Origin of the sequence: Flavobacterium sp. 22659 (genome assembly GCF_052044235.1) — a bacterium.
GTDB lineage: Bacteria > Bacteroidota > Bacteroidia > Flavobacteriales > Flavobacteriaceae > Flavobacterium > Flavobacterium johnsoniae.
Genome location: NZ_JBQEMU010000026.1, coordinates 1 through 94,948, shown reverse-complemented (window position 1 = coordinate 94,948; position 94,948 = coordinate 1). Strand labels below are relative to the sequence as shown.

Genomic DNA, 94,948 nt, shown 5'->3' with positions numbered 1-94,948 from the left:
CTTCTGCATCTGCCTTAGCTTTTGCATCGGCTGCTAATTTTGCTTGTAAAGCTTCAGCGTCTGCCTTGGCTTTTGCTTCAGCATCTAATTTAGCCTGAGCCTCTGCTGCCGCTTTGGCTTTTGCTTCTTCTGCTTGTTTTATTTTCAATGCTTCTGCATCAGCTTTGGCTTTTGCTTCAGCTGCAATAATTGCTTGTCTTGCTTCTGCATCCGCTTTTGCTTTCGCTTCTGCTGCTAATTTTTCTTTTAGAGCAGCCTCTTCTGCAGCTTTTGCCTTAGCATCTGCTGCCAATTTTGCTTTGTTTGCTGCATCAATTGAAGCTTTAGTTTTAGCTTCTGCAGCTGTTTTGGCTTTTGCATCAGCCGCTAATCTTGCTTGTAATGCATCTGAATCAGCTTTTGCTTTTGCGTCTGCCGCAAGAATTGATTCCATGTCAGCCGCCTCTGCTTTGGCTTTTGCATCTGCTTTACGTTTGGCTTCTGCTGCATCTGCTTTGGCTTTTGCATCAGCAACTAATTTAGCTCTTGCAGCTTCTGCATCGGCCTTAGCTTTTTCTGCTGCAGCTAAACGAGCTTGTCTTGCTGCTTCTGCATCGGCTCTTGTTTTCTCTGCCGCTGCAAGTCTTGCTTTTGTTGCTGCTTCTGCATCAGCTTTTGCTTTTTCTGCAGCTAATTGTGCTTGTGTTCTTTGTTGAACAGATGTCGTTGTAACTGCTTTTACTTTTGCTGCATCTGCATCAGCTTTTGCTTTTGCTTCTGCTTCTAATTTTATTCTTCTTGCTTCTGCATCGGCCTTAGCTTTATCAGCTGCTAATTGTGCAGGTGTCTGCTGAGGCGCTGCTGGTGTTGCAACAGCTGCTTTCGCTTTTGCTTCTGCTTCTGCATCAGCCTTGGCTTTAGCTTCTGCTTCTAATTTTAATCTTCTTGCTTCAGCATCAGCTTTGGCTTTGTCTGCTGCCAATTGTGCCTGTGTTTTCTGTGTTGCTGCAACTGGCGTTGTTGTTGCTGCTTTTGCTTTAGCTGCTGCAGCCGCATCAGCTTTAGCTTTATTGTCTGCCGCTAATTTTAATCTTCTTGTTTCAGCGTCTGCTTTAGCTTTATCTGCAGCTAATTGTGCTTTTGCTTTTTGTTCAGCAACAACATTGGCACGTGCTGCTGCCGCTGCATCGGCTTTTGCTTTTGCATCTGCCGCTAATTTTATTTTAAGAGCTTCGGCATCTGCTTTAGCTTTATTGTCTGCTTCTAGTTTTGCTTTCGCAGCGGCCTCAGCATCTGCTTTGGCTTTTTCTGCGGCTGCAAGTCTTACTTGTTTTGCTTCTGCATCGGCTTTTGCTTTTGCTTCTGCCGCAAGTCTGTTCTTTTCAGCGATATCAGCTCTATTAACCTGCGTTGCTGCTGATTTTGGTTTTGCTGGCACCGGTTTTGGTCTTGACGGATCGATTATAGAACCTTCATCGTCGTCTCCGTAATAGTAATTTCTGTTTTTAAATCTGTAAGCAATTGCAAATTCATGAGAACCTCCCATATTTGTAAAATTGCCCATTCCTCTTTCATAATTGTATTCGATAGCAATGCTAGGAGAAATATTAATACCTAAACCTGCTGAAACTCCGTATAGAGTATTGTAACCTGCCTGTGCCCAGACTCCTTGTTTAAGAGCCAGCATAGCAAGCCCTGAAATAACCGTTTTATCTTTTTTAAGTTCTGTTCTAATTATTCCAGAAAATTTACTTCTGTCAAAAAAGCCATAAGTATCAATATAACCTGTATACATGGCGTGTAATTGAATCGCTCTTTCCGGATCTTCTTTTACCATTCCTGACCCAAAATTGTAAAGGATTAAATTGTTAACCGATAATCCAAAATCAAGAAATGTCGTTCCGTAATTAATACCAGGATTAACAGTAAGCAGCGTATTTGATGGATAATCTCCATTTAAAATATCTATATCGTCTGTTACAATTTTTCCTTTATCAAGTCCGCTTTTGTAAGCTCCAACGTTTAAACCAAAAGTCAAGTTACTGTCTTCTTGTAAAACGATGTTATGTGCAAAATTGACAACACCGCCAAAAACGGTCATTAAACCATAATTCTGTTGAAATAAACCAACTGCAAATGCTTCATTTTCTCTAAATCTTCCTGAATAATTTGCTAAATACGTCTGCGGAGCATTTTCAAACTGCACCCATTGTCTTTTATTATAAAAGCTTGCATAAGGGTTTGATTCACGTACAAAACTAAAAGTCGGGTTAATTAAATATCTATTGAACTTTAATGAATTTCTAATAGGCATTGAAAACGAAACAACTCCATTCTCATTTTTTTCCTGAGAATAGAGTAAACATGAAAAACCGCAGAATAAAGTTATGAATAGTAATATTTTCTTCATTATTTAATCACGGTTATTGATCCTTTTTTTTCACCTGTGTCGGATTTAATGACATAGTAATATACTGGATTTACATTTTTAAAATCTATTGCTGTTTGAGGCCAGTCGCCTTGATAGTTAACTACATCGAGAACCTTTTCTCCATTTGAACTGAGAATTATTACATTGGTGTTTGCATTTTTATATTCATCAGGAATATTCCAATAAGGGTTTAAACCGCTTAATTTTATAATATTTTGAATAACCGAAGATGGTTTTGATGGTCCGGTTACTTTAAAATTAAATTCTTTTGATGATACACATCCTGAAATCTGAGAAATTGTTACTTTGTAATTACCTGGTACGGCTATCAAATAAGAATTTGCATTTGCTCCAGAAATTGCATTCCCGTTTAAAAACCATTGAAAATTCGGATTAGCTGCATCTGTAGTTACAGTAACATTTAAAGTTTCTCCTTCGTTAATTGAAGTAGTTTCTGCAACATCTATGCTCGATTCAAAACCATTGCTGCTTAAATTAATACTACCTGTAGCTTTACATCCTCCAAAATCGACTTCTACAGTATACACGCCTGATTCGTTTGTAGAATAAGTACGGTTAACTGCACCCGCTATCGTTGCTCCATCTTTTTTCCAAAGATAACTATTTCCAGAAGTTGCTGTTAAAATGGTTCCTGTACCATCTGAACAAAATGGGTTTCCTAAACTAGAAGTAATTGTAACTGCTGAGCCTCCGTTAGAAGGACTTACGGTAACACGATTAGAACTGAAGTTTTCATCTAAACATCCTCCGTAATCAATTTGTACATAATATACACCCTGCGAACTTGCTACCAGTGTTGTACCACTTTGTCCGACAATTAAAACATCATCTTTAAACCATTTGTATTTTAAATTTGGATAGTTTACAGGAGATGAATTCTGATCGCCAGGTGTAGGATTATCAATTGATAATGTGAAGCTTCCTCCTGCACAGTAAGATGCTGTCTCATTTCTATTATTAATATAAAATGATTCAACAAATGTTCTATAGTATACAGGAAAATTAGTTACGTTTTGTGAATTTCTAAATTTGATACTGTAAACAGGACTAGAAGTATTACTCTTTATACGAAGACTGTATGTATCTGAACCTTTTAAATTAGTTGGAACTCCAAATTTTATAGTCTGCTGCTGTAAAGCTGCGTTCTCTGTTACAGAAATCTTTGTAGTAGCGATTGGTGTTGTAAAATTTCCTGCATCATCTGAGAGTTCTACCTCAAAAGATGTACCTGCAGGAAAATCTACATAACTAAAGGTTGCATTGTATTCATTAAAGGGTTTGCCATCGACAATAAGTCCAGCGCAAATCCTAGGATAGCCCAACTGTTGTGGAACAATAGTTTGGGCATAAGAATTTGATTTAGTAAAAATGATTATACTAAATAAAATGAAAACTTTAAAAAAAGATAAAGTAGTTTTTTGAATCATATAGTACGTTTTCTTGCTAAGTCTATACGCTCAAAAAACAAGATATCAATGAATGTTTCTGAAAAGTCATATTTGTAGTTCTCAATAATGTCTTTTGCAAGAATTGACGTAGAACTAAGCAATGAATTTTCATTACATTCTGTGAACTGATTATTCGTTTCAGTCGCCATAGTAAGGTTGTCCTTGGGGGTGGACAACCCTACTATAAACTGATTGGAATTATCTATTTTACTGTTATTTAAAACAGCTGAGTCATTGTTTTGATTTGCCTCGATTACCGCAGCTGATTTGCAGTCAAAACCAACAGAAACTGTAGGTTTTTCTGTTGTCAAACTTTGTGCATACAGACTTAACGAAATAGGAGAAACCAAAAAGAATATATATAAATATTTTTTTGTAGATAGAGCCATTATGTTTTGATCTTTATTTGGTCCGTACAAGACGATACATAAATTGTGTCTGGGGACTTTATTAATAAAATTTACGCGAAATAAAAATCGAAATTTATTTATCTATTGCCGCTTGAAGCTGTAATTTTTCCTAACTGTAATCTGTAGTCTGGCTTTTTAGGGTTGAACATATCAATGAATGTTTCTTTGTTGTCACTTTGTGAGTAAACATTAAAGAAAACACTGTTTCCATACCAGCTCTCTAAATCTTCATTGTTAGAATTGTATTCAGTAAAGATGTTTCCTTTACATAAGTTGAAATACATTTCCTCAAATTTGATTTTTTTAAGGTTAGCATCATTGATTTCAGTTTTGCTGTCTAATAATACTGCAGGATTAAATCCAGAGATCACACTTCTTTTCATTTCAAGAGAAGCATTTTCAGCTACGTATACAGCCTCTTTTACCAATCCTGCCTGAATATCAGCATTGATATTTTCACTGTCATTAAGCATTGTAATGTTAGTAGCAACAACTAAAGTTTGTTTTTTAGTAAAGTCTGTTTCGCTCTTTTTCTCATAAGATTTTACTTCCATACAACGAGAACCGTCTTTTGTACTAGAGAAATAAGAAGATCTAACAGCTAATGAATTGTAGAAACGACATTGAACTCCCTGAGAGAATTTGTAATCGTCATTGATTGATTTATAAGAAACAAATTTTGTAGCATTAACGTCTCCTCCTAAGAAACCAAATGAGTCACCACCAGCGTAGCTCACCATAATGTTTTCAAGGACAGTTTTGTTTCCAACACCAGCCAAAGTCAAACCGTTGAAAGTATCAACACCTTTTACTTTTTTACCAGCGAATTCGATTCTAACGAATCTTAAAATTCCAGAGTTTGAAGCAACATTGTCACCACCATAAGTAGTTAAAGTTGGGTCAAGATCCATGTTGTAAGAACCTACATTTCCAAATTTGTTAATTGGAGCATCTCCAAGAATAACAATTCCACCCCAGTCTCCAGCTTTTTTCTGGCTGCGGTTTGAAGTAAATACGATTGGATCTGTTTCTAAACCATCAGCAACAAGTTGTGCACCTTTTGTAACTACCAATGTTCCTTTAGTTTCGAAATCACCAATAATTAATGTTCCTGGTTCAATTGTTAAAACTGCATTGTTAGTAACATAAACATTACCTTGAAGTACGTAGATGTTTCTCTTAAGCAACTTTGTATTAACAGAAATGTTTCCTGCTAAAATTTGATTTGCTTCTCCATACTCTACTTTGTTAGGCTTAAATTCTGTCCAGTTGTTTAACCAGTTTGTGTAGCCCATAATTCCTTTTTCTTGTTGAGCATTCATACTCGCTACAGTCAAAAGAACGCAGATCATTTGAGTAATTTTTTTCATGATCAATGTGTATTAGGTTAATAATAAATTTGGGTATGCGTAAATACAAAAACTCCCCTCGTGTTTTCTAATAAAATTTCAGAATACAACGAGAACGAGTTGATGATGATTTCTTTCTCGAAATAACGCAGAAATTTTATGCATCTACGTAAACAATCCGAAAAAGGTTTTAAAAAATATTTTTTAATTACATTTCGTTCAATTCATTGAACTCGTGTAAAGATTTTAATGTGTTTTCGTAAAATAAGATTGCTGCAATAAGGTTTCCTTTATCAGAGTAAGGCATCATTTTTCTTTGAAACTCAACTGTAGTATCTAAGAAAGTTGAAGTACCAACTGCCTGAGCATCTAAAACTTTTTTGTGTTCATTATCGTCTGGAATACCTAAGTCTGCCATCGTAACACCTGGTTTAGTAACCAAAGCAATGTAAGGGAGAGTTTTTACTAATACTTTAATTCGTTCGATGTACAATTCCAAAAGTTCTCCTTTTTGCATACCACTCAATTCTTTTTGATCATGGTATTTACGAATAAGAGCTGTTGTACTAATAATACTTCTTGGAGCATTCTTTGCCTGAGCCGAAACAGCTGCAGTTGTCATGATTAAAAATGCACTAAATAAAATAATTTTCCCTTTCATAAATTCTTATTATATAATTGGTTGTTGATGCAAACAAAAATATAGAAATTAACTTAAATTGCAACTTTATTGATTTTTTTTTTCAAAAAAAAACCTTAAAAAAACCTTAAAAACCAGTCTTATGTCGAGAAAATGTGCGTTTTAACGGGCTTTTTGTTAAAATTGTTAAAAAGCAAAGCATAAGATATTCCCTATAAAATAACAGCACTTTGAACTAATAAATAGCTAAAAAAAACGTACGATTGTCGTTTTAAGCAAAAAAATATTAACAAAAAAGTCTTGATATCTGCTCGTGTGAAGCAATTTATTAACAAAAGCTGGTTAACATACAGCAAAATTTTTAGCAAAAATCAATCATAATCTCATAAATCAAATCCAGCCGATAATCTTTTAATCTAAAATTTTTGACTACATCATTTTCTTCTATCTTTGCTTCATGCAATTTTCTCAAATTTTAGGTCAGGATTATATCAAAAGCCACTTAATAAAAAGTGCATCTTCCGGACGAATTCCGCATGCACAATTATTCATTGGACCCGAAGGAAGCGGTACACTTTCTACTGCAATTGCCTATGCGCAGTATATTTTATGCAATAATACCGGAAACGAAAATGAAAACGGAAACGATTCTTGCAATTTAAAGTTTCAAAACCTTTCGCATCCCGATCTGCATTTTATTTACCCAACAGTTACTACCGAAGATGTAAAAACCAAACCAAAAAGTTTAGACTTTATTCAGGATTGGCGAACATTTATTCAGGAAATGCCTTACGGCGGTTTATTTGACTGGTATAAAATTCTGGGCGTTCAAAACAAGCAGGGTGAAATCAGAGTTGAAGATGCGCAGGAAGTTTTAAAATCGCTTTCGCTAAAGTCTTATGAAGGCGGTTATAAAATCATGATTATCTGGATGGCAGATAAAATGAATATTGCAGCTTCAAATAAACTTTTAAAGCTTCTTGAAGAACCATCAGATAAAACCATTTTTATTCTGATTTCTGAAAATGAAGAAGACATTATACAAACCATACGTTCTCGCTGTCAGGTAATTCACTTTAACGGACTTCCGGAAAAAGTTATTGCCGAAGCATTGGTTGCCAGAGAAAATATTGATTCTAATTTCGCTAAAAAAATCGCTCATCAGGCACAGGGAAATTTCAATAAAGCAATGCATTTGTTAAAAGAAGATGATACTGAATATCCTTTTGAACAGTGGTTTGTTAATTGGGTCCGCGCTGCTTTTAGAGCAAAAGGAAATGCAGCTGCAATTCAGGATTTAATTTCATGGAGCGAAGAAATTGCCGGACTTGGACGTGAAAGCCAGAAAAAGTTTATTCAGTTCTGTATCGAAATGTTCAGACAGGCTCTTTTACTGAATTATCAAACGCCAAGTTTAGTTTACATAGAACCAAAAGTCGACAAATTTAAACTCGAAAATTTTGCTCCTTTTGTAAACGGGAATAACATTCACGAAATTTTCAAAGAACTTTCAGATGCCATGTATCACATTGAAAGAAACGGAAATGCAAAAATAATCCTAACCGATTTATCTATAAAACTGACTCGTTTAATTCATAAAAAATAGTCCTCAAATGAATAATGTTGCCTCAATTTTATCACTGGCATTTTTAGCCTTAACATTTTTACAATCAGGCTACGAAAAGATTTTTTACTGGAAAGATAATGTAGCCTGGCTTAAAGAACATTTTGCCAAAACGCCATTAAAAAATCAGGTTCCACTTGCTTTACTTCATTTATTAATTTTAGAATTAATTTCCGGAATTTTAAGTGTTGTCGGCGCCATACAATTACTAACAAACAGTGGTCGTGAGTATGGTTTTTATGCCGGAATTTTTTCATGTATCTGTTTGCTAATGATGCTTTTCGGACAGCGATTAGCCAAAGATTACGATGGTGCGAGAACCATAGTTATATATTTCATTCCTGCCGTAATGGTAGTAAACTGGTTGAATTAATCAACCGCAATTATTTTAAATTTTCACATTAAAAAAATGAATCCAAAACATCCTTCAGAGTCCCTAACTATATTAACTGATTTAGTTTTACCGAGCGAGACTAATCCTTTAAACAATCTTTTCGGAGGCGAATTATTAGCCCGAATGGATCGTGCAGCAAGTATTGCCGCACGCAGACATTCCCGCCGAATTGTAGTTACGGCATCTGTAAATCACGTGGCTTTTAACAGGGCCATTTCACTTGGAAGCGTAGTTACTGTCGAAGCAAAAGTTTCAAGATCCTTCAAAAGTTCTATGGAAGTTTTTATAGACGTTTGGGTAGAAGACCGCGAATCTGGAAACAGAACAAAAGCAAACGAAGCAATTTACACTTTCGTAGCTGTAGATGATACCGGAAGACCTGTCGAAGTACCGCCAATTGTACCGGAAACAGAAATTGAAATACAGCGTTTTGACGCAGCTCTGCGACGTAAACAGTTGAGTTTACTGCTTGCCGGAAAAATAAAACCTTCTGATGCAACAGAATTAAAGGCTTTATTTTTATAGTTAAATTGTGACAATTTGGAACAATCAAACTTCAAAAAAAGAAGTAATTTTACAAATTATAAGCCTGACCTTTAAAATTTAAAAGAAGCAATTTTTTTGGATTTTAACTGGAAAGAAAAATAACAATTTTAGATAATTAAGAAAAGATGAGTTCAGACAAAGAAGCCAAATTAAAAGCGTTACAATTAACGCTTGATAAACTTGACAAAACCTACGGAAAAGGAACCGTAATGAAAATGGGCGACAGAGCCATTGTGGAGGTAGAAACGATTTCTTCTGGCTCACTTGGTGTTGATTTAGCCCTTGGGGTAAATGGATATCCAAAAGGAAGAATTATTGAAATATACGGGCCGGAATCATCTGGTAAAACAACATTGACATTACATGCTATTGCCGAAGCACAAAAAGCGGGTGGAATTGCAGCATTTATTGATGCTGAGCATGCATTTGACAGAAACTATGCTGAAAAATTAAATGTTGATATCGAGAACTTAATTATATCACAGCCAGACAATGGTGAGCAAGCTTTAGAAATTGCCGAAAACCTAATTCGTTCTGGAGCTATAGACATTGTTGTAATTGACTCTGTAGCTGCATTGACACCAAAAAGCGAGATTGAAGGTGAAATGGGAGATTCTAAAATGGGTCTTCATGCACGTTTAATGTCTCAAGCATTAAGAAAACTTACTGGAACTATCAGTAAAACAAATTGTACTGTTTTCTTTATTAACCAGCTGCGTGAAAAAATTGGTGTTATGTTTGGGAATCCTGAAACAACAACCGGAGGTAATGCATTGAAATTCTACGCTTCTGTACGTTTAGATATTCGTCGTTCTGCTCAAATTAAAGACGGTGAAAACGTAATTGGTAACAGAACTAAAGTAAAAATCGTTAAAAACAAAGTGGCACCGCCTTTTAAAACAGCCGAGTTCGACATTATGTACGGAGAAGGAGTTTCTAAAACCGGTGAAATTCTTGACTTAGCGGTTGAATTTGATATCGTTAAAAAAGCAGGATCTTGGTTTAGCTATGGCGATACAAAATTAGGTCAAGGACGTGATGCTGTAAAAGCTCTAATTAAAGATAATCCAGAATTAGCTGACGAATTAGAAGAAAAAATAAAAGCTCATATGAAAGAATTAGCAAACGCTTAATCTTTTAAAATTAATACTTTACATATAAAAACCCGGACTTATAAAAGTCCGGGTTTTTTATTTTGAAAATAAAATTAGAAATCAACGCAACCTTTTTAAAACAAACTCATCTATTAAACAGACATACGATTTGTTTTTGGTATGGGCCATAAATACCAATTCGTCGTTTTTTTAGAATAAATTTGGTTGGTTGATTCAGTAAAAATCCGTTAGTATCCAAGAACTAACGGATTTTTTACTAATTATTTTAAAGAATTTTCTTCTTTCGACGCAACCTTTTTCATTTTTGACGCTCTTAGTAATATGTGACATTAACTTGAGTTTAATAAACTCTTTATTATCAACCCTATAAATACTTAATCATGAAAGAGAGAATAGAAGTGTTGTTGAATAAAAACCGCAGAAAAACCAAATTAAAATTTAAAAAAGTATTACGATTCATCTCAGAAAAAATAATACACCGATAAACTTTTTGAATTATAAACGGGGGTTTTTATTCAAAAGAAAACCCGGCAATTTTTTATATTTTGCCGGGTTTGTATTTTAAATTACTCTTTTAAATCTTTCTTTTTAAATTCGAGTAAACCTTTATAAATCATTTCTCTGACTGTATCTCTAAGCTCTTTTCTGTTATCAGATGTAAGTCCGCTTGTCTCTACGAAAGGCAGAATTTTGCTGCGCATTTTTCCAAGACTGCCGCTTAAAAACCTATAAGGAAAACGGTCTTTATTATCAGGAAATACAATAGGCACAATTGGAATTTGATGGTCTATGGCAAGTCTGAAAGCACCATCTTTAAACTCATCCAGCAAAATCGATTCATCATCCGGAACGCCGCCTTCAGGAAAAATACAAATACTTAAACCTTGATTTAAACGGCTTTGAGCCCTTTTAAAAACCTCATTTTTACTTTTTGATGAATTTCTGTCAACCAAAATACAGGTTCTTTTATAGAAAAATCCAAACAACGGAATCTTTACAAGTTCTTTTTTTCCAACAAAAACAAACGGATTTTTAATAATCGCCAGCATCAGCATAATATCAGTCATTGATGTATGATTGGCAACGATCATGTAGCTTTTTCCCTTGATCAGTTTTTGTTCGCGTTTTACTTTATAATAAAAACCCATTCCGTACAGAATGAATTTAGCCCAAATGCGGGCCATTTTAAAGAAATATGGATATCCTCTCTCAGAGATGATAGAAATAAGCAGTAACGGCAGCATAATAAGTATTGGAACCGCCATTAAAACGTAAAACCAAACGCGCCAGATAATCCAAAAAGCAATTTTCAATATTTTCATGGTTTCAAATGTAAGAAAACCGAAGTGAATTTTATAAAAGAATTTACATTCCAATAAACTTTGCGAACTTTGCAGTTAAATTAAAAATAAACTTTGCGAACTTTGCGGTTAAAATTAAACTTGCAATATTTGCGGTTAAGAAAAAAACTAGAATGGCAAAAATACTTACTGGTGTTCAGAGTACTGGAACGCCTCACTTAGGAAATCTATTGGGAGCTATCATCCCTGCAATTGAGTTATCGAATAATCCGGCAAACGAATCATTTTTGTTTATTGCTGATTTACATTCGATTACACAAATTAAAGATGGTAAAACATTAAGAGAAAATACCTTTAGTGTGGCTGCTGCATGGCTTGCTTTTGGATTAGATATTGACCGTGTAACTTTTTACAGACAGTCAGATGTAGTTCAAACAACTGAATTAACCTGGTATTTAAGCTGCTTTTTCCCGTTTCAGCGTTTAACTTTGGCACATTCTTTCAAAGACAAAGCCGATCGTTTAGACGATGTTAACGCCGGACTTTTTACTTATCCGATGTTGATGGCTGCTGATATTTTATTGTATGATGCAGAATTTGTTCCTGTTGGAAAAGATCAATTACAGCACATAGAAATTACCCGTGATGTAGCTTCAAGATTCAACCACCAAATGGGCGAAACTTTTGTACTTCCAGAAGCTAAAATTCAGGAAGACAGCAAATTGATTCCCGGAACGAATGGAGGAAAAATGAGTAAATCTGCTAATAATTACATCAACATTTTCCTTGATGATAAAGCTTTGCGCAAGCAGATTATGAGCATTGAAACGGATAGTACACCGCTTGAAGCTCCAAAAAATCCTGATACCTGCAACGCTTTTGCTATTTATTCTTTAATGGCAGATGAAGCTCAGATTACAGAAATGAGAGCAAATTATTTAGGCGGAAATTATGGTTACGGCCACGCAAAACAAGCTATTTTTGAATTGATTACAGAAAAATTCAAAACAGAAAGAGAAAGATATAATTACTATATAAACAATCTTGATGAAGTTGATGCCTTATTGAAAAAAGGTGCTGCGAAAGCTTCAGCAGTTGCTGACGGAGTTCTGCAAAGAGTTCGTGAGAAACTGGGATTTGGAAAATAAAAACAAATTCAAACACCATATTAAACCTCTTGTTAATTCAGGAGGTTTTTTTATGCATTTTTTTGTAACTTCATATAAACTAATTATTTATAATTTAATACCTACTCAAAATGAATAAATATATTGAAGACTACGACATTCCTCCTTATCTTTTTCAGATACTAAATATTGCTTTTGGAATATTGATTATCTATGTATTGTACCGCTTATTTAAACATTTTAGAAACAAAAACAAATAACAGAAATTACTCGTTAAATATATAAATAACTCACATAGTAAACTATATAGAATGTTTTCTTTTCAATTCTTCGTAATTTGACTTATAGCTTCTTCCAACGGGTACAGAAAAGTTTTCAATAATGAGCTCAGTATTTCCTAAAGCATTTATTTCTTTTGAGTTAACTATAAAAGATCTGTGAATACGAACAAAACCCAGTGAGCTCAACTCATTCTCTAAATCACTTAATTTGTACTTCACAATAAGAGGCATTTCATTCTTTAAAACTACCTTAACGTTATTTCCCTGACTTTCAAAAAACAAAATAGATTTCAGGATAATTTTATATTGCAAACCATTTGACTTCAACATTAAAAAGTCTTCTTTTACATAATCAGAGTCATGTCTTAAAACGCGTTCTACAGCTTTAAAAAAACGTTCAAAAGTTATGGGTTTCAAAATATAATCTACCGCTTCAAGTTCAAAACCTTCAACAGCAAATTCTCTGTATGCAGTGGTAAAAATGGTTTTTGGCTTGTTTTTTAATGATTTTAGAAAATCTATTCCGGTTAAGTCCGGCATTTGAATATCTAAAAAAATTAGATCAACAGTTTTTAACTTAGTGAGCTTATAAGCCTCTAAAGCATTTCCGGCAGTACCAACCAATCGCAGCTCTTCAATTTTAGAGATATGATTTTCTAAAAGCTTAATTGCAAGCGGTTCATCATCAACTATAATACAATCAATTTTCATTGGCCGGAACTATTATTTCTACAATAAATCGATTATCTTCATTTTTAACTAAATAGGAACTCAGATTTCCATAAATAATTTTTAATTGTTCCTGAATTATCTTTAAACCCATACTCTTTTCATTATTAATTTCTTTAGGAACAAAAGAATTTTCAATTTTAAAAACTGTCTTTACAGCATCAGTTTCGATAAAAACTGAAATGAAAATATTTCCAGAAATACTTCCTGCGCCATGTTTAAAAGCATTTTCTACCAAAGATAAAAACAATAAAGGCGGGACAAAATTCTGATTTTTAATTTGTTCAGTAATAATAAGTTCTAGCCTTGAATCGTAACGTAATTTCTCTAATTCGATGTAATCGTGAATTACCTTCAACTCATCTGAGATAGAAATTAATTTATTATGGCCTTTATATAAAATATAATCCAAAATGTTTGAAAGACGGCTTATTGATTCTGACGTTTTTTCAGAATCAATGATCGACAGCGAATAAATATTATTTAGCGTGTTGAATAAAAAATGTGGATTTAATTGCGTTTTTAAGGCCTTTAATTCTAATTCTGCCTTTTCTTTGAGTATTTCTACAGAATATTGTTTTTCGTTCCTTAAATCGAACATAAATGCTACAGAAACAAAAACAAAAGAGGCAGTCGCAATTGGAATCACATAATAACAAAACAGATAATCCAAATCTGTAAAAATACTTAACAAATCGTCCTGCGGTTCATTACTAAAAAAAGGTTCGGCTATATAAATAGCAAAAACTCTGTTTGAAACTGAAAACAAGTAAATACTAGTAACTAAAAAAACGATAAATTGTAAATAATGCTTTTTATAAAATACCCTTTTTATCAAAATGAAATATATAAAATTGGCACTTAAGACTTGAAAAATCAAATGGCACAAATCATACGGAATATTCATAGAAAAAAGTGGCTGTCTGTATTCAGCATAAATTTTAGCTTCGCCGATTAAGAAAAACAAAATCCAGAAAAACAGCTGAAATACAGTACTTTGCTTTGCATTATTATTTAAACTACATTTTATCATAATCCAAAAATAGACAATCAAATTCCATTTTTTATAAGTTGATGGTAAACGGCTTAAATTTGATGATGAACGACAAGAAGCGTCATTGAAATATGAAATTAAGTTATTCAAACATCAAAGTCAGCTTTACAAATACCGTTCAAAAAACAGAAGAAAGTCTGCTCTAGTTTTGCAGAAAAAAAATGAACTCTCCAACAACAGAAAAATTTCTTGGCCTTGATCATTTACGCACTTTAGCGATTATAATGGTTTTGGTGTATCATTATCGCATGTTTGCTCATCCAGAATGGGTAGACAAATATGGTCAATTTGGCTGGACTGGGGTAGATTTGTTTTTTGTTCTTAGTGGATTTCTGATTTCAAAACAGCTTTTTGAACAACTCAAATACTTAAATAAAATTTGCTTAAAAGAGTTTTATATCAAACGCTTTTTTAGAATCATTCCACCTTACGCATTAACCTTAATTTTATATTTTGGCTTTCCTCTTTTTAGAGAAAGAGAAGCTTTGCCTTCATTTTGGAAATTTATCACTTTTACTCAAAACATTGAACTTGACCTACTCCGCTTTGGAACCTTTTCTCATGCCTGGTCACTGTGTATTGAAGAACAGTTTTATCTTCTTTTTCCATTGTTTCTCCTGCTATTTGTAAAATTACAAAAGGTATATACAATAAAGTATTTTCTGTTTTCTCTATTGATTGTTACTATTCTTTTAAGAATAATTTCATGGGAGTTATTCATAGTTCCAAACCAAAATGTGGATAATGTATGGAGAATTTGGTACATGAAAATTTATTATCCAACCTACACAAGATTAGACGGTTTAGTAACAGGAATTGGTATTGCATATTTTTATGAATATTCCAGTTGCTTTAAAAAATTCATTAATTCAAATGGCAATCTATTATTCTTATCCGGATTAGTAGTTGTTCCATTTTCGTTTTGGATTTGTTCCAATCAAACTTCACAATCAGCTTCTATAATTGGGTTCACATTAGTTTCAATTGGCTTTGGATTAATTGTAATGTCGGCTGTTTCAAAATCTTGTTTTTTATATCATTCAAAATCTATTTTATCGGCTCGGCTGGCATCACTTTCTTTTTCTATTTATCTCACGCACAAAGGAATTATACACTTAACACAAATGGCATTAGAAAAATTAAATATTGAAAAAGACGGGCAAATCACTTTACTAATTTGTTTTATTAACTGTATCATAATCAGCTATTTTATCAAACATTTAATTGAAAATCCCTCTTCAAAAATTAAAAATTATATACTAAAAATTAAGTCTTAAAACATGAAAACAGCCATTACAATTTTATTACTATTTGTTTCTTTAAACTTCATTTCTGCACAACAAACATCAAAAGATAAGGAGGAAATACATCAATTGTTAAACAGTTTTATGCAAAGTATTGTAAAAAAGGATTCTGTAACTTTTAATAGTTTATTTTTTAAAGGAAACGTTAACTGGATTGGTGTAATTAAAGAAAAAAGTCAGGCCAAAACAATCAAAGATAATCCATCAATTGTAAAAAATTATTTTACAAGCACTTATACTTCATTTATACAAAGTATTCTACGAGATAAAAAAAGCGAGGAAAAGTTCGAAAACATAGTAATTCAAAATGATGATGCCATTGCCAGCGTAACATTTGATTACAGTTTTTGGTCAGAAGATTCGATGACAAATTGGGGTAATGAATATTGGCAGCTAGTCAAAATTAATGGACAATGGAAGATTTCGAGTGTTCTTTTTTCTATTGAAATTTCGAAATATTATCCAAAATCTTAATTCTTTTAAACTACTTCAAACATTTTTCCAGGCAAAGGTCTTATAATACCTTTTAGTTCCATATTTAAAAGAGTTCCGGAGATCTTAAAAATCGGCAAATCGCATTCCAAAGCGATAATGTCTAGAAGTTCTTTGCCATTTTTTAAAAGAAAATCATAAATCTTTTGTTCGTCAGGATTGAGATCGATAAACAATTGTTGTTGAATCACTTTGGGTTTCTTTTCTAAATCCCAGTTCAAAACATAAATCAAATCAGCCGCACTAGTTAAAACATTGGCTTTTTGAGTTTTAATTAAATCATTGCACCCTTGGCTGTATCTATCTGTTACTCTGCCTGGAACTGCAAAAACATCCCGATTATAATCATTTGCTAAATTGGCAGTTATGAGTGATCCGCCTTTATCTGCAGATTCTATCACAATTGTGGCTTCGCTTATGCCGGCCACAATTCGATTTCTTTTCACAAAATTTTCTTTATCAGGATTTGATGAACTCCAAAATTCGGTTATAAAACCTCCGTTTTCTTCCATTTTCGCCATATACTTTTTATGCGTTTTTGGATAAACCTGATTTAAACCATGTGCCAGAACGCCAATAGTCTGCAAATTATAATCCATAGCAAACTGATGCGCAACAATATCAACACCATAAGCAAAACCGCTTACAATTACAGGATCTAACGGTATCAAATCTTCTATAAGTTTTCGGCAGAATTCTGTTCCATAAGATGTTATCTGCCGCGTACCGACAATACTAATAATTTTTTTGTTTTTTAGATTTATGTTACCGCCCGAAAAAAGTAAAACAGGAGAATCTAAACAATGTTTTAACCGATCTGGATAATTTTCTTCCTGAAAATAAGAAACCTTAATATTATTTTTTCTTATAAACTCAAGTTCTTGATTCGCTTTCTCAAAAATACTTTTGTCTTTCAGGTTTTTTAATAAAACTGAACCAACTCCATCTATAGCAGCAAGTTGATTTGTCTTTGTTTTGAAAACATCTTCAGCTTTACTGCAATTTACCAGCAATTTTTTAGCCATTATATCTCCAACTCCATCTACTTTAAGTAAGGCTAATAAATAAAATAATTCCTGATCTGACATCTCTTTAAAATATTATGTAAAATAGAGCTAAAAACTAAACTCAAAAAGTATTGCAAATATGATAAAAACAAAGTAATTTCTTAATAAAAAAACTATTTTATAATAAACAAAATTTAATATTGCTGATAACCTAAATGTTAAAATATTGAAAATTAATTGTCTATAAAAAAATTCCAATTGTTAATAAAAATTGTGAATAAAATTTTGATAACTATATTCATTACCTAACTTTGTTACTATGAAAATCGAAACTTACATCGCGCAGTTATTGTATCGTTATCAGTGTGTAACGGTTCCTGGATTTGGAGCATTTTTAACGGAAATTCACTCAGCTCAACTGAATGAAAGTACAAATTCGTTTTTTCCACCCAAGAAAACAATCTTTTTCAATAGCCGTTTAAAAAACAATGACGGATTATTAGCAAATCATGTTGCTCAGGCAGAGAATATATCTTACGGAGCAGCTGTAAATGGTATTGCTTATGAAGTACAAAACTGGAGACAAACTCTTGAAGAAAACGGCGTTATAAGTCTTAAAAATATTGGAGATCTTCGTCTTAATTCTGAAAGCAATATCATATTTACACCAAATGAGCAAATAAACTATCTGGCAACATCTTTTGGATTGAGCCCGTTTGTTTCTCCGTTGGTTAAAAGAGAAATCTTTGAGAAAACAATTGAACAGATTTCAGAAAAAGAACCAATTTCATTATATGAAAATGAAGAAGTTAGATCTTCAAGACCATTCTTAAGATATGCTGCAATATTTGTTCTTGGACTTGGAATAACTGGAAGCATAGGATATCCATTATACCAAAATCAAATTGCTGCTCAAACCCTTGTGGTAGAAGGAAATGTTCAGAAAAAAGTTCAGAACAAAATTCAGGAAGCAACTTTTGTTATTCAAAACCCGCTGCCAGCAGTAACGTTAGTAGATTCTGCAAAAGTAGAAACTGCCGAAAAATTAATGCCGTATCACATTATGGCTGGCGCGTTTAGAAGCGAAGCTAATGCAAGAAAAGCTTATAACCAGTTAATTAAAGACGGATACAGCGCCAGAATGCTTGGTGAAAACAAACACGGTTTATTTCCCGTTTTATACGGAAGTTATGCAACAATGGCCGAAGCTGAAAAAGCTCAAAAAGAAATTCAAAAAGGTGAAAATCCAGATGCCTGGATTCTCGTTGAAAACTTATAAAATCTTTAAAAATCCTATTCGTTTGAATAGGATTTTTTTATGTTTAACGTGGAACAATTTTGGCATCCTGATTTAAAATTTCTTTTCCGTTTTGTGTAATAACTAATCTTGCCGGAGGCGAATTTTTTTCGCCCAAAACTATGATATCGCATACATAAACATAGTTTCCTTTTTTAAATTCAATGTAATGGTTTCCTCCTGTGCCGTCCTGAACCCATTTACCGTTAGTTATAATTAAATCTGGTTTTTCAGTCATTTTTTGTTTGATAGACCATGAAGCATAACGAAAGTTATTATTACCTAAATCATCAATTCTGATCCTGAATTTAGAAGTTTCTAAAACATAAACCGGTTCTTTAAATTTAGAGATTGAGGCGTGTACTTTAGTTTTCTCAGAACCTATCAGTTTGTTTTTCAAATCGCTTTCAAATTTGGATTGATAATTAATGCTTATTAAACGACCTTCTTCATCAAACCAAATTGTTCCCTGATTTAGCATAATACCGCGCCATCCCATTTCTGTCCAGTCTTTATCGGCTTTAGACGATGTTATTTCTTTTTTCAAAACGGGATCAAAAATTTCTGAATATCTCTTAATAAATTCCGTTTTATTTTTGATTGATGGAATTGGAGTATCCCTTTTTAACGGATACGAAATTATCTTTGCAATTTCTTCTTTCTTGTCCCCTTTTACATTGTCAATGAAAACTTGAATGAATTTTTGATATTCTTTTTTAAGTACCTGACCCGAAATATTTGTGACAGAAAAAATAAGTAATGTAATGTATATAAGCTTTTTCATAATTTCTATTTTACATAATGTTTTTATAGTTAATTCTAAAATTTAGAATCATACAACAAGTTACAAAATCTTACCCAAGCCGCACAAAAAATCTAAAATCTACAATCAATTAATGCTGGCTTTAAACATCTTAAGTTCATCCCAGGTAAATTCTTCACCGTATTTTTCTTTTAACGGACTTAAGGATTCTTCATCGTAAAACTGAAATGCTTCACGCAAAGCAAGGATTTTATCATACGGAAGCACATCTGAAACGTCTACTTTTTTCGCCTGAATGAGTTTTATTAAATGTGATTCGACAGTTTGCACAGTGAGTTTTCTAATGCGTGCAATATCTTCTACAGAGTTTTTTTGTAACCAAAGTTCATGAGTCTCTTCAACAGTTGTCTTTTTTGGGCCGTTTTCGGCTGTTTTATCCACTTTTTTAGAAGAATAACGTATAACAGGCTCATCGACCTGAAACATGTCTGTATTCGCCATTTTAAACTCTTCTTTGATTTTCGAAATTTTATCTGTTTTATAATTTTTAATGGCTGGCGATGTTAAACTTTCTTTACTGATTGTTTCACGGGAAACCACAATATCAACCAGCAGTCTGGCTTTCATTAAACGCAAAACGGCTTTTGTCTGTAAATCGTCCAGCAGAGCTAATTCTTCGTAAAACTCTTTTACCTTTTTAAATTTCTGAATTTCAGCCATTTTACTCAAAAGATCCGAAACCAATTTATCCATTGATTTAAAAAAGTAATCGTAAGCCGCCACTACCCTTTCCTGAACAAACTTTAAATCGACAGTTTCTTTGCTGAAAATTTTATTGAGCTGCTGAATGAATTTCTGTGAAGGATCTGCCAATGCTTCAATCGTATCCATGCGTTTATGCGCCCAGGCCGAATGTTTTGATTTTTCTGAAGCGACAGCATTTTCATTATAACTAAAACGGTGATTTCTCCATTCTTGTGCTAAATCTGTCCAGTTAAAACTGTTTATCAAATAGTTATGAATAAAATTCTTGGTTTCAAAATGAAGTGAATTTTTCAAATCATCTTCTGTTGCTTTGTTCAAAGCATAATCCATTACATCCTGATCGTTCGACAGACCGTTCATCTGCATCTTAGAAAGCAAAATAAGACCGTTTAAGGAAGTTAAACGCGAAAGTGCTACATAGGCCTGCCCAGGAAGAAAAACTTGCGATACATCGAGCGCAGCTTTCTCAAAAGTTAAACCCTGACTTTTATGAACCGTAATGGCCCAGGCCAATTTGATTGGATAATGTGCAAATGTTCCCAGAACTTCTTCTTCGATTTCCTTTGTCAGTTCGTTGACTTTGTAGCGAATGTTTTTCCATTCGTATTTTTCAACTTCAATGGTTTTGTTTTCTTCCGGAAAATGAACAAAGATTTCTTCTGCCGAAAGTGATTTTATAACGCCCATTTTTCCATTAAAATAACGCTTTTCAAAAGATAAATCATTCTTGACAAACATTACCTGAGCACCTACTTTAAGTTTTAGATTTTCTTCTACAGGAAAAATTTTCTCCGGAAAATCGCCCACTACAAATGGCTGATAAGCAAATTCATTTCCTGCTAAATCATTGATAGCCTGTTCATTTATAGCATCGGCTTTTGCATTATGCGTTGTAAGGGTTATATAACCCGGATTCATTTTTAAGTCAAAATCCGGCTGTACATATTGGTTCAAAACCTCAATATCCTGGGTTGTGATTTGATTGTTTCGCAGATTGTTTAAAACTGAAATAAAGACATCGTCGCTCTGGCGGTAAATCTTGGATAATTCGATATACAAAGGCGGATTTTGCTGAATTACATGCGAATGAAAAAAGAATTTGCCTTTATAAAAATTGCGCAGAGTGCGCCATTCTTCATCCCGAATTACGGGTGGCAGCTGCAATAAATCACCAATAAAAAGCACCTGAACACCTCCAAAAGCGCGCGTATTTCTTCGGACTGTCTGCATCATAAAATCGATAGCATCCAGTAAATCAGCGCGAAGCATGCTGACTTCATCAATAATCAGCAGTTCCATATTTCGAATTACATTTCGCTTTACATTGTTCATTTTAAAATGTCGGCGAAGTGATTCCTTATTCTCAAATTTTACGGTTTCTGTAAACTGGGAACTTTCTTCATACGAAGGAATAAATGCTGAAAAAGGCAGCTGAAACATCGAATGAATTGTTACACCGCCTGCATTTAAAGCTGCAATCCCGGTAGGCGCAACAACTACAGTATTTTTGTGTGTTGTTGCTATAATTTCACGCAATAAAGTCGTTTTTCCTGTGCCGGCTTTACCTGTCAGGAAGATCGATTTTTGTGTTTGATTGATAAATTGTAAAGTGTAAGCTGCAGCTTCGGAAACGTTTTGCATTAGACCGGTATTAAACGTCAAAATTATCGCATTTTTATAAAAGAAAAAAACCTAAATCCGATGTGGATTTAGGTTTTTCAATTTTAGTTTTAGTTAGTTTGGCAGTTTTTATTTTTTAGCTTCTTCTTTTTTAGCAGGAGCTTTTTCTTCTGCTTTTGGAGACGCTTTGTATTTGTCATTTAAAGCTTTAACTACTTCTTTTGTAATATCATACTTGTCTTCAGCATACAAAACTGTAGCTGCATCACCTGTACCGTAGATATAAGAATATCCGTTTTTCTTACCGTATTCTTTGATGAATTTTTTAACTCCGCTTACAAGAGAATCCATTTCAACACCGCTTTCCTGCTGCAATTGCTGAGATAATGCTTGTTGAGCATATCCTAATTGCTGCTCTCTTTTTTGCAATTCTGCACCTCTTTGCTGAGCCCATTGCTGGCCATTTGCCTGTGCCTGGCTTTGAAAATTAGCAGCGTCTTGTTTGAAACGGGAAATTTCAGCTTGTAATTGTCTTCCTTTTTCTTCTGCCTGAGCTTTGTATTTAGCCTCAAGGTCTTTTGCTTCAGTGTACTCTTTCATTAAAACTGAAGTATCTATGTAAGCTGTTTTTACTTCCTTAACTTCTGTTGCTTTATTACACGAAACAACTAAAATTGAAAGTGCGATAATTGCTAATGCTTTTTTCATTTTCTAAATTTCTATTTTTTTATTGGTATGAAAGACAAAAATATAAAAAAATAAATAGGATCGACATAAAGTTTAAAAAATGCTCGAATTTTAGCATATTAGTTTTCTTTATGGCACATTTTTATTCTATAAAATATCATTATTAAAAGTGACTTCTACAGCTTTCGTTAGAACTATTTTCTCAAAAAAGACAACACAAACCCTCAATTTAACCAAGAAAGCGCCTTAAATGCGCTTATTTTGCGTTTTGATGCTTTTTTAGCTAAATTCTAAAACCAATACTTTTTTAAACCTCGTTAATAAATTTCATTTCCAAAAATCAACAAAAACAAGTAATCAAGTTCATTTTAAAAAAAAGTCATGAAATTTCTCTTTTTGATATTTTTTGAAATTTTCATTTTTTGAAAATCCAAAAAGCAAAATCCAAAAACAAAAAAATTTCTTTTTTTCATCTTGTCAAAGTCAAAAATTAAAAATTGAAAAAATCAAGAAAAAAATAGAAAAACTGCCCTGATTTTAAGGTATTAGTTTTCTTTATGGATCAAAAAAAAGCTATAAAATATCACTATTAAAAGTGACTTTCATAGCTTTTATTAGAGCCTTTTTCTAAAAAAAGACAACACAAACCCTCAACTTAAGAGAGAAAGTGTCTTAAATGCGCTTATTTTGCGTTTTAGTTGTTTTTTAGCACGTAAATGTGAGATGAATACTCTTTTGTACTTGATGCTTTTAAATTTGATCTTAAACCAATAAAAAATGCACGGACAAAATTCATTTTTCCTGTTTTGTATTTTTCAGAAAGCAGACTCACATAAAATGAATCAAATTTCATTGGAAGTATTTTTTCTAATTTGATATCGACTTTTTCGAAAAGTGATTTTATCGCTTTTTTTGAAAAATGCCAAAAATGAATTGGCACATCAAAAGCTGCCCAAAATTCTCCGTAATGTTCTGCGTCGAAAGATTTAAAATTTGGAACCGCAACAATTAATGTTCCAGTTGGTTTTAACAAACGCTTCAATTCCTGAATTTGAAGTTCTAAATTTGGAACGTGTTCCAAAACGTGCCACATCGTAATTACGTCAAAAGAATTATTTTCTAAAGAAGCTGTTTCTTCTGCAAACGAAATTCCTTTTTGCTTCGCAATATTTTTTGCCCGGTCGCTCGGTTCAATTCCAATTACGTTCCAGCCGTCATTTTTTGCCGTTAATAAAAAATCTCCGGTTCCAGCTCCAATGTCTAAAATTTTTCCTTTTTGAGATTGTTCTGAATTTATCAAATTCAGTTTATTTTTTAAAGCGATACTTTTTACAAAATGATATGCTTTTTCAAAAACAGAACGTTTGTTATCTGTATGCGAAATGTAATCTTCACTTTCGTAATATCTCCCTAAATTTTCTAAATCCGGCTGCGGAGAAGTAATCAGCATATCCAGATTTTCATCATAGTACAAATCGAAAATTTCTTTTGAAACAGAATGGTCTTTTACAGTAAGAAAATGTTTTTTGTTTAAAACGTCCATTTTTTAATTCTTGGTATTTTTTGGTTTAATTCATGAGAAATGCTAAAAATGAAAAATCACTTTTAGCATTATTTTTTTTATTTCTATTTTTTGTTTGTCCAATTTATTTTAACTGCTTTAATTTTTTCATTTTCGATTCTTGTATTTTGATAAACACTAAAACCGTTTTTGATATAAAATAACAAAGGCGATTTATAAACTTCGCCATTTTGCATTATATCATTTTCATGATCGATAACCCAGCCATTCAAATTGAAATTATTTCTTTTTAATTCTTCAATCAATTTTGTTCCGTTTCCTTTTCCCTGAATTTGATTATTTATCATTATCGAAAACCAAACTTCCTGATCTCGAAAAAAAGTAAAAGCCCAGCCTCCTATTTGATTTTCGTCTTTCAGCAAATAATGTTTTGTTTCGATCAAACTATCCAAATACAAATCAAATTCTTCAAATGCTGCATGACCAAACTGAACCGGAAATGCATTGTTACGAAGATGCATTAAAACCTTTTTTTCTTCTAATGATAAATTTTCTATTCTAACAACTTTCATTAAAATTGAATTCAATGTTTCACGTGGAACAAAATTTAGTTTTCAGTCGCAGTTTTCAGTCACAGTTAAAAATACTAAAAACTGAAAACTGCGACTGAAAACTTTTTTATCTTCCCATATAAATCAAAAGCACGGAAATATCACTTGGTGATACGCCGCTGATTCTTGATGCCTGAGAAATTGTAACAGGTCGAATTTTGCTTAATTTTTGTTTTGCTTCAATCGACATTGATTTAATTTTATTGTAATCGAAATTCTCCGGAATTTTTACTTCTTCTAAACGATTTAGTTTATCAGCATTATTTCTTTCTTTTTCGATATAACCAGAATACTTAACTTGAATTACGGCTTGCTCAACAATTTCTTCGTCTAGATTATTTTCTTTGATATAAGAATCTACTTTTTCAAATTTCAGCATATCCTCTAATTCAATCTGCGGACGAGAAAAAACTTTAAACATTTTATCGCCTTGTGAAATTGGTGCCGATTCTTTTTCAATTAAAATTGGATTTGTTTCTGCAACTGTTACACTTGTTTCTTTAAAGAAGGCAACCATCTTTTCAGACTCGTTAAGTTTATGCTCCATTCTTCTCATTCGATCTTCAGAAGCTAAACCAATTTCGAACGACATTGGTGTCAATCTGAAATCAGCATTATCTTGTCGCAGTAAAGTTCTATATTCTGCTCTTGATGTAAACATACGATAAGGTTCTTCTGTTCCTTTCGTAATTAAGTCGTCGATCAAAACTCCAATATACGCTTCGTCACGTTTTAAAATTAACGGCGCTTTTTCATGCACTTTTAAATGCGCATTTATTCCGGCCATCAAACCTTGCGAAGCTGCTTCTTCATATCCTGTCGTTCCATTAATTTGTCCGGCAAAATATAATCCTTCGACCAACTTGGTTTCCAAAGTATGTTTCAATTGTGTCGGCGGGAAATAATCATATTCGATTGCATAACCCGGACGGAAGAATTTCACATTTTCAAAACCGGCAACAGAGCGCAAAGCTTTAAACTGAATATCCTCCGGAAGCGAAGTTGAAAATCCGTTTACATAAACTTCGCAAGTATTCCATCCTTCCGGTTCAACAAAAAGCTGGTGACGTTCTTTATCTGCAAAACGATTAATCTTATCTTCGATCGAAGGACAATATCTCGGACCTAAACTTTTTATTCTTCCGTTGAACATTGGTGAACGATCAAAACCTTCTCTCAAAATATCATGAACATTCAGCGACGTGTATGTCATGTAACAAGAACGTTGTTGCGTTAAAGGTTTTGTCAAATCAGAATATGAAAACTTATCTGGTTTTGCATCTCCTTTTTCTTCGTTCATTTTAGAATAATCCAAAGAACGTCCATCAACTCGTGGCGGCGTTCCTGTTTTCATTCTTCCAGCTTCAAATCCGGCTTTCACTAAATCTTCGGTAATTCCGGTTGCAGCACTTTCGCCTGCTCTTCCTCCTCCAAATTGTTTTTCTCCAATATGAATTAATCCGTTCAAAAAAGTTCCGTTTGTCAACACAACCGATTTGGATCGAATTTCAACTCCAAGCGAAGTTCTAATCCCTTTTATCTTTCCGTTCTCGATTATCAAACCTTTTACCATCTCTTGGTAAAAATCTAAATTTGGAGTTCCCTCCAACATCATTCTCCATTCTTCTGCAAAACGCATTCGATCACTTTGAACTCTTGGCGACCACATTGCTGGTCCTTTTGATTTGTTCAACATCTTAAACTGAATTGCAGTTCGATCTGAAACAATTCCGGAGTATCCTCCAAGCGCATCGATCTCACGAACAATTTGTCCTTTTGCAATTCCTCCCATTGCAGGGTTGCAAGACATCTGGGCAATGTTCTGCAAACTCATTGTAACCAACAAAGTTTTGGATCCTAAATTTGCGGCCGCTGCCGCGGCTTCAGATCCTGCATGACCAGCACCAACTACAATAACATCGTACTCTTCTAAAAACATTTTGTTTTATTATTCTCTGCAAACCGTTTAAGGCAGTTCTCAGAATTAACTTTATTTCCTTTTTGTTCCACGTGGAACGAATCTTTTAATTTCAATCTCAGAAAATCCAAATTCAAAAACTTGAAGTTTCAATTCAATGTTTCAAGTTTCACGCTTTACAGCGTACACTGAAAACTATATTTCAATTCCGTTTTTCCATTCTTTTTACAAAGTAAAACGAAACGAAAAAATTAAAATCAAACTTAGAATTTGGTTCCACATGGAACCAAATTAATATCAAAAAACATCGAAACATCAGATTTAAAACATTTCTCAAACAAAGCTCAAAACAATTTTAAACCCAAATTCATTTATTCTAAATTCATTTTATTCGTTCCACGTGGAACGAAATATTTAAAAATATATTCTCTAAACAATATCTTGATTATTTATAAATATCAAAACTGTTTCACGTGGAACATATTTCTTTACTTAAAACGAATTAAAAATTTCTATAAACTGTTCCACGTGGAACTTATTTTAAAAATTAAAAACTGAATTCTTTTATTCTGTTTTATGTTCCACGTGGAACGAAATTCTAAAATTAAGACTCAATAATTAAAAACGTTTCACGTGGAACATGATATATTTAGCTTTAAAAATATGTTTCACGTGGAACATATTTTTTTTATAGATATTTAATTACTGTTCCACGTGAAACATTGCAATTTTTTCATCTTCTTTCGAACGCATTAGTTCTGCATCCGCATCACTTTTATCTTTGTATCCACAGTAATGTAATATACCGTGAGTGAGAACACGTTTCAATTCTTCTTCAAAAGAAACATTAAAATCTTTAGCGTTGTCCTCTACTCTTTCAATAGATACAAAAATATCTCCGCTTATTTCGTTACCAACTGTATAATCAAAACTGATAATATCAGTTAGTGTATCGTGGTTTAAATACTCAACATTTATTTTATGCAGGTATTCATCATCACAAAAAATATAATTTATTTCTCCCTCATTCTTCTTTTCAGATACAATAACAGCGCTCAACCAATCTGTAAAAGCTTGTTCATTGTCTAAAGAAAATTCGGTTTCGTAATTAAAGTTTATCATTTTGTATTAAAATATTCTTGAACCTTTTGATTAAAATTCGAGCGCAAAGGTAGCGATTGTCTATTTAAAATTTCTACACTATTTAAATAATCAGTTAATGAGCTTGGTAGAGCATTTGAACGATTAGAAAATTCAGCCTTGTTTGTTTCAGATTGACGCTTCGTATCTTGACCTTGTTCCTGAACTGCATTGTTTAATTTTAATAGTTCTTGCTGAATATTTAAAATTCTCTGCAGGTTCTCATTCTTAAATCCTTTATTTAAAATCTGTTTTTCTGAAGCTTTCATTTGTTCTATTGCAGATCTTCCTTGAGCATCTAATCCTTTTTTAGCTAATTCTTTTTGTAAAGCTTCACGAAGTTTAACCTGCTCTTTGTAAATCTCCATTATCTTTTCAGCATCTCCTTCTCCATCTTCGCCTTCATTTCCATCCTTTCCTTTTCCACCTTCTTTACTTCCTTGTCCATTTTTACCCTGACCATTTTTACCTTCTTTACCATTTCCTTCTTTTCCTTGACCGCTGTCCTGACCTTGTTTTCCTTCTCCACTTTTTCCCTGCTGACCACTTCCTGATTTGTCTCCGGGTTTCATTCCTTCTTTCATTTTATCAGCAAGACCTTTTTGTTTTTGAATAATATCTGGTAATTGCATCCCTTGCCCATCCCCTGGTTTTGGTTTTCCAGTTCCTGGTTTAGACATTTGCATCTGCATATTATTTAAAAGATCACTTAAAAAATCGGCTAATTTGTTGGCAGATGAAACAGCATATTGCTGATGTGAAACTCCTTTTGGGATTTGAACATCGGTTAAAACTTCAATTGCTTTATCCATATTATATTGTACGTTGCCAATTTCCTTCGTAACATCTTCAGCTATTTTTGGATTTCTAAGAGACATTGCAAACAAACTATCATCGACATGACGGAACTGTTGTTTTAAATTCTGCTGAATTTTTATGTTCTTTGTATAGGCTGAAGAACCTAATTTCATCGATTTAAATTGTTTCATAACATCTTCCTGAGATAATGAAAAAGCTAAAAGGTTATCCAGAATCTGACGAAGCATGGCAACATCTTCTTCTAATTGTTCTTGTTCTCCGCCTTCCATACTTGAACTCATTTGCTCTGCCATAGACTTCATTTTCTTTGAAGCACTTTTTTGTTTTGGCTTAGCCGAAGAAGTATTCTTTTTATTTAATTCTTCTGAAGCTTTATTCAAATCATTCTCTAAGTCTTTTTCTTTAGAAGCATCTTTAGGAATATCCATTGGAGATTTTAAAGTATTGTTTTCGTCTTTCAAATCTTTAAGATCTTCTTTAATTTTATCAAATGATTTATTGATATCGTCCTGCTTCTCTTTTGTGTTTTCTGCATCTTTATTAGAAAGCTGTTCTTGTTTTTCGGCTAACTTATTTAGCTTCTCTGCAACCTGCTCTGCTTTCTTTTCTACATAAAAACGTTTCGTTAATTCAACTAATTGTTCTAAATTACGAGATTGGTTTTTGCTGATTTGTTTGAACTTTTCCATCTTATCAAACAACTCATCGCTGTTTAATTTATCATTTAAGTTCTTCAACTCATCCATCAATTTTTGATTTTTCTCTAAATCTTTCTCGGCATTATCTAAACGTTTTTGTAAATCTTCGGCAGTTTTATCTTTCTTATCGGTATTGTATTTATCTAAATTCTTGTTCATTTTTTCAGCAAACTGCTTCATCATTTCGTCTTGCTGTTTCTGACGTTTTATAAAATCATTTACTTTTTGCTGATCTTTAAACTCTAAATTATCTTTTTCTTTTCCGGTATTTTTTAGTTTATCCATTTCAGAAAATTGCTTTTCCTGATTCTTTAATGATTTAGATAAACTATTAATGTTAGCATTTTGCTGTTGCAGTTCTGCATCCTTAATTTCATCTGTAGTAGCAACTCGGTCTGAAAACGTAGAAGATTTTGTACTCTTAAATCCGTGCAATGCATCGTTATCAAAAACCTCAAAATAGTATTCATACGATACTCCTTCTTCAACAGCAAGATTACTTGGAAAGTTAAAAACGAACTGATCAAATACTGTCTGCTTTACAGGAATGGTTCCTCGTTTTGCAGTTTGTGGTTTGCCATGTTCGTAATACACTATCTGCAATTTTGATAAACCGTAGTCATCACCAAGTCTTCCTAAAACATAATTCTTATCTAATTTTAAACTATCCGGAGCTGGCGAAACAGTGATTGTTGGATGCTGATCTTTAATAACTGACAGCTGATAGTCTAATTTCTCGTAGTTTTTAACCTTATTATTCGAAGTAAGGATTTGATATTCTGTATTTTGATTGATATTTTTAGCTAATTTAAACTCGTTTTCGGCCTTATTAAACTTCAAAATTGAGTTATCATCTTTCCAAACTACCTCTTGAGTTGACTGCGTTTTCATTTTCCAGGTTACAATTGTTCCTTCTGGTACGATTGCATTTCCAGTTCCCTGAATCGTTTCTGATTTCTTTTTTAGGTAAGATGGAAAATTCAAAACCATTTCGAAGTTGGCAATTGATGGAACTGTAATAACTTTTAATTCATATTCATTTGATGAAACTGAATTTCCTTCAAATGAAAACTGAACGTCTGATGTAGGTTTTTCGATCTTGAATTCGAACTTTCCGGTTTGAGAAGATTCCATAAAATAGCTTTCGTTACCAATATGGATCATTACATTTTCTGGAACTACGTTACCTTCTGTTTCAACTTTTACAATAAAATCTTTGTTTTGTTCTGTTTGAAGTTTGTCATTTAAAACCACAAATTTGAAAGGAGCCGGCGGTAAAAACGAAGCATTAAAATGTACTACTCTATTAAAACTCTGAGAAATTATATTGCTGTTTCCAGAAACAAAAAAGACTGCAAACAACAAAACCGGAATCAAAGCTAATGGTAAATACTTCTTGTTTGATTTGTAATTGATGGCATTTCCAAATGGAATTGGCTGTAATGAATTTGCTTTTTGCTCAATCGAAGCCAACATTAATTCTGAACTTTCAGCAGAATTTTCGTTTGAAGAAAGCTGTAAAAAGTTTGTCAGCTTATCACTTACTTCTGTAAAATGATTTCCAATAATAGCTGAAGCCTGATTATAATCGATTCCCTTTTGAAGTTTGAACAACTTAAAAATTGGAAACAAGATAAAACGAAACAACAGAAAAACTTCTACCGCAATAAAAATCCAGAATAAAAGGGTTCTTCCTAATGGTTTAAGCCAAAGAAAATACTCTATAAAAAGTGTAAACAGGAAATACAAAAGTCCAAAACCAATAAAAAGAAGTCCTCCTTTTATCAATTCATTCATATAATATTTCTTTATAAATCCTTCTAACTTCTGATATATTGCAGATGATGTTTTCAAAATAAAATCTCTTTTAATTATAACCCATAAAAGTAGTAATTATAACGATAAGTCTGAAAGTCAAAAGTCGAAAGTCAAAAGTTTAGCACACAGCTAAAAACCTTTCAGACTTTCGACTTTTGGCTTTTGACTAATATCGTATCTTTGCAACAAAATTTAAACAAAATGTCAAAGCAAGTTCGAGTGCGTTTTGCACCAAGTCCGACTGGACCATTACATATTGGCGGAGTTCGTACTGCCCTATTTAATTATTTATTTGCAAAAAAACATAACGGTGTTTTTTATCTGAGAATTGAAGATACAGATCAGACACGTTTTGTTCCAGGTGCTGAAGCTTATATTATGGAAGCGCTGGAATGGTTAGGAATATCTCCTGAAGAAACTGTTGGAAAAAATGAAAAATTTGGTCCGTACAGACAAAGTGATCGTAAAGATTTATACCAAAAATATGCAGATCAATTGATCAATTCAGGCTGGGCGTATTATGCTTTTGATACTCCTGAAGCTCTTGATGCACATAGAAAACAACACGAAGCTGAAGGAAAAACATTTATTTACAATCATCACAACCGTGAAAAATTAGATACATCTTTAGTAATTTCTGCAGAAGAAACTGCTAAAAGAATTGCTAATGGAGAACATTATGTGATTCGTTTTAAAACTCCGGTTGATGAAACTTTACATTTAAAAGATATCATTCGTGGTGATGTTAAGTTTGAAACGAACTTGCTTGATGATAAAGTTCTTTTTAAAAGTGACGGAATGCCGACGTATCATTTAGCGAATATTGTGGATGATCATTTGATGGAAACTTCACATGTTATTCGTGGTGAAGAATGGCTGCCATCTATGCCTCTTCACGTTTTATTATACAGAGCTTTTGGCTGGGATGCTCCGGAATTTGCACATTTACCTTTGATTTTAAAACCTGTTGGAAACGGAAAATTATCGAAAAGAGATGGTGATAAATTAGGATTTCCGGTATTTCCATTAGAGTGGAAAACGGAAGAAGGCATTTCATCTGGATACAGAGAGAAAGGATTTTTCCCGGAAGCAGTTGTAAACTTCCTTGCTTTGTTAGGATGGAATGATGGAACTGATAAAGAATTATTTTCTCTTGAAGAATTAGTTGAAGCTTTTGACTTAAACCGAGTTCATAAAGCAGGAGCAAAATTTGACCCTGAAAAAAACAAATGGTTCAATCACCAATATTTAATCAAACAAAATGATGCTGATTTAGCAAAGAGCTTCTCTCCTATTTTAGAAGAAAAAGGCTTCTCTACTCCGCTTGAAGTGACAACTCGTATTGTTTCTTTGATTAAAGAAAGAGCTCATTTCGTTTCTGAGTTTTGGGATTTAACTGATTTCTTTTTCCAAGCACCATCATCTTATGATGAAAAAGCAAGTAAAAACTGGAAAGAAGAAACTCCAGCTTTAATGAAAGAATTGATTTCGGTTCTTGAAAATATTGAAGATTTTACTTCTGCAAACATTGAAACTATTGTAAAAGAATGGTTAACTAAAAACGAAATTGGAATGGGTAAAGTAATGCAGCCTTTCCGTTTAAGTTTGGTTGGAGCTCTTAAAGGTCCTCACCTATTTGACATTGTAGAAATCATTGGAAAAGAAGAAACTATTTCTAGAATTCAGAAAACAATTGAAACTTTATAAAACAAAAAAGCTCCCAAATTGGGAGCTTTTTTTTAGTCTTTAAATAGAAGAACTTTGTAATACTCTTTATTATCTGTTTCAACTAACCAAGTTCCCTGATCAGAAAAAACAGTTTCGAAATAAACTGCATTTCCCTTACTTGGAATTGTTTTTAAATAGCTATCCATCGTTGGACTAAGATCCATAGCAACAAACGAAACAGGAGAAAATGCTTTATTCTTCAGATCTCTTTTGTCATAAGTATTATTAACGAAAGCTCTGGTTCTAGCGAAACTTGTTGTATTATTATAATCTACTCTATTCATTTTTAAAACATTACCGGATGTTTTATCAACGATTGCATAATTGGAAAATTCAGTTGCTTCATTTACAGAATTAGTGAAAAGAAGTTTCCCGTTGTATTCAAATAAATTAAGATTAAAGTATAAACCACAACATAAACCTTCAAAATATTTATCTTTCATAGGATTAATAGATTCCCATATTTTATTTCCATCTTTATCAAACTTAAAAATATAAAATCCTACAGGATCAAAACCTTTATGAATTCTAGATTTCTTATTGGTATAGATTCCATAAACATACATATCGCCATTTTTAGAATCTTCGTAATAATTATTGACTGCCTGTACATCCCAAACAAAATTGTCAACATAACCTGCACCACAGGAAGATAAAACAAAAAAGTTATCCTTTAAATTTAATTTCAGTGCTACATCTTTGATCTTCTTACCTTGAATATCATAAGTAGTTTTATAAATAGTAGTTTCATTTTGCTCTTTTGAAAATGATTTCGTTACCAAATCAAAACTATTATTTTCTTTCATTTTACAAGCAAAAGTAACTGACCCAGAAGATTCAAAAAATAATTTTCCCTTTAGTAAATCAAGTTTAGTAGTTTCTAATTTGATTCTATCTTTATGCTTAGATTTAATATCAAAAACCTCTAAAAAAACTTCATCTTTCTCAAAATTAATCTTATCCTTACCTTTCTGATTTGTAAAACCTAAATCATAAGAGTCATTAAAAGAATTAAAAAAAAGAGTATGAGAATATCCATCAAAATAAAATCTATTGTTAGGATTTACAACTCCAAAATAACGAGCATTAATATTTTTAACTTCATCATTTGTAAAACTGTTTGTGTAAACATTATTTAGATAATATTTTCGATCAGATTTAACAGATATTTTATCACCTCCAAATGCTTTAAAAGAATTTTCAGTTAAAGAAAATGTACAATTTGCTAATTTTTCATTTTCAAACAAAGTGGATTTAGTACCACTTTCATCATAACTATAGGCAGATTTAGTCATAAAGAAAATGGTTTCAGATGTGACAGCAAATAATGGTAATGTCTCTCCTTTAAAAATTACGAACTTTTTTGAATTCGGTAGATATCTATAACTAATTGGTTCACTCTTCTTCTCATACTTTTCTTCAACAATAACAGTTTGAGCTGACAAAAAAACAGAAGAAAATAAAGAAATACTAAGTAATAATCTTTTCATAAATTTATTTTTGATTTAATATTAAAATCAAATGTAGAATAAAATTTAACAAATAAAATCACCTAAATAAAATATTATTAAACTACATATCTTTATATAATTCGTATTTTTAGAAAATTATAAAACATAAATTATATAACCATGAGTACAGCATTTATTATCTTTTTAGTATTGGCATTCTTCATTTTCATGTCGTCTTTCTTTACAGTAAAACAGCAATCTTCTGTAATTATCGAAAGATTTGGAAAATTTCAGAGTGTTAGAAATTCAGGATTACAGCTTAAAATTCCGTTGGTTGACAGATTGGCCGGACGTGTAAATCTTAAAATTCAACAGTTAGATGTTATCATCGAAACTAAAACCAGAGACAACGTTTTTATTAAAATGAAAGTTTCTGTTCAGTTTAAAGTTATTCAGGAAAAAGTATACGAAGCTTTTTATAAACTGGAATATCCACATGATCAAATTACTTCTTATGTATTTGATGTCGTTCGTGCCGAGGTTCCAAAACTAAAATTAGATGACGTTTTTGAAAGAAAAGATGATATCGCAGTTGCAGTAAAACGTGAATTGAATGAGGCAATGTCTACTTATGGATATGACATTATCAATACATTAGTTACAGATATTGACCCGGACATTCAGGTAAAAAATGCAATGAACAGAATCAACGCCGCTGACAGAGAAAAAACGGCTGCAGAATTTGAAGCAGAAAGTTCAAGAATTAGAATCGTTGCTAAAGCAAAAGCTGAAGCAGAAAGTAAACGTTTACAAGGTCAAGGTATTGCAGATCAGCGTCGTGAAATTGCAAGAGGTCTTGTAGAAAGTGTTGAAGTTTTAAACAGTGTTGGAATTAATTCTCAAGAAGCTTCTGCCCTAATTGTAGTTACTCAGCATTATGATACTTTACAAGCAATTGGAGCTGATGCCAATTCTAATTTAATTTTGTTACCAAATTCTCCACAAGCTGGAAGTGACATGTTAAATAATATGGTTGCTTCATTCTCAGCATCAAACCAGGTTGGTGAAATGATGAAAAAGCACAATAAAAAGATAGAGAAACCAAAACCTATTCAACCGCAATCTGGTTATGAAGATGACATTCAACCAGATGTTCATTCATAATTTTAAAATAAAAAAGAGGCTTAACTGCCTCTTTTTTTATTTATAAACCAGCCAATTACATAAGGTAAAATGGATTGTAAAATACTTGTATAAGAATTTGAAAAGTAATCTGTGTAAGATGAAACGAATCCGTTTACAATATTTTGTGGTGTAATGCTTTCTTTAGTTTTCTGAAAACTCAAAACTAATTTTTGATAATTGATATCTTTTTCAAGTTTTAGAATTTCTAAATCTCTGTCGATTTCAGCGTAAGACGAGTATTTTTTCTTTTCCATAATCATTAATCGTTAAAAAATATTTCTGAAAATTTCTCTAAAATCGGACCTTCAACAATCTTATCTTTTATCAAGAAAAGTAAAATGGTAAATAAAAGATAGATCCCTCCTACTGCTAAAAATCCTAAAGCATTGCTTCCAAATAAATCTCCAAAAGCATACGCAGCTGCAAAAGATCCAAAAAGTAAAACCATATTAAAACACAATAATATCAAAGTAAATTTGAAAATTAAAGTTGTAGATTTCATGGCTACTTTAAAACCCCAAAGTTTGTAGTAAGCTAAATGACTATCTATATAAACTTTAGTCTGATCCTGAATTTTTTCAGTATTTTCTCTTAACTCTTGAAATGCCATAATTAGTTTTTTAAATAAAAAAAAGCACAAAACTCTCTTAAAAATAAGCAAGTTATGTGCTTTTGTATTAGATATTATTTTTGAAGTTTAGCGTTCTGCGCTTTTAAATCAGCCAATTTAGATTCTAAAAAAGTGATCACTTCTTCTGTTTTATGACTTACATTTGAAAGTAAATCATTCAAAGTTCCGTCAAGATTTTGCGTTGCATTTGTAAACTTTTCACGAAGTACTTCAGAACTTGCTTCAAAAGAATCCTGCAAATTATGTTTTGCATCATCAATTCCTTCTTTAATTTTAGCTCTCGTTTTTGATCCTTTATCCGGAGCAAATAAAATTCCTATTGCCGCTCCTACTGCAGCACCAGCCAAAATCGCTGCAATTGTATTTGAATTATTTGACATGATATTTATATTTAAAGTGATTAATAAAGATACTTCTTTTTTAAAATGCTAAACTTCAAAATTTAAAATTTAACAATATAATTAATACACATACGAAACTGCTTCATACTTACCATCAGCTTTTTCAATAATACTCACAAAAGGATAACCATTTGAAGCTGACTTAGATTTGATTCTCATAGCAGTCTGTTTTTGATTTGCAATTGGCGGTTCACCTTTTGTCCTTGTTGAGACACCTGTAAAACTAGCAGCCTGTTTCAGTCCTATTGTCTTTTCCTGAGGCAAAACAGTTACCATTTTGTAATCGTCTTTTGAATCTACTATTATCTTATCTGAAATTTTCTGAGTTTGTTTGGTTTGTTTATTAGTAATTTGAGAAACAGCATATTTGCTAATTTTAACTTCTTCAGAACTTCCGTTCAAAGAATAATAAATTAAACCATTTTCGTTTTTAATGAAATTAACATCTAATTGTTCCCCATTGTGTTTTGTAATTTGATGTGTTTGAGAAATTGCAATATTTGCAAATAACATCGCCAGCGTAAAATATAAAATTTTCATGATAATTGGATTTTAAGTTTAATAATTAAAATTTGTCAGATTGAATTACAAAAACAATAATGACCTAAAACTAATGCTATGGAAATTTCATAATTATGAAGTAATTTGAAAAATACCTTTTACGCGAAATATTATCAAAACCACATCACAATAAAAAACAGAACATAAAATTGTCTTTTCAAGAATTCAGGTTTGAATTAATAAATCAAATAAAAAACTGTCTTTTTTAATTGTAAATAATAATCAATTTAGAATCTCTTCGGAAATATCAATTTTCTATAAAATCATCTCTGACTTTTGGTATTGAGTTAAAAATAGCAACTTTATAAACAATTGTGTGTTAACAAGCCGTTAAACTGACAAAAATAACAGCAAAAAGTTAAATAAAAGCTTTAAATAAACAATAATTCAAAAAATGAGTTATCTATTTACCGTTTTTAAAAAGCGTCTTAAAAACGATTTATGGAGGTGAAAATTGATTTATAAAAACTATTATTTTTTATTTTATAATCAATTATATTAATAATAAGTAAAAACTAAATTATAATATTTATCAATTAGTAAAATCTATAAAGTAATAAGGAAAAGTAAAAACATTAAAAATAAGAAAAAACTTAATTATTTATTCTTTATAAAAGATTGAAAACAGAGATAAAAAAATTGTAAAAATCTCTATTAAACGAAAAGTTAATCCATTCATTATTTCATAAACTAAAAGATAAAATTTTAAAAATTAAAATAGAATATAAAATTTCAAAAATTAATAGTTTTTATAAATAATAAATAAAACAATATAAAATTACAATATATTATCATTAAAATTTATAATATAAAACATTCTCTAGAAAAAGATAGCTTAAAATTATAAAAACTTAAATAAAGAGATTTAATCAATTAATATTTAAAAAATGAATTAGTTATCCATAAAATTTTAATTCTTCTTTAAAATAAAAATATGAAAGCCAATTTTAATTTAATAAAACTATAATAAAAATATAAATAATAGATTTTATAAATAATAATTAAAATAAATTAAAATTATATTAAAAATTATAAAAATTTATAATAAGAAGTATTATAGAAAAAATTGAGCTTAAAAAATTTAAAAATTGAAATAAAGCTATTAAATCAATTTTAATTCAAAAAATGGGTTATTTATCCAATAAATTTTAATTCTTCTTTAAAATAAAAATATGAAAGCCAATTTTAATCTACTAAAATTATAATTTTTAAAATTTAATAGATTTTATATATAATAAAAAAAGCGCTTTTAAAAAGCGCTTTTTTATAGATTCTAATTATGTTTTACTTTTTTACCATTTCAGATAAAATTTCAATTTCTCTCTCCGAAGCATTTTTTGGAGGATTTGAATATAATTTTAAAATTTCATCATCATATTGATTTTTGAAACTTTCACTTTCAATATCTCTTAAATTTAAAAGTGCTTTTGATCTAACATAAGTCGATTCACTTTTTAGAGACATTGAATATAATTTCTTAATATCTTCTTCTTCAAAATCTGTTGATTTCCAGTTTGAATATTTCAAAATAAACTGAGAAAACAACAGCGAAGCCTTATTATTGTTGATGTTTTTCTTTAAAGAATTCTGTAAAAGTGAAAAAGTAGAGATATTTTTGATGTTCTCCCCTATTGCACTTTCAATTGCAATTCTCTCCGGTTTAGTCTCAACTTTAAAATATTTGTTGATATCTTTCAAAGAATTATTGATGCTGTTTTCTTCTTTTTTTCCTTTTTCTTCCCATGCATCTTTTAGTCCAACAGTTTTGTTAAATACTAGTTTTGAATAAGTTGAGTCTTTATCAACAGTAAAATAACCTAAACGTTGAAACTGAAATTTATCTTCATTTTGAGCTGTTGATAAACTTGGTTCAACATATCCAGTTACAATTTCTAATGAATTTGGATTCACAAAATCTAAGAAATTCTTCTCTTTATAACTGTCCGGAGCTTCATCTGTAAACAAACGATCGTACAAACGAACTTCTGCTTCCAAAGCATGTTTAATAGAAACCCAATGCAATGTTCCAGATACTTTTCTTTGGCTTGCTTCTGTTCCGCTTCCGCTTAAAGAATCAGTATCATACGTTACATGAATTTCTGTAATATTTCCGTTTTCATCTTTTATAACAGACTCACCTTTAATTATATAAGCATTTTTAAGACGAACTTCTTTTCCTAAAGTCAAACGGAAAAATTTAGCTGGAGCTTCTTCTAAAAAGTCTTCTCTTTCAATGTATAATTCACGAGAAAAAGGCACTTTTCTAAAACCTGCATTTTCATCTTCCTGATTGTTTTCAGCTTCCAACCACTCTTCTTTTCCTTCTGGATAATTTGTAATTACCAATTTTACAGGATCTAAAACAGCCATTACACGAGGTGCAATTTTGTTCAAATCTTCACGAATACAGAATTCTAAAACTGAAACATTGATCAAATTATCACGTTTTGCAATACCAATTGTGTTAGCAAAATTACGTAAAGAAGCAGCTGTATAACCACGTCTTCTTAACCCGGAAATGGTTGACATTCTTGGATCATCCCAACCGTTAACATGCTTTTCTTTAACTAGTTGCTGTAATTTTCTTTTACTAACAACAGTATGTGATAAGTTACGTCTGGCAAATTCTCTTTGCTTTGGACGCAGCTTATTATCATCAAAAATCTGATCTAAAAACCAATCGTATAATTCACGGTGAGGCAAGAACTCTAGTGTACAAAATGAGTGAGAAATCTGTTCTAAATAATCACTTTGTCCGTGTGCCCAATCGTACATTGGATAGATTTTCCAAGCATCTCCAGTTCTATGGTGATGTTTGTGTAAAATTCTATACATGATAGGATCACGCATTAACATGTTTGTTGATTTCATGTCAATTTTTGCACGAAGAATATGTGTACCAGCCTCAAATTCACCGTTTTTCATTCTTTCGAATAAATCTAAGTTTTCTTCAACAGAACGATTTCTGTATGGGCTGTCAGTTCCTGGAGTTGTTGGAGTTCCTTTCTGGATCGCCATTTCTTCAGAAGATTGGCTGTCAACATACGCTTTATCTTTTTTAATTAATAAAACTGCCCAATCATACAATTGTTGGAAATAATCAGACGCATAACATTCTTCTGCCCATTTGTAACCCAGCCATTCTACATCTTTTTTAATAGCATCAACAAATTCCTGTTCTTCTTTTTCAGGGTTGGTATCATCAAAACGTAAATTCACAGGAGATTGATAATCAATTCCTAAACCAAAATTTAACGCAATAGAACTCGCGTGCCCAATGTGTAAATAACCATTAGGTTCTGGTGGAAAACGAAAGCGAAGTTTAGTATTTGAAAGACCTGATTTTACGTCTTCCTCTATGATTTGTTCAATAAAATTGAGTGATTTCTCTTCTGATGCCATTATTTTATAGTAATTTTAGCAAAGATAAAAAAGTTTATAGTTTATAGTTTATGGTTTATGGTTTTCTTTGGAAACTTACTGAAAACATGAAACGTTAAACTCAAAATCTTTAATTAATTTATTTAGTATTTTTGTATAAATATTCAGAATTATGAGACAATTAACTGTTACAATTCCAGACGATTTTTACGAAACTTTTATTAGTTTTTTCAAACATGTTCCTGATGTTTCTATAGATGAAAATGTTGAGAATGAAATTCCATTATGGCAACAAGAAATGGTTTTGAATCGTATAAAAAATGCTAAACCAGAGGATTTTATTAGTTGGGAAGAGTCGAAAAAAAGACTCAATGTTAAATGGAATAAGAAGTAATGTTCGAAATAAATATTCTCTTAAGAGCTGAATTAGAAGTAGATGAAATTGCTGAATATTATGAATCTCTTTCTAATGGTTTAGGAACAAAATTTTTTAATGAATATCAAAAGTATGTAGATACTTTAAATACATTTCCATTTTTTGAAGAAAAGTATAATATAGTTAGAACATTATCTTTGAAAAAATTCCCATACACTATTCATTTTACAGTTGATGAAATTAACAAAATAGTTACAGTATACGCTGTAACATCCAATTATCAAAATCCAAACACTACAAGAATAAAACTATAAAAATGGGAGTTATAAAATTGAAAAATATCCGTACTTTTTCTTATCACGGATGTTTAATTGAAGAAGGAAAAATTGGATCTGATTATACTGTAGATCTAAAAATTAAAACTAATTTACAGAAATCAGCAGAAACAGATCATCTTTTAGACACTGTCGATTATGTTCATTTGAACAAAATTGTAGCTGAGGAAATGGCAATTCGTTCGCATTTATTGGAACATGTAGCCAAAAGAATCAATATTCGTGTACTGGCAGAGATAGAAATGGTAGAAAAAACTACAGTTTGGGTTTCTAAAATTAATCCGCCTATTGGTGGTGATGTTGAGTCAGTTACTATAAAAATGACGGAAACTAGAAAGTAATATTAAAAATTAAAATCCTAAAATTTTAAAATAGTTCATTCGAAACTTTTGAAATTTAAAGATTTTAGTTACTTTTGCCATCCGTTCAAGCAATGGCGTCGTGGCCGAGCGGCTAGGCTGGGCTCTGCAAAAGCTCCTACTCCGGTTCGAATCCGGACGATGCCTCAAAAGAGATACAGAAATGTGTCTCTTTTTTTTGTGCCTAATTTTTTCACATTCTTGTCATTTCGACCGAAGGGAGAAATCTTCGCGAGAAGCTCGACAAAGATTGGTTTCTCATTGCGGAGTTACTTGCGAAGATTTCTCCCTTCGGTCGAAATGACAAACTTTGTGTGAATAACTTAGTGAGATTGCTTTGTTCCTCGCAATGACTTATAAACAAAAAAAAACCTCTGAAATTCAGAGGTTTGATTTTATATTCTAGAGTTATTAACAACTACTTTTTCTCTATTCTTTCAAAAGCATTTTTTACCATTTCTTTTTCTTTTGGAAACCAGCCCTGAGTTATTAATACAACTCCAAAAACCATCAAGACAATACTAATTCCTTTTTTAATTTTCACGATATTAGTTGGCGTCATTTTAGATTTTAATTGTTTGGCTAATACTATTTTAAGGCAGTCAACTAACAAATACGTTATAATCACCGACGTAAAAAAAGTAATCATTCTTGAGTTTTGCATTTCTAATTTTGGCCCTACAGAAATAATTACAGCCAGCCAGAAACCTAAAACACCAATGTTAATAACGTTGAGTAAAAAGCCTTTTATGAATAAACTTCCGTAATTTCTTTTAATAATATCCCGGTCAATTTCTTCATCATCAATTTTTTCTTCATTTTTTAATCTTACAAAAGAAATTATACCATAAGCCAGCATTATAATTCCTCCAAAAATAAAGAGTGCAGGTTTATCTTTTAAACTGGAAATCAATCTGTAACTTCCTAAATAAGCAATTGCTATAAAAAAAATATCACCTAGAACTACTCCAAAATCAAAGACTATTGCAGCTCTGAATCCTTTAGTAATACTGGTTTCTAATAGTATAAAAAATACCGGACCTACCATAAAGCTTAGAAAAAGTCCCCATGGCAGTCCAGCCAGAATATCATTTATCATCAAAATACGACTTGTTATTTTACTATTTCAATTTTACCGCCTAAAACTGTTTTCTGATTTACTTGTTTCGGATTTCCATAAATGTAAATAGAGCCTCCTGCGCTTACTTTTGCATCGACAAGGGTCGAAGCATTAACATCAGCTTTTCCGCCCGCAGAAACGCTTACTTTGGTCTGAGAAGTGGTTAATTTACTTCCAAGGAAGTAACCGCCGGCTCCTAAACTCGCCTCAAGGTTGTCTGCTTTACCATTTACTGTAATTTCTCCGCCAGAAACTGAACTTACTTTTAGTTTATCAACATTCAAATCTACATTAATTTTTGCACCTTCCTGCGCACTAACTTTAAATGAAGTTGCTTTTATAGTTTCATTACTGTTTACAGAAGCGCCTTCATTAGCATCAATCAGTTCAATATGTTTATAATACAAAGTTACTTCAAGATCATTTCCTGACAAAAGTTTAGGAAAAGGCATTCTTAATTTTAATACGCCATTTTTGTTAACAGCTTCTAACTCTGCTTCTCTTGTTCCTTTTATAACAACTTTATTTTCAGATGACTGAACTAATTTTACACTTAATTTGTCGTAAACTTTTACGGTATCAAAATCTCCTAATTCTTTGGTTACCTGACCAAAAGACATTTGTACAAATAAAATTGCTGCTCCAATAATTAGCTTTCTCATACTTTTATTTTTTTAATTAATATTTATTCTGCTCGTCTTAAAAAATGAAAATCCAGTTGTTTTTTCACTAAGTCGGCATTTTTTACTTTAACATAAATTTCATCTCCTAATTGCAAAATGCTGTTTGAAGTAGCTCCAACCAAAGCATATTGTCTTTCATCGAAAGTATAGTAATCATCTTTGATTTCTCTGATTCTCACCATTCCCTCGCATTTATTAGAAACGATTTCAACATAAATTCCCCATTCGGTAACACCAGAAATAACACCAAGGAATTCTTCGTCCTGATGATCCTGCATGTATTTAACCTGCATGTATTTGATACTATCTCGCTCAGCATTAGTAGCTAAACTTTCCATGTTCGAACAATGCAGACATTTTGTTTCGTATGTTTCTTCATCTACAGAAGCTCCTCCATCCAGATAATATTGCAGCAATCTGTGTACCATAACGTCAGGATAACGACGAATTGGCGATGTAAAATGGCTGTAATAATCAAAAGCTAAACCATAATGGCCAATATTATCTGTTGAATATTTGGCTTTACTCATACTTCTAATTGCAAGAGTATCAATTAAGTTTTGCTCTTTTTTACCATTTACTTCTTCCATTAAAGAATTCAGTGATTTGGCAATATCACCTTTATTTCTAAAATCAATTTTATAACCAAATTTAGCAATTACAGTTTGCATTGCAATTAACTTATCTTCGTTTGGTTCGTCGTGAATACGGTAAACAAAGGTTTTCTTTTGTTTTCCAATGTATTCTGATACTTTTCTATTTGCCAGAAGCATAAACTCTTCAATCAAATGATTGGCATCTTTTGAGATTTTGAAGTAAACTCCTTCTGGTTCTCCTTCTGCATCAAGATTAAATTTAACTTCAACTTTATCAAAAGAAATAGCACCTTGCTGCATTCTTTTCTTTCTTAAAATCTTCGCTAATTCATCTAATTTCAAAGTTGCTTCTCTAATTTCATCTGAAACCACATACGATTCTCCGGTAATAGAAACATCAACCGGAATTGTATTATCTTTTGTTTCAATGATATATTGTGCTTCTTCGTAAGCAAAACGCTGATCTGAATAAATTACCGTTCTTCCAAACCATTGGTTGATAACCTGCGCAGTTGGCGAAACTTCAAATATAGCAGAGAATGTATATTTCTCCTCATTCGGACGAAGTGAACACGCAAAGTTAGACAATACTTCAGGAAGCATTGGCACTACTCTATCTACTAAATAAACTGAAGTTGCTCTTTGGTATGCTTCATCGTCAAGAATGGTTCCTTCTTCTAAATAATACGAAACATCGGCAATATGAATTCCAATTTCAAAGTTTCCATTCTCTAACTTTTTGAAAGACAAGGCATCATCAAAATCCTTTGCATCTTTTGGATCTATCGTAAACGTAAGTGTATCACGCATATCACGACGTTTTGCAATCTCTGATTCCTGAATTGAGGTATCCAGCTTTTGAGCATACACCTCTACTTCTACCGGGAAATCAGATGGCAGTCCATATTCAGCCAGAATAGCATGAATTTCTGTATTGTGTTCTCCAGGTTTTCCTAAAACACGAATTACAGATCCAAACGGACTATCAGCTCTTTTAGGCCAGTCTTCAATCTTAACCAAAACAACATCACCGTTTTCTGCTTCTCCCAATTTATCTTTTGGAATAAAAATATCGGTGTACATTTTTGGATTGGCAGTAGAAACAAAAGCAAAGTTTGGCTGAATGTCAATTACACCAACAAACTCTGTTTTATCTCTTTCAATTACTTCAATTACTTCACCTTCAGGTCTTTTTCCTTTCCTGCGGTTATAAACGTAAACTTTTACTTTGTCTTTGTCTAAAGCACGATTCAAATTATTGGTCGGAATAAAAACATCTTCTTCAAATTCATCACAAATAAAATATGCCGTTTTTCTGCTCGTCATATCTATCGTTCCTTCGTAGTAATCCTGACTAACAGCTTTAACTAAATATTTTCCAGGTTCTGTTTCTATAATTTTCTTTTGTGCAGCCAGAATCTTTAAGTCTTTGATAATCTGGTTTCTGCTTTTTGTATCGTCAAGTTCTAACTTTGCTCCTATCTGTCTGTAATTAAATGGCTTATTGGCATTCTGCGATAAAATTTTAAGGATCTTCCCAGAGAAATCTTTCTCTTTTTTTATCGGCTTTCTAATTTTCTTACTCATATATCTTTTCTTATAAGGTTTAAAATTACAAATAAGAAATCAGATAATTCTTTTTAACAAATAGAATTATTAAAAATATAACTTTTCGTACATTTACAAAAAGACCTCATATGGAAAGCTTTAAGACAATCGCCGTATTCAATTATCAGCACGAAACAGTGGTTCTCAAACACTTACTTGAACAGGAAGAAATCCCGTATTTTTTCGAAAACGAAATGACACTTTCCGTTATGCCTCTTTACTCAAATGCACTGGGCGGAATCAAACTCAAAGTTCATCCGGAAGACTTCGAACAAGTTCAGCAAATTCTGGACAATCTCAACAATCCTCTCAAAATCGTCTGAAACAAACTTCAAAAACAAACTCAAAACAGAAGTAAAATTCAAACTCAAAAAAATTTTTTTCCTTTTCAACTTTTTTAGTTTTCAACATATATTAAATACAACAAAAAAGATTTTTAAAAATTTAAAAAAAATTTATGGTTATTATAGCTTGTTAATATGTCGAATAATTTTTTTTTTGAAGTCATTGAAATCTCGTTTTACTTATTTATTCTGAGTTATCAACATAGTTATTTTTAGTTAATTTACTTATTTATAAGACTTTTTGTATTTTAATTAACAATGGTTGACAACCAAAATTGAATTCATTTTGTAGATAAGTTGATATGTTGATTTCTGTTGAAAATGGTATTTTTGATATTGATAACTTTTCCAAAAATTCACGAAACTTTTCTTGCATATTTAATTCCAGTTTTGGATTAGGTATTTTTTTGAAACAACCAAAAAAAACTTCTAATTTTCTTTTCGAACTTATTAACATTTTCTGTTAACTTAAAGTTAATTGAATATCAAGCAATTACAAACTCCTATTAACACCTCAAAATTTTAACAAATTTTATGCTTATTATTTATTGATTATGAGATACTTATGAAGTTATTAAAATTGTTGATAACTGATAAGGTTTTGACAGCAAGGTAGTTGTAAAATAAAGTGTTTTGCTACTCCAGATACTTATCTGGATCACGAATGTAAACGAATTTATATTGTGTGTTTATATACTATTTAAAAGAAAAAAATTTGTGAAAATTGGTGCAATTCGTGGCGAACATCTATTTATTAAGTAAATTTGCATAACACAACTTAATAGTATAGAAAAATGAAAATTTCGATAGGAAACGACCACGCAGGACCAGAATATAAAAAAGCAATTGCAGCTATGCTTGAAGCAAGAGGATATGAAGTGACTAATTATGGAACAGATACAGATGCTTCTGTTGATTATCCTGATTTTGGACATCCGGTTGCAAATGATGTATCTGAAGGAAAAGCTGATTTTGGAATCGTAATCTGCGGAAGCGGAAACGGAATTGCAATGACGGTTAATAAACACCCTAAAGTAAGAGCTGGTTTATGCTGGACTAAAGAAATTGCTTATTTAACGCGTTTACATAACGATGCAAACATTGTAAGTATTCCAGCGAGATTTACATCAATTCATCAAGCTGTAGAAATCGTCGAAACTTTCCTTGATACGGCTTTTGAAGGCGGAAGACATCAAAACCGAGTTAATAAGATTGCTTGTTCGTAAAAAGTCAAAAAAAAATTCGGTGCTTCGCACCAATATAGATAAAACACACCGGGCGGATTTTTTAAATTCTTCCGGTTTTTTATTTAAAATATTTAAAATCAGACAATTAATTTGTTCTAAAATGACACTTTTTGAGGTTATTAACAATGTTAATATCTATATTCTGCCCGATAGTTTTAAATAAATAAAAGCAGCCTGCACCAAGAGAATTAATATGAATTTGACAATAAATGAAGTTTTCCTCGTTTTATGTCTAAACAAAAACATAGCTGTTAATAAACCAGGTGTACCGCCAATTAGCTGTAGAAAAAACAGCGTATTTTCGGGAATTCTTCGTTTATTTTTCCGAGCCAGATTTTTATCATAACCGGCCAAAATAAAAACGAATATGTTAACAACTAAAAAATAAAGTAAAAAAATTTTCATTGGCGTAAAATTAAAAACAAAGATATTATTTTAGCCAAATGTTTGATTAATTTACCAATTCATTTTAACAAGTAAATTATATCAACTTATAATTAAGAATTTATTTCATTAAAAGTATGACTAATATTCAATTCATTGCCAAGTCTGTTCAGGCACCGGCAGTCAGTATTCAAAACACAGTAAAATTATTAGAGGAAGATTGTACGATTCCGTTTATTTCCCGATACCGAAAAGACGCTACCGGAAATCTTGATGAAACTGTAATTGAGCAGATTGCGAAACTTCAAAAAGATTATGATACGCTTATAAAACGTAAAGAAGCCGTTTTAAAATCAATTGAAGAGCAAAAAGCACTTACGCCAGATTTGAAGAAAAAAATTGAAGAAAGTTTTGATTTACAAGAAATCGAAGATTTTTACCTTCCATACAAAAAGAAGAAAAAAACAAAAGCCGATGTTGCCCGCGAATTTGGTTTAGAACCTTTGGCAAAATTGATTATTTCTGAAAGTGATGCCGATATCGATTTTATTTCGACACAATACATTAATGAAAATGTTATTAACGAAGAAGCCGCTATTCAGGGTGCAAGAGATATTGTAGCCGAATGGATCAATGAGAACATCTATGTTCGTAAACAACTTCGTAGATTGTTTCAGCGCAAAGCAACTATCGCTACAAAAGTGGTAAAAAAGAAAGCGGAAGAAGAAGGAGCACAAAAATTCAACCAATATTTTGATTGGGAAGAGCCTTTAACAAAAGCGCCGGCACACCGTTTATTAGCAATGCTTCGAGCAGAAAATGAAGGTTTTATTAAAATGAAAATCGATGTTGATATCGACGATGCCTACGATGTTATTGACGAAATCATCATTAAAAAACAAAATAATTCAACAGCTCATTTGCAATTAGCAATTGAGGATAGTTATAAACGTTTATTGAATCCGGCAATTGGAAATGAAACCCTGCAGGAAGCAAAAGCAAAAGCCGATGCTAATTCTATTCAGGTTTTTGCTAACAATTTAGGTCAGTTATTATTGGCTCCGCCGTTGGGAGAAAAACGTATTCTGGCAATTGATCCAGGATTTAGAAGCGGTTGTAAAGTGGTTTGTCTGGACGAAAAAGGCGATTTATTATACAACGAAACGATTTATCCGCATGCGCCGCAAAATGAGGAATCGATGGCGATCAAGAAAATCCGTTCGATGGTAAATGCATATCAAATTGATGCGATTTCTATTGGAAACGGTACGGCTTCTCGCGAAACTGAATTTTTCATCAAAAAAATCGCGTTCGACAAGCCAGTTCAGGTTTTTGTGGTTTCTGAGGCAGGAGCTTCAGTATATTCAGCTTCCAAAATTGCGAGAGAAGAATTTCCAAATTATGATGTAACGGTGCGTGGTTCGGTTTCTATCGGAAGAAGACTTTCAGATCCGTTGGCCGAATTGGTAAAAATTGACCCGAAAGCGATTGGAGTAGGGCAGTATCAGCACGATGTTGACCAGACAAAACTAAAAGAAGAACTAGACAGTACGGTAATTCGCTGCGTAAACTCGGTTGGAATTAACATTAACACAGCAAGTAAACATTTACTAAGCTATGTGAGTGGAATCGGGGAGAAGCTGGCCGAAAACATTGTACAATACCGTTCTGAAAACGGACCTTTTGCAGACAGAAAGCAGCTGAAAAAAGTCCCTCGTTTAGGAGATAAAGCCTATCAGCAGGGAGCAGCGTTTATTAGAATTACAAATGCTAAAAATCCGCTGGATAATTCTGCGGTGCACCCAGAAGCCTATCCTGTTGTTGAAAAGATGGCGAAGGATTTGAATATTTCTTTAAACGACTTAATTGCAAATAAAGAAAAAACAGCCCTTATTAAGCCCGAAAAGTATGTAACACCTGAAATTGGTTTACTTACGCTGAAAGACATCATAAAAGAGCTTGAAAAGCCCGGATTAGACCCAAGAAAGTCTGCTAAGGTTTTTGAATTTGATGCAAACGTAAAATCGATCAAAGATTTGAAAACAGGAATGATTCTTCCGGGAATTGTTAATAACATCACCAATTTTGGCTGTTTTGTTGACATCGGAATCAAAGAAAGCGGATTAGTGCATATTTCGCAGTTAAAAGCCGGCTTTGTAAGCGACGTAAACGAAGTGGTTAAATTACATCAGCATGTTGATGTTAAGGTTACTGAAGTTGACGAAGATAGAAAGAGAATTCAATTAACAATGATTTTATAAAAAGTTTCCAAAACTGGAACAATAAAAAAACTCCCAAATTACATTCGTAATCTGGGAGTTTCTATTTTTAGTATTATTTTAAAATCACTTTTTTGGTTATGCTTTTAAAATCATCATTGGATATTTTTACAAAATAAATTCCAGACGATTGAGAACCCAGATTTATTTCGGTATTTTCAGATGTTGTTTTCTTTTGATAAATCACACTGCCTGAAGGCGAAATTACTGAAATAGTTGATTGCTGAGGTGCGTTAACTGTGATTCGATCAGGACTCGGATTTGGGTAAAGCGTAACTGTAGATTTTTCAATATCAAAAGTATCATTAGACAAATTGGCGTTTAGCGGTAAATAAAAATTACCTGTTAGTAAAAAGGAGTATAGTGTTTTTAATGTATGATTAAAATAGCTGTTAGGTTCATTAAGATTTTTTAAGTCGGTATAAGAAGCATCTAAATGGTTTTGATTTTCACCCGCCATCGCTGCACAGGCAAATGCCCCTACAAAAGTAGCATTGTGCCATTGGCCGCTTACGCTTCCGTTTTGATTGTAACCGTCTTTAATGTTAGAAGATCCGCCAAGATTGACACGAACAAAATCTGATGATTTTTTTGCATAGGCTTTCGCATCAGCATTTCCGTGCCATAAATAATCAACAGCGATTCTCCAGGGAGTTCTTGCCGCGTCGTAAGTATACATTTTACCGCCATTAGCATAACCTCCTGCCTGCGAAGAATAAGCGCCGGAAGCTTCGCACCAGTCAGAAACCAAGCCGCCTACAGCATTATTTTGCGTTAAATTGTTGTTGATAATAGTGTACGATTTCGCAGCAACCTGATTCCAGAAAGCGGTATCATTTGTAAAAGTTCCAAAAACTCTATAATAGGCAGGCGAGAAGTAAGACGGATTTGTAATCTGGCTTCCGCCGAATTGATCTCCGGGTTTTAAAACATAAGTATTTGCTTCAACTTCATGATTTTTTATGGCAGAAATTAGAGCGGTGGCATCATTTTTATAATTAATAGTTCCGGCACTTGCCCATTGATAATCGGCAACAATAAGAGCAAAAGCAGCATCAAGTTCAGCATCAGTTGCTCCGTTTTGACCAATAGTTCCAGAACAGCCGTTAATTTTCCAATTCATTACTTTGTTACTGTTTACATTGTCTTTGTAATACAGCCAAAGCCCATCAAAAAGAGTTTTATCGGCCATGTAAACACTAAGCAGCATTCCATATCCAATTCCCTCAGAAACGGTTTCCCAGGAAGAATCAAATTTTACCCGATAGCGTCCATTAGAACAGCCTTCTACAAAATTGGTTTTCCAGATATCATAATTGTTTTTTGCATCCTGACTGTTTTTGGCAGAAGGCATTAGGCCATTGTTAAAAACAACATTGGCCGGAAACGGCTGCTTTTGTGCATTACTTTCGAGACACAAAAAAGCAACAGTAATCAGAAGTAGGTTTTTCATAATTATTGTTTAATAAGTTTGGGACTCTAAAAGTAAGATTTTTTAGATATAAAAAAAATCCCAGACTACAATTCTATAAATTGCAGTCTGGGACTCATTGATAAGTTGAAGGTTACTATTTTTGTTCTTCCTCTTGTTTTTTAGCAGGAGCAGGTTGATCGTCTTTAGCAGCGTTTTTAAATTCCTTAATTCCACTTCCTAAACCTTTCATTAATTCTGGAATTTTTTTACCTCCAAAAAGTAATATCACAATACCTACGATAACAAGGATTTCTGTAAGACCTAATCTTCCCATGACTATTATATTTAATGCCGAAGCAAATTGATTTAAAATTTCACCGCAAAGGTATATAGAATATACGAACAACAAGTGTTTTTGGATTAAAATATTTGTTTTTTACTGCGTTAAATATTTTATAAAATCATCAAATTAATAATTTTAGACTTTTTTTTCAGTTATTAGCAAGACTATTAATTGCTATATTTGCTCGTATAAACTACCATAATGGCTAAGAAAAAGAAAAGAAACCTTAGAAAGAAATTATTCATCAAAAACCGACTGGTAATTTTGAATGAAGACACTTTTGAAGAGATTTTTTCATTCAGACTTACTTTAATGAACGTATTTGTAACGTTTACTTTAGGCGGTATATTTTTAATTTTAGTTACTACTTTTATTATTGCATTTACACCGCTCCGAGAATTTATTCCGGGTTACTCTTCTTCTGAATTGAAAAAAAATGCAACTAAGCTGGCGATAAAATCAGACTCACTAGAAACAGCGCTGAAAAAAAACGAAGCCTATATAAAAGGAGTTCAAAAAGTTTTGAAAGGGGAATTAGAATATGCTAAATTCAATAAAGATTCTATTTTGGCTGATGCCGATGTGCCAACAGACCTTAATATGAAAGCCTCTGAAGAAGAAATAAAATTGAGAGAAGATGTTGCCAAAACAGAGAAGGAGTCGGGTGAAAGTAAGACAAAGAAAAACAAGGGTGACAAAAAATAATACCACAAAAAATGTCAATTAAATCGATAGCAGCAAAGATATTTGCCCGCAAAATATACAATCAAACTCAAGCCTGGTCTGCTAAACCGGTCGAAACACAATTTGAAGTTTTTAAAAGTTTGATTCAAAATGCAAAAGACACCCAATTTGGAAAAGACCATCATTTTGATACTATAAAGACATTTGAAGATTTTCAGAAAAATGTTCCTGTTAGAGATTACGAAGATTTAAAAGATTATATCGAAAAGGTAAAAATTGGTGAAGAAAATATTCTGTGGAAAGGAAAACCGCTTTATTTTGCTAAAACATCGGGAACAACTTCGGGAGCTAAGTATATTCCGCTTACCAAAGAATCAATGCCTACGCATGTAAATGCTGCACGAAACGCAATTTTGCATTACATAAACGAAACCGGAAATGCTGATTTTGTTGATGGAAAAATGATTTTTTTGCAGGGAAGCCCAATTTTGACTGAAAAACACGGAATTAAATTTGGAAGGCTTTCTGGAATTGTAGCACATTTTGTTCCGAAATATTTACAAAAAAACCGAATGCCTTCGTGGGAAACCAATTGTATTGAAGACTGGGATACAAAAGTAAATGCGATTGTTGGCGAAACAATAAAAGAAAACATGTCTGTTATTTCCGGAATTCCGTCTTGGGTACAAATGTATTTTGAGCGTTTACAGGAAAAAAGCGGCGGAAAAAAGATAGGAGAGATTTTTAAAAACTTTAATTTGTTTATTTACGGCGGTGTTAATTACGAACCCTACCGCGCTAAGTTTGAACAAATGATTGGTAAAAAAGTTGACAGCATTGAGTTGTTTCCTGCTTCTGAAGGTTTCTTTGCCTATCAGGATTCACAAAAAGAAAAAGGAATGCTGCTGCTTTTAAATTCGGGGATTTTCTATGAATTTATTAAAGCCGATGAGTTTTTTACCGAAAACCCAAAACGTTACACGATTGGCGAAGTTGAGATTGGCGTAAATTATGCATTAATTGTTTCTACAAATGCAGGACTTTGGGGATATAATATTGGAGATACGATTCAGTTTACTTCTTTAAAACCATATCGCGTCATAGTTTCAGGACGTATAAAACATTATATTTCGGCTTTTGGTGAACACGTTATCGCTAACGAAGTCGAAAATGCAATGAAAGAAGCAACAGCGGGTACCAACATTGTAATAAATGAATTTACTGTTGCTCCGCAAATTACGCCTGCAAATGGACTGCCGTACCACGAATGGTTTATTGAGTTCGAAAAAGAACCCGACAATATACAGGCTTTCGCCGAAGCAATAGACGATTCGATGCGAAAACAAAACATTTATTACGATGATTTAATTACCGGAAATGTGCTGCAAAAAGTTGTAATAACCAAAGTTTCAAAAAACGGATTTCAGGAATACATGAAATCGCAGGGAAAATTAGGCGGACAGAACAAAATTCCGAGATTGTCGAATGACAGAAAGATTGCTGATAATTTGAAATAGAAATGAGGTTTTTTACTCATGAAATATAAATATCATTTAAGGCCCGGATATAAATCTCAGGATTTGTTAATTGAAATATTTAGTGGAGCAGAAAACGAATATTTTCTTACCGATTTATTAGGTTCAATGGCATCAATAAACCCAAAAATTGATGAAATTAATGATCTTTGGATGAACGATGAAATTTTAATGGAAGTCAGTTCAGACATTGGTTTATTTTCCATTTCAAAAGACATTTGGGATTTTGCTTTTATAACGGCAGATGATAATCAGGAATGTATCATTAAAATAGATTTACTTTTAGATACAAATGAACACTTTCAAAAAGTTGAGGTTGATTTTGAAAAATATAAATAATGGATGTTCATACACCTTACGAACAAATTAAAAATCGGGAATGTGATTTTATAGTTACTTATAGATTTTTTACACCAGATGAAGGAGGTCGAAAAACAGGAAATCCAATACAAGGGTATCGTTCTGATTTTATGTATTCTGAAGATGAAGAAGCAAAAAAATTATGGATGATCTGGCCTGAATTTTTAGATAATGACGATAATATTATTTTAGATAAATCATTACGAGTTTTGACTTCTGGAAAAGCAAAAATGTGGATTATAAACGAAGCAAATCAAGTTTTACATAAAGAACGAATTAAAATTGGTTTAAAAGGTTTTTTTATGGAAGGACCTCACAAGGCAGCGGAATGCGAAGTTATAGAAGTTGTAAATCCTAATTTAAAATAAATGTTATAATTAAAACACATTTCTAGTTTTCAACAAAAATAATATTAATATTTCCTACTTTCGTTTATCGAAAAGATAGAATGGTCTTCACTATTACGAAGATTTTAAATACATATAGAATGAAAGAAACTAAACATATATCAAGATCAAGAGCTCAGGAATCATCTGCAGCAATTGAAAAAATGTACATTACAATGCGCCATTTATTCAACCGTGGTTTTTATAAACCAATGGGAGTTTCTGGCGACAGCTTACGCGAATCATTATTAGCATTACGTCCTGAAATCTACGGAAATATTGCAGAAGAAAAAGTAGAACTAAACGGGCTTTTATACGTTATAGAACGTCTTCCAATAGGAATAGAACAATGCCGATTTATCAATTTAACTTCTGATGAAGGATATTCTAAATCACATTTTCAGCCAATTGTTCCTCCAAAAAGAAGAAGAAACTGTTACAGAATCGACGAAGAACAAATGAATGTCGAAATCACGCGCGGACGTTCAGATATTTATGATATCCTGACGCATTTGACTTTTATTTTCATAGAATCACACAAAATAAAAAACAGAGTTTTAATTGACGATGGAGGAGAAGTTTCGCGTGATTGGTTAAAATTAGAACAAGCTGTAACGCAAACCAAAAAGCTGACACAGATTGAAAAAGAAAAAGCAATTTCGCACGCAGCAAATATTTTAGCCAGAACTTTTGAAGAGGTTTTGGATATCTACGATGCTTTTGGTTCAGAAAGTGCACCAGATCGTTTTCTGCATGTAATTTATTGGTTAGGAAAATTAGCGATCGAAGAAATTGTTGAAAACAACAAACGCACCATTACTTTTAGCCCGGTTTTGCGTGAACGTCTTGGACACCATATCCACGGAGAAATCTGGGCTACTAACATAAAGGAAGTTTTAAAAGCAAACAGCCTTTTAAAACGTCCAATTCACGTAATTAGTGCCAATATGCACAGTGTAATGAACTCAATTTTTGCGACACCTTTATTAACATCAAAATTTAAAGGTAAAACAGATTTCTTTATTTATGAGGAATTGAGCAATTCAGGTTCCAAAGAAATAAGATCTCAGGTCGAAGAACTAGCCTTGAAAAACGGAATGATTTCTCTTCCTGACACATCAGGAACTAATATCGATGTTCAGATTTTTGATACAGCCAAAATTGACTGGGCAAAAACTGCATTTTCTCATGCCAATGTAGGCGAAGAAAAACCGGTTATTATTGTAATGGATTATGCTTTTGGTGAGCAGGCTTATGAAACCATAGACGAGCTTTTAAAACCTTATAGAAAAGAAACCTTACTAAATGTAAAATCGGTTTCTATAATGGGTAAAGCCGGAATTCTGGAAGGCGGAAAAGGAGATATCATGATTCCATCGGCACATATAAACGAAGGAACGGCAGATAATTATTTCTTTGAAAACGAACTTACAGGCGCTATGTTTGAAGGAAATGATATTGACATTTATGAAGGTGCAATGGTAACGGTTTTAGGAACATCATTACAAAACAGAGATTTGTTGAAATTTTTCCACGAGTCAACTTGGGGTGTAATTGGTCTTGAAATGGAAGGATCTTATTACCAGAAAGCAATTCAATCGGCATCAAAAATTAGAAAAAGCGTTCCGCAAGATATTAAAGTTCGTTATGCTTATTATGCTTCAGATAATCCATTAGAAACCGGAAGTACATTGGCTTCGGGCGGATTAGGAACGACTGGAGTAAAACCAACGTATTTAATTACGATTAAGATTTTAGAACAGATTTTCAACATCAAATAATAATTGTAAATGAGTACAAAAGTACCGCAGGATATCACAGATCAAGAGGTTGATTTGGTTTTGATTTCAAAAAAAATAAGTAACTTTTTTGAAAGAATTAATGCTTCTATCTTTAGAAGCATTCAGTTCTTTATACGAAATTGGCTGATTGTCTTGATTTTAGTTGTTGTTGGTTTTGGATTAGGACTTTTTTTAGATAAGACTCAAAAAACATATAATAATCAAATAATTGTAACACCAAATTTTGGCAGTGTCGATTATTTATACGGTAAGGTTGATTTAATTCAATCGAAAATTATAACTGATGACAAATCATTTTTTAATAAAATTGGATTAACAGAGAATTCAAGAATATCCAATATAAAAATAGAACCAATTGTTGATGTTTTTAAGTTTGTTAATAACAATGAGCAAAATTTAGAGGTTTTAAAGTTAATGACAAACGGAGACTTAAAATCTATAATTAAGGAAACAACCACTACTAAAAATTATCCTTTTTACATTATTACTTTTTCAACCAAATTTCCATTGAAAGATGAAAATACGGTAAAAGCATTGTTGAATTTCTTTAATACAAGTGATTATTATGCTGAGGTACAAAAAACAACTGTAGATAATATCAAACAAAAGATAAAGGCAAATGATCAAATTCTTTTGCAAATTGATAATATTCTAAATAAATTTTCTAATTCAGAATCGTTGGGTTCAGTAAAAAATGATAAGCTGGTATATTATAATGAAAACATACAGCTTAATGATATACTTAAAACAAAAGAAGGTCTTGTTAGAGAAAATGGAGTCTTAAAAGTAGAGTTAATTACTTCTAATAAAATTATAAAAGAAAGTTCAATCGTTACAAACATTGAAAACTTTGAAACTTTAAAGGGAAAAATGAGGTTTATTTTACCATTTTTGTTTGTATTTGCTTTTATAAGTATAGTATTTTTCAAAAGATTTTATAATAAACAAAAGGCATTATAAGCCTAATTATTATCGCAGGCAGTCATTTCTTATTTTTAAGATGAAAAACATTTTATTACTTAAATTAAATAATGAAAGACTAAGAGAAATTTTATTTTTTTTAGGAGTCTTATTATTGATAATAATTCCAAAAGGAGGATTTAAGATTGCCGGAATTCCTTTGACATGGGGATATTTATATCTGGGTTTTTTATTAATTCTTTCGACAATTATTATAGTCAGCAAATATAAATTCCCGGTTAACAGCCGGCATTTTATGTGCTATGTGGCGACTTTACCATTTGTGGTATATTTTTCACTTCATTTATTAATATTTGGATACGAAGGTTCAACGGGTAATTTTATTGCTTTCTACATCAGCTTTGTTTTCCTGCCTTTTTTATTTTATATTATTTTAGGATATTTTCTAACTAAAATAAATCATGATTATATTGAAAAAATAATAGCTAATGCTGTTTTTCTAATCTCTGTTTATGGTATTTTCTTGTTTTCATACAAACAGATTTATGGTCATTTTTTAGAAATTCCCTATATAACGGTTAATGCTGATGATTTGGGAGAGCTGGCAAGATCTAAATTTAATCAAAGAGGTTCTATTGCTAAATTAATCTCAACGTATAATAATGGAAATATTTTTGGAGTATGTACTTTAATGCTTTTTCCTGTTTTTTATAAAAGAACAACATCAAAAATTAAAATTTTCATTGTTGTCCTGGCTTTACTATTAACCTTATCAAGAACAGTCTGGATTGGTTTACTTTTCTTCTTTTTAATTCTTTATAGGAATAAATTATATCAATTAGCTAAAATTTATCTTGCAGGAGCGATTTTACTTTTTGTTATTGGATCAGTTCTTATGACCAGATATTTTCAATATGGTTCCCTGGAAGGATTTATTCTAGACTCAAATCTTGGCGGAAGGATTTTACAAATTAGAAAAGTAAATGATATCACACTTTTTGGAAATGGCTCTTATACGATAATTGATGAAATTGTGTACTTATCTATATTTAGACAATTTGGTCTTGTTGGTTTATTTTTATTTTGCGTTTCTTTTTTTGCTCCGGTATATATTTTTTTACAAACTAAAAATAACAACCAGGTTTACTTATTAGGAATATTAACGTATTTATTTGTTTGTTTAAGCGACGGATGTATGCTTTTAATACCTACACTAGTTTTTTTCTATTTCATTTGTACGATGGCCTTTATTCGTCAAAACAGAGCCGAGGAATAGAACATCGCAGAGAAGAAAAATGTAAATTCCGTATTGACGAACCAGAATATTTTCGGTCAAAAAAGAAAAAGAAAACAACAGAGAAATCGAAAAATATAAATAATTCCTGCTTTTTAAAGCAAAACGAAGTTTTATAAAAAGAGTGGAAATAAAAGCAATAAAAAGTAAAAAACCGCCTTTCATAAAATAATCAAGGTATTGATTATGAGAATTTAAATTTTCTTTTGATAAGTCATTAAAACCATATTCATCATAACATGTATTAAGTTTTGGCTGTATAGAGCCATTGTCTGTTCCTAAAAAATGAGAATCAGTAATTACTTTTAAAGAACAAAAACAAAGAGTATATCTACTTGAGTTTTCAATTTTATTTTTATTTAAAAACTGAATATCATCTTTGTATCGTTGTGATAAAAAAATCACTCCCATGAATAGAATTATTAATGGAAAAAAAATCATTTTAGTATTTAATTTATCTTTTTTATAAAAGAAAAAATAACAGTTTAATCCAGTCAAAAATAAAGTAGAAAAAAGGATCATTCTGGCATTAACGATTACCAAACTTGCTAATAAAACAATACAAATAACTATTAAAAGTATTTTGAATTTCAAGGCTGTATTTTGAGTTTTAACTAGAAAATTAAAAACAAAAAGAAACGCAATTGCAATCCACAAACTAATATAAGTACCGTGAATATCAATATTATTTTCTAGATTAAAACGAGCAAAATACCAGTTAAAATGATGATTGGGAATATCATTTATATAGAAAATTACAATATATGTGCTGATTAAGGTAATACAAAAGGAATAAACAAGGAGAATCTTTTCTCTTTGCTGTTTAAAAAAAGGAGAGTCGTAAAGAAATTTACTAAACAGTGGTATAATAAATATTAAAAAACTGTTAGCAATAATCTGCAGACTTTTCGAATTATAATAAAAAATATTAAAAGCAAGGAGGACAAAAAATGATAAAAGAAATGGCACTGTTTTAATTGATAAAAAGTGCTTTTTTGAATTGTATTGAAGTAATAGAAAAAGACTTGCAGCAGACATTATAATTGACTGAACAGCCTCAAACATATATAAAGAGGAAGCAAATGCTAAAAGGTATAAAAAATAAACAGCAGTTTTATTTGTTTTAGTTTCTGTCATTTAACTAATCTTTTAAAAGTAGTTTCAATTTTTTTCTGAATCGATTTTGGCAGTTTTTCACGCATAAACTGTACTAGATATTTTTTAGTTTTCAACTTAAATAATTGAAAACTGCTAATTTCTATTTTTAGAGAATCAATTTCATTTTCAGCAATAAACTCAAGTGATTTCCATTTTGTTGGATCGTTTTCATGAAAATTAGTAAACTCTTTATAATTATCAATATTTATATTTTTCCAAAATTTATAAAACGCAGCGTTGTCAGAATCGTCCCTGTGTGACCAATTTGTTATTTTGGTATAAATTTCTTCATCGTCTCTTGCCCAGGATTGATGCAGTAAGATAAATTTAGTTATTATTTTTTTTGAGTGCCTTGTGGCTCTCATATACTTGTATTTAGGATAATTAGTTGCCACTTCAATAGCATCTAATGAATCTTTTATGTATAAAAATCCCCCTTCAACTTTTTTAAATAATGTAATCCACTGCACATGAATTTCTACAGGATGTTTTTCCGGATTTTTTAAATAATCTTTTTTTTCTTTTAAAAAGGAAACAAAATTTTTAAAATCATTAAAATATTCATCACTGTCTATTTGAATATGCCATCCGCCATCTCCCATTGCTTTTGCGAGCAAATTGCGTTCTCGTGTATCATTTTCAGAAGGAGAATTTTCAGGAATGTAAAACGTGTCTTCGTAGATTACAATTTTGTTTAAGGTATCAAATTTTTTTACCCATTCAAAAAAGGATGGATCAATAAACAATGGATTTCCACTCCAGGTTAAACGATCTTTATCTACAGCAAGTACGATCAAATCAGAAGCATCGTAAACGAGTGGAATCGATTTGTATAAATATTTGAAATCGTATGAAACAAGAAATCCAACTTTAATCATTTTTTCTAAAGAAATTTAAACTCTTATCGCAAAGTACTTTATAATTAAGAAACAATGTGATAAATAATTCAGTTATAATAAGTGCAGCAATCATTCCTTCGACTTTAAAGAAAAAAGACAATAGAAATGAAAGAGAAACATTAATTACTAAACCAATAAAATAACCGCTAAAGTAAATGTTTTTCTTTTCGTGCATTAACAAAGACATATATGCAGATTGATTAAGAGACGCAATTAAAGGAATAGGCGAAAGCAAAATTAAATACTGACTCGATTCAGTAATATATTCACTGCTTAATACAGAGATAATTTGTTCAGAAAATATAATTAATATCACAGTTCCAATGGAAAAGAGCAGTAAATAAGACTGGAAAATTTGACGCAGCGTTTTGTTTAATTCAGAAATTGAAGCGATACCAATATTACAAATTTTAGGAAAAACGCCTTGAAATAATACTCCAATACAATGTTTACCAAGCATAATAATTTTTTCAGAAACACTGTAGATACCAACAATTTTGGAATCGAAAAAAACACCTAAAATAAGAGTCCCGGAATTTAAGATAGAACAAACAGTCAAATTAGTTAGAAACATTTTAAAACCGCTTTGTAATTCAGCAAAAATATCTTTAAAAGAGGTTTTTGAATAAACAAAGTTTTCTTTTAATAACAAATAAATGTAAGAAGCTATAAAAATAAGGCTGTCAAATATGCCAAGTATAAAAAATAAAATTTGAAAAGAATCTTTGTTTTTCACACAAAACAATATAGTTAAAAGACAGCTTATTTTAAATACTGAATTAATTATGCAATACACATTGACTTTGTTTAAACCAATAAAAACCCAATGTGCATTCTGCGTACGCGAGAAAAGCATTAAAAATAAAGAAAGAAAAAATAAAGCATTGCTGCTAATATTACTATAAAGCTGAGCGAGTAAAAACAATAATAAAAAAGAAGGAATAGTTAATAAAAACTTAGTATTTATTACTGTTGAAATGTATTTGCTGATTGCATCAATATCAGAATTTAATCGGCCAATTTTAATTGGTCCTAAAGCATTCCAGGAATAATCATTAATAACTGAAATGTAATTAATTAAAGACAAAGAAATAGCAATAAGACCATAATTAGTAATTCCAAATACATGAATGTAAAATGGAATTAGAATTAATGGAAATAGAAAATTTATAAAATTAATGCTAAAACTATAAAAGATGTTTTTAATCACAATTCTAGAAAATAAAGGCTCCAAAACATTTGAAGCCTGCCATTATTAAAGTGATTTGTCAATAGAATCATCTGGATTTCCTTGAGGAGCCCATGAACCTGATTTATCATTTCGCATGGTAACTGTTCCGGTTTCGGTATCTAATACAAACAAGCAGACCTCTCCAGTATCAGCTCTTTGAATAACAGTCATTTGATATTTACCTATTTGAGTTTTTTCCTCTTCTTTTTTTTGAGGTTGCTGACAAGAAATAATTAATAAAGATACACTGATTAAAAAGGCTGTTTTTTTCATTTGGTTTTTTTTTCAAAAGTAAATTTTTTTATTAAAGGTGAATGTGTTTTAAATAAAAAATAAACATCATTAAATTTTTAAAACTTACTTTTGAAAAGGATTATAACCAATTAATATAAATGAAATTAGTAATTGATGTTCGTTTTATAAATGCTTCTGGAATTGGTACTTACATAAAAAATGTGTTGCCGGGTATAATTTCAGAATTTAATGCAGTTACAGTTCTTGGAAACAAAAATGAAATCATGCAATTTGATTGGAGTAATAAAGTTGAGGTTATAGAGTTCAATTGTAAAATGTATTCTCTAAAAGAACAATTTTATTATGCTTTTAAAATACCAAAATGTGATGTGTTTTGGTCTCCACATTTTAATTTTCCTATTTTTCCTATTCATGCAAAGAAAAAAGTTGTAACAATTCATGACGTAAATCATCTTACCGGGATTTCTCCAATTTCTTTCCTTAAAAAAAAGTATAGTTCTATTTTATATGATAATGCAGTAAAAAAAGCAGATTTAATTTTTACTGTTTCAGAATTTTCAAAAAGTGAGATTCTAAAATATACCAACACCGAATCTGAAAAAATTAAAGTAGTTTATTGTGGAGTAGATGCGCCATTTTTTGAAGATTTTAAAGAGAATAGTTTAAGACTTCCAAACGATTTTATTTTATATATAGGAAATGTCAAACCTCATAAAAATTTAATTGTTTTATTAAAAGCTTATAATGCTTTATCAAATCAATTAAAAGAAGAATATAAACTTTTAATTGTAGGTAAAAAAGATGGATTTATTACGGAAGATAATCAGATAAATGAATTCATAAAATCGAACCAATTAGAAAGAAATGTTATTTTTACAGGACATGTAACTGATTTAGATTTGCCTTTATATTATCAAAATGCATCTTTATTTGTATTTCCATCTCTTTACGAAGGTTTTGGATTACCAGTTTTAGAAGCATTGGCAGCAAAAACAATGGTGATTAGTTCTAACGCTTCAAGTCTGCCGGAAATAGGAGGAGAAGCTGTTATTTATTTTGATCCAAAAAATGATATCGAGTTGTCTCAAAAAATAAAAGACTGTTTAGAAAATAAAGTAAGCATTGAAATAGAAAAAAGGGCAGTACAATTAGATAAATTTACTTGGAAAAAATCTATTAAAAATCATTTGGAAGCATTTAGAAATATTTTACAAAATAATGAAAAAAGCACTAATTAGCGATTGGTATTATGTGAATGGAGGTGCTGAAAAAGTAATTCATTCTATAAACTCAATCTGGGATGATTTTGACCATTTTGCATTAATCGACTTTTTGAATGATGAAGACCGAAAGTTTATTTTAAATGGAAAAAAAGCTAAAACTAGTTTCATCCAGAAATTACCAACAGTAAAAAAAAATCACCGCAAATTTTTACAGCTGTTTCCAATTGCTATAGAACAATTTGATTTAAGAGATTATGACTTAATAATCAGTTCTTCTTCAGCTGTGGCAAAAGGAATTAAGACAAACAAAAATCAATTGCATATTTGTTATTGTCATTCTCCAATGCGTTACGCCTGGGATTTGAGAGAACAATATTTAAAAGATGCCGGATTAAACAAAGGTTTAAAAGGTTTATATGCAAAATCAGTATTAGATAAAATCCAGAAATGGGATCTTTCGAACTCAGATAATATTGATTTTTTTATAGCTAATTCAAAGCATATTGCTGAGCGAATTAAAAAGATTTATAATAGAGAATCCACCGTAATTTATCCACCAGTTGATGTTGATTTTTTTAATTTAGAAGAAATAAAAGAAGACTATTATTTTACAGCTTCACGACTTGTTCCGTACAAAAAAACACAATTGATAATAGAAGCTTTCAACGAATTGCCACATTTAAAATTGATTGTTGCAGGTGATGGGCCAGAATTAGAAAAACTTCAAAAAACAGCCAAAAACAACATAGAGTTTGTGGGTTATATTGAAAATAAAAAGCTTAGAAGCTTAATGCAGAAAGCGAAGGCATTTGTTTTTGCTGCTGAGGAAGATTTTGGAATTATTCCTGTTGAAGCACAAGCATGCGGAACGCCAGTTATTGCTTTAGCAAAAGGAGGAACACTTGAAACAGTTATAGAAAACAAAACCGGAATTTTCTTTGTAGAGCAATCTGCAGAAAAAATTAAAGAAGCAGTACTTAATTTTGAAACAAAAAATTTCGACCCTCAAATTATACGCGGACATGCAGTTACATTTTCAAAACAACGGTTTGAAAAAGAGATAAAAGAATTTGTTGAAACAAAATATAAAGAACATCAACAGTTGTTGAATAAAGATAATTTGAAATTATAACCGAAAAATAATTTTCAAATCAGTTACATTTGCGATGTATAAACAATTATCATGAAAAGAATACTTATTACTGGAGCGGCAGGATTTTTAGGATCGCATTTATGTGACAGATTTATCAAAGAAGGATATTTTGTTATTGGGATGGATAACCTGATTACAGGTGACCTTAAAAATATTGAGCATTTATTCAAATTAGAAAATTTTGAATTTTATCATCATGATATCACCAAGTTTGTTCATATTCCTGGCGATCTTGATTATATATTGCATTTTGCTTCACCGGCGAGTCCTATTGATTATTTAAAAATCCCAATTCAGACACTTAAGGTTGGATCTCTGGGAACGCATAATTTATTAGGATTGGCAAGAGTAAAAAAAGCTAGAATCTTGATTGCTTCAACTTCAGAAGTTTATGGAGATCCTTTGGTGCATCCACAGACAGAAGAATATTATGGAAACGTAAATACAATTGGTCCTCGCGGTGTTTATGACGAAGCAAAACGTTTTCAGGAATCAATTACTATGGCATACCATACTTTTCATGGCGTAGAGACCAGAATTGTGCGTATTTTTAATACTTATGGCCCAAGAATGCGATTAAACGATGGACGCGTAATTCCAGCTTTTATTGGACAGGCTTTACGAGGCGAAGATTTAACGATTTTTGGCGATGGAATGCAGACACGTTCTTTTTGCTATGTAGACGATCAGGTTGAAGGTATTTACAGATTACTGCATTCAGATTATGTTTATCCGGTAAACATTGGAAATCCGGACGAAATCACAATCAAAGATTTTGCAGAAGAAATTATTAAATTAACCGGAACAAATCAAAAGGTAGTATATCATCCGCTGCCAATAAACGATCCGTTACAGCGCCAGCCAGATACCACAAAAGCAAAGGAATTATTAGGCTGGGAAGCCAAAGTAAGCCGTGCCGAAGGAATGAAAATTACCTATGAGTATTTTAAATCACTATCTCCGGAAGAACTGGCAAAAGAAGAACATAAAGATTTTTCCAGCTATATAAAATAGTAAACTCACACAGCTCGAATTTTTTAACAAATTCGAGCTGTTATTGAAATCCAAGATATACCCGTTTTTAAATGAATGATTTAGTATCAATTTTAACACCAACTTATAATACTGAAAAGTTCATTAGAGCGACAATAGAATCAGTTAAAAATCAGACCTATCAAAATTGGGAAATGATTTTAGTTGATGATGGTTCTACAGATAAAACCACTTTTGTCATCGAAGAATTTTCAAAAAATGATACCAGAATAAAACTCTTCAAATTACCAGAGAACCGAGGAAATGGTTTTGCGAGAAACGCTGCTCTGGAAAAAGCCGGGGGAAAATACATTGCTTATTTAGATGCTGATGATTTATGGTTTCCTGAGAAATTAGAAAAACAAATTCAGTTTTTAAAAACAAACAATTTACACTTTACATTTAGCTTTTACGATTCTATAGATGATGAAGGAAATGATTTAAACAGAAGAGTTGAATCGCCCGATCCACTTACTTATAAACAATTGTTTTATTGTAATTACGTGGGGAACTTAACAGCAATTTACGATGCAGATTATTTTGGGAAAATTATTATGGAAACTTCGCAAAAAAGACAAGATTGGAGAATTTGGCTTACGATTTTAAAACAAATTAAAACAGCCAAACCAATTCCAGAATCTTTAGCTTTTTACAGAATCAGAAAAGACTCAGTTTCCTCTTCAAAATTTAAATTAATTAAACACAATTTTGGTGTTTACAGAGAATTTCACAGATACAGTTTTTTATTTTCTGTTTTGCTTATGATTCGATTTTTGTATACACAGTTAATTATAAAACAAAGATATATACAGAGAATGTAAAAATGGGAAGATTTATTTTTTACAAATAAGATTTAAACTGTTTTAATTTTCCACGATTGGTCCTTTCTAAAACCGATTTCTGAGTGAAAATAAAATTTAAATTAGGTTCCAGATATAAATCAATTGCATCTTTTATTTTTTCAATCTGTGCCGAAATTAACTCTTTTTCAGCAATGTATTCTATTTCAAAAGTATCTAATTTGGTTTGTTTGATGATAAATTCTTTTACATTTCCATCATCTTCAATTATGCTTTTGGTTACATAATAAAAGGTCAAACCAGGCGATTTTTTACCGCTTGGTAAAATCGCAACGTCGTTTGTTCTTCCAATAAGTTTTTTTAGGATTGGTTTTTGCGGAGTGCTTTTTTCGTCGAGAATTCCAATATCGCCAATTTCATATCGAATAAAAGGATTTGCTTTATTGAAAAGAGAAGTAATGACAATTTTTCCTTCCGTACCGTTTGGAACAGGATTATTGTTTTCATCTAAAATTTCAACAAACAAAGTTTCTGCATTTACCTGCCATTCGCCTTGAGGATTTTCAAAAGCAATCAAATCTAGTTCAGATGCGCCGTATTCGCTGATAATTGGAATACCGAATTGTTTTTCCAGCAATTTTTTATCCGTTTCAAAAAGCATTTCCGAAGTAACAAAACAAGCTTTTATGGTTGGGCAAATTTCATTTAAAATAATGTTTTTTTGTTCTAAAAATTTAGCAAACAAAACAATAGAACTGGTATATCCGTTGAGGTAATCGAATTTTTTTGTTTTGAACTTCTGCAGAAATTTCTCCAAAATTTCATCAGATAAATCAAAAACCGGAAAACGATAACGATGCGTTAAGAAATCCTTGAAACGTTCTTTTTGATATCCAATAAAATCCATTGGAATTCCATAAAAACGTGCCTGGTACGAATGATTAAAATCAATTCCAAACCAGCCAAAACGCATAATGTTTGATGCCCAGGTTAAAGCATGCGAATATTTGTCTTTGGCAAAAACAAAAGGAGTTCCGCTTGATCCGGATGTTTTGTTGAGATAAACATTTTTTTTAGAATAACCTTTTGAAAGTCTTTCTTCCAGTGGTTTTTGTAAATTTTGTTTATTTAAAACAGGAAGATTTTCCCAATTTTGAGCCGTTGCATTTCCTGCTAATTCTTTGTAAAAAGGATTGTTTTTGAGATGAAAATCAACAATTTCTGTTTTTTTGCTTTCAAGAAATGAAGCAAATTCTTTTTCAGAAAAACGAACAATTTTATCCAATTCGGTTTTAGCCTTCTTTATAGGAAAACCATTTAATTGAAGAGAAATATCAAAAAGGCGGATCATTTTCAGAAAAATTTTCGTCAAAAATAATGTTTACGAATTACTAACAGTGCAGAACCAACAACTTTTTAAAGATTTAATTATTTTTTACGTACAAAAGCAAGTATTTTTGCAGCACAACTAAATACAACAACACCATGACAATTTTACTATTGGGATCAGGCGGAAGAGAGCATGCATTTGCATGGAAAATGACTCAAAGTCCGCTTTGCGAAAAACTTTTTGTAGTACCGGGAAATGCAGGAACTGCTGCAATTGCTGAAAATGTTGCAATATCTCCAACTGATTTTGAAGCAGTAAAAGCATTAGTGCTTAAAGAAAATATAAGTTTAGTAGTCGTAGGTCCAGAAGATCCGTTGGTAAAAGGAGTTTACGATTATTTTAAAAACGACGATAGTTTAAAACATATTCCGGTTATCGGGCCATCAAAACTTGGAGCGCAGTTAGAAGGAAGTAAAGAATTTGCAAAAGAATTCTTGATGAAACATAATATCCCAACTGCAGCTTATGACAGTTTTACTGCCGAAACTGTAGAAGAGGGATGTAAGTTTCTAGAAACTTTGCAGCCTCCTTACGTTTTAAAAGCCGACGGTTTAGCGGCTGGAAAAGGAGTTTTGATTATTCAGGATCTTGAAGAAGCCAAAACAGAATTACGCAACATGCTGGTTCACGCTAAATTTGGAACAGCGAGTTCAAAAGTAGTTATCGAAGAATTCTTAGATGGAATCGAATTAAGCTGTTTCGTTTTAACAGATGGAAAAAGCTATAAAATTCTTCCAACTGCAAAAGATTATAAAAGAATTGGAGAAGGAGATACAGGTTTAAATACAGGCGGAATGGGAGCAGTTTCTCCAGTTCCTTATGTGGATGCTGTTTTGATGGAAAAAATTGAAACACGTATCGTAAAACCAACAATCGAAGGTTTTCAAAAAGACGGAATCGAATACAAAGGATTTGTATTTATTGGTCTTATTAATGTAAAAGGAGAACCAATCGTTATTGAATATAATGTAAGAATGGGAGATCCTGAAACTGAAGTTGTGGTTCCAAGACTGAAATCTGACTTGGTTGAATTGTTTTTGTCTGTTGCAGATCAAAAATTAGGAGACTTTAATCTAGAAGTTGACCCAAGAAGCGCAACAACTGTAATGGTAGTTTCTGGTGGATATCCTGAAGATTTTGAAAAAGGAAAAGTAATTTCTGGATTAGAAAATATTACAGATTCGATAGTTTTTCACGCAGGAACAAAATTAGATGGCAAAAATGTCGTTACTAATGGAGGGCGTGTAATTGCTGTAACCTCTTATGGAGATAATTTCCAGGAGGCCATAAAAAAATCTTACCAAAACATAGATAAACTAAGCTTTGATAAGATGTATTTTAGAAAAGATATCGGCTTCGATTTAATTTAAAAAATATTTGAACCAGCCCTTTTAATTAAGGGTTTGGTTTTATTTTAAAAATGAATGAGCTGTTGTATCTTGGTTTTCTGTTCCGGCATCATCAAAAATGCGTAATTGTTTAATCCAATAAACGATTGCACATGCACAGATGATCATGAAAATCCAGTTAATAGTATTTGCGCCAAACCATGTAACTAATTCCAAACGACGTAAAAAGTCAAGCGGAGCAAACAAAATGTTAACGAATAAGTATTGAATTCCTTCAAAAAAAGCTTTCATAATTTTATTAAATTATAGATTATTATTGTTTTAACGCATTGAAGTAAAATTCAAAAAGAAGAATCTTTCTTCAACTTGTTGGTTTCCTTTTTAAACAAGTATTATATTTACAATCACAAAAGTATAAAATATCCTTATGATAACAAGTGTTTTTAAAAAATCTACGCCATTAAATTATTCCTTGGTTGTAATTTTGATACTGGTTTTCTTCTTTATGTTTCAAATTCGAGAAACAACTTGGATAAATTCTTATTTTACGATATTTCAAAAAATAAGTTTATTGTGCTTTATTTTTGCTTCTTTTTTTATGGTAAATTTTATCGTAAAGAAGAATGGGCTTAGTAAAGACAATGGTTACGCAATATTTTTCTATTTATTATTTCTATTATTTTTTCCAACAGTATTTAATAATTCAAATGTAGTTTATGCCAACTTTTTTATTTTATTGGCATTACGAAGATTGATTTCACTGCAGTCTTTAAAAGCATCAAAAGAAAAAATATTTGATGCTTCATTCTGGATTTTTGTAGCTTCTTTATTTCAATTTTGGAGTGTTCTCTTTTTAATACTGGTTTTTATATCCATTATTTTTCACGTTTCAAGAGATTATAGAAACTGGGTTTTGCCATTTATTGCACTTTTAGCAGTATCAATAATCTTTTTTATGATTTCATTAATGTTCAATATCGACGCTGCGAAATTCTTTCAGGAACGTGCAGTAATCGATTTTAGAATAGATTATTTTAAAGATAATTACGAAAACGGAGCACTTTCAATATATGTGGCAGTAGTTGTATTTTTTGTATTTTCAATGCTGACTACCTTGTCAAACAGACCGCAAATTGTACATACTTCTTATAAAAAAGTAGTAGCCTGTTTTTTTATTGCTGTTCTTGTTTACATCATTTCACCAGATAAAAGCAATGACTTATTATTGTTTAGTATTGCACCATTAGCCATGATGGCAGCCAGTCATGTTGAATATATGCAGCAAAAACTCAATAACGAAATTGTATTTTATGTTCTGATTTTGTGCAGCTTATTTACTTTTTTCTCGCAGTTATAATTTACTTCCGTAAGCAAGATCGCCGGCATCGCCAAGACCAGGAACAATGTAATTTTTCTCGTTAAGTTTTTCGTCTAAAGATGCCACCCACAAATGACAATTTTCAGGAAGATTTTCCTCAAGATGTGCTATTCCTTCCGGAGCAGCAATAACTACAACAATATGAAATTCTGCAGGTGCAGCGTTTTCAATTAATTTTTTGTGAACCGCCACTATAGATTGTCCTGTTGCCAGCATTGGATCCAGAAGCAAAACGGTTTTGTTATTTAAATTTGAAATAGCCTGATATTCAACCAAAATTTCGAATTCATCATCACCATTTGGATGATATCTGCAGGCAGAAACAAAACTGTTTTCGGCATGATCGAAATAATTTAAAAATCCGTTATGAAGTGGTAATCCGGCTCTTAAAATTGGGCATAAAACCAAATCAGTATCTATTTCAGTAGTTTTTTTAATGTCAAGCGGCGTTTGAATTTCAACCTCTTTGTAAGGTAAAATTTTGCTTAATTCATAAGCCATAATTTCGCCAATGCGTTCAATATTTCTTCTAAAACGCATGCTGTCGTTCTGCACATTTACATTTCTAATTTGTCCCAGAAAATGATTTAGAACACTATTGTTTTCAGATATATAATGAATTTTCATGATGATTTTTTAATTTATTAACGAACTATTGTATGAAAACAAAAAATAATTTCTTTTTTTCGCAGCATAAAAGTATAAAAAGTATCTTTGTATCTATAAAAAAATAAAGACATGTTTTCAAAATTAGCATATTCAGTTTTCGAACAAAGCATCAAAGATTATCACCAGTTTGATAATGTTGATCAGCCAATAAACAATCCATATCCAAAAGATAAATTTGAACATTTATTATATCTAAAAAACTGGATTGATACTGTACAATGGCATTTTGAAGATATCATTCGTGATCCGCAGATTGACCCTGTAGCTGCTTTGACTTTAAAAAGAAGAATCGATGCTTCAAATCAGGAGCGTACAGATATGGTTGAATATATCGACAGTTACTTTTTGCAAAAATACAGTGATGTACAAGCAAAAGACGGAGCAAAAATTAACTCTGAAAGTCCTGCCTGGGCATTTGACAGATTATCAATTTTAGCATTGAAAATTTATCACATGAACGAAGAAGCTACTCGTGCAGAAGCAACTCAGGAACACAGAGATAAATGTCAGGAAAAATTAAATGTACTTTTAGAACAAAGAACAGATTTATCTACAGCAATCGAAGAATTATTGACAGATATTGAAAATGGTGATAAATTCATGAAAGTGTACAAACAAATGAAAATGTACAACGACGACGAATTAAACCCGGTTTTATATCAAAATAAAAAATAATTTGGCAGAGTTGTCGAACAACAAGATTAAACATATAACCGTCATGAGACTATCCGCAATGGGAGATGTCGCCATGACGGTTCCTGTTTTACGTGCTTTTGTAAAACAATATCCAACGGTAAAACTAACCGTTATTTCGCGTCCGTTTTTCAAACCTTTTTTTGAAGGAATTCCAAATCTTGAGTTTTTTGCTTTTGATGAAAAAGAAAAACATAAAGGTTTTCCAGGTCTTGTACGCTTATATAAAGACGTAAAAAAACTGAAAGTTGATGCTTTTGCAGATCTTCATAATGTTTTAAGGTCTAAAGTTGTGAGTTTGCTTTTCGCTTTAAGCGGAAAAAAAAGAGCCACTGTTAACAAAGGACGTGAAGGGAAAAAAGAATTGACAAGAGCTGAAAACAAGATTTTCAAGCAATTGCCAACCATGTTTGAAAGACATGCAAAAGTTTTTGAAGAACTTGGTTTTCCTCTAAACTTATCGAATCCGCAATTTCCTGAAAAAGCAGTTTTAAACTCTGATATTCTAGACATTATCGGAAATGAAAATCAAAAACTTATCGGAATTGCTCCTTTTGCACAATATGATTCTAAAGTTTATCCTTTAGATTTAATGAAAGAAGTAATTGCAAAATTAGCTGAAAATTCATCGTACAAAATTTTACTTTTTGGAGGCGGAAAGAAAGAAATCGAAATACTGGATTCACTTTCAGAACCGTATAAAAATGTAATTAATATGGCTGGAAAAATTAAGTTTCAGCAGGAATTACAATTAATAAGCAATCTTGATGTGATGCTTTCTATGGATTCTGGAAATGCTCATATCGCAGCAATGCTGGGTGTAAAAGTCGTTACGCTTTGGGGCGCTACGCATCCATACGCTGGATTTTTGCCTTTTAACCAAAGTTTAGAAAATGCTTTAACTTCAGACCGAAATCAATATCCAAAACTGCCAACATCAGTTTATGGTAATAAAATTATTGAAGGTTATGAGGATGCGATGAGGACAATTTTACCGCAAAAGGTTGTTGACAAAGTTGTAGAGCAGCTTTAATGAAAGACTAAAAAAGAGCTTTTTTGTAAGCTTCGGAGAAGCAAAATATTTATAGCAAAGAAATGGTATCCACAAAGTAAAAGCTCCGGCGGAGCGACATATTATATAAAACATGTCGCTCCACCGGAGCTTTTTTCTTTTATTGTGATTCTAAAATAATTTGCCTCGCTGGGCAATTGCTAAAATAATATTTTAAGCAATATTCTTGTTCAAATCGTATTTTTCATTAGAATCGAGGAAAGAATATCCTATTGTTTTTCTTCTTTTTTTGTTTACTATGATAGAGACAAAGTTATTTTTATCTTCGGTTGACAATAGAATATGTTCGAATTTTTGTGATGAATCTCTGTAAACTTTATAAATTAAGTCTTGATCTTTAATTTTTTTAGATAAAATTTTAGCCGATTTAAGTCTGCTTACATAAGGCCAGATATTAAAAACATTCGAATCTGTTTTTTTTACTTCTACCATTTTTTCGGTCATAGTTGAATTGTATTTATCTCTTTTGAGTAACTTTGGACCTTTTTTGTTTTTCATTTTTATGATAACTGCCAGAACGCACAGCGAAGCAGTTACAACCAGCATAATAAAGAGATATAAATGAAAGTGGTGTACGTGAGCTGTCATGATATTTAATGTTTAAATGTTTGACAAATTTGATTTAGCCCAACAAAATCGGCATAAAAGATATGGAGATTATGATTGCGGTAATTTCCCTCTAATATAATAAAAATTCCGCAATATTTTGGCTTAAATTTGGTTTTATTGCAACCTTAAGCTATATGAAGGAAAATTTTCACATCTTGATAAGATTGTGAATATAGAATAAAAAAAATCCAAATTCCAATTTAGTCTGGAATTTGGATTTTCATCTCGAAATTTCGGGATTGAAATTTTCAAATATTATACGTCGTCGTAATCAACATAAATAGTTTCTGATGTTGGATGTGCCTGACATGTTAAGATTAATCCTTCGGCAATTTCGCTGTCTGTTAAAATAGAATTCTTTGTCATTTCAGCAGAACCAGCAGTTACACGTCCTAAACAACTGCTGCAAATTCCGCCTTGGCAAGAATAAGGAGCATCAACACCTTGCTTTAAAGCGGCATCAAGAATGGTTTGTTTTTTAGACATTTCAAAAGTAGTTTCTTCATCGTCAACCAAAACGGTAATTTTTGTATGACCTTCCTGAGAACCTTGAATTACGTTTTCTTCAGAAGACGAGGTGAAAAGTTCAAACTTAATAGCAGAATCTTTTACATTTTTCTCTTTCAAAACATTAGAAACGGTATTAATCATTTCTTCTGGTCCGCAAAGGAAAAATTTATCAAATTGAAGCTCTTTGTGTTTGTTATTTAAAACAAAATTTACTGCTGATTTTTCAATTCTTCCAAACAAAGCATTTTCAGCTTTTGCCTGACTGTAAACATAATGTACAAAAAAACGTCCAACATATTGTAACTGTAAATCATGAAGTTCCTGATGAAAAATTGTATCTTCAGGAGTTTTATTTCCATACACCAATACGAATGAACTTTTTGGCTCATTTTTTAAAACCGATTTCAAAATAGATAAAACAGGCGTAATTCCGCTTCCTGCAGCAAATGCTGCATAATTTTTTTGTCTTTCAGCATCTGGTTCAAAAGTAAATTTTCCTTCTGGCTGGCCTACTTCAAGAACATCTCCGGCTTTTAATCTGGTGTTGGCAAACTGAGAAAAAAGTCCGTTTTTTACTGCCTTAACTGCAATTCTCAATTCTCCGCTTTCGGGAGCAGAACAAATAGAATAAGCGCGACGAATTTCTTGATTATCAAGAGTTAATTTTAAGTTTATGTATTGTCCGGCTATAAATTTATAGTCTTGTTTAAGTTCTTCAGGAACATTAAAAAGAACCGAAACAGCATCGGCAGTTTCGCGTTTTACCTCTTTAATTATAAGTTTTAAGAATGAAGGCATGATTTAAATTTTTTGCAAAAGTAGCAAACCATAAGTAATTGACACTTACTAAAATATTTTTTTTAACTTTTTTTGTAACGTTTTCCTACATTTGGTCTCTTACTACAAAAATCCAAACTAAATTAACCATGATTAAAAAGTTTATTTATCTCGAATGGAAAGCCTTTATTAGATCGGCGTCATTTGGTAAAAACCTGGCAATGAAAATTATAATAGGTTTTTTAATGATTTATTTCTCATTAATTTTTGTTGCAATGGGCGTTGGAGCATTTTATGTTCTAAAAGAGATGAATCTGGAACCATTAGTAACAATAAACAAATTTTTAATTTATTATTTCCTGCTTGATTTAGTAATAAGGTTATTACTTCAATCGATTCCTGTTCTCAATATCAAACCATTATTGGTTTTACCATTTAAAAAACCAGTAATCGTTCATTTTTCATTGGGAAAAACAGTTCTATCTTTTTTTAATTGGGTTCACACTTTATTTTTTGTGCCTTTTTCAGTTGTATTAATTTTAGAAGGATACGACGTTATTAGAATCGTTTTTTGGTATTTAGGAGCAATGGCTTTTATTTATATCAATAATTTTTTGAATATTATTTTAAGCAATATTGACAGATTGTTTGTTGTATTTGTGGCTCTAATTTTGGCTTTGGCAGGGGCACAGTATTATCAATTGTTTGATATTACAACATTTACAACTCCGTTTTTTCAGAATTTTTATAATATAAAAGGTCTGTTTTTAATTCCTGTTTTAGTTTTAGCAGGCTTATATGTTTTTACTTTTAAATATTTCAAAAATAACTTATTTCTGGACGCAGGACTTTCTGTAAAACATGATGTTGCAACGACAGAAAATCTTTCTTGGCTTAATCAGTTTGGAACTTTGGGCACTTTTCTAAAAAATGATATTAAACTGATAAAAAGAAACAAAAGATCAAAAACAACAATTGTAATGAGTGTGATCTTTTTGTTTTACGGATTGATTTTTTTTGGTAATACACACCAGCCCCCAGCCATGCAGATTTTTGCAGGAATATTTGTTTCGGGAGGATTTCTATTTGTCTTTGGGCAATTTGTACCAAGCTGGGACAGTTCGTATTATCAATTAATGATGACACAAAATATTCCGTATCGAGGTTACATTACATCAAAATGGTGGCTTATTGTTATTGCAACTTTTATTTCGACTATACTGGCTTCTTTTTACCTCCTTTATGGATGGGAAGTATATTTAACGATTGTAGTAGGAGCCATTTATAATATTGGAGTTAATTCTCATTTAGTGCTTTTGGGCGGTGCATTTACTAAAACACCAATAGATTTAAGTATTGCCGGAGGCGCTTTTACAGATAAAAAAGTGTTTAATGTAAGTGCCATTCTTTTATCACTGCCAAAAATATTTTTACCATTATTATTGTATTGGCTTGGATTGCATTATGCAGATAAAACAGTGGCACTAAGTTTGGTTGCGGGCGCTGGTATTTTGGGTTTTATATTTAAAGAAAAAGTTTTTTCATTAATCGAAAAAAGATATAAAATTGAAAAATACAGTACAATAAGTGCTTATAAACAAAAGAGTTAATTAGATAATTAATCTAAAATAAAAAATCTACAACTATACCATGATACAAGTAAATCAACTATCAAAAAAATATAACGGAACTACAGTTTTGAATATTAACAATCTTGAAATCCCAAAAGGACAAAGTTTTGGATTAGTAGGAAATAACGGAGCGGGAAAAACCACTTTTTTTAGTCTGTTGTTAGACCTTATTCAACCAACTACAGGATACGTAAAAAGTAATGATATTCAGGTAAATACAAGTGAAAACTGGAAATCTTTTACAGGTTCATTTTTAGATGAAAGTTTCCTGATAGGATACTTAACACCAGAGGAATATTTTTATTTTATTGGAGATCTTCGTCATCAAAACAAAGCCGATATTGATGCATTACTGGCAAAGCACGAAGAATTTTTTAACGGAGAAATTTTAAACAACAAAAAATACCTTCGCGATTTATCTAAAGGGAATCAGAAAAAAGTGGGTATAATTGCGACCTTAATTGGTAACCCTGAAGTTGTAATCTTAGACGAACCTTTTGCGAATTTAGACCCAACAACAGTAAGCCGTTTAAAGAAAATTATTAATGAATTAGCTGATGATCCAAACGTTACTGTTTTGGTTTCAAGCCACGATTTACAACACACGGTCGAAGTTTGTGATCGAATTGTTGCACTTAACAAAGGCGAAATTGTAAAGGATATTCAAACATCAAAAGAAACCTTACAAGAACTCGAATCGTTTTTTGCGGTTTAAGTTTCTATATTACAAAAAGAAGCGTATTTTTACCCGTCTTTATACTAAAAATACTTTTTAGAAGTTAATGCTTTAAAATCAGTTCTATTGAAAAAGAATACTCTTAAATATAGTTTTTTTCTCATCTTTTTTCTCTTTTTGATAGCATGTTCTACCAAGAATAACACTTTTGTGAACAGAAACTCCCATGCATTGAGTACAAAATACAACATTTTGTATAATGGAGGTCTTGGGCTTGAGAAAGGACTGCAGGCTATTAAGGCTAATGATCAGGACAATTTCTGGAAAATGCTTCCGATAGAAAAAATGCAGTTTGATGAAAATTTTTCTGAAGGAGAAAAAACAAAAAATCCTGATTTTGAAAAAGCAGAAACAAAGGCCACAAAAGCAATTCAAAAACACTCCATGAATATTGGAGGAAGAGAAAGAAACTACCAGATCGACGAAGCATATTTGATGCTTGGAAAAGCCAGATATTATGATCAGCGTTTTATTCCGGCTTTAGAAGCTTTCAATTATATTCTGTACAAATATCCAAACAGCAGTAACATTTACACAGCAAAAATCTGGCGTGAAAAAACCAATATGCGTTTAGGAAACGATGCTATTGTTGTAAAAAATATTAATCAGTTATTAAAAAAGACTGATTTAAACAAACAGACTTTTTCTGATGCTAATGCTTTATTGGCAGAAGCCTTTTTAAATTTAGAAGAAAGAGACAGCGCTGTTGCCAAACTTAGAATTGCCGAACAATTTTCGAGAATAAATGAAGACCGTGCCAGATATAAATTTATTCTGGGGCAGATGTATCAGGAAGTTGGAAATAAGGACAGTGCGACATATTATTATGACGGCGTAATTCATATGAACCGCAAAGCCGACAGAAAGTACATGATGCATGCTTATGCAAAAAAAGCACAGATGTATGATTATGAAAAAGGCAATGATACTATTTTCTTAAAAACGTATAATAAGCTAGTTGCAGATCGTGAAAACCGACCTTATTATGATGTCCTTTTTTATGAAATGGGAGTCTTTTATGATAAAAAGAAAGACAAAGAAAATGCACTGAAATTTTACAATAAATCTTTGGGCAGAAAATCTAAAGATCCTTATTTAATGGCATCGGCATATCGAAACATTGGAAACATGTATTTTAAGAATACAGATTATACAATGGCCGCCAAATATTATGACAGTACGTTAACAAAACTCAATCCAAAGACCAGAGAATTTGCTTTTATAGAAAAAAATAGAAAAAATCTTGATAACGTAATTAAATACGAAGGTATTGCAAAACGCAATGACAGTATTATCAAAGTTTACGGAATGCCGGATTCTGAAAGAAAAATTTATTTTGAAAGCTACATCGCAGAACTTAAAAAGAAAGATGAAGCCAAACGAATTCTGGAAGAAAAAGAAAAAGAAAAACTGGCGAATGTTGAGCGAAACAACAGTGCTTCAAGTGCACCAACTGCGGTTAATCCAAATTCTTTAGGAAAACCAGCAAACATGGATACTGACGGAATTAGACCACCTTCAGGAAATGATGCTGTAAGTACTTTTTATTTCTATAACCCTACAACAGTGGCTTATGGAAAATTACAGTTTAAGAAAATGTGGGGTAATCGTACTATAGGCGGTAACTGGAGATTATCTGCAATAAAAGCGGCAAACGATGCTGCAATGCTCAATGACAGTATAAATGAAGCAGAAGCAAACAAACTAAAAGATACAGTTGTAATCGAAAAATACACAACTGCTTTTTACGAAAAACAACTTCCAAAAACACAAATTGCTATTGACAGCATTGGTAAAGAACGCAATTTTGCTTATTATCAGTTAGGTCTTATATATAAGGAGAAATTTAAAGAATATACTTTGGCAAGTGACAAACTGGAACAATTGTTACGAAACAATCCAGAAGAAAAGTTGATTCTGCCATCAATGTATAATTTGTATAAAATTTACCAAATTACAGATCCTGCAAAAGCCGAAAAAATAAAATCAGATATTACAAACAATTATCCTGGTTCAAGATATGCTCAAATTTTAAACAATACCAATACAGATGATATTCCTTCACCGGAAAAAGAATACCAAAAATGGTACAAGCTTTTTCAGGAAGAGAAGTTTGATGTTGTCTTAGATAATATTGACAATCTCATCAATCAATATTCTGGAGATGAAATTGTTTCTAAGTTTGAATTGTTGAAAGCAAACACATTAGGAAAAGTAAACGGGTTAGAAGCTTATAAAAAAGGATTGGAGAATGTAGCAGATAATTACCCAAATAGTGATGAAGGTAAAAATGCCAGAGAAATTCTTGAAAAACAAGTTCCAACTTTAGAGAGATTAAATTTTACAACAGAGGATAATAAAAACTGGAAAATTTTATACTTAATTTCTAATAACGATACTAAAACGCTTAAACAAATCGAAGAAGCTATAAGAGTGTTTTTGTTAGTCGAAAATTTCGAAAGACTAACAACTTCATTTGATAAATACAACAGAACCCAAAGTTTTGTAGCTATTCATGGTTTAAAATCTGAGGCTTATGCCCAAGATGTTGCGGGAGTTTTTAGAGATGATAAAAAATATAAAATTGCACAGCCGGCAATTATTATATCAACTGAAAACTACAAAGTGGTTCAAATTAAGAAAAACCTTGAAGCCTATCTGACCCCAAAAAACCCATAATATAATGTTTGACAAAGTGAAAAAAAACGGAACAGAACTTTTAGGTAAAACAAACCGAATTGTTGAAGGAACCTCTATTGTAGGAGACATAGTCTCAAAAGCAGATTTTAGATTAGACGGCGAATTAATTGGAAATTTTACATCGCAGGGAAAATTAGTTATTGGCGCAACAGGCGTTATAAAAGGAGAAATTATCTGTAACAATGCCGATATTGAAGGAGAATTTCATGGAAAAATTAAAGTTCTGGAAGTTCTTAATATTAAAGCTACAGCAAGAATTCATGGAGAAGTTGCCGTTGGAAAACTTTCCATTGAACCAGGAGCAGAGTTTACAGCAACTTGTACAATGCTTACACATAATAAAGAGGTAATTGTAAAAGATGGAAAAGGAACCGAATAATAATCGAAGAAACAAATGGCTGGCCCTCATAAATATTCCTTTTCAAATGGGGGTCATTATTTTTATTTTCTCTTATTTCGGAACCTGGCTAGACGAAAATCATCCAAGCCCTAAAGTGTATTACAACACTATTTTTGTAATGCTTGGGGTGGGGTTGGCTTTATATAATGTCATTCGGCAGGTTAATGACATCAACAAAACAAAGTAATTAGAAGCTTTAGATAAAAGTTGCATCTTTGCAAAAAAAATATTTCAAATGCTTTTAAAAAACTACAAACCTGTTTTTCATTTATTTTTATTTACTGCTGCAGTATGCATATTGCATAAAGCAGCTTTCTATTTTTTAGAAATCAAAACAGAAAACTTCCATTATAGTATAGAACTTCTGTATTTAATTTTCTTCGGAACAGCCGTTTTATTATACCTTATATTATTAGTAGTAAAAAAGAAGAATTTTCAAATTGTTGGAATGGTTTTCTTATTTGGAACTTTTACACAAATGCTGTTAGCATATTTAATTCTCCAGCCAATTTTAAAAAGCAATTCTGAAATCGCTGCTGTTGAAAAAGTCAGTTTTTTTATAACATTTATTTTGTTTTTGTTATTTGAGACGCTTTTAACTGTCCGATTATTAAATGAAAAGCGTTAAAATGCGGATTCTTTAAAAGAAGGTTCAAAAATAATTTTTCATATCCTTTTGAATATTAATAAAAAATGTACCTTTGCACCAAATTTTAGAAACGTAAAAAAATAAGATTTTCCACGATATGGTGATTTCAAACAAACCACTCAGATTTATTCTTGCAGCTTTTGTAGCTTCTCTGCCTATTATGAGTTTTGCAAACTCAGAGATTGACTCAACGCATGTACAAAATGAAAGTGCTCATGAAGAGAAATTAATTTCACATGAAACACATGGTGAAGACGAACACGCAGCAAAAGATCCAAAAGCAAAAGTGGATGCTTTTATTGATCACCACTTACAAGATTCTCATGACTTTGTTTTCTTTTCAGATGAAAAAGAAAATAAACACTACGGGTTTTCGTTACCAGTTATACTTATAGATGGAGGATTGAAAATTTTCTCATCTTCAAAATTACACCACGGAGAAGAAGTGGCAGAAGTTGATGGAAACTATTATAAATTAGTTCACGGTAAAATTTACAAAACAGATGCAGCCGGAACAATCAACTTTGATGAACACGGTCATCCTTCAAATGTAAAACCATTAGATTTTTCTATTACAAAAAATGTTGTATCAATGCTTTTTGTTTCAGTATTATTATTCTTAATGTTTACTGGTTTAGCAAGGTCATATAAAAAAGGACCAATCCCAACTGGATTTGGAAGAATTTTAGAACCGCTTATTATTTTTATCAGAGACGAAATTGCAGTTCCTAATATTGGAGAGAAAAAATACCGTAAATATATGGGTTACCTTTTAACTGTATTTTTCTTTGTTTGGTTGTTAAACTTATTAGGAATGACTCCTCTTGGAATTAACGTTACAGGAAATATTGCTATCACAGTTTGTTTAGCAGCATTTACATTTATCATTACTCAATTTAGTGCAAACAAAGATTATTGGGGACACATCTTCTGGATGCCAGGAGTGCCGGTTCCAATGAAAATCATTTTAGCTCCAATTGAGGTTTTAGGAACACTAACAAAACCATTTGCATTATTAATTCGTTTGTATGCAAACATTACTGCAGGTCACGTAGTAATTATGAGTTTGATCGCTATGATTTTCGTAGGTAAAAATTTAGCAGCAGATTTGCCAATCTCATTAGGATTAACATTGTTTATCTCTGTTATTGAAGTTTTAGTTGCATTTTTACAGGCTTTCATCTTCACGATGTTATCATCATTATTTATTGGTATGGCTGTTCAGGATCATGATCACGCTCACCACCACGAAGATGAAACAGCAATTATTTAATTTAGAAGTTTAATTTTATATATATAAATACTTATGGGAACAATTCCAACTTTAGTAGGTGCAGGTTTAGTAGTAATCGGTGCAGGTTTAGGTTTAGGTAAAATCGGTGGATCTGCTATGGACGCTATTGCTCGTCAACCAGAAGCTGCTGGTAAAATTCAAACTGCGATGATTATTATCGCGGCTTTATTAGAAGGTTTAGCATTCGCTGCTTTAATCTTAGGAAAATAATAAAGAGAGAAATAACAGCATCTTTAACGGTTGGTTAAAGATGTTGTTACTTTTAAAAAAGAAATTAAATATTTTAATATAGTTATAAAATGGATAAGTTAATTAACGATTTTTCATTCGGATTATTCTTCTGGCAGGCTTTAATCTTGGTAATATTAATTTTGCTTTTAGTAAAATTTGCTTGGAAACCAATTATGGAATCTATTACTGCAAGAGAAGAAGGTATTAAAAATGCATTGCTTTCTGCTGAAAACGCAAAGAGAGAAATGGAAAATTTACAAGCTGACAATCAAAGAATTTTGAATGAAGCTCGTGCAGAACGTGACGCGATGTTAAAAGAAGCTCGCGAAATGAAAGAGAAAATGATTGCTGATTCTAAAAACGAAGCACAAGAAGCTGGTCAAAAAATGATTGAGCAGGCAAAAGCGGCTATCGAAAGCGAAAAAAATGCTGCAATGGCAGAATTGAAATCTCAGGTTTCAACTTTATCATTAAGCATCGCTGAAAAATTATTGAAAGAAGAATTATCTAACAAAGAATCTCAAACTAAATTAGTTGAGAAAATGTTAGGTGACGTAAAGTTAAACTAAGATTATGGCAAGTACAAGAGCAGCAATTCGTTATGCAAAAGCAATTCTAGACTTAGCAAACTCTAAAGGTGTTGCCGAAGCTGTCAATAACGATATGAAATCAATTGCTTCTGCAATTGAGACTAATACAGAATTGAGTACATTTATTCAAAACCCAACAACTACTGTTGAAGTTAAAGAAAGTGCTCTTTTAGAAGTTTTCGCAGATGTAAATGGAGTAACAAAAGGATTATTTCATTTATTATTTGAAAACAAAAGATTTGAAATTCTAGATGCAATTGCAGTAGAATACAATAAATTATTTGATGAAAGCAATGGTATTGAAGTAGCAAAAGTTACTACAGCAATTCCTATGGATGCTGCATTAGAAGCTAAAGTTTTAGCTAAAGTTGCAACATTATCAGATAAGAAAATTACAATTGAAAATATAGTAGATCCTTCAATCATTGGTGGATTTATTTTAAGAATAGGTGATAATCAATACAATGCTTCTGTTGCAAACAGATTACAAGTATTAAAAAGAGAGTTAAGTAATTAGTTTTATAACACAAAAAGTGTCTAAATTATAAATTAAGATGGCGGAAATCAAACCTGCTGAAATTTCAGCAATATTAAGAAAGCAAGTAGAAGGTTTTGAATCTGGTGCTACGCTAGAGGAAGTAGGAACAGTACTTCAAGTTGGAGATGGTATTGCTCGTGTTTACGGGCTATCTAATGTTCAATATGGTGAGTTAGTAGAATTCGATAACGGTATGGAAGGTATCGTATTGAATCTTGAAGAGGATAATGTTGGGGTTGTACTTTTAGGACCATCGACAGGAATTAAAGAAGGATCTACTGCAAAAAGAACTCAGCGTATTGCTTCTCTTAAAGTAGGTGAGCAAATGGTAGGACGTGTAGTTAACACTCTTGGTTTTCCAATTGATGGAAAAGGACCAATTGGTGGAGACTTATACGAAATGCCATTAGAAAGAAAAGCACCTGGTGTTATCTTCCGTCAGCCGGTAACTGAGCCATTACAAACTGGAGTAAAAGCAGTTGATGCTATGATCCCGGTAGGTCGTGGACAACGTGAGCTTGTAATTGGTGACCGTCAAACAGGTAAATCAACTGTTTGTATCGATACAATCTTAAATCAAAAAGAATTTTACGATGCAGGAAAACCTGTATTCTGTATATATGTTGCAATTGGACAAAAAGCTTCAACTGTAGCAGGAATCGCTAAAATGTTAGAAGAAAAAGGAGCAATGGCTTATACAGTTATCGTTGCTGCTAATGCTTCTGATCCAGCTCCAATGCAAGTTTATGCTCCATTCGCTGGTGCTGCAATTGGAGAATACTTTAGAGATTCAGGTCGTCCAGCACTTATCGTGTATGATGATTTATCTAAACAAGCTGTTGCTTACCGTGAGGTTTCTCTTTTATTAAGAAGACCACCGGGACGTGAGGCTTACCCTGGAGACGTTTTCTACTTACACTCTCGTTTATTAGAGCGTGCTTGTAAAGTAATCGCTGATGATGGTATCGCTAAAAATATGAACGACTTACCAGATTCTATCAAATCTATCGTAAAAGGTGGTGGTTCTTTAACTGCTTTACCAATTATCGAAACTCAGGCTGGTGACGTTTCTGCATATATTCCAACAAACGTAATTTCTATTACAGATGGTCAGATTTTCCTTGATGGAGATTTGTTCAACTCAGGGGTTCGTCCTGCAATTAACGTAGGTATCTCTGTATCTCGTGTTGGAGGTAATGCTCAAATTAAATCAATGAAAAAAGTTTCTGGAACTTTAAAATTAGACCAGGCTCAATTCCGTGAATTAGAAGCTTTCGCTAAATTTGGTTCTGACTTAGATTCTGTTACTTTAAACGTAATTGAAAAAGGAAAAAGAAACGTTGAGATCTTGAAACAAGGTTTAAATGATCCTTATACAGTTGAAAACCAAGTAGCTATTATCTACGCTGGTTCTAAAAACTTATTAAGAAACGTTCCTGTAGAAAAAGTAAAAGAATTTGAAGCTGATTTCTTAGCATACTTAAACAGTAAACATAAAGATACGCTTAATGCGTTGAAAGCTGGTAAATTAGATGACAGCATTACAGATGTTATCGAAAAAGCAGCAAAAGAAATCTCAGCAAAATATAACTAATTTTAGTTGACGGTTGTTGGTTGATTGTTTTTGGAATTTTCCATCACTATCAACCAACAACTAACAACCAACAACGATAGTACATGGCAAATTTAAAGGAAATCCGTAATAGAATTACTTCCGTTTCATCGACGATGCAGATTACATCTGCGATGAAAATGGTTTCTGCTGCAAAGCTTAAGAAAGCACAAGATGCAATCACTGCGATGCGCCCTTATGCCGAGAAATTAACGGAGTTGCTGCAAAATCTTTCTGCTACACTTGAAGGTGAAGTAGGAGGTGCTTACACAACACAACGTGAAGTAAAAAAAGTATTGCTTGTAGCTATAACTTCAAACAGAGGTTTATGTGGTGCATTCAATTCAAATGTTATTAAAGAGATCAAAAATCGTACAGATTTTTATGCAGGAAAACAAGTAGACGTTTTTGCTATTGGTAAAAAAGGAAATGATGTTTTAAGCAAAACTCATAAAGTTCACGGTCACCACAATGCAATTTTCGATCATTTAACTTTCGAAAATGTTGCTGGAATTGCAGATAATTTGACAGAGAAATTCTTGTCTGGAGAATATGACAAAATCGAATTAATCTACAATCAGTTTAAAAATGCTGCAACGCAGATTGTTCAAACAGAGCAGTTTTTGCCATTAGCACCGCTTAAATCTGATGTATCAGCTTCTGCAGGAGATTATATTTTTGAACCTTCAAAAGAAGAAATTGTTTTGACTTTAATTCCTAAGTCTTTAAAAACACAATTATACAAAGGTATTCGCGATTCATTTGCTTCAGAACACGGAGCACGTATGACAGCTATGCACAAAGCAACTGACAACGCAACAGAATTGAGAAACCAATTGAAATTAACGTACAACAAAGCACGTCAGGCTGCAATTACAAACGAAATCTTAGAGATCGTAGGTGGAGCAGAAGCTTTGAATGGATAATTAATTCATTGATATATAAAAAAATAGCCGGTAAATATTTACCGGCTATTTTTTTTGGAAGTTTTTTCTTTTTTAAGAATATCTATAAACAAGAAAATTTATAAAATGGTGATTCTCAATTTACCCAAAATTGAGAATCAATACCATTTTATAAAATTATTGACACAGATTTTATCACTCTGTTGCTTTGTCTTTCATGGGAACAAACTAGCTTTATCAATCCCAATGCTCTGTTTTTTTAAGGGTTACATTTCAGCAGAATCAATCCCTGTGCTTTGTCTTTTATGGGAACAAACTAGCTTTATTAGTCCCAATGCTCTGTTTTTATTAGGGTTACAATACAGCAGAATCAATCCCTTATGCTTTGTCTTTTATGGGAACAAACAAGCTTTATTAGTCCCAGTGCTTCCTTTTTTATAAGGGTTGTATCTAGCTTTCTCAATCCCTGTAAAACAAATTTAAGAAAACACTGTTTAAAAAAAGTTACATAATTTTCTGCCGTAATTTATATATTTCACATGTTAGTGTCTTGTTAATTATATAAATAGCATAAAAAAAGTTATGTATTTTTGGTATATATTTCTATTACAATGACTTTACAAACTCGCGAACTCACTACGATTGACGAAATGCTGACTCAAATTGACACCATCAGATTTCTATATCCAAAAATAACTTTAGAAAAATATAAATCCTTTCTTTCTGATATGCTGCCACATAATTATACACAAATAGCAGTTTTTGAAAATGATGTTTGTTTGGGAATTACAGGATGCTGGTCAGCAACAAAATTATGGACCGGAAAATATCTCGAAATAGATAATTTTGTAGTTCATCCTGAACATCGTTCTAAAGGAATTGGAAAAATATTAACTGATTTTATTGAACAAAAAGCCATTAACTTGGGTTGCAGCAGTATTGTTCTTGATGCTTTTACAGGAAATTTTGGAGCTCATCGTTTTTATTACAATCAGGGCTATGCTCCAAAAGGTTTTCATTTTGTGAAAGTTTTAGACGAAAATAAATTAACTCAATAAAATTCTTAGTAAGTTTTTTTATTGAACCTTTAAAAGCACTAATAAAACCAAAGAATTGGTTATTTTTGTTTTCCGAACTTTATTACTAATTATTTTGGGATTATATAAAAATCTATTCAAACAAACTGCGATTTATGGGCTGGCAACCGTTTTACCACGAATGCTTAGTTTTTTATTGGTCAGATTATATACAGGTATTTTGCCTACCGCCGAATATGGCGAAGTTTCGATCGTATTGTCCTGGATGGTTTTCTTTAACGTAGTGCTTTCTTACGGAATGGAAACGGCATTTTTTAGATTTTACAGTGCCGAAGAAGACAAGAAAAATGTTATTGCAACATCTACAATATCCATATTTTGGTCATCAATAGGATTCTTGTTTGCAGCCTTAATTTTTAGAAATACCCTCGCAAATTGGGCCGAAGTCGATGCACAGTACATTACCTATTCCGTTTGGATTTTGGTTTTAGATGCATTGGTTTTAGTACCGTTTTCTAAACTAAGAGCCAACCAGCGCCCAATGGTTTATGCAGCAATTAAAATTGGAAACGTAGTCATTAATTTATTACTGAATATTTTCTTTTTAATGTATCTGCCAAAATTAGCAGCTGCAAATCCTAATTCAGTTTGGGATAATTTATATGTAGAAAATTTCCAGATCGCTTATATTTTCATCGCAAACCTTTTGGCGAGTTTAGCCACTTTCATTGTTCTTTCTCCAAATTATCTTTCGCTTGGACGAAAATTTGATCCTGTACTTTGGAAAAAAATGATGAAATACGGACTGCCAATTTTAGTCGCCGGACTTGCATTTGCAGTTAACGAACATTTCGATAAAATCTTATTAGGATATTTATTGCCTGAAAATCTGGCAAAATCTGAAGTTGGAGCCTATTCTGCCTGTTATAAACTAGGTTTGTTTATGGTTTTATTTGCAACCGCATTTAGATTAGGAATTGAACCTTTCTTTTTCAGCCATGCCAAAAACGAAAAAGCACCACAGACTTATGCCGTAATTACAAAATACTTTGTAATTTTTGGATCATTGATTTTATTGGGAGTTATCGTTTTTGCCGATGTTTTAAAATTCCTTCTTCTGGATAATAAATCATATTGGGAAGCAATGAGAGTAGTGCCATTAATTATTTTGGCAAACTTCTTTTTAGGAATTTACAACAACCTTTCTGTTTGGTATAAACTAACAGATAAAACAAAAATTGGTGCCTACATTTCAATTGTTGGTGCTATTATAACATTAGTATTAAATTACTTTTTAATTCCAAAATACAGCTATTACGGTTCTGCGATTGCAACAATTTCTGCTTACGGAAGTATGATGTTGATATCCTATATTTTAGGAAATAAGTATTATCCAATACCTTATGATATGAATAAAATTGGAGCTTATTTAGGAATTTCAATTTTATTTTCGGCTATTTCCTTTTACGGATTTAGAGAAAATTATTTCGTTGGAATTCCGTTATTATTAGCCTTTATGTACTTTGTGTACCACAACGAAAAAGACACGATCAAAGGAATTATGAACAGAAAGTAAAGGTGCTTTTTTAATCTTTTATAATAAAAATGAAAATACAAATTATCAATAAATCACAACACGATTTACCAAATTACGAAACAATCGCTTCTGCAGGAATGGATCTGCGTGCCAATATTATAGAACCAATTACGTTAAAACCTTTAGACAGAACAATTGTAAAAACCGGACTTTTTATTGAATTGCCAATTGGTTACGAAGCACAAGTAAGACCAAGAAGCGGATTGGCAGCAAAAAAAGGAGTTACCGTTTTAAATTCTCCAGGAACAGTAGATGCTGATTACAGAGGTGAGATAGGTGTGATTTTGGTGAATTTATCAAATGAAGAATTTGTAATCGAAAACGGAGAAAGAATTGCACAGTTAATTATTGCCAAACACGAAAGAGCAGAGTGGATTGAGGTTGAAGAACTTTCTGAAACTTCAAGAGGAGAAGGTGGATTTGGAAGTACCGGCGTAAAATAGTTTTCAGTCGCAGTTTTCAGTTTTTTACAAGAATTACTAAATGTTGTAGAATTCTCTGCGAATTTTAAAATTAAAAACTTGAACTAACCAAACAGGAGATTTTTAAATCTTCACACATAAAAATAGAATTACATGAAAATAATCGTCCCAATGGCAGGTCGCGGCTCAAGACTTCGCCCACATACATTAACAGTTCCAAAACCATTAATTCCAGTTGCTGGAAAATCAATCGTTCACCGTTTGGTTGAAGATATTGCCAAAATATTAAAAGAGCCAATCGAAGAAGTGGCTTTTATTTTGGGAGATGAAGCTTTTTTTGGAGCAGATGTAGTAGAAAGTCTTGAAGATTTAGCAAAAGGACTTGGAGCAAAAGCTTCTATATATCGTCAGGATCAGCCTTTAGGAACAGGACACGCCATTATGTGTGCAAAAGATTCTTTATCAGGTCCTGCAGTTATCGCTTATGCAGATACTTTAATCAGAGCCGATTTTGAACTTGATCCTTCTGCAGATGCTGTAATCTGGGTAAAACAAGTAGAACAGCCTGAAGCTTTTGGAGTTGTAAAATTAAATCAGAATACTGAAATTATAGAATTGGTTGAAAAACCAAAAGAGTTCGTAAGTGATTTAGCCGTTATTGGAATTTACTATTTTAAAGAAGTCGGCGATTTGAAAAAAGAACTTCAAGGCGTTTTAGACAACAACATTCAAAATGGAGGAGAATACCAAATTAACGACGGAATCAAAGCCATGATGGCAAATGGTAAAGTTTTTAAAACCGGAAGCGTTGATGAATGGATGGACTGTGGAAACAAAGATGTTACAGTTGAAACCAACACAAGAATGTTAGGCTTTTTACATAATGACGGAGAACATTTAGTTGATCAAAATGTGGTATTAGATAATTCTACTATTATTCCTCCATGTTTTATTGGAGAAAATGTAGTACTTAAAAACACCACAATCGGGCCTAATGTTTCGATAGGAAATGGATGTCATGTAACAAACAGTACTATTAAAAATAGCTTAATACAAACGTATTCTCAAATAAAAAATGCTAACTTAGATAATGCAATGATTGGAAATCATGTTAGTTATGATGAAAAATTTACCAGTATAAGCATTGGAGATTATTCAGTTTTAGAATAAAAAATAAATTCGTTTTCGCATAAATGAAATCGTAAAAAGATGAAAAAAAGAGTTTTGATAATTTTATTTTTTGCTTTGTTAAGCAATGCAGCTTCAGTTTTTGCACAGACAGAACCAGAAGATATTGCTTTGGCACCAGATGAATATCAAGATGCATTTTATGAATCTTTGAAACAAAAAGGAATTGAAAATTACGATAAAGCTATAGCATCTTTAGAAAAATGTATTAAGCTAAAACCTTCAGATGCTGTTGCTTATTTTGAAGTTGGAAAAAATTATCTGGCTTTAAAAGAATATCAAAATGCCCAGACCGCATTTGAAAAAGCGACACAGCTAAATCCAAAAAACAAATGGTACTGGCTGGGGATTTATGATGTAAGTTACGAAACCAAAAATTATCCTCTGGCAATAGAAACCATTCAGAAAATTATTGTTTTTGATGAAGAATATAAAGACGATTTAATATCGCTATATATGATTACAAATCAATACGATAAAGCACTTATTGCGATTAATGAAATGAACGACAAATTTGGAAAATCATCAGATCGCGAAGTATACAAAAGCCAGATTTTATCGCAGGGTAAATATCAAAATGCCGAGATTTCAAATTTAATTGAACAAATTAAAAAGAATCCAAAAGAAGAATCCAATTATGTAAATCTGATTTTTTTGTATTCAAAATCAGATGAAACAGACAAAGCTGTCGATGTTGCAAAACAATTGGCAAAAGAACTTCCAAATTCAGAATGGGGGCAGGTAAGTTTATTTAAAACGTATTTAGATTCGAATCAGGCAGACAAAGCAATTAAGTCGATGAATACAATTTTGTCAAGTTCAAAAATTGATTCAAAAATAAAACATCGAACTTTAAACGAGTTTTTGATTTATGTAAATAAAAATCCGCAGTATGCACCGGATTTAGAAAAAGCCATTTCCTATTTTGATAACGATAAGGATGTTGACGTTGCCAAAGAAATTGGAAAATTTTATCATAGTAAAAACCAATTTGAAAACGCCATTAAATATTATGAAAAAGATTTAATGACCAATTCAGACACAGATCGTGAAACCAATTTGCTTTTGCTTGAAGCATATAGTAAAGCAAAACAATTTGCGCCCATGACAAAAAGAGCCATGACTATGATTGAAGTTTATCCGAGCCAGCCTCAGTTTTATTACTATGCAGGTTTAGGGAGCAATCAGTTACAGCAGTTTAAAAATGCAAAAACCGTTTTAGAAATGGGACTTGATTATGTGGTTGATGATAAAAAATTAGAAGCAGATTTTAATATTCAATTGGGAGAAGCATATAATGGATTAGGAGATGCTAAGAAAAAAGAGGAATACTTTTTGAAGGCAAACGAATTATTAAAACAAAAGAAGTAAGGAGAAATTAAGATGAAAAAATATATTATAATAGTATTAATATCGGTTTTTGTGGTTTCATGTAAATCAAAAGCCGTTGCTGTTCAGAACACTAATACTGCCGAAGTCGTTACAAAAAAAGACAATAAAGCGATAGAGAAACATTACGAAAACAAACTGGATTTTTCAACCTTATACATAAAAGCCAGCGCTAAATATGTTGACGAAAAACAAAGTCAAAACGTTACTGCCGAAATAAGAATCGAGAAAGACAAACAGATTTTAATAAGCGTTAGATTCTTGGGAATTACAATGGCAAAAGCATTAATAACACCATCAGCAGTAAGTTATTACGAAAAAATAAACAGCACATATTACGAAGGAGATTTTAGCAGCTTAAGCAAATGGCTGGGAACTGAATTGGATTATACAAAAGTTCAAAACTTATTAATTGGTGAAGCTTTTGACGATTTAAGAGAAGGAAAATATACTCAGACTATTGTAGAAAATCTTTTCCGTTTAGAAGATCAAAAAGATGAAAACATTAAAAAAGCATTTTACTTAGATCCTGAAAAATATTTAGTTCAGAAAGAAGAGATTTCGCAGCCATCTGAAAACAGAAAATTAGAAATCAATTATTCTGATATTAAAACATACAATCAAGGAACAATTCCAACGGCTATCGCAATTAATGCTGTACAGCCTAAAGGAACTACCAATATTAATTTGAATTACAATAACATTTCATTTAACGAAGAACTTTCTTTTCCTTATAGCGTACCAAGCGGTTATAAAAAAGTTTTAATTAAGTAAATTTGCAAAAATATAAATAGAAAGATGCCGAAATTTCTCCTAAGCCTAATTTTTGTTTGTGCCACGACTTTTGTCTGGGCGCAGGATTCGCAGCAAGAAAAACTTGAACAGCGCAAGGCGCAGATTCTTCAGGAAATAAAAGACAATGAAAAAATGCTGCAGTCTGTAAGGAAAAAAGAAAAATCAGCGGTAAATGAATATTTAATTCAGGCCAATAAAATCAAGCTTAAAGAAAAGCTGATTAATACAACGGCAAAACAAGAAAAAGTTCTTAGCAATGACATGTATATTAACCAGGTTCAGGTTAATAAACTAAAAAAAGAACTGGCGGTTTTAAAAGAAGATTATGCAAAAATGATTTTGAAATCTTATAAAAGCCGTTCAGAGCAAAGCCGTGCTATGTTTATCTTGTCATCTGAAAGCTTTTTGCAAGCCTACAAAAGAGCACAATATTTAAAACAATATACGAATTTCAGAAAAAACCAAGGTTTGGAAATTCAGGAGAAAACAGCACAATTAGTTGATTTTAATGCCAAGTTAGACGGGCAGAGAAAGGTTAAGAAAAAGATTATTGCTGAAAATGAAAAAGAAAAACAAAGCTTAGAAGTTGAGAAAAAAGAACAGCAAAAGCTGGTTAACTCAATTAAAAAAGATAAAAACAGAATTGCTGCAGATATTAAAGCAAAACAAAGTGAATCTAAAAGAATCGACAGACAAATCGATCGTTTGATTCGTGAAGCCATTGCTGAAGCAAACAGAAAAGCAGCAGCTGAAAAAGCAAAAGAAAATCCCGGATCGACAGCAGCAAAAGCACCAGTTTCATCTTCTAAAATTGCAATGACACCAGAAGATAAAGTATTGGCTGCCGACTTTAAAGCGAATAGAGGAAGACTGCCTTGGCCGGTAGAAAAAGGATTTATTTCTCTTGGTTATGGAGACCAGCCTCACCCGCTGCATCCTTCAATTACGGTACATAACTCCGGAGTTGAGATCACAACCGAAGATGGTGCCAGTGCAAGAGCAGTATTTGCAGGTGAAGTTTCTAAAGTAATAGTTTTATCTCCGGTTAATAAAGCAGTTGTAATTCAGCATGGAGATTTCTTTACAGTATATCAAAACTTAAGTTCAGTTTCTGTTAGTCAGGGCGATAAAGTTTCGATTAAGCAAAACATTGGAAAAGTAAGAACCAGCGGTGATACAGGAAAAACGATTATCAAGTTTTTGATTCTTCAAAATACAACAAATTCTGATCCTGAAAATTGGTTACAAAACAGATAAAAAAAGGGAGCTGAAAATAGACTGCACCCAAAAGTTTAGACAAATTAATAATTAAGTTTTATAATAATGAGCTCGATATTGTATCGGGCTCATTCCTTTTAGATTAAGTTTAATCCTGTCATTATTATAATAATTTATATACTCGATAATCTCTTGTTTCAATTGATTAATGGAAGTGTATTTTTTTAGATAAAACAACTCTGATTTTAATATTCCAAAGAAGTTTTCAATTATCGCATTATCAAGACAATTGCCTTTTCTGGACATGCTTTGCATAATTCCTTTTTTCTTTAATAAATGCTGATATTGTATCATTTGATACTGCCATCCTTGGTCAGAATGCAGAGTCAGATTAGTATTATCGGGTATTTTTTTAAATGCTTTTTCAAGCATATTTAAAACTTGATTAAACACTGGTCTTTGCGATAATTCATAGCTAATTATCTCTCCATTAAACAGATCGATTATCGGCGATAAGTACAATTTATTGCCAGAAACATTAAATTCAGTCACATCGGTTGCCCATTTTTGATTAGGTATATCAGCCTTAAAATTGCGCTGCAGTAGATTAGGGGCTATTTTTCCCTGCTCTCCTTTATACGATCTGTACTTCTTGATTCTGATTAGACTTTTTAATCCTAAAAATTTCATTAATCGAAGCACTGTTTTGTGATTAATTAAAATCCCCTCTTTTTTGAGTAATAGAGTAATACGTCTATATCCTAACCTGCCCTTATGATAATTGTAAATCTGTTTAATTAAATCTTTTATCTCTTGATATTTATCGATTACCTGACCTTTCTTTTCATAGTAATAATACGTACTTCTAACCATGTTCATACAATTTAGCAAAAGATCTAAATCATACTTATGCCTTAATTCCATTATGGTTTGAGCTTTTTGTTTTGATTGGCTTGCTCGGCTTGAACTAAGGCGTTGAACTTTTTTAGAATTTCGTTCTCAGCGCGCAGGTACTCTAACTCCTTTAAGAGTTCCTCTTCCCTGGTTAAAGGTTTGTCTGTTTTTCGTTGCTTTCTCTTAAAATTCATAACTGCTGGTCTGCCACGTGATTTAAGTTCTAAGCCTGCCAAATCATCTTTTGCATATTTTCTTTGCCAGCTAATTATGGTTGACTGCGCTGGAATTTTGAAAATCAAGCAGGCTTCATCCAAAGATAAAGACTTATTTTCAATGGTTTGTATTACTTTTAATTTAAAGTCTGCAGTATAAACTTTATTTTTCTGCCTTGGTAAAAGACCTTCAATTCCAAATTCATTATAGCGGCTAATCCAGCATGTAAGGTTGCTTTCAGCTATCTTGTTTGCTCTAGCTGTGCCTTTAACCGAGTTATGCCTTTTCATAACTTCTTCTACACAACGAAGTTTAAATTCACAATTGTACTTGACTTTTCTTTCCATAAAAATGCCCCCAAATAGTGTCTAACTTTTTGGGGGCAGTTCA

General features: G+C 31.9%; 89 protein-coding genes and 1 tRNA gene. 51 read left to right on the top strand and 39 right to left on the bottom strand.

All coding sequences use genetic code 11. From position 1 onward, the window contains the following. From ACTJIW_RS21135 to ACTJIW_RS21115, 5 genes are all read right to left on the bottom strand, one after another. Window positions 1-2,389 (bottom strand): PorP/SprF family type IX secretion system membrane protein (locus tag ACTJIW_RS21135; RefSeq protein ID WP_440718479.1); only part of this gene is annotated, 2,389 nt, incomplete at its 3' end. Next, window positions 2,389-3,858, bottom strand: a complete 1,470-nt coding sequence (gene sprC, locus ACTJIW_RS21130; protein WP_440716459.1) for a gliding motility protein SprC — start codon at window positions 3,856-3,858, stop codon at window positions 2,389-2,391. The genes ACTJIW_RS21135 and sprC, both read right to left, overlap by 1 nt. Continuing rightward, complete coding sequence (locus ACTJIW_RS21125; RefSeq protein ID WP_440716458.1) at window positions 3,855-4,268, bottom strand: hypothetical protein; 414 nt, start codon at window positions 4,266-4,268, stop codon at window positions 3,855-3,857. The genes sprC and ACTJIW_RS21125 overlap by 4 nt, the downstream gene beginning before the upstream one ends. A 98-nt stretch (window positions 4,269-4,366) precedes the next feature. Beyond that, window positions 4,367-5,659, bottom strand: coding sequence for a hypothetical protein (locus tag ACTJIW_RS21120; protein ID WP_274251872.1), 1,293 nt, complete (start codon window positions 5,657-5,659; stop codon window positions 4,367-4,369). Between the two features lie 187 nt (window positions 5,660-5,846). Then, the gene (locus ACTJIW_RS21115) at window positions 5,847-6,299 is read right to left on the bottom strand and encodes a hypothetical protein (protein WP_012023070.1); all 453 of its coding nucleotides are present in this window, start codon (window positions 6,297-6,299) and stop codon (window positions 5,847-5,849) included. A gap of 436 nt (window positions 6,300-6,735) precedes the next feature. Here ACTJIW_RS21115 and ACTJIW_RS21110 point away from each other — a divergent pair, with 436 nt between their 5' ends. The 4 genes from ACTJIW_RS21110 to recA all read left to right on the top strand — a co-directional run bounded on the left by ACTJIW_RS21110 (window position 6,736) and on the right by recA (window position 9,975). Next, window positions 6,736-7,884, top strand: coding sequence for a DNA polymerase III subunit (locus tag ACTJIW_RS21110; RefSeq protein ID WP_274251873.1), 1,149 nt, complete (start codon window positions 6,736-6,738; stop codon window positions 7,882-7,884). Between the two features lie 7 nt (window positions 7,885-7,891). Next, window positions 7,892-8,275, top strand: coding sequence for a hypothetical protein (locus tag ACTJIW_RS21105; RefSeq protein WP_012023072.1), 384 nt, complete (start codon window positions 7,892-7,894; stop codon window positions 8,273-8,275). Window positions 8,276-8,311: 36 nt separating this feature from the next. Then, the gene (locus tag ACTJIW_RS21100; protein ID WP_012023073.1) at window positions 8,312-8,821 is read left to right on the top strand and encodes an acyl-CoA thioesterase; all 510 of its coding nucleotides are present in this window, start codon (window positions 8,312-8,314) and stop codon (window positions 8,819-8,821) included. A 146-nt stretch (window positions 8,822-8,967) separates the two neighbouring features. Then, window positions 8,968-9,975 carry a recombinase RecA gene (gene recA / locus ACTJIW_RS21095; protein WP_012023074.1) on the top strand — a complete coding sequence of 336 codons (1,008 nt, stop codon included), beginning with the start codon at window positions 8,968-8,970 and terminating at the stop codon, window positions 9,973-9,975. Window positions 9,976-10,523: 548 nt separating this feature from the next. Here recA and ACTJIW_RS21090 read toward each other — a convergent pair. Then, the gene (locus ACTJIW_RS21090) at window positions 10,524-11,279 is read right to left on the bottom strand and encodes a lysophospholipid acyltransferase family protein (RefSeq protein WP_121362746.1); all 756 of its coding nucleotides are present in this window, start codon (window positions 11,277-11,279) and stop codon (window positions 10,524-10,526) included. Between the two features lie 152 nt (window positions 11,280-11,431). Between ACTJIW_RS21090 and trpS the strand changes: the two genes are divergently transcribed. Continuing rightward, entirely contained in the window at window positions 11,432-12,406 is a 975-nt protein-coding gene (gene trpS / locus ACTJIW_RS21085; RefSeq protein WP_440716457.1) for a tryptophan--tRNA ligase, read from the top strand. Window positions 12,407-12,687: 281 nt separating this feature from the next. Here the strand turns inward: trpS and ACTJIW_RS21080 are convergent, their stop codons facing one another. Together ACTJIW_RS21080 and ACTJIW_RS21075 are read right to left on the bottom strand one after the other, a co-directional pair. After that, window positions 12,688-13,377, bottom strand: coding sequence for a LytR/AlgR family response regulator transcription factor (locus ACTJIW_RS21080; RefSeq protein ID WP_440716456.1), 690 nt, complete (start codon window positions 13,375-13,377; stop codon window positions 12,688-12,690). Beyond that, window positions 13,367-14,428, bottom strand: a complete 1,062-nt coding sequence (locus tag ACTJIW_RS21075; RefSeq protein WP_440716455.1) for a sensor histidine kinase — start codon at window positions 14,426-14,428, stop codon at window positions 13,367-13,369. Before ACTJIW_RS21075 ends, ACTJIW_RS21080 begins: the two co-directional genes overlap by 11 nt. A 182-nt stretch (window positions 14,429-14,610) precedes the next feature. Between ACTJIW_RS21075 and ACTJIW_RS21070 the strand changes: the two genes are divergently transcribed. Beyond that, window positions 14,611-15,726: an acyltransferase family protein gene (locus ACTJIW_RS21070; RefSeq protein WP_440716454.1), complete on the top strand. Its 1,116-nt coding sequence runs from the start codon at window positions 14,611-14,613 to the stop codon at window positions 15,724-15,726. 3 nt (window positions 15,727-15,729) lie between these two features. Continuing rightward, window positions 15,730-16,227, top strand: coding sequence for a hypothetical protein (locus ACTJIW_RS21065; protein ID WP_440716453.1), 498 nt, complete (start codon window positions 15,730-15,732; stop codon window positions 16,225-16,227). Window positions 16,228-16,232: 5 nt separating this feature from the next. On the opposite strand, the gene dprA is transcribed toward ACTJIW_RS21065, so the two are convergent. Next, window positions 16,233-17,333 (bottom strand): DNA-processing protein DprA, encoded by a 1,101-nt coding sequence (gene dprA, locus ACTJIW_RS21060; RefSeq protein ID WP_440716452.1) that lies wholly within the window; start codon window positions 17,331-17,333, stop codon window positions 16,233-16,235. 238 nt (window positions 17,334-17,571) lie between these two features. On the opposite strand from dprA, the gene ACTJIW_RS21055 reads away from it, so the two are divergent. Beyond that, entirely contained in the window at window positions 17,572-18,531 is a 960-nt protein-coding gene (locus tag ACTJIW_RS21055; RefSeq protein ID WP_440716451.1) for an SPOR domain-containing protein, read from the top strand. Window positions 18,532-18,574: 43 nt separating this feature from the next. Here ACTJIW_RS21055 and ACTJIW_RS21050 read toward each other — a convergent pair whose 3' ends face one another. From ACTJIW_RS21050 to ACTJIW_RS21015, 8 genes are all read right to left on the bottom strand, one after another. After that, window positions 18,575-19,333, bottom strand: coding sequence for a hypothetical protein (locus ACTJIW_RS21050; RefSeq protein ID WP_440716450.1), 759 nt, complete (start codon window positions 19,331-19,333; stop codon window positions 18,575-18,577). A gap of 105 nt (window positions 19,334-19,438) precedes the next feature. After that, window positions 19,439-21,718: a helix-turn-helix domain-containing protein gene (locus ACTJIW_RS21045; protein ID WP_440716449.1), complete on the bottom strand. Its 2,280-nt coding sequence runs from the start codon at window positions 21,716-21,718 to the stop codon at window positions 19,439-19,441. A 108-nt stretch (window positions 21,719-21,826) separates the two neighbouring features. Next, window positions 21,827-22,405, bottom strand: a complete 579-nt coding sequence (locus tag ACTJIW_RS21040; RefSeq protein ID WP_012023086.1) for an OmpH family outer membrane protein — start codon at window positions 22,403-22,405, stop codon at window positions 21,827-21,829. 673 nt (window positions 22,406-23,078) lie between these two features. Then, window positions 23,079-23,927, bottom strand: coding sequence for a class I SAM-dependent methyltransferase (locus tag ACTJIW_RS21035; protein WP_440716448.1), 849 nt, complete (start codon window positions 23,925-23,927; stop codon window positions 23,079-23,081). Between the two features lie 83 nt (window positions 23,928-24,010). Continuing rightward, window positions 24,011-24,478, bottom strand: coding sequence for a hypothetical protein (locus ACTJIW_RS21030; protein ID WP_440716447.1), 468 nt, complete (start codon window positions 24,476-24,478; stop codon window positions 24,011-24,013). A gap of 106 nt (window positions 24,479-24,584) precedes the next feature. Then, window positions 24,585-26,456, bottom strand: a complete 1,872-nt coding sequence (gene mnmG / locus ACTJIW_RS21025; RefSeq protein ID WP_012023089.1) for a tRNA uridine-5-carboxymethylaminomethyl(34) synthesis enzyme MnmG — start codon at window positions 26,454-26,456, stop codon at window positions 24,585-24,587. Window positions 26,457-27,137: 681 nt separating this feature from the next. Further along, a complete protein-coding gene (ybeY, locus tag ACTJIW_RS21020; RefSeq protein WP_440716446.1) occupies window positions 27,138-27,557 on the bottom strand; it encodes an rRNA maturation RNase YbeY in 420 nt (139 codons plus the stop codon). Then, a complete protein-coding gene (locus tag ACTJIW_RS21015; RefSeq protein ID WP_440716445.1) occupies window positions 27,554-30,946 on the bottom strand; it encodes a hypothetical protein in 3,393 nt (1,130 codons plus the stop codon). The genes ybeY and ACTJIW_RS21015 overlap by 4 nt, the downstream gene beginning before the upstream one ends. A 165-nt stretch (window positions 30,947-31,111) precedes the next feature. On the opposite strand from ACTJIW_RS21015, the gene gltX reads away from it, so the two are divergent. Further along, window positions 31,112-32,617 carry a glutamate--tRNA ligase gene (gene gltX, locus ACTJIW_RS21010; protein ID WP_440716444.1) on the top strand — a complete coding sequence of 502 codons (1,506 nt, stop codon included), beginning with the start codon at window positions 31,112-31,114 and terminating at the stop codon, window positions 32,615-32,617. Window positions 32,618-32,649: 32 nt separating this feature from the next. On the opposite strand, the gene ACTJIW_RS21005 is transcribed toward gltX, so the two are convergent. After that, window positions 32,650-34,128 (bottom strand): hypothetical protein, encoded by a 1,479-nt coding sequence (locus ACTJIW_RS21005; protein WP_121362732.1) that lies wholly within the window; start codon window positions 34,126-34,128, stop codon window positions 32,650-32,652. Window positions 34,129-34,269: 141 nt separating this feature from the next. Here ACTJIW_RS21005 and ACTJIW_RS21000 point away from each other — a divergent pair, with 141 nt between their 5' ends. Then, complete coding sequence (locus ACTJIW_RS21000) at window positions 34,270-35,253, top strand: SPFH domain-containing protein (protein WP_012023093.1); 984 nt, start codon at window positions 34,270-34,272, stop codon at window positions 35,251-35,253. A 20-nt stretch (window positions 35,254-35,273) separates the two neighbouring features. Here ACTJIW_RS21000 and ACTJIW_RS20995 read toward each other — a convergent pair whose 3' ends face one another. The 5 genes from ACTJIW_RS20995 to ACTJIW_RS20975 form a co-directional block, all read right to left on the bottom strand. Continuing rightward, window positions 35,274-35,528 carry a DUF6327 family protein gene (locus ACTJIW_RS20995; protein WP_073410280.1) on the bottom strand — a complete coding sequence of 85 codons (255 nt, stop codon included), beginning with the start codon at window positions 35,526-35,528 and terminating at the stop codon, window positions 35,274-35,276. Window positions 35,529-35,533: 5 nt separating this feature from the next. Then, window positions 35,534-35,884 (bottom strand): competence protein, encoded by a 351-nt coding sequence (locus ACTJIW_RS20990; protein ID WP_440716443.1) that lies wholly within the window; start codon window positions 35,882-35,884, stop codon window positions 35,534-35,536. Window positions 35,885-35,958: 74 nt separating this feature from the next. Then, window positions 35,959-36,285: a YtxH domain-containing protein gene (locus ACTJIW_RS20985; protein ID WP_073410281.1), complete on the bottom strand. Its 327-nt coding sequence runs from the start codon at window positions 36,283-36,285 to the stop codon at window positions 35,959-35,961. Window positions 36,286-36,366: 81 nt separating this feature from the next. After that, entirely contained in the window at window positions 36,367-36,846 is a 480-nt protein-coding gene (locus ACTJIW_RS20980) for a hypothetical protein (RefSeq protein ID WP_012023097.1), read from the bottom strand. Window positions 36,847-38,151: 1,305 nt separating this feature from the next. Further along, a complete protein-coding gene (locus tag ACTJIW_RS20975) occupies window positions 38,152-40,269 on the bottom strand; it encodes a glutamine--tRNA ligase/YqeY domain fusion protein (RefSeq protein WP_440716442.1) in 2,118 nt (705 codons plus the stop codon). A gap of 151 nt (window positions 40,270-40,420) precedes the next feature. Between ACTJIW_RS20975 and ACTJIW_RS20970 the strand changes: the two genes are divergently transcribed. From ACTJIW_RS20970 to ACTJIW_RS20955, 4 genes are all read left to right on the top strand, one after another. Next, window positions 40,421-40,642 (top strand): hypothetical protein, encoded by a 222-nt coding sequence (locus ACTJIW_RS20970; protein ID WP_440716441.1) that lies wholly within the window; start codon window positions 40,421-40,423, stop codon window positions 40,640-40,642. Then, window positions 40,642-40,938 (top strand): hypothetical protein, encoded by a 297-nt coding sequence (locus tag ACTJIW_RS20965; protein WP_012023099.1) that lies wholly within the window; start codon window positions 40,642-40,644, stop codon window positions 40,936-40,938. The genes ACTJIW_RS20970 and ACTJIW_RS20965 overlap by 1 nt, the downstream gene beginning before the upstream one ends. A 2-nt stretch (window positions 40,939-40,940) precedes the next feature. Next, window positions 40,941-41,300 (top strand): dihydroneopterin aldolase, encoded by a 360-nt coding sequence (gene folB, locus ACTJIW_RS20960; protein ID WP_073408318.1) that lies wholly within the window; start codon window positions 40,941-40,943, stop codon window positions 41,298-41,300. Between the two features lie 94 nt (window positions 41,301-41,394). After that, window positions 41,395-41,465 (top strand) — tRNA-Cys (locus ACTJIW_RS20955). A 271-nt stretch (window positions 41,466-41,736) separates the two neighbouring features. On the opposite strand, the gene ACTJIW_RS20950 is transcribed toward ACTJIW_RS20955, so the two are convergent. Genes ACTJIW_RS20950 through rnr form a run of 3 tightly spaced genes read right to left on the bottom strand, consistent with a single transcriptional unit; the run spans window position 41,737 to window position 45,304 of the window. Next, window positions 41,737-42,417 carry a LysE family translocator gene (locus ACTJIW_RS20950; RefSeq protein WP_121362729.1) on the bottom strand — a complete coding sequence of 227 codons (681 nt, stop codon included), beginning with the start codon at window positions 42,415-42,417 and terminating at the stop codon, window positions 41,737-41,739. Window positions 42,418-42,431: 14 nt separating this feature from the next. Continuing rightward, window positions 42,432-43,100 carry a head GIN domain-containing protein gene (locus ACTJIW_RS20945; protein ID WP_121362728.1) on the bottom strand — a complete coding sequence of 223 codons (669 nt, stop codon included), beginning with the start codon at window positions 43,098-43,100 and terminating at the stop codon, window positions 42,432-42,434. Between the two features lie 23 nt (window positions 43,101-43,123). After that, window positions 43,124-45,304, bottom strand: coding sequence for a ribonuclease R (rnr, locus tag ACTJIW_RS20940; RefSeq protein ID WP_440716440.1), 2,181 nt, complete (start codon window positions 45,302-45,304; stop codon window positions 43,124-43,126). Between the two features lie 110 nt (window positions 45,305-45,414). Between rnr and ACTJIW_RS20935 the strand changes: the two genes are divergently transcribed. Together ACTJIW_RS20935 and rpiB are read left to right on the top strand one after the other, a co-directional pair. Next, window positions 45,415-45,648, top strand: a complete 234-nt coding sequence (locus tag ACTJIW_RS20935; RefSeq protein ID WP_012023104.1) for a putative signal transducing protein — start codon at window positions 45,415-45,417, stop codon at window positions 45,646-45,648. Between the two features lie 815 nt (window positions 45,649-46,463). Beyond that, window positions 46,464-46,895 carry a ribose 5-phosphate isomerase B gene (gene rpiB / locus ACTJIW_RS20930; protein WP_440716439.1) on the top strand — a complete coding sequence of 144 codons (432 nt, stop codon included), beginning with the start codon at window positions 46,464-46,466 and terminating at the stop codon, window positions 46,893-46,895. A gap of 156 nt (window positions 46,896-47,051) precedes the next feature. On the opposite strand, the gene ACTJIW_RS20925 is transcribed toward rpiB, so the two are convergent. Then, window positions 47,052-47,321 carry a DUF1294 domain-containing protein gene (locus tag ACTJIW_RS20925; RefSeq protein WP_012023106.1) on the bottom strand — a complete coding sequence of 90 codons (270 nt, stop codon included), beginning with the start codon at window positions 47,319-47,321 and terminating at the stop codon, window positions 47,052-47,054. A 116-nt stretch (window positions 47,322-47,437) separates the two neighbouring features. Here ACTJIW_RS20925 and ACTJIW_RS20920 point away from each other — a divergent pair, with 116 nt between their 5' ends. Next, a complete protein-coding gene (locus tag ACTJIW_RS20920; RefSeq protein ID WP_440716438.1) occupies window positions 47,438-49,561 on the top strand; it encodes a Tex family protein in 2,124 nt (707 codons plus the stop codon). Between the two features lie 73 nt (window positions 49,562-49,634). Here ACTJIW_RS20920 and ACTJIW_RS20915 read toward each other — a convergent pair whose 3' ends face one another. Beyond that, a complete protein-coding gene (locus ACTJIW_RS20915; RefSeq protein ID WP_440716437.1) occupies window positions 49,635-51,032 on the bottom strand; it encodes a glycosyl hydrolase family 8 in 1,398 nt (465 codons plus the stop codon). Window positions 51,033-51,147: 115 nt separating this feature from the next. Further along, complete coding sequence (locus ACTJIW_RS20910) at window positions 51,148-51,327, bottom strand: Sec-independent protein translocase subunit TatA/TatB (RefSeq protein ID WP_012023109.1); 180 nt, start codon at window positions 51,325-51,327, stop codon at window positions 51,148-51,150. Between the two features lie 210 nt (window positions 51,328-51,537). Between ACTJIW_RS20910 and ACTJIW_RS20905 the strand changes: the two genes are divergently transcribed. The 7 genes from ACTJIW_RS20905 to ACTJIW_RS20875 all read left to right on the top strand — a co-directional run bounded on the left by ACTJIW_RS20905 (window position 51,538) and on the right by ACTJIW_RS20875 (window position 58,300). Further along, the gene (locus ACTJIW_RS20905) at window positions 51,538-52,041 is read left to right on the top strand and encodes a hypothetical protein (RefSeq protein ID WP_012023110.1); all 504 of its coding nucleotides are present in this window, start codon (window positions 51,538-51,540) and stop codon (window positions 52,039-52,041) included. Between the two features lie 11 nt (window positions 52,042-52,052). Further along, entirely contained in the window at window positions 52,053-53,537 is a 1,485-nt protein-coding gene (locus ACTJIW_RS20900) for a GH3 auxin-responsive promoter family protein (protein ID WP_149205859.1), read from the top strand. A gap of 18 nt (window positions 53,538-53,555) precedes the next feature. Next, window positions 53,556-53,894: a hypothetical protein gene (locus ACTJIW_RS20895; RefSeq protein ID WP_149205858.1), complete on the top strand. Its 339-nt coding sequence runs from the start codon at window positions 53,556-53,558 to the stop codon at window positions 53,892-53,894. Next, complete coding sequence (locus ACTJIW_RS20890) at window positions 53,894-54,283, top strand: hypothetical protein (protein ID WP_149205857.1); 390 nt, start codon at window positions 53,894-53,896, stop codon at window positions 54,281-54,283. The genes ACTJIW_RS20895 and ACTJIW_RS20890 overlap by 1 nt, the downstream gene beginning before the upstream one ends. 119 nt (window positions 54,284-54,402) lie before the next feature. Then, window positions 54,403-56,082, top strand: coding sequence for a DUF6909 family protein (locus ACTJIW_RS20885; RefSeq protein ID WP_440716436.1), 1,680 nt, complete (start codon window positions 54,403-54,405; stop codon window positions 56,080-56,082). A 9-nt stretch (window positions 56,083-56,091) separates the two neighbouring features. Then, window positions 56,092-57,063 (top strand): hypothetical protein, encoded by a 972-nt coding sequence (locus tag ACTJIW_RS20880; protein WP_440716435.1) that lies wholly within the window; start codon window positions 56,092-56,094, stop codon window positions 57,061-57,063. 40 nt (window positions 57,064-57,103) lie between these two features. Next, on the top strand, window positions 57,104-58,300 hold the full coding sequence (locus ACTJIW_RS20875; RefSeq protein WP_440716434.1) for a hypothetical protein: 1,197 nt from the start codon (window positions 57,104-57,106) through the stop codon (window positions 58,298-58,300). Here ACTJIW_RS20875 and ACTJIW_RS20870 read toward each other — a convergent pair. The 4 genes from ACTJIW_RS20870 to ACTJIW_RS20855 form a co-directional block, all read right to left on the bottom strand. Beyond that, complete coding sequence (locus ACTJIW_RS20870) at window positions 58,238-59,356, bottom strand: O-antigen ligase family protein (protein WP_440716571.1); 1,119 nt, start codon at window positions 59,354-59,356, stop codon at window positions 58,238-58,240. The two genes, ACTJIW_RS20875 and ACTJIW_RS20870, sit on opposite strands and share 63 nt — an antisense overlap. Window positions 59,357-59,451: 95 nt before the next feature. Further along, a complete protein-coding gene (locus ACTJIW_RS20865; protein WP_440716433.1) occupies window positions 59,452-60,354 on the bottom strand; it encodes a hypothetical protein in 903 nt (300 codons plus the stop codon). Further along, a complete protein-coding gene (locus ACTJIW_RS20860) occupies window positions 60,347-61,585 on the bottom strand; it encodes an oligosaccharide flippase family protein (RefSeq protein WP_440716432.1) in 1,239 nt (412 codons plus the stop codon). The genes ACTJIW_RS20865 and ACTJIW_RS20860 overlap by 8 nt, the downstream gene beginning before the upstream one ends. A 45-nt stretch (window positions 61,586-61,630) precedes the next feature. Next, window positions 61,631-61,879, bottom strand: coding sequence for a hypothetical protein (locus ACTJIW_RS20855; protein ID WP_012023120.1), 249 nt, complete (start codon window positions 61,877-61,879; stop codon window positions 61,631-61,633). 119 nt (window positions 61,880-61,998) lie between these two features. Here ACTJIW_RS20855 and ACTJIW_RS20850 point away from each other — a divergent pair, with 119 nt between their 5' ends. The 4 genes from ACTJIW_RS20850 to ACTJIW_RS20835 all read left to right on the top strand — a co-directional run bounded on the left by ACTJIW_RS20850 (window position 61,999) and on the right by ACTJIW_RS20835 (window position 66,090). Then, window positions 61,999-63,099: a glycosyltransferase family 4 protein gene (locus tag ACTJIW_RS20850; protein ID WP_440716431.1), complete on the top strand. Its 1,101-nt coding sequence runs from the start codon at window positions 61,999-62,001 to the stop codon at window positions 63,097-63,099. Next, the gene (locus ACTJIW_RS20845; RefSeq protein ID WP_433814513.1) at window positions 63,080-64,216 is read left to right on the top strand and encodes a glycosyltransferase; all 1,137 of its coding nucleotides are present in this window, start codon (window positions 63,080-63,082) and stop codon (window positions 64,214-64,216) included. The genes ACTJIW_RS20850 and ACTJIW_RS20845 overlap by 20 nt, the downstream gene beginning before the upstream one ends. 51 nt (window positions 64,217-64,267) lie before the next feature. Continuing rightward, window positions 64,268-65,251: a UDP-glucuronic acid decarboxylase family protein gene (locus ACTJIW_RS20840; protein WP_012023123.1), complete on the top strand. Its 984-nt coding sequence runs from the start codon at window positions 64,268-64,270 to the stop codon at window positions 65,249-65,251. 71 nt (window positions 65,252-65,322) lie between these two features. Then, complete coding sequence (locus ACTJIW_RS20835; protein WP_440716430.1) at window positions 65,323-66,090, top strand: glycosyltransferase family 2 protein; 768 nt, start codon at window positions 65,323-65,325, stop codon at window positions 66,088-66,090. Between the two features lie 19 nt (window positions 66,091-66,109). On the opposite strand, the gene ACTJIW_RS20830 is transcribed toward ACTJIW_RS20835, so the two are convergent. Continuing rightward, the gene (locus ACTJIW_RS20830) at window positions 66,110-67,420 is read right to left on the bottom strand and encodes a phenylacetate--CoA ligase family protein (RefSeq protein WP_440716429.1); all 1,311 of its coding nucleotides are present in this window, start codon (window positions 67,418-67,420) and stop codon (window positions 66,110-66,112) included. A gap of 134 nt (window positions 67,421-67,554) precedes the next feature. On the opposite strand from ACTJIW_RS20830, the gene purD reads away from it, so the two are divergent. After that, a complete protein-coding gene (gene purD / locus ACTJIW_RS20825) occupies window positions 67,555-68,829 on the top strand; it encodes a phosphoribosylamine--glycine ligase (RefSeq protein WP_012023127.1) in 1,275 nt (424 codons plus the stop codon). Between the two features lie 39 nt (window positions 68,830-68,868). On the opposite strand, the gene ACTJIW_RS20820 is transcribed toward purD, so the two are convergent. Continuing rightward, the gene (locus ACTJIW_RS20820) at window positions 68,869-69,099 is read right to left on the bottom strand and encodes a DUF6341 family protein (protein ID WP_012023128.1); all 231 of its coding nucleotides are present in this window, start codon (window positions 69,097-69,099) and stop codon (window positions 68,869-68,871) included. Window positions 69,100-69,235: 136 nt separating this feature from the next. Here ACTJIW_RS20820 and ACTJIW_RS20815 point away from each other — a divergent pair, with 136 nt between their 5' ends. Next, entirely contained in the window at window positions 69,236-70,165 is a 930-nt protein-coding gene (locus tag ACTJIW_RS20815; protein WP_440716428.1) for a DUF6427 family protein, read from the top strand. Here ACTJIW_RS20815 and upp read toward each other — a convergent pair. Further along, a complete protein-coding gene (upp, locus tag ACTJIW_RS20810; protein WP_440716427.1) occupies window positions 70,160-70,813 on the bottom strand; it encodes a uracil phosphoribosyltransferase in 654 nt (217 codons plus the stop codon). The two genes, ACTJIW_RS20815 and upp, sit on opposite strands and share 6 nt — an antisense overlap. A 111-nt stretch (window positions 70,814-70,924) precedes the next feature. Between upp and ACTJIW_RS20805 the strand changes: the two genes are divergently transcribed. Both ACTJIW_RS20805 and ACTJIW_RS20800 read left to right on the top strand, forming a co-directional pair. Then, window positions 70,925-71,530 carry a DUF4254 domain-containing protein gene (locus tag ACTJIW_RS20805; protein WP_012023131.1) on the top strand — a complete coding sequence of 202 codons (606 nt, stop codon included), beginning with the start codon at window positions 70,925-70,927 and terminating at the stop codon, window positions 71,528-71,530. 43 nt (window positions 71,531-71,573) lie between these two features. After that, a complete protein-coding gene (locus ACTJIW_RS20800) occupies window positions 71,574-72,581 on the top strand; it encodes a glycosyltransferase family 9 protein (RefSeq protein WP_440716426.1) in 1,008 nt (335 codons plus the stop codon). Window positions 72,582-72,773: 192 nt separating this feature from the next. Here ACTJIW_RS20800 and ACTJIW_RS20795 read toward each other — a convergent pair whose 3' ends face one another. Further along, a complete protein-coding gene (locus tag ACTJIW_RS20795; RefSeq protein WP_012023133.1) occupies window positions 72,774-73,208 on the bottom strand; it encodes a hypothetical protein in 435 nt (144 codons plus the stop codon). 276 nt (window positions 73,209-73,484) lie between these two features. Beyond that, the gene (locus tag ACTJIW_RS20790) at window positions 73,485-74,537 is read right to left on the bottom strand and encodes a ferredoxin--NADP reductase (RefSeq protein ID WP_121362708.1); all 1,053 of its coding nucleotides are present in this window, start codon (window positions 74,535-74,537) and stop codon (window positions 73,485-73,487) included. 128 nt (window positions 74,538-74,665) lie between these two features. Between ACTJIW_RS20790 and ACTJIW_RS20785 the strand changes: the two genes are divergently transcribed. From ACTJIW_RS20785 to ACTJIW_RS20695, 19 genes are all read left to right on the top strand, one after another. Beyond that, complete coding sequence (locus ACTJIW_RS20785; RefSeq protein ID WP_440716425.1) at window positions 74,666-76,126, top strand: DUF5687 family protein; 1,461 nt, start codon at window positions 74,666-74,668, stop codon at window positions 76,124-76,126. Between the two features lie 40 nt (window positions 76,127-76,166). After that, complete coding sequence (locus ACTJIW_RS20780) at window positions 76,167-76,862, top strand: ABC transporter ATP-binding protein (RefSeq protein ID WP_012023136.1); 696 nt, start codon at window positions 76,167-76,169, stop codon at window positions 76,860-76,862. Window positions 76,863-76,949: 87 nt separating this feature from the next. Next, window positions 76,950-79,562: a tetratricopeptide repeat protein gene (locus tag ACTJIW_RS20775; protein ID WP_012023137.1), complete on the top strand. Its 2,613-nt coding sequence runs from the start codon at window positions 76,950-76,952 to the stop codon at window positions 79,560-79,562. A gap of 4 nt (window positions 79,563-79,566) precedes the next feature. Next, entirely contained in the window at window positions 79,567-79,962 is a 396-nt protein-coding gene (locus tag ACTJIW_RS20770) for a bactofilin family protein (RefSeq protein ID WP_149205844.1), read from the top strand. Next, window positions 79,943-80,170, top strand: coding sequence for an AtpZ/AtpI family protein (locus tag ACTJIW_RS20765; protein ID WP_071635780.1), 228 nt, complete (start codon window positions 79,943-79,945; stop codon window positions 80,168-80,170). The genes ACTJIW_RS20770 and ACTJIW_RS20765 overlap by 20 nt, the downstream gene beginning before the upstream one ends. Window positions 80,171-80,218: 48 nt before the next feature. Then, window positions 80,219-80,611: a hypothetical protein gene (locus ACTJIW_RS20760; protein WP_012023140.1), complete on the top strand. Its 393-nt coding sequence runs from the start codon at window positions 80,219-80,221 to the stop codon at window positions 80,609-80,611. A gap of 118 nt (window positions 80,612-80,729) precedes the next feature. Then, window positions 80,730-81,905, top strand: a complete 1,176-nt coding sequence (atpB, locus tag ACTJIW_RS20755; RefSeq protein ID WP_440716424.1) for a F0F1 ATP synthase subunit A — start codon at window positions 80,730-80,732, stop codon at window positions 81,903-81,905. A 33-nt stretch (window positions 81,906-81,938) separates the two neighbouring features. Continuing rightward, window positions 81,939-82,136, top strand: a complete 198-nt coding sequence (gene atpE, locus ACTJIW_RS20750) for an ATP synthase F0 subunit C (RefSeq protein WP_008465835.1) — start codon at window positions 81,939-81,941, stop codon at window positions 82,134-82,136. A gap of 89 nt (window positions 82,137-82,225) precedes the next feature. Then, window positions 82,226-82,726: a F0F1 ATP synthase subunit B gene (locus ACTJIW_RS20745; protein WP_012023142.1), complete on the top strand. Its 501-nt coding sequence runs from the start codon at window positions 82,226-82,228 to the stop codon at window positions 82,724-82,726. Window positions 82,727-82,730: 4 nt separating this feature from the next. Further along, a complete protein-coding gene (gene atpH, locus ACTJIW_RS20740; RefSeq protein WP_149205841.1) occupies window positions 82,731-83,264 on the top strand; it encodes an ATP synthase F1 subunit delta in 534 nt (177 codons plus the stop codon). A 37-nt stretch (window positions 83,265-83,301) separates the two neighbouring features. Continuing rightward, on the top strand, window positions 83,302-84,879 hold the full coding sequence (atpA, locus tag ACTJIW_RS20735) for a F0F1 ATP synthase subunit alpha (protein WP_121362704.1): 1,578 nt from the start codon (window positions 83,302-83,304) through the stop codon (window positions 84,877-84,879). 83 nt (window positions 84,880-84,962) lie between these two features. Further along, window positions 84,963-85,823, top strand: coding sequence for an ATP synthase F1 subunit gamma (atpG, locus tag ACTJIW_RS20730; RefSeq protein WP_121362703.1), 861 nt, complete (start codon window positions 84,963-84,965; stop codon window positions 85,821-85,823). A gap of 590 nt (window positions 85,824-86,413) precedes the next feature. Continuing rightward, complete coding sequence (locus tag ACTJIW_RS20725; RefSeq protein WP_012023146.1) at window positions 86,414-86,860, top strand: GNAT family N-acetyltransferase; 447 nt, start codon at window positions 86,414-86,416, stop codon at window positions 86,858-86,860. Window positions 86,861-86,954: 94 nt separating this feature from the next. Next, complete coding sequence (locus ACTJIW_RS20720) at window positions 86,955-88,415, top strand: lipopolysaccharide biosynthesis protein (protein WP_440716423.1); 1,461 nt, start codon at window positions 86,955-86,957, stop codon at window positions 88,413-88,415. Between the two features lie 29 nt (window positions 88,416-88,444). Beyond that, entirely contained in the window at window positions 88,445-88,879 is a 435-nt protein-coding gene (gene dut / locus ACTJIW_RS20715; protein ID WP_440716422.1) for a dUTP diphosphatase, read from the top strand. Between the two features lie 132 nt (window positions 88,880-89,011). Further along, the gene (locus ACTJIW_RS20710; protein ID WP_440716421.1) at window positions 89,012-90,028 is read left to right on the top strand and encodes a sugar phosphate nucleotidyltransferase; all 1,017 of its coding nucleotides are present in this window, start codon (window positions 89,012-89,014) and stop codon (window positions 90,026-90,028) included. 39 nt (window positions 90,029-90,067) lie between these two features. Then, window positions 90,068-91,417: a tetratricopeptide repeat protein gene (locus ACTJIW_RS20705; protein WP_012023150.1), complete on the top strand. Its 1,350-nt coding sequence runs from the start codon at window positions 90,068-90,070 to the stop codon at window positions 91,415-91,417. A gap of 12 nt (window positions 91,418-91,429) precedes the next feature. Then, window positions 91,430-92,209 (top strand): DUF4292 domain-containing protein, encoded by a 780-nt coding sequence (locus ACTJIW_RS20700; protein ID WP_433814545.1) that lies wholly within the window; start codon window positions 91,430-91,432, stop codon window positions 92,207-92,209. Window positions 92,210-92,233: 24 nt separating this feature from the next. Beyond that, a complete protein-coding gene (locus tag ACTJIW_RS20695) occupies window positions 92,234-93,487 on the top strand; it encodes a murein hydrolase activator EnvC family protein (protein ID WP_012023152.1) in 1,254 nt (417 codons plus the stop codon). 51 nt (window positions 93,488-93,538) lie between these two features. Here ACTJIW_RS20695 and ACTJIW_RS20690 read toward each other — a convergent pair. Further along, window positions 93,539-94,905 (bottom strand): IS3 family transposase gene (locus tag ACTJIW_RS20690; protein ID WP_440718436.1). Its coding sequence is split into 2 segments (ribosomal slippage): window positions 93,539-94,437 and window positions 94,437-94,905, totalling 1,368 coding nucleotides; the frame shifts between segments, so codons are not numbered across the junction. Window positions 94,906-94,948 lie beyond the last annotated feature (43 nt).

Excerpts from the sequence above, each read along its gene's own strand:
- sprC (WP_440716459.1), bottom strand. The coding sequence starts at position 3,858 with ATGATTCAAAAAACTACTTTATCTTTTTTTAAAGTTTTCATTTTATTT.
- ACTJIW_RS21125 (WP_440716458.1), bottom strand. The coding sequence starts at position 4,268 with ATGGCTCTATCTACAAAAAAATATTTATATATATTCTTTTTGGTTTCT.
- ACTJIW_RS21120 (WP_274251872.1), bottom strand. The coding sequence starts at position 5,659 with ATGAAAAAAATTACTCAAATGATCTGCGTTCTTTTGACTGTAGCGAGT.
- ACTJIW_RS21115 (WP_012023070.1), bottom strand. The coding sequence starts at position 6,299 with ATGAAAGGGAAAATTATTTTATTTAGTGCATTTTTAATCATGACAACT.
- ACTJIW_RS21110 (WP_274251873.1), top strand. The coding sequence starts at position 6,736 with ATGCAATTTTCTCAAATTTTAGGTCAGGATTATATCAAAAGCCACTTA.
- ACTJIW_RS21105 (WP_012023072.1), top strand. The coding sequence starts at position 7,892 with ATGAATAATGTTGCCTCAATTTTATCACTGGCATTTTTAGCCTTAACA.
- ACTJIW_RS21100 (WP_012023073.1), top strand. The coding sequence starts at position 8,312 with ATGAATCCAAAACATCCTTCAGAGTCCCTAACTATATTAACTGATTTA.
- recA (WP_012023074.1), top strand. The coding sequence starts at position 8,968 with ATGAGTTCAGACAAAGAAGCCAAATTAAAAGCGTTACAATTAACGCTT.
- ACTJIW_RS21090 (WP_121362746.1), bottom strand. The coding sequence starts at position 11,279 with ATGAAAATATTGAAAATTGCTTTTTGGATTATCTGGCGCGTTTGGTTT.
- trpS (WP_440716457.1), top strand. The coding sequence starts at position 11,432 with ATGGCAAAAATACTTACTGGTGTTCAGAGTACTGGAACGCCTCACTTA.
- ACTJIW_RS21080 (WP_440716456.1), bottom strand. The coding sequence starts at position 13,377 with ATGAAAATTGATTGTATTATAGTTGATGATGAACCGCTTGCAATTAAG.
- ACTJIW_RS21075 (WP_440716455.1), bottom strand. The coding sequence starts at position 14,428 with ATGATAAAATGTAGTTTAAATAATAATGCAAAGCAAAGTACTGTATTT.
- ACTJIW_RS21070 (WP_440716454.1), top strand. The coding sequence starts at position 14,611 with ATGAACTCTCCAACAACAGAAAAATTTCTTGGCCTTGATCATTTACGC.
- ACTJIW_RS21065 (WP_440716453.1), top strand. The coding sequence starts at position 15,730 with ATGAAAACAGCCATTACAATTTTATTACTATTTGTTTCTTTAAACTTC.
- dprA (WP_440716452.1), bottom strand. The coding sequence starts at position 17,333 with ATGTCAGATCAGGAATTATTTTATTTATTAGCCTTACTTAAAGTAGAT.
- ACTJIW_RS21055 (WP_440716451.1), top strand. The coding sequence starts at position 17,572 with ATGAAAATCGAAACTTACATCGCGCAGTTATTGTATCGTTATCAGTGT.
- ACTJIW_RS21050 (WP_440716450.1), bottom strand. The coding sequence starts at position 19,333 with ATGAAAAAGCTTATATACATTACATTACTTATTTTTTCTGTCACAAAT.
- ACTJIW_RS21045 (WP_440716449.1), bottom strand. The coding sequence starts at position 21,718 with ATGCAAAACGTTTCCGAAGCTGCAGCTTACACTTTACAATTTATCAAT.
- ACTJIW_RS21040 (WP_012023086.1), bottom strand. The coding sequence starts at position 22,405 with ATGAAAAAAGCATTAGCAATTATCGCACTTTCAATTTTAGTTGTTTCG.
- ACTJIW_RS21035 (WP_440716448.1), bottom strand. The coding sequence starts at position 23,927 with ATGGACGTTTTAAACAAAAAACATTTTCTTACTGTAAAAGACCATTCT.
- ACTJIW_RS21030 (WP_440716447.1), bottom strand. The coding sequence starts at position 24,478 with ATGAAAGTTGTTAGAATAGAAAATTTATCATTAGAAGAAAAAAAGGTT.
- mnmG (WP_012023089.1), bottom strand. The coding sequence starts at position 26,456 with ATGTTTTTAGAAGAGTACGATGTTATTGTAGTTGGTGCTGGTCATGCA.
- ybeY (WP_440716446.1), bottom strand. The coding sequence starts at position 27,557 with ATGATAAACTTTAATTACGAAACCGAATTTTCTTTAGACAATGAACAA.
- gltX (WP_440716444.1), top strand. The coding sequence starts at position 31,112 with ATGTCAAAGCAAGTTCGAGTGCGTTTTGCACCAAGTCCGACTGGACCA.
- ACTJIW_RS21005 (WP_121362732.1), bottom strand. The coding sequence starts at position 34,128 with ATGAAAAGATTATTACTTAGTATTTCTTTATTTTCTTCTGTTTTTTTG.
- ACTJIW_RS21000 (WP_012023093.1), top strand. The coding sequence starts at position 34,270 with ATGAGTACAGCATTTATTATCTTTTTAGTATTGGCATTCTTCATTTTC.
- ACTJIW_RS20995 (WP_073410280.1), bottom strand. The coding sequence starts at position 35,528 with ATGGAAAAGAAAAAATACTCGTCTTACGCTGAAATCGACAGAGATTTA.
- ACTJIW_RS20990 (WP_440716443.1), bottom strand. The coding sequence starts at position 35,884 with ATGGCATTTCAAGAGTTAAGAGAAAATACTGAAAAAATTCAGGATCAG.
- ACTJIW_RS20985 (WP_073410281.1), bottom strand. The coding sequence starts at position 36,285 with ATGTCAAATAATTCAAATACAATTGCAGCGATTTTGGCTGGTGCTGCA.
- ACTJIW_RS20980 (WP_012023097.1), bottom strand. The coding sequence starts at position 36,846 with ATGAAAATTTTATATTTTACGCTGGCGATGTTATTTGCAAATATTGCA.
- ACTJIW_RS20975 (WP_440716442.1), bottom strand. The coding sequence starts at position 40,269 with ATGGCATCAGAAGAGAAATCACTCAATTTTATTGAACAAATCATAGAG.
- ACTJIW_RS20970 (WP_440716441.1), top strand. The coding sequence starts at position 40,421 with ATGAGACAATTAACTGTTACAATTCCAGACGATTTTTACGAAACTTTT.
- ACTJIW_RS20965 (WP_012023099.1), top strand. The coding sequence starts at position 40,642 with ATGTTCGAAATAAATATTCTCTTAAGAGCTGAATTAGAAGTAGATGAA.
- folB (WP_073408318.1), top strand. The coding sequence starts at position 40,941 with ATGGGAGTTATAAAATTGAAAAATATCCGTACTTTTTCTTATCACGGA.
- ACTJIW_RS20950 (WP_121362729.1), bottom strand. The coding sequence starts at position 42,417 with ATGATAAATGATATTCTGGCTGGACTGCCATGGGGACTTTTTCTAAGC.
- ACTJIW_RS20945 (WP_121362728.1), bottom strand. The coding sequence starts at position 43,100 with ATGAGAAAGCTAATTATTGGAGCAGCAATTTTATTTGTACAAATGTCT.
- rnr (WP_440716440.1), bottom strand. The coding sequence starts at position 45,304 with ATGAGTAAGAAAATTAGAAAGCCGATAAAAAAAGAGAAAGATTTCTCT.
- ACTJIW_RS20935 (WP_012023104.1), top strand. The coding sequence starts at position 45,415 with ATGGAAAGCTTTAAGACAATCGCCGTATTCAATTATCAGCACGAAACA.
- rpiB (WP_440716439.1), top strand. The coding sequence starts at position 46,464 with ATGAAAATTTCGATAGGAAACGACCACGCAGGACCAGAATATAAAAAA.
- ACTJIW_RS20925 (WP_012023106.1), bottom strand. The coding sequence starts at position 47,321 with ATGAAAATTTTTTTACTTTATTTTTTAGTTGTTAACATATTCGTTTTT.
- ACTJIW_RS20920 (WP_440716438.1), top strand. The coding sequence starts at position 47,438 with ATGACTAATATTCAATTCATTGCCAAGTCTGTTCAGGCACCGGCAGTC.
- ACTJIW_RS20915 (WP_440716437.1), bottom strand. The coding sequence starts at position 51,032 with ATGAAAAACCTACTTCTGATTACTGTTGCTTTTTTGTGTCTCGAAAGT.
- ACTJIW_RS20910 (WP_012023109.1), bottom strand. The coding sequence starts at position 51,327 with ATGGGAAGATTAGGTCTTACAGAAATCCTTGTTATCGTAGGTATTGTG.
- ACTJIW_RS20905 (WP_012023110.1), top strand. The coding sequence starts at position 51,538 with ATGGCTAAGAAAAAGAAAAGAAACCTTAGAAAGAAATTATTCATCAAA.
- ACTJIW_RS20900 (WP_149205859.1), top strand. The coding sequence starts at position 52,053 with ATGTCAATTAAATCGATAGCAGCAAAGATATTTGCCCGCAAAATATAC.
- ACTJIW_RS20895 (WP_149205858.1), top strand. The coding sequence starts at position 53,556 with ATGAAATATAAATATCATTTAAGGCCCGGATATAAATCTCAGGATTTG.
- ACTJIW_RS20890 (WP_149205857.1), top strand. The coding sequence starts at position 53,894 with ATGGATGTTCATACACCTTACGAACAAATTAAAAATCGGGAATGTGAT.
- ACTJIW_RS20885 (WP_440716436.1), top strand. The coding sequence starts at position 54,403 with ATGAAAGAAACTAAACATATATCAAGATCAAGAGCTCAGGAATCATCT.
- ACTJIW_RS20880 (WP_440716435.1), top strand. The coding sequence starts at position 56,092 with ATGAGTACAAAAGTACCGCAGGATATCACAGATCAAGAGGTTGATTTG.
- ACTJIW_RS20875 (WP_440716434.1), top strand. The coding sequence starts at position 57,104 with ATGAAAAACATTTTATTACTTAAATTAAATAATGAAAGACTAAGAGAA.
- ACTJIW_RS20870 (WP_440716571.1), bottom strand. The coding sequence starts at position 59,356 with ATGTCTGCTGCAAGTCTTTTTCTATTACTTCAATACAATTCAAAAAAG.
- ACTJIW_RS20865 (WP_440716433.1), bottom strand. The coding sequence starts at position 60,354 with ATGATTAAAGTTGGATTTCTTGTTTCATACGATTTCAAATATTTATAC.
- ACTJIW_RS20855 (WP_012023120.1), bottom strand. The coding sequence starts at position 61,879 with ATGAAAAAAACAGCCTTTTTAATCAGTGTATCTTTATTAATTATTTCT.
- ACTJIW_RS20850 (WP_440716431.1), top strand. The coding sequence starts at position 61,999 with ATGAAATTAGTAATTGATGTTCGTTTTATAAATGCTTCTGGAATTGGT.
- ACTJIW_RS20845 (WP_433814513.1), top strand. The coding sequence starts at position 63,080 with ATGAAAAAAGCACTAATTAGCGATTGGTATTATGTGAATGGAGGTGCT.
- ACTJIW_RS20840 (WP_012023123.1), top strand. The coding sequence starts at position 64,268 with ATGAAAAGAATACTTATTACTGGAGCGGCAGGATTTTTAGGATCGCAT.
- ACTJIW_RS20835 (WP_440716430.1), top strand. The coding sequence starts at position 65,323 with ATGAATGATTTAGTATCAATTTTAACACCAACTTATAATACTGAAAAG.
- ACTJIW_RS20830 (WP_440716429.1), bottom strand. The coding sequence starts at position 67,420 with ATGATCCGCCTTTTTGATATTTCTCTTCAATTAAATGGTTTTCCTATA.
- purD (WP_012023127.1), top strand. The coding sequence starts at position 67,555 with ATGACAATTTTACTATTGGGATCAGGCGGAAGAGAGCATGCATTTGCA.
- ACTJIW_RS20820 (WP_012023128.1), bottom strand. The coding sequence starts at position 69,099 with ATGAAAGCTTTTTTTGAAGGAATTCAATACTTATTCGTTAACATTTTG.
- ACTJIW_RS20815 (WP_440716428.1), top strand. The coding sequence starts at position 69,236 with ATGATAACAAGTGTTTTTAAAAAATCTACGCCATTAAATTATTCCTTG.
- upp (WP_440716427.1), bottom strand. The coding sequence starts at position 70,813 with ATGAAAATTCATTATATATCTGAAAACAATAGTGTTCTAAATCATTTT.
- ACTJIW_RS20805 (WP_012023131.1), top strand. The coding sequence starts at position 70,925 with ATGTTTTCAAAATTAGCATATTCAGTTTTCGAACAAAGCATCAAAGAT.
- ACTJIW_RS20800 (WP_440716426.1), top strand. The coding sequence starts at position 71,574 with ATGAGACTATCCGCAATGGGAGATGTCGCCATGACGGTTCCTGTTTTA.
- ACTJIW_RS20795 (WP_012023133.1), bottom strand. The coding sequence starts at position 73,208 with ATGACAGCTCACGTACACCACTTTCATTTATATCTCTTTATTATGCTG.
- ACTJIW_RS20790 (WP_121362708.1), bottom strand. The coding sequence starts at position 74,537 with ATGCCTTCATTCTTAAAACTTATAATTAAAGAGGTAAAACGCGAAACT.
- ACTJIW_RS20785 (WP_440716425.1), top strand. The coding sequence starts at position 74,666 with ATGATTAAAAAGTTTATTTATCTCGAATGGAAAGCCTTTATTAGATCG.
- ACTJIW_RS20780 (WP_012023136.1), top strand. The coding sequence starts at position 76,167 with ATGATACAAGTAAATCAACTATCAAAAAAATATAACGGAACTACAGTT.
- ACTJIW_RS20770 (WP_149205844.1), top strand. The coding sequence starts at position 79,567 with ATGTTTGACAAAGTGAAAAAAAACGGAACAGAACTTTTAGGTAAAACA.
- ACTJIW_RS20765 (WP_071635780.1), top strand. The coding sequence starts at position 79,943 with ATGGAAAAGGAACCGAATAATAATCGAAGAAACAAATGGCTGGCCCTC.
- ACTJIW_RS20760 (WP_012023140.1), top strand. The coding sequence starts at position 80,219 with ATGCTTTTAAAAAACTACAAACCTGTTTTTCATTTATTTTTATTTACT.
- atpB (WP_440716424.1), top strand. The coding sequence starts at position 80,730 with ATGGTGATTTCAAACAAACCACTCAGATTTATTCTTGCAGCTTTTGTA.
- atpE (WP_008465835.1), top strand. The coding sequence starts at position 81,939 with ATGGGAACAATTCCAACTTTAGTAGGTGCAGGTTTAGTAGTAATCGGT.
- ACTJIW_RS20745 (WP_012023142.1), top strand. The coding sequence starts at position 82,226 with ATGGATAAGTTAATTAACGATTTTTCATTCGGATTATTCTTCTGGCAG.
- atpH (WP_149205841.1), top strand. The coding sequence starts at position 82,731 with ATGGCAAGTACAAGAGCAGCAATTCGTTATGCAAAAGCAATTCTAGAC.
- atpA (WP_121362704.1), top strand. The coding sequence starts at position 83,302 with ATGGCGGAAATCAAACCTGCTGAAATTTCAGCAATATTAAGAAAGCAA.
- atpG (WP_121362703.1), top strand. The coding sequence starts at position 84,963 with ATGGCAAATTTAAAGGAAATCCGTAATAGAATTACTTCCGTTTCATCG.
- ACTJIW_RS20725 (WP_012023146.1), top strand. The coding sequence starts at position 86,414 with ATGACTTTACAAACTCGCGAACTCACTACGATTGACGAAATGCTGACT.
- dut (WP_440716422.1), top strand. The coding sequence starts at position 88,445 with ATGAAAATACAAATTATCAATAAATCACAACACGATTTACCAAATTAC.
- ACTJIW_RS20710 (WP_440716421.1), top strand. The coding sequence starts at position 89,012 with ATGAAAATAATCGTCCCAATGGCAGGTCGCGGCTCAAGACTTCGCCCA.
- ACTJIW_RS20705 (WP_012023150.1), top strand. The coding sequence starts at position 90,068 with ATGAAAAAAAGAGTTTTGATAATTTTATTTTTTGCTTTGTTAAGCAAT.
- ACTJIW_RS20700 (WP_433814545.1), top strand. The coding sequence starts at position 91,430 with ATGAAAAAATATATTATAATAGTATTAATATCGGTTTTTGTGGTTTCA.
- ACTJIW_RS20695 (WP_012023152.1), top strand. The coding sequence starts at position 92,234 with ATGCCGAAATTTCTCCTAAGCCTAATTTTTGTTTGTGCCACGACTTTT.